A 114,586-nucleotide genomic window follows, 5' to 3' on the forward strand; every position below is an offset into this window, starting at 1 on the left:
CGATGAAACTGTCCGAGCTGTTCCCAAGCTGAGACGACGCTCGCGTTTCTTCCCAGGCCTTTGCGCTGCAAACGAATCCCGCCCCCATGGCGGGATTCGTGTTTTTACCCTCCGCCGATTTCCCGCAGCACGCACAACCTTGACCCTGGTCAGTTGCCACTCGCCCGCCAACCAGTAATTTAGCGCCTCCATCAAAGCCAGGGACGGCTCATCGGGAGCCTGCGCCTGCTCATCTCAAGGAAGAGACTTTCATGCCCGCACTGAAGATCATTCTGCTATCGACCGCGTTCAATGGCCTGACCCAACGCGCCTGGCTGGCGCTGCGCGAAGCCGGCTACCGGCCCAGCGTGGTGCTGTTCACCGATCCCGCCTCGGTCTGTCGGCAAATCGAAGAAAGTGGCGCCGACCTGGTGATCTGCCCGTTTCTCAAGGACCGCGTACCCGGGCAGTTGTGGCGCAATCACCGGCGTCCAGTGGTGATCATTCACCCGGGCATCGTCGGCGACCGCGGCGCCAGCGCCCTGGACTGGGCCATCACCCGGCAACCCGAGCGCTGGGGCGTGACGGCGTTGCAGGCGGTGGAAGAAATGGACGCCGGTCCGATCTGGGCCACGTGTGAATTCAACCTGCCCGAAGGCCTGCGCAAATCCGAGTTGTATAACGGCCCGGTCAGCGATGCGGCCATCCGTTGCATTCGCGAAGTCGTGGAAAAATTCGTCAACGGTTTCACCCCGGTGCCGCTGGACTACAACCGTCATGACGTGGTCGGACGCCTGCAACCGAACATGACCCAGGACGATCGCACCTTCAGCTGGCATGACAGCACCCGCTTCATCAAGCGCTGCATCGACGCCGCCGACGGTCAGCCCGGTGTGCTCGCGAGCCTGGCGGGCAGCCAGTTCTACCTGTACGACGCCCATGCGGACGTTCGTCATGGCCTGCCCGGCGAACTGCTGGCCGTGCGCGACGACGCGGTGCTGGTGGCGACAGGCGACGCGAGCCTGTGGATCGGCGCCCTGCGCCATAAACCGCAACCTGGCGAACAGACATTCAAGCGCCCGGCGCGCCATGTGCTGTCGGAACGACTCAAAGGTGTCCCGGTGCTCGACAGTTCCCTGGCCCGGCAGCCATTCAGCGATGAAGCGTACCAGCCCATTCGCTACCGCGAATGCGGCCATGTGGGTGAACTGACGTTCGAGTTCTATAACGGCGCGATGAGCACCGGGCAATGCCAACGCCTGGTGGAAGCGCTGCGCTGGGCCAAGTCCCGGGACACCGAGGTGCTGTTGATCCGGGGCGGGCGCGGCAGCTTTTCCAACGGCGTGCACCTGAACGTGATCCAGGCCGCCGCCGAGCCCGGCCTGGAGGCCTGGGCCAACATCCAGGCCATCGATGACGTTTGCCTCGAATTGTTCAGTGCCCGGCAACTGGTCGTCAGCGGCCTGACGGGTAACGCCGGGGCTGGCGGCGTGATGTTGGCCTTGGCGGCCGATGTCGTCCTGGCGCGCAGCGACATTGTGCTCAACCCTCACTACGCAACCATGGGCCTGTACGGTTCCGAATACTGGACCTACAGCCTGCCCCGCGCAGTCGGGCCGGACATAGCCCGGCAACTCACCCAGGACTGCCTGCCCATCAGCGCGCTCCAGGCGTTGCGCTATGGCATGGTCCAAGAGATCGGGCCACGCTGCCCCGACGAGTTCAGCCTATGGCTGCTGCAACGGGCCAACAGTGCGCTGCTCGATCCAACCTATGAAGCCATTCGGGTGCGCAAGGCCGAACGGAGCCAGCCGGCGATCCAGGCGTGCCGCGACAGCGAACTCATGCAAATGCGCCGTGACATGGTGGACAATCGCCACGGCTTCGCCGAGAAGTGCCGGCATTTCGTGCTCAAGCATAAGGCCTGCCGCACACCAGAACGCCTGGTGGCGCCCTGGGCGCGGATGGCGCGGGCCCAAGCCCTCCAATGATTCCCGGTATCGGGGACGCGTGGCAGCTCTTACAATGCCCGCTTCCCCCGCATCGGCCTGAACATGGACATCGACCTCGCCCGTACCTTCCTGGAAATCGTCCGCCACGGCAGTCTCGCCGCGGCAGCCGATAAGCTGCACGTCACCCAGACAGCGATTACCGCTCGGGTACAGAAGCTCGAAAGCCAGCTCGGCTGTGCGTTGTTCGTGCGCAACCGGGCCGGCGCACGCCTGACCGCCGACGGTGAGGCCTTCGTGATCTATGCCAACCAACTGGTGCAAACCTGGGAAGCTGCCCGCCGGGACCTGCCGCTGCCCGAGGGCTATCGCAACGTCTTGCACCTCGGCGGCGAGGTCAGCCTGTGCAACCCCTTGATGCTCGCCTGGGCCGGCGAACTGCGCCAGAAGATCCCCGGCCATGCCCTGCGCATGGACATCCGCGACGGTGAAAAACTACTGCAGCAGCTGGAGTTGGGTCTGCTGGATGCGGCGGTGGTGTACCAGCCGGAATACTGGCCGCGCCTGCAAGTCGAGCAACTGCTGGAGGAAAAACTTATCCTGGTGCGCCTTGCCACGTGTCCCGAGCCCTACGTGTACATCGACTGGAGCGCCGACTTCCGCCGCCAACACGACACCGCGCTACCGGACAAGGCCAAGGCAGCAGTGACCTTCAACCTCGGCCCACTGGCCTTGCAGTACATTCTGGAAAACGGTGGCAGCGGCTACTTCCGCACCCGCGTTGTGCAGAGCTACCTGGACAGCGGCATTCTGAAACGGGTGCCCAAGGCGCCGGAATTCAACTACCCGACCTACCTGGTCTATTCCCGGGACCGGGATTCGGTGGCGCTGCAGCAGGCGTTCGAAGTGCTGCGCGAGATCGTCAAGACCGGTAGCGACTGGTCCCAGCGCTGGGACCCGCTGACCTGATGGATCTGTGGTGAGGGGATTTATCCCCTCACCGCTGCCCCTCACAAGTAGGCCAGCCTCACGGCTGCTTCAATTTATCTGCAATCTTATCTTTGAGCAGCAAGCGTTTCTTCTTGAGCGTCTCCAGGACTTCGTCGGACAGCGCCGCCGACGATGGCTTCTCGGCGTCGACCACCTCGGCATCAAGTTGGGAATATTTTTGAAGTAACGAGTCGAGCCTTGGATCCTCGCTGCGTTTTTGCTGGATGTGGTCTTTTGTGCAGTTCAGATCCTGGCACAAATCGTGGGACACCGGCATGGAACACCTCCTTCAGTGGGTCGGTGGAAGACGCCTTTACAGCGCTCGTCGATGATCAGGATGGCCTCGTCGACGGGGTTCTGTCGACCGCCAATCCGACCAGCGGTGACCGTTCGTCGTGACGCAACGCCTTCAAATCAAACCTTTGCCCAGGCGTCGCTCTCCATTGATCAGAGACGAAAAGAATCGCTCTTTCAACCTGTGTGGAGACTTACCTATGGACGGATTTACCCTGCGTCAACTCGGCCTGGCAGTTGCCCTCAGCACCAGCATGGGCATGGCTTGGGCCGCAACCTCCAATGACTTCGTCGACAATGCGGCGGCTGGTGGCATCGCGGAAATCGAAACCAGCAAACTGGCCTTGGAAAAAAGTGCTTCGGCGGACGTGAAGGCGTTTGCCAACAAGATGATCACCGACCATACCAAAGCCAATGAAGAACTACTCGCACTGGCAAAAAAACATGACATTGAAGTGCCAGACGAAACCACGTTGATGAAGAAGGCCAAGGCCAAGATTCTCGAAGTACGTGATGAATCCTTTGATGCGGCCTACGCCAACAACCAGGTGAAGGCCCACGAAGAAACCATCGCCCTGTTCAAGAAAGAGGCCGAGACGGTTACGGACGATAAAAAGGCAGGCAACACCGAACTGAAGGCGTTCGCCCAGAAAATGCTGCCGGATCTGCAGCATCACTTGGACGAAGCCAAGAAACTTCAGGCTGCTCATCCGAGCAAGTAACAGGTGAAGCACAAAAAAGCCCGACCATCGCGTCGGGCTTTTTATTCGCTAGCCACCGTCCGTATCAATATCCGCATCCGTGCTCTCATCGGACTTTGGCCGGTCCGGCTCAGGTTTGAAGCCCGGGCTGAAGGTATTGTCATTGTCCTGATGATGATTTTTCTGATCGACCTCGCTGTCGGCGCTTTGGGCCTGGTTTTCCCCAGCTGGGCTTACTGAAGGGGTGCCCGCCGGGGTAGGGGCAACTTGGGGATCGATGGCCGGGTCATTACGCGGGGACGGAGTTTGCGTCTGGCCTTGTTGCTGGGTGTGTGCAGGATCGTCGTTCATGGGCACCTCGTTCATGGCAGGGCCGGATGGATGACCGGTCATGCTTATTCGAAGGCGACGCAACAGCTTCGGTTCCATTTGTTTACGGGACCGCGATCAGCCGCCCAGCACAGCCCTCACCATCCGCGTCAGCGCGTCCGGACCATAGGGTTTACTCAGCAAATGGGTATCGGGGCTCAATTGATGATTCCGGGAGATGATGTCCCGGGTGTGGCCCGAGGTGAACAGCACCGGTACCGCTGGGTTCTGTACCTTGGCCCAGGCGGCCAGGTCGGAACTCTTGATCAGGCCGGGCATGACCACGTCAGTGAAGATCAAGTCCACCGAGGCGCCCTCAAGCAGCAGTTTCATGGCCTCATCGGCGTTCGCGGCCGTGAGGGTCCGATAACCGGAGTGCTCGAGCAATTCCACCGACGCACGGCGCACCTCTTCGTTGTCCTCCACCACCAGGATCGTTTCTTGCCCACCGGGCTGAAGCGGGTCGTTATGCGCCTCTTCCGCAGTTTCAGGCTGGAGGCTGCGGGGAAAATACATCTGCGCCCGCGTGCCCTCCCCCAGGCTGCTGGAAATCTCGATATGCCCGCCACTCTGCTTGACGAACCCGAACACCATGCTCAGGCCCAGCCCGGTGCCCTGGCCATCAGTCTTGGTGGTGAAAAACGGCTCGAACACTTGATTCAAGACATCGGGTGGCATGCCTGCGCCGCGATCGATCACCGACAAACGTACATAGTCACCCGCCAGGATGCCCTTGCCGACACAGGATGATTCATCAAGCACGATGTTCTCGCCGATCATGCTGATGGTGCCCTCGCCGCCCATGGCATCGCGAGCATTGATCGCCAAGTTCAACAGAGCGTTTTCCAGTTGATTGCGATCGACATGGATACACCAGGGCTCGCAAGGCAAGCTCACTTCAATCTGAATGGTTTCGCCCAGGGCCCGTTGCAGCAGTTCGCCCAGATCATCGAAGATCCGCCGTGGGTTGTAGACCGCCGGTGACAGTGGCTGGCGTCGGGCAAAAGCCAGCAGTTGCGACGACAACTTGGCGCCCCGTTCCACGGCTTCGAGTGAAGCACTGACTCGCCGTTGCACGTTGGCGTTGTCCGGTTCGTGGCGGGCCAGCAAGTGCAGGTTGCCGGCAATCACTTGCAGCAAGTTGTTGAAGTCATGGGCCACACCGCCGGTGAGGCCCCCAATGGCTTCGAGTTTCTGCGACTGGCGCAACTGCTCTTCCGCCGTCAATCGTGCATGCACCTCGTCGGCGACGCGCTGTTCCAGGTCGCGGGTGAATTTGAGCAGCGAGGCTTCGGCGGTCTTGCGTTCGTTGATATCAATCAGCACGCCCGGAAAACGCAGGGGCTTGCCCGTTGCATCGAACTCACATCGACCGCTGGCCAGCACCCACAGGTAATCACCGCCCAGGCGGCGCACCCGATATTCAGCGCTGTAAGGTGTGCCCGTGCGCAAGGTCAGTTGGACGCTTTGATCGACGTCGTCAAGGTCGTCCGGGTGGATGCGCTGGCGGGCAATCTCGACGGGCAGTGCGTCCAGTGGCGTGTCTGGCGGATAGTCGAAGGTACGGGCAAAACGCTCATCGCCGGACAGCGTGTCGGCCTGGACATCCCAGACGAACGACCCCAGCAAAGGCCCGGCCGAAAGGGCCAGCTGGATGCGTTCATTGACCGCACGGTAACTGCGTTCGGCTTCTTGCCGGGCGCGCTCGGTTAGCACATGTTCGGTGGTTTCCACCACGATCGCCAACACACCCGCCGGGGCTTGGTCATCACCGGGTACCGGGCTGTAGTAGAGGTCCATCCAGACATCTTCAGGTTTGCCATCGCGCAGCAATACCAGCTCTTTGCTGCGATAGGACAAGGTGCCACCGGCCAGGCAGACGTCCAGTACATGGCGATTGAATTCAGCGACTTCCGGCCAGCCCAACTCTACCGCGCACCCCAGCAGGTACGGATGGCGACCACCCGCAAACTCGGCATAGGCATCGTTGTAGATCATAAAGCCCTGGCAGCCCCACAACATGACCATCGGCAGGGGCGAAGCCAGCAGCATTTGGACAGCGTTGCGCAGGCTGGCGGACCAGTGCTCGATAGCGCCCAGTTCGGTCTGGCTCCAATCGAACGCCCGGATACGTCCGGCCATCTCACCGTCCCAACCGGAACATCCGTGATTGTGGGTTAAGAACTGCATGGGGTCGACTCTGAACCTGAAAGTGCTTGCAAGGAACAGGTATACCACGAGTCCCTTACGCTCAGAGCTTCGAGCGCTTCGTTGGCGTTTGGTTTCATGATGGTCGATCCAGGCACGATCCTGTGGCGAGGGAGCTTGCTCCCGCTCGGCGGCGCAGCCGTCGTAATCTTTTTTGGGGCTGCTTCGCAGCCCAGCGGGAGCAAGCTCCCTCGCCACAGGTCCGACATGTCCTTGGTCCAAACAAATTGGCAGCCGATTTCAGCGAAAATCGCGGCTATGCACCTGGATACCCGCCAGCAATTCGCTCAAATCACTCAAGCGCCCGGCGATCAGGTGGCGGACCTCGCCGACGCTTTCCCAACGCCCGTCGACCCTGAGTAATTGCGAACCCACCAGAACCTTGCGTTGGCGCTCGGCCAGGTCGCGCCAGACCACCACGTTGAGGTTGCCGAATTCATCTTCCAGGGTGACGAAGGTCACACCGCTGGCCGTGCCCGGGCGTTGGCGGCCGGTGACCAACCCGGCGACGCTGACGTTGCGACCATGTTCCACCGCCTGCAATTCCCGTGAGCTGCGGCAGCGTCGGGCGCGCAGTTCGGAGCGCAGCAGGGCCAGCGGATGGGGCCCCAGTGTCGTGCCAAGCATGGCGTAATCAGCAAACAGGTTTTCCCCCACCGTAGGTTTTGGCAAGGCCACAGGCACTTCCTCCTGGCTGGGCAAACCGGCGAACAAGCCCAGTTGTTTCTGCACCCCGGCCACTGCCCAGCGGGCACGGTGACGATCACCGGCCAAGCCCTGCAAGGCACCGGCATCAGCCAGTTGCGCCTGGGCCCGGGCATCGAGTTGCGCGCGCTCGCCCAGGTCGGCCACGTCACTGAAGGTCCGCTGCCGACGGGCCATTTCGATACGGCGGGCATCCTCTTCGCGAAAGCCTTTGACCATGCGCAAGCCCATGCGAAGCGCCGGTTGTCGGCCTTCAATGGGCTCGAGACTGCAATCCCAATCACTGGCGCGCACGTCCACCGCAAGGATCTGCAATTGATGTCGGCGGGCATCCTGGAGGATCTGGTCCGGGCTGTAGAAACCCATGGGCCAACTGTTGATCAGGGCACAGGCGAACGCTGCCGGTTCGTGGCATTTGAGCCAACTGCTGGCGTAGGTCAGCAAGGCAAAACTGGCGGCGTGGGATTCGGGAAAACCGTAGTTGCCGAAGCCTTTGATCTGTTCGAATATCTGCGCGGCAAATTCGGGGGTGTAGCCGTTTTTCTTCATCCCCGCTGCCAGGCGTTCCCGATGGGGTTCCAACCCTCCGTGACGTTTCCAGGCGGCCATGGAACGACGCAACTGGTCGGCTTCGCCGGGGGTGTAATCGGCCGCGACGATGGCGATCTGCATGACCTGCTCTTGAAACAAAGGAACGCCCAAGGTGCGTTTGAGCACTTTTTCCAACGCTTCAGAGGGGTAAGTCACCACCTCTTCCTTGTTTTTGCGCTTCAAATAGGGGTGCACCATCCCTCCCTGGATCGGTCCTGGCCGCACGATCGCTACTTCGATGACCAAGTCGTAGAAGGTCTCGGGTTTCAGTCGGGGCAACATCGCCATCTGCGCCCGTGACTCGATCTGGAACACACCGATGGTGTCGGCGCGAGTGATCATTTCATAGGTGGCCGGATCTTCCTTGGGCAACGACGCCAGGGTGTAGCGCGCGCCTCGATACTGCTCGATCAAATCGAAACAACGACGAATCGCACTGAGCATGCCCAGGGCCAGGATATCGACCTTTAACAGCCCGACCGCGTCCAGGTCATCCTTGTCCCACTGGATGATCGTGCGCTCAGCCATGGCGGCGTTTTCCACCGGTACCAGGGTGTCCAGGGGCTGTTCGGAAATCACGAAACCGCCTGGGTGCTGGGACAAATGCCGGGGGAAGCCGATCAGTTGTCGGGTCAGGCCCAGCACCCGTCGCAACACCGGGCTGTCCGGGTCGAAGCCACCTTCGCGCAAACGCTCCACTGGCGGTGCTTCATCGCTCCAGCGCCCACAGCAGTCGGCCAATGCATTGACCTGGTCCGGTGGCAGGCCCAGGGCCTTGGCGACGTCGCGCACCGCCCCGGCACCGTGGTAACTGCTGACCACCGCCGTCAACGCCGCGCGATGGCGGCCATAGCGCCGGAACACGTACTGCAGGACTTCCTCGCGCCGTTCGTGTTCGAAATCGACGTCGATGTCCGGCGGTTCGTTGCGCTCCCGGGACAGGAATCGTTCGAATAACATCTTGGTGCGACTGGGGTCGATTTCAGTGATGCCCAGGGCGTAGCACACCGCCGAGTTGGCTGCCGAACCGCGTCCCTGGCAGAGGATGTGCTGGCTGCGGGCAAAGCTGACAATGTCCTGTACGGTGAGGAAATAACTGTCGTAGCCCAATTCGGCGATCAGGGTCAGCTCCTTGTCGATCTGCACCCGGATCTCATCTTCCACGCCCTCTTTCCAGCGCTCGCGCATGCCCCGCTCGGTCAGTTCCCGCAACCAGGACGCCGGATCATGGCCCTCGGGCACCAGCTCACGCGGGTATTGATAACGCAGTTGGTCGAGGTCGAAGGTACAGCGCCGGGCAATGTTCAGCGTCTCGTCGAGCAAAGCACGGGGATAGAGATCCGCCAGGGCCTGGAAGCTGCGCAGATGGCGCTCGCCGTTAGGGTGCAGGCGCTGGCCAGCCTCGGCCACCGTGACGTGGTGGCGAATGGCGGTCATGGTGTCCTGCAAAGCGCGACGACCACGCACGTGCATGTGCACATCGCCACTGGCCACGGCCGGAAGGTTCAAACGCTCCGCCAACGCCAGCACATCCGCCAGCCGACGTCGGTCGTCCTGTCCGCAATGCAACTGGACCGTCAGCCATAGGCGCCCGGCAAACATCGACTGGAGCCAGCGGCCCTGTTCTTCGGGGGCTTTACCATCGGGCACCCACAGCACCAGCAATCCCGGCAGGGGCTCGTCGAAGTCCTCCCGCACGATGCGATAGCAGCCCTTCTCGCTGCGACGCCGGGCACGGGTGATCAGCCGGCACAAGGCTTGATAGCCTTCCAGGTTCTCCACCAGCAACACCAACTTTGGACCGTTCTCGACCTGGATTTCGCTGCCGACGATCAGTTGCAGGTCCAGCTCCTTGGCCGCCTGCCAGGCCCGGACAATCCCGGCCAGGGTGCATTCGTCGGTGATCGCCAGGGCCTGGTAGCCCTGCTCTTTAGCCCGTCGGCACAGCTCCAGGGCACTGGAAGCGCCACGTTGGAAGCTGAAGTTCGACAGGCAATGCAGCTCGGCATATTCGACGTTCATGCGAACCAACCTTGCAGCCACAACGGCCCGCCCTCGCCCACCGGTCGATAGGCCCAGCCTCGTTGTCCTGCGCGGGTTTCGATCAGGTAGTAATCCCGGCGTACGTCGGCGCCGTCCCACCAGCCGGATTCGATGCGCTCCGGGCCGATAAGGATTCGTGCCTGACTCTCCTGCAACGCTTGGGGTTCATCCAGCAGCCAGCCGGGACGCTGCACGCCATCGCGCACCGGACAGGCCTGGGGCCGCGGCTGGGGTGTCAGCTGCCAGGCGCATTCAGGCCGATGGTCGTCGCGAAACCCCAGGCCCTGCACTGCGTCATCCCCCAGCCGGGCCCGCAAGCGCTCGCGCAGTTGCTCCCAGGGCAAGGACTGTTGCGGACGATCATCGAACAGTTCCAGGCGCTGGGGCACGAAACTCGGCAGGTCTTCGGCACACAAGCGAAAACCACGCACCGGGGCCTCCACCTGTACTTGTTCCAAACGGCCACGGGCCAACTCGAAGAGCATCGAAGGATCCCGTTCGGCGCTGAGCAGACCGACCTTGATCAGCGTGTCGGGTAATCCGGCGTGTTCCAGGTGCAGGTCAAAACGCTGCACGCCGCTGTCACGACCGCAGAGGAAAGCCGACAGATCACCGGTCAGCCGGCGCAACGGAAACAGCAACGCCTGATGGGACTGCACGTCGTAGTTGAGTTCGATGCGCACATCGAAACGGTCCGGCGGCAAATAGAACGACAACGCCAGGGTGCGACTGCCCGTCAGTGCGTCGAGGTGCTTGAGCACCTGGGCTTCGAAGCGTCGTGCCAGAGTGTGCCGGGGCAAGGCCTGGACCTGGCTCAGGCGACGCAGGCCCATGCGCGACAATGCCGTGGCGACGTCGGGCTCCAGACCGATCCGGTCCACCGGCATTTGCCCCAGGCACGCCTGCAAGGTCTCGCTATCGGGCACCACCAGGGCGTCATAGGCATTGGCCAATACCCGTGCCGCCACCGGGTTCGGAGCGGCGACGATGCGATGACGAAAACCCAGTTCGGTCAGTTCGGCCCGCAACCGCGCCTCGAACACCGGCCAGGGCCCGAACAGGCCCAGGCTCGACTCGATCTCGAACAGCACCGTACGCGGGTAATGCACGCTGACCTGGGAACTGAAACGGTAGGCCCAGGCCGCCAGGAACTGTTGCCAGTGCTCAATCTGCGCGGCGTCGTATTCGGCGGTGGCAAAACCTTTGCTCAGGGCCTGGGCGGCGGTCATGGTCTGGCCGGGACGCAAGCCCAGGGCCCTTGCCTGCGCATTCACCGCTTGCAGCACCCGCCGCTGGGCCGGGCCGGTCAATAGCGCCAGGGGTTCGTCTGGATCGGGGCGCTGACGCAGCGCGGCGTCCAACGCCAATTGCGGGAAGAGAATACACACCCAGCGCATCGCAACCTCAATGCTCTGTCGGTGAGGTGAACGTGGTAAAGGCAATCGGCGCCGAACGGGCCAGCCCGCCCCGGCACTTGAGCACGCGCAATTGCCCAGGCCGGGCATCAATGGCGATGCGCAAGGCCGCTGGCGACGGGTTGATGGCTTCCTGGATCGAGCGCCAGGCGAACGCCAGAGTCTGGCCGGTTTCCGCCGCCACTTGCAGGCGACGCAGGGCCCGGTCGTCCGCCTGGCGAGGCCAGCACAGCACCGCGCCGCAACTGCCTGAACGCAGGCATTGTTCGGTGGCCCACAGGGCATCGCGTTCATCGGCCCGGATCACAGACAATTGGCGCAGGTCTACCCCGGCGTTCTGCCAAGCCTGGGGATAGGGCACGAACGGCGGCGCCACCAGCACAATCCGCTCCCCTGCCGCCGACAACCGCGCCAGGGTCGGCCACACCAGTTGCAACTCACCCACGCCCGGTGCGGCGATGAGCAACTCCGTCAGCGCCGCTTCCGGCCAACCCCCGCTGGGCAGCGCCGCGTCCAGTGCCGCATGGCCGGTGGGTTGCGGGCTGGCGGCCGGAGGCGCAGGCCGGCCCTTCCAGACCTGGCCGCCATTGAACAGCGTGTCCAGCGCAACGACAGCGCCCATCAGCCTTGCCTCAACAGGCCACAGAACACCCCTTCAATGGCCAGGTCCTGATCGGCTTCGACGATGATCGGCTGGTAGGCCGGGTTGCGCGGCAGCAGGCGCACCCGTTCGCCGATGCGCTCGAAGCGCTTGATGGTGACTTCACCGTCGAGCCGTGCCACGACAATCTGGCCGTTGGAGGCTTGGGGGGTGCGCTGCACGCCCACCAGGTCGCCGTCGAGAATACCGTCCCCGATCATCGAGTCGCCCTGGACCCGCAGCAGGTAATCCGGCGCCTTGGTGAACATCGCCGGATCCAGCATCAGACGGCTGTGGACCTCGGCATCAGCGCCAATCGGCAAGCCGGCCGCCACTCGCCCCAGCACCGGAACGTCCAGCAGCTCGGGGCGCGCTGGTTGGTTCAGCAAGCGGATACCCCGGGCCTGGTGCGGATTGACTTCGATAAAACCAGCTTCGGTCAGCGCCAGCACATGCTTGCGCGCCACGCTGCGGGAGGCGAAACCGAACGCCTCGCTGATTTCAGCGAGGCTGGGGGGCTGGCCCTGCTCGGCGATGCGTTCGCGGATGAAGGTCAGGATGGCGGTACGGCGGGGGGTGAGAGTCGTCATGGAGTACATTTGTACTCTTTCGGGTTTTTTCTGACAAGCGCCGCCAGTCAGTTCACAGGTTGACTGCACAAGTCCTTGTGGCGAGGGAGCTTGCTCCCGCTCGGCTGCGCAGCAGCCGTAAAAACCTACCTACTTGTTGAATGATTTGGGGCTGCTGCGCAGCCCAGCGGGAGCAAGCTCCCTCGCCACAGGTGTTAATCATGTCTCGGGATTGCGTGATCAGGGCAGTAACAACCCCTGCTCACGCTCGCACAACTGCACCACGTAATCCCACAGCACCCTCAACCGCACAGACTTGTGCAGCTCACGGCGGGTGCTGATCCAGTAGCTGCGGCGGATGGTTTCGTCTGGCAGCAGGGGTACCAGCATCGGGTCGCTGCTGGCCATGTAACAAGGCAACACGGCGATCCCCAGGCCCGAGCGCGCGGCCTGTTGCTGGGCGATGACGCTGGTGCTGTGGAACACCACCCGCGGGTTGCGGCAAAAACTGTTGAGGAACATCAGTTCCTGGCTGAACAGCAGGTCATCGACGTAACCGATCCAGGCGTGGCGCGCCAGGTCCTCGCGGCTGCGCAGCGCGGGCGAGCGATCCAGGTAGGCCTGGCTGGCGTACAGCGCCAGGCTGTAGTCGGTGAGCTTGCGGGTCACCAGCAGGTCCGCGGCCGGGCGTTCGAGGTGGATGCTGATTTCCGCTTCACGGTTGAGAATGCTGACAAACCGCGGCACCGCCACCAGCTCCACTTCCAACCCCGGATAACGCTGGAACAACCCGTCCATGCGACTGGCCAGGAACATGATGCCCAACCCTTCGGTCACCCCCAGGCGGATCTTGCCCAGGGGCGCGCTGGACTGGGTGATGTCCTCCTGGGCCAGCAGGGCCACGTTTTCCATGGCCTCGGCGTGCTTGAGCAACGCTTCGCCGGCCGGGGTAAGTTGGTAACCCTGGGCGTGCTGGACAAACAGCGCGGTACCCAGGCTCTTCTCGATGGCTTCGATGTGCCGGGCCACCGTGGCGTGAGTGGTGTTCAGGCACCGTGCGGCCGTCAGCAAGCGCCCGCTGCGCTGCAGTTCCAGAAAGTAGCGCAGGTCATTCCAGTCGAACATGGACCCTCCTTGAACAACGCCTGACGACACGGCTGTTTATAAACGCACAGTGGCTGCGCAAAAACTAACATTCTTTTGACGAAAACTAACAACTAGGATGGACCCCACAAGAACAAAAAATGAGGTCGCGAATGCAACCTGTCGTCGATGAATACGATTACGTGATCGTGGGCGCCGGCCCTGCCGGATGCCTGCTGGCCAACCGGCTCTCGGCCAACCCGCACCATCGGGTGCTGCTGCTCGAGGCCGGTGGGCGCGACAACTATCCGTGGATTCACATCCCGGTCGGCTACCTGTTCTGCATCGGCAACCCACGCACAGACTGGTGCTTCAAGACCGAAGCACAACCGGGCCTGCAAGGGCGGGCCCTGAGCTACCCACGCGGCAAGGTCCTGGGCGGTTGCTCCTCCATCAACGGCATGATCTACATGCGCGGCCAGGCTGCGGACTACGATGGCTGGGCTGCCGAGGGCAATCCCGGCTGGGCCTGGAAAGACGTGCTGCCGCTGTTCAGGCAGAGCGAAAACCACTTTGCCGGCGATTCCGAATTCCACGGTGCCGGCGGCGAATGGCGAGTCGAACGCCAACGCCTGTCATGGCCGATTCTCGATGCGTTTCGCACCGCCGCCGAACAGAGCGGCATTCCCAACGTCGATGACTTCAACGGCGGCGACAATGAAGGCTGCGGCTACTTCCAGGTCAACCAGAAGGCCGGGGTCCGCTGGAACGCGGCCAAGGCCTTTCTCAAACCGGTTCGCCAGCGCCCCAACCTCACGGTGTTGACCGACGTTGAAGTCGATCGCGTGTTGTTACGCGACGACCGGGCCTACGCCGTCAGCGCCCGTTGGCAAGGCAAAGGCATGACCTTCAAGGCTCGCAAGGAAATCGTCCTGTGCGCCGGGGCCGTGGGTTCGCCGGGGATCCTGCAACGTTCCGGGATCGGCCCGCGCAGCCCGCTGCAACGCCTGGGCATCGGCGTGACCCACGAACTGCCCGGTGTCGGCAGCAACTTGCAAGACCACCTGCAACTGCGGCTGATCTACCAGTTGGAAAACGCGCGCACCCTGAACCAGATCGCCGGCACGCTGTGGGGCAAGATGGGCATGGGCCTGCGCTACCTGTACGACCGCAGCGGCCCGCTGTCCATGGCCCCCAGCCAACTCGGCGCGTTCGCCCGCTCGGGACCGGAACAGACCTCGGCCAACCTCGAATACCACGTACAACCGTTGTCCCTGGAACGCTTCGGCGAACCGCTGCACAGCTTCCCGGCGTTCACCGCGTCGGTCTGCGACCTGCGCCCGCAAAGCCGTGGCCGGGTGGACATCCGCTCCGCCGATCCGCACGAAGCGCCGCTGATCCAGCCCAATTACCTGAGCCATCCCGAAGACCTGCGGGTCGCCGCCGACGCCATCCGCCTGACCCGCCGAATCGTCGCGGCCCCGGCGCTGCAGGCCTTCAAACCGGTGGAATACCTGCCGGGCCCCAGCCTGCAAACCGAAGAAGAACTGCACCAGGCCGCCGCCCGCATCGGTACGACGATTTTCCACCCGGTCGGCACCTGCCGCATGGGCCAGGACCGCGACGCCGTGGTGGATGCGCAACTGCGGGTCCACGGCATCAAGGGCCTGCGCATCGCCGACGCCTCGATCATGCCGCGCATCACCTCGGGCAACACGTGCTCGCCAACGTTGATGATTGCCGAGAAGGCGGCGCAGATGATGCTCAACCCCGCGACGAGGAACACCAGCATCGAACAAGCACCTGCTACGGTCTGAAGAACAACAGAGACACCTGTGGGAGCGAGCTTGCTCGCGATGACGGCGGCACATTCAACTTATATGTGACAGACAGGCCGCTATCGCGAGCAAGCTCGCTCCCACACGGGAAATGTGTAAGCAAAAGGAACGTGTCAAAGCAGGAGACGCCCACCCGGCGTCGACAGTGGAACAACAAAAACAATCACTGTGAGGGATACCGCAATGTCTGAACATGTTCAGCCCCTGGAAGCCACGCGCAGCGCCGGCACCAGCCAGGAAACCCAGAAAGTCATCTTCGCCTCGTCCCTGGGGACGGTGTTCGAGTGGTACGACTTTTTCCTCTATGGCGCCCTGGCGGCGGTGATCAGCAAGCAGTTCTTCGCCGGGGTCAACGACACCACGGCGTTCATCTTCGCGCTGATGGCGTTCGCTGCCGGTTTCATCGTGCGGCCGTTCGGTGCGCTGGTGTTCGGCCGGTTGGGGGACATGATCGGGCGCAAATACACATTCCTGGCAACCATCGTGCTGATGGGCCTGGCAACGTTCTGCGTCGGCCTGTTGCCCAACTACGCCAGCATCGGCATCGCCGCGCCGATCATCCTGGTGGTGCTGCGCATGCTCCAGGGCCTGGCCTTGGGTGGTGAGTACGGTGGCGCCGCCACCTACGTCGCCGAACACGCGCCGATGGGCAAGCGCGGCTTCCACACCAGTTGGATTCAGTCCACCGCCACGCTGGGGCTGTTGCTCTCGCTGCTGGTGGTGCTGGGCTGCCGCTACTTCACCGGCGATCAGTTCGAAGTCTGGGGCTGGCGCATTCCGTTCCTGCTGTCGATCCTGCTGCTGGGCATCTCCACCTGGATTCGCCTGAGCCTGCACGAGTCGCCGGCCTTCCTGAAAATGAAAGAAGAAGGCAAGTGCTGCAAGGCGCCGATCCGCGAATCCTTTGGCAAATGGGAAAACCTCAAAGTGGTGCTGATCGCCCTGTTCAGCATCAACGCCGGGCAAGCGGTGACCTTCTACGCCGCGCAGTTCTATGTGCTGTTTTTCCTCACCCAGTTCCTGAAGATGGACCCCGCCCTGGCCAACAGCCTGCTAATCGTCAGCGTGGTGATCGGCGCACCGTTCTTCATCTTTTTTGGCTGGCTGTCGGACAAGGTCGGGCGCAAACCCGTACTGATGATCGGCCTGCTGCTGGCGACGGCCCTGTATTTTCCAATCTTCAAGACCCTGGCCCACTACGCCAACCCGGCCATCGACCAGGCCAGCCGTCAGGCACCGATCACCGTGATCGCCGACCCGGCTACCTGCACCTTCCAGTTCGACCCGGTGGGCAAGGCGCGTTTCGACAGCCCTTGCGACAAGGTCAAGACTTTCCTGGTCAAGCAAGGCCTGCCCTACAGCAGCGTCGCAGCCCCGGCCGGGAGCACGGTGCAGGTCAGCGTCGGTGACGTGAAGCTCGAAGGCTATGACGAAGCCGCCCTGCGCGGCGCGGTGACCCTGGCGGGCTATCCGCAAAAGGCCGACGCCCAGCAGATCAACCGGCCGATGATCGTGGCCCTGATCGTGGCCCTGATCATCATCTCGGCGATGTGCTACGGACCGCTGGCGGCGTTGATGGTCGAGCTGTTCCCGACCCGGATCCGCTACACCTCCATGTCCCTGCCCTACCACATCGGCAACGGCTGGTTTGGCGGCTTCCTGCCCACCGTGTCGTTCGCCCTGGTGGTCTACACCGGAGATATCTTCTATGGGCTGTGGTACCCGGTGGTGATTACCGGGGTGAGCCTGGTGGTGGGCATGATCTGCCTGCGGGAAACCCGGAACGTGGACCTGGATAAGAACTGAGGACGATCCGTGGCGAGGGCGCTTGCACCTCGCCACGAACGGCGTGCCTCATGGGTCAAAAACGCGCCTTCATCGTCATCGTGAAGTTACGCGGCTCACCGTAATAGTTACCGAAGCCCTCGGTCCCGATGGTGGTGTAGTAGCGCTTGTCGAACAGGTTGTTGCCGTTGAGTGCCAACGACCAGGTGTCATCGATGCGATAGCCGATGCGACCGTTCCACACCGCATAGCCTGCCTGGGTGATCTTCTCGCCGGTCGCCGGCGACACCCGGAAATTGTCGCTTTGTGCATTGACGCCCGCGCCGACGCTGAACCGTTCAAAAGCCCCATCGAGGGCGTAATCGCCCCACAGCCGCAGCACATGGCGTGGTACATAGCTGTTGAAAGAGCCGCCGTTGAGGCTGGTGTCGATGTCATCGAGGGTCTTGGTCTGGGTGTAGGTGTAACCGGCAAGCAGTTGCAAGCGCTCGATGACTTCACCACTGATCTCGGCCTCGAAGCCCTGGGCACGCACCTTGCCGGCGTTCTCATAGCAGAAACCGTCCGAGGACGAACAGCTTGAGATGTAGTCGGTCTGGGCCTGGTCTTTCTGCAACGTGCGGAACAGGTTGAAGGCACTGTTCAGGCGTCCCTCGAACCATTCGCCCTTGATTCCCAGCTCATAGCTTTCACCCACCAGAGGCTTGAGTGCCGAACCGCTTTCGGAGCGGTAGTTGCCTTGGGGCGTGAAAATGTCCGAGTAACTGGCGTAGGCCGTCAGGTGTTCGTTGAGGTCCAGCAACACGGCGGCAAACGGGGTGACCTGGCCCGTCTCCGTGCTCTTGGCGTGTTCCGAGCCGCCGATGAGGAATACCGAGTCGGTCTTGGAGCTGTACCAGCTCACCCGGCTGCCCACCACGAACGTCAAGGGTTCCGCCAGCTTCAGGCGCAGGGTCGAATACATCCCTTGCTGCTCGGTAACGGTCTTGACCGGACCACCACGCGTCGAGTTTTCGATGAAGTAACTGTCGTCCGGTTCGGGGATATGGCGATCCGGATCGAATACGTTCTGCTTCTGGGGCAGCAATGCGACGGAGAAGAAGTCGTCTTTGTCCGAACGACTGGTGTTGAAGCCGACGATCAATTCGTGCTGCTGCCCAAAGGCATCGAATTTGCCGTCCAGGTAGGCATCGAGGCCGTAATCGACCTGGTCATAGTCATACATGCTGCCCAGCATGTTAGTGGTCGAGGAGCCCGGCGCCACCGAGCCCGATGCAAACGCGTATTTGATGTCTTGGGTATTTTTCGTATAGACACCGGCCACCTTCACGGCCCAGTCGTCATTGAGCTGGTGCTTGAGATCGCTGAACACCGTGGTCCGCTGGCTGCGCCAGGTATTCCACGACGGATCCAGGCAAGTGGAGCGGCTGAGTTTCAGATCGCTGCCATCCCTGTAGCGAGGCAGCCCGCCCCAGCAGGGACTTGCATCGACGTCTTCATAGGCAACGCCCAGACCGAGCGTCGTGTCGGGTGACAGATCGAAGTCCAGGGCGCCGTAATAGATCTGGTCCTTGCGCCGGGCATCATCGTAGAAATAATGCCGGCTCTGCTCGGCGATCACCGCCCTGCCCCGCACGGTGCCGGAATCATTCAACGGGCCGCCGGTATCGATCTGTCCACGGTAGTTGTCCCAGGTGCCGCCCGAGAGACTGAGTTCAGTCTGCGCCGTGGCCAGGCCGCGTTTGCGGACGAAATTGACGCCGCCGGAGGTGCCGCCCGAGCCCTTCATCATCCCGGCCGCACCGCGCAGGACTTCGACACGGTCGTAATACGCCATGTCACTGCTGAAACTGTCGGCCTGGACATAGCTGTTGCCCATGTCCAGCGGAACGCCGTCATATTGATACTGGCCGGACATCCGGAACCCGCGGGAATAGAAATATTTGCCGCCCATGGTCGAGTCGTAGACGGTGATTCCAGGCGTTTTTTCCATCACTTGATCGATGGTGTTCAGGTTCTGGTCATCGAGCATCTTGCGGGTGATCACCGTCACCGATTGCGGCGTTTCGCGCAGCGAGTGCTCGCCCTTGCCGATGGTGACCGCCCCAGTTGTGTAGGAGCCACTGTTTTCAGTGGTCGCGCCGAGCCTCTGCCCGTCGATGGTGGTGACCCCCAGTTCCATTGCCGAACCGTTGCCGGGCACAGGACGAAGTACGTACGTGCCGTTGGCCTGGAGGGCGGCTTGCAGGCCGCTGCCACCCAGAATGCGGGCAAACCCGTCACCCACGCCAAACGAACCTTTCAGGCCGGGCGATTGCAGGCCCTGGAGTTGCCGGGCATCGAACGAAATGGCGACACCGGCGGCGCTGGAGAAACGGGTCAGGACATCCACCAGGCTGCCGGCCCCGATATCGTAGGCCTGCGCCAAACGCTGCTGCGCCGAAGCCTCTGGAACCGGGCTGGCACTCACGGCCCCGGCGCTGCCCGTAGCGACTGCCAGCAAGCCGATTTTCACTGCAAACACCAGACGACCTGGCGCGCTCACCCAAGACATGCTTCCCCTCCCCAATACGGTCGATAAAAACTCACTGAGGAAGAGCCGAACGATGCGAATGAAAAGTGCAGGACAGTATTTTTTTATCGCGCCGCGGCATCAGTGACCGCGGTTGTCACTCGATACCTGGACCCAGAAACGGCTGTATCGGGTCACTCGCAACGAAAAGCCACTCTCCAGTGCCGCCAGGGCGAGGTCAGTGTCATCGACGGGAAACACGCCCGAAACCTTCAAGTCGCCAATGGCGGGATCACAACGCAGCACACCGTTGCGGTAACGCGAAAGCTCCTCCAGCAGCGCCGCCAGGGGACGGTCAATGGCAATGATGCTTCCCTTCTGCCAGGCACCCACCGACACATCGTTGCCGCGCAGCGTACCCAGTGACCGATCATTGAAGTCCAGGCGTTGGCCGGCTTCGACCCGCATCCTTGATCCAATAGCCGGCAGACTGACCTCGACCGCTTTCTCCAGCACCGCCACTTCACCGCCCCGCGCCTGACCACGGACGATAAAACGCGTCCCCAACGCGAGTACTTCGGCATGACCGGTGACCACCTTGTAAGGACGCTGCAAGGGATCAACCGCCGTCGTCACGAGAATCTCCCCCCTCAGCAGCTCCAGTCGCCGCTGGTTTGCATCGAAACGAACATTGACTGATGTGTCGGTGTTGAGCAGTAGCGTGCTGCCGTCCGCCAGTTGAAACTCACGGCGCTCGCCCACCCGGGTGCGGTAATCGCAAAACAGATCCTGAGTCGCCTGACTCCGCCAGCCCAACCACCCCAGGCCACTGGCGGACGTCAGCAGTATCACGCTGCGCAATACCTGGCGGCGGGATCGGTTGTGGGTATCACTCAAGGCCGGGGCCGCCAGGGCACCCGGGACACTCGCCATCTGTTCGGCCACCGCCGTCATTCTTTGCCAGGCCTGGCCATGCAACGGATCAGCGCTCAGCCAGGCATTCCACCCGGCCCGATCCGCGTCGGTCGTGATGCCGGAATGCAGCTTGGCGTACCACTGCGCGGCGGCACGGATGGCGTTCAACTCTTCGGGCGGCAGATTCATGACAGCTGCAATTGAATTTGCATCAGGCAGCAATGTTCCATGGCCTTGGCCATGTGGTTATTGACCGTGCGGACGCTGACGCCCAAGCGCTCGGCAATTTGCGGGTACGTCAGGCCATCGAACTGCGACAGGATGAACGCCTGCCTGACGCGCGGACCCAACCCCAGCAGCAAGCGGTCGATTTCCATCAAAGCCTGGAGCAGGATGGCTTGCTCTTCCAGCGATGGATGTTGCTCTTGCGGCATGGCGGCCAATGCTTCGAGATAGGACTGTTCCAGTGAGCGGCGGCGAAACAGATCGATCAACAGCCCTTTGGCGATCATCGACAGATACGGTCGCGGCTCACGAATATCCAGCGCGGAGCGAGCCTTGATGACTCGCACGAAGGTGTCCTGGGTGAGGTCCGCTGCATCGAAGGCATTGCCCAAGCGCTTGCGCAGCCAGCCCTGGAGCCAACTGTGATGATCGCTGTACAGAACGTCGACGGCACTGCGTAAGGACAGATCGTTGGCGGACATGGCAATGGAATAATTCGCGACTGATAATGACTCGCATTGTCGTGGGAGCCATCGCAGCTTGCAACCCAAACATGAGCACGACGGGCCGGCCGCAACCCGTCACTGTGGGATCAATCAGTGCACAGAGTGGTTTTTCACCGTGCTTTCCACCAGATCCAACATCTGCCCCAGCGCCCAAGGCTTGGCGATAAAAGACGCGTGGTGCTTGATCCCGGCGCTTTCCGGCGTTTCGAAGCCGGACATGATCAGCAGCGGTATCTGCGGCCAACGGTCCCCGGTGACATTGGCCAGGTCCGCACCATTCAGCATGCCGGGCATGGTGATGTCGGTGAGCAGCAGGTCCACATAATCAGCGCTCTCCTCAAGAAACGTAAGCGCCGCGTCGGCGCTTTCCCGAGGCTCCACGACAAACCCCTCCTCTTCCAGGATTTCGCAGAGGAACTCCAGGATCGTCGGATCATCTTCAACAACGAGAATCAAACGTGTCGTCGCCTGTCCGTTGCCCTTTGGCATCGAATTCATGTAAGTGACTCTCCCTGACCTCATAAACCTTCTGTGCGGTTTCAGCCGCCTTGAAGTTATGAGCGATACCCTTTCGAGAAATTCATTCTGCTTGCCAAGAGACCGCCGAACGTCGACTTAGACACTCCGTTGCAACGCAGCGCAACGCTTTTATCTGTATATCCATACAGATAAAACTTGCCCCGGCGCGCATCCATGACCATGCTACAGCCCCATGAAATCTGTTTAGGAATTGGGTGCCATGCAGCTGTACCTGTGTGAAAAGCCGTCCCAGGCCAAGGACATCGCAGCCGTGCTCGGCGCCACGCGCCGTGGCGACGGTTGCTGGCTGGGCGCGAACGTCACGGTCACCTGGTGCATCGGTCACCTGCTGGAAACCGCCCCGCCAGACGCCTACGACGCCCGCTACAAGCGCTGGGTGCTGGCTGACCTGCCTATCGTGCCGGCGCAATGGAAAATGACCGTCAAGCCGAAAACCGCTGGGCAATACAAGGCGGTCAAGCGCCTGCTGGGGGAAGCCAAGGAACTGGTGATTGCCACCGACGCCGACCGTGAGGGCGAAATGATCGCCCGGGAGCTGGTGGAACATTGCCGCTATCGCGGGCCCATCCAGCGGCTATGGCTATCGGCCCTGGACGAAGCGTCGATCCGCAAGGCCCTGGCCACCCTCAAGCCGGGCGCCGAAACCTTCAACCTGTACCATTCGGCCCTGGGCCGCTCCCGGGCCGACTGGCTGATCGGCATGAACATGAGTCGCCTGTTCACGCTGCTGGGGCGCCAGTCCGGCTACCAGGGCGTGCTGCCGGTGGGCCGCGTGCAAACACCGACGCTGCGGCTGGTGGTGGATCGCGACCGCAGCATCGCCAACTTCGTGCCGGTCGCCTATTGGGCCATCGACGTGCAGCTCAGCCACGAAGGCACGGCCTTTACCGCCCAGTGGCGCGCCGATCCGGATGCTTGCGACGATCAGGAGCGTTGCCTGAACCAGGCCCTGGCCCGCGATGCCGCCCAGGCCATGGGCAATGCCGCCACTGCCCGGGTGCTGAAAGTGCGTACCGAGCGCCTGCGCGAAGCGGCGCCGCTGCCGTTCGACCTGGGCACCCTTCAAGAAATCTGCTCGAAGAAGCTCGGCCTCGGCGCCCAGGAAACCCTGGACATTGCCCAGTCGCTCTACGAAACCTACAAACTCATCACCTATCCCCGCAGCGATTGCGGTTTCCTGCCCTTGAGCCAGCACAGCGAAGCACCGGCCATCCTGGCCGCCCTCGCCCAGGCCGATCCAAGCCTTGCGCCGCTGCGCGAACACCTGCAGCCGCAGCGTAAATCCCGAGCCTGGAACGACGCCAAGGTCAGTGCCCACCATGGCATCATCCCCACCGCCGCCGCGAAGAACCTCGACAAGCTCGCCAGCAAGCAGCGAGCCGTCTATACGCTGATTCGTGCGCGCTACCTGGCGCAGTTCCTGCCCAACCACGAGTACGACCGGACCCAGGCCGACTTCGACTGTGCCGGCCAGGCACTGCGTGCCGTGGGCAAGCAAATCGTCGAACCCGGCTGGAAACGCGCCCTGCCCGAAGCGCTGGCGCCAGCAAAGGGCCGTGAAGCACCGACGCCGCAAACCCTTCCGGCGCTGACCGAGGGTCGTGACTGCGCGGTGGACGAGGTGAAGCTCAAGGACCTGTGGACCCAACCGCCCAAGCCATTCACCGAAGGCGACCTGATCAAGGCCATGAAGAATGTCGCCAAACTGGTGGAGGACCCGCTGCTCAAGCAAAAGCTCAAGGACACCACCGGCATCGGCACCGAAGCGACCCGGGCCTCGATCATCCAAGGGCTGCTCGACCGCGGTTACCTGGTGAAAAACGGCAAGGCCCTCTCCGCCACCCCGGCGGCCTTCAGCCTGATCGACGCCGTGCCCCGCGCCATCGCCGACCCGGGCACCACCGCCATCTGGGAGCAAGCGCTGGACATGGTGCAAAGCGGTGAAATGAGCCTGGAAGAATTCGTGACCCGGCAAGCCGCGTGGATGAGCAAGCACATCGCCCGCTGCCAGGGCATGAGCCTGACCATCAACGGCCCGGCCAGCCCTGCCGGACGGGGCGCAACTCCGTGGAAGAACAAGCGCAAGCCAGCCAAGCGCAAGGCGGCCGGTGCACCGCGCAAGGCGAGCAAGGCCAAGGCGACCTGAGCCTAGTCAATCAGATGATGCCAAACACAGAACCTGTGGCGAGGGAGCTTGCTCCCGCTGGGGCGCGAAGCGGCCCTAAAACCTGGCGGCGCGGTGGGTCAGGGTCATCGAGGGATTTGACAGAGGGGCCGCTACGCAGCCCAGCGGGAGCAAGCTCCCTCGCCACAGGGCTCGGCTTAAGCCCAATTTTTCATACCCAAACCATTTTGTCCGACAATATGTAGTGATCAAAAATAATCACTACAAAACCGTTGACGCCTCCGATTTGCCCTTGCATGATGCAGACGTCTCCCCGATCGGGAGTACAGGCAACTGTTTGAGCAAGCTCGTCTGACCGCCGAGCTGTTTTTTGGATAAGGGACTGCCCACAAGGCAGATTGAAGGTGCTGACCTGACATGACCGTCCGGTAACAAGGACGAGAAACGTCGGCGAAGATCCTCATGACGCGCGTGGTCGACCCTCGAAAGTTGACAATGCCTGACGATTCTTCGCTGTTTCTCTTCGTTGTAGCGCATTTGCGTAGCAGCCCTTCGATAACACTACACAACCGATGCACGACCCCGTCGAAGTTCGACGGACGAACGCTGACGGCCTGATTTCGGTAGCAGGCAGGCACTTACCGAGAAGCGAAGTTTTTGCGAACCACCAGACAGATCAACCAAATGGTCAAGGGGCTTACACATGAATCTGAATAATCAACCATCTATTGATGAACTGGCTCGCATGTTCGCAGCGCACAAAGACACTCTCGACAACCATATCCTGTGGATCAGCAAGACTGGCCAGGTGCATATGGACTGCTTGTCTCCCTACACCCAGGAAGACGAGTTCGAAAAGAACACACAAGACCTGTGTGCCCGGCTGAAGATGTACCGTCGCGGCCAGGGCTACGTCGGCAAGAAGGCCGCCGCGGACAAGGACTTCATGGGACGCGTCCTGCAAACGCTGACCCAGGCTTGGGAGTCGATGCAGAACACCTCGCAAGTGCGGGTCATCGACCGCCTCTGCTGATTGCACTATAAAAAAGGGCCCGTTCCTCAATCAGGAACGGGCCCTTTTTCGTGGGGCCTAGTGTCCTGTTTCGCAAATACGTTCCTTTTTTGACGAGTGGCTGTTGTCGTCAGGCAAGGCGCCGCGACGAGTCATAGCCCGCTATGGCGAGGAGCGGCAACGCAGCATGACGACAACAGACGCCGTCAAAAAGGAACAGTATTTGTGATACAGGACACTAAAACACCGACCAGCCGATCCGCTGGCTGAGCAGCTCCAGCGCCGCCATGCCCGCCAGGGAGTTGCCGGCGACATTGAGCTCAGGCGACCAGACACACACCGTGAAGCGTCCCGGCACCACGGCGACGATCCCGCCGCCCACCCCGCTCTTGCCAGGCAGGCCCACGCGATAGGCGAAATTACCGGCTTCGTCATACAACCCGCTGGTGGCCATGATGGAATTGACCTGCTGGGTCTGCCGGGCGCTGAGGATCTGCTCACCACTGTGCTTGCAGAACCCGTCGTTGGCCAGGAAGCAGAACGCCCGGGCCAGGTCGATGCAGCTCATCCGCAGGGCGCAGTGGCTGAAATAACTGCGCAGCACCGCCTCCACGTCGTTATGGAAGTTGCCGAAGGACTGCATCAAGTAGGCCATCGCAGCGTTGCGGGCGCGATGCTGGTATTCCGACTCGGCGACCTTGCCGTCCACCATCACTTGCGGGTTGCCTGACAGGCGTCGCACGAAATCGCGCATCGACAACGCAGGGGCGGCGAAACGCGACTGGTTGATATCGCAAATCACCAAGGCGCCGGCGTTGATGAACGGGTTGCGTGGCCGACCGCGTTCGAATTCCAGCTGCACCAGGGAGTTGAAAGGCTGGCCGGACGGCTCATGGCCCAGCCGCTCCCAGATCGCTTCGCCGGAATGCCCGATGGCCTGCACCAGGCTGAACACCTTGGAAATACTCTGCACCGAAAACACCGTGTCGGCGTCGCCTGCGCAATACATCTCGCCGTCATTGCCATACACGGCAATGCCCAGCTGATTAGGCACCACGGTGCCCAGGGCCGGAATGTAATCGGCCACCTTGCCCTGACCGATCAGGGGGCGAACCGCATCGAGGATCTCGTTCAACAGTGCTTGCATATGCGCAGGGTCCAGTCATTCCCCGTTCGAGTGCGGGGATACAGACGCTAGACGCTGATGAGCGGCGTCAGAGCACACTGCCCCATCAAACAAGGTCCTGTGGCGAAATTGAGCAGTCTATAGTTGAGGGGATCAAACGGCAGGAGGGACACCATGCGTCAGATCATGCAGAAAGAACCCTGGTGGGCCTCGCCGCCCAGGCCCGGGCAGGATGAAAGTGAGCTGGAATGGGGCTGGCTGGTGATTTACAGCGAAGGTGAACCACGCTTCGAATTCGTAAAAGAGCGCCCCACGGACGAACAGATCCGCCATCGCAAGGGTTGCCGCGTCACCCTCGGGCCAGAATGACCCCGCCCCGTCACGGCTTGATATCCGGCAACACCAGCGCTCGATTGGCCAGATCCGCCTCCACCAGGTTGCCTTCTATTTCTTCGTCCAGGTAGTAAACCGGTGCCATCACCCCGCTGAGGGGATGCTTGAGCGACTTGAACCAGGCCTCGTCGAACGCAGCGCTCAGGCTTTTGCGGATCTGCGCTTCCATTTCCGGCCGTTCGCCCTCATGGATAATGGCGCGAATACCCGCCACGCCTACGGAAATCAACGCCCCCGCCGCCTTGCCGGCCACAGCTGCTGCCGCACCGGCTGCTCCTCGCGTGGCGAATTGCGCTTCGATCTTTTCACTGGTGCGTTGTGCCACCGTGGCGATCACCGCATCCGATGGCCCCGAACCGGTGGCGGCGGCCTTGTTGACGTGGTCGATCAACGCGGCGTAGGCCGGCAGTGTGTTCAGCGGTTCGGTATGGACCATCTCATACAACGAAGCGTTACGCGCGGCGGGTGGGCCCAGGCTGACAGCAGGAATCGCGTGCAGGCGGCGGTTCATCAGTTCGATGGGGATTTGCTGCCGCTGGCCGATCACCTGGACCTGCTGATTGAGCAAGCGCAGGTAGTAACTCGTCGCGTTGGCCCTGATCGCCTCGGGATCGATCTCCACCGACACCGGTTCCAGCACCTGCTCGCGATACTGTTCTTGCAGATAAACCGCCAAGCGCCTGGCCGAGGAATCCTCCTCGCCCTTGGCACTGGCGGAATACCAGCTGACCTTCATCGCCAGCCACTCCTGGGTCCAGTAGCTGCTGAACCAGGGAATGAACTCGGCCTCGGTACGGTCGTACACCAGCACCCGCCAATGTTCCATCGACCCGCGAGCGTAGAGTCCAGCCTGTTCGATGGCACTTTTCGACGCGGCGATGATTTGTCGGTCAACCTGCCGCCAGGTGTCCTGGGAAATCGCCACCGTGGCATCCTGTTGACCGCGCTGCGACGTAGCGCACCCCGCCAGAACGAGCAAAACGGCCAGCATCAACGAACGCAGCACGATTGCGCCACCCCGGATTCATGTCATCCACGGGGTTGAGTATAGGTGCCTAGGAACAGGGGTTCGGCTAAACACACAAAACCAATGTGGGAGCGAGCTTGCTCGCGAAAGCGGTGGGGCAGCAGCCTTGATATCGACCGATACGCCGCTATCGCGAGCAAGCTCGCTCCCACAAGAGGCCGAGTCGCTCAGATGCCTTCTGAACAATCAGGATTTATGCCGCCGCTCCAACCTGCGCACAGCCATCGACAGCGGATAACACATGGCGAAATACATGGCGCCTACCAACACATAGGTTTCCAACGGCATGAAATACACGGAGCTCAAATCCTGGGCCCGCAGCATCAGGTCCGGCGCGGCGATCAGCGAGGCCACCGAGGTATCCTTGAGCAGGGAAATCGCCACATTGCCGATGGGCGCCAGCACGATACGGATCGCCTGGGGCAGCACCACCCAACGCAACAGCTGGAGACGCGGCATGCCGATGGCTTTCGCCGCTTCGACCTGGCCCTTGGGCACGGCCTCCAGGCCCGAGCGATAGATCTCCGATAAGTACGCCGCCGCATTGAGCCCCAGTCCGATCATCGCAGCCTGGAACGAGCTGAACTGTACACCCACCGCCGTCAGGCTGAAGTACACGATAAACAGCTGCACCAGGGCCGGCGTGCCACGAAAAATCTCGATGTAAAACAACGCACACCGGCGTAACGCCGGCGAGCCGGACAAGCGCGCCAACGCCACCAGCAGCCCGACCGCCAAGCCAATCACCAGTGCGCCAAAAGCCAGTCGCAACGTGGCCCAGGCGGCTTGCAGCAGTTCGACGTGGGTCGCGTCCCACAACTCGCCATAACCCATGTCAGTGCTCCTTGATCACGGTGAGACGCCGCTCGGTGCGCGCCGCCCAATGGGCCAGCACCAGGCTCAACGCCAGATAAATAATGGCCAGCAGGAAATAAATCAGGTTGGTCTGGTAGGTCTCGCTCACCAGCATCTTGGCCTTGAACGTCAGCTCCGGCACGGCGGCAGCCGAGGCCAGCGACGTGTCCTTGAGCAAGCCGATGGCGAAATTCGCCATGCCAGGGATCGACACTTTGAAGGCCTGGGGCAAGACGATCATGCGCATCGCCAAGGCCCGGGTCATGCCAATGGAAAACGCCGCTTCGCTCTGCCCGCGATCAACGTTCAGGATGCTCGAGCGGAACACCTCCGACAGCATCGCCGCACCGTTGAGGCCGAAGCCGATGATTGCCGCGCCGATGGCCGGCAACGTGATACCAATATAGGTCAGGCCGAAATAAAGGATGAACAGTTGGGTCAGGATCGGGACGTTGCGAAACACCTCCAGATAGACACTGGCCACCAGTCGCAAAACCCGGTTACGCGACAGGCGCATCAACGCCAGACCAAACCCCAGCAACGCCGCCACGACGAAAGACGCCGCCGTCAGGCCCAGGGTGGTCAGTGCGCCAATGCCCAATACCTCAAGAAAATAGGGCAGCAGATCGAGGGACTTGGTCAGCTCGCTTGAATCGAACATCGATCAATGCTCCTGGACGGCGCTGATGAAGGCGCGCGTACGCTCCACCTGGCTTTCCCGGAAAATCTGCCGGGGCGGTCCCTGCTCGACGATGTTGCCGTCGGCCATGAAAATCACCTGGTCGGACACGCTTTCGGCAAAGCGCATCTCGTGGGTCACGATGATCATGGTCATGCCCTCCTCGGCCAGCTTGCGCATCACCGTCAACACTTCGCCCACCAGCTCCGGGTCGAGGGCCGAGGTGGCCTCGTCGAACAGCATCAGTTTGGGACGCATCGCCAGGGCGCGGGCGATGGCGATACGTTGTTGCTGGCCGCCGGACAGTTGATCCGGATAGGCATCGCGCTTGGCGAACATGCCCACCTTGTTCAACAGGCCTTCGGCCAGTTCCACCGCTTCGGGGCGGCTGCGCTGCTGCACCTTCAGCGGGCCGAGGATGATGTTGTCCAGCACGCTGAGGTGCGGGAACAGGTTGAAACGCTGGAACACCATGCCGATGTTGGCGCGCATCCGGGCCAGGTCCCTATCGCCCATGGGCACCGTGCGCTCGCCGACCTTGCGCTGGCCGATCAGCGCATTGTCGATGTAGATGCTGCCCCGGGTCGGCTCTTCCAGATAATTGATGCAGCGCAACAGGGTGGTCTTGCCCGAACCGCTGGGCCCGATCAGCGAGATTTTCTGACCCTGCTGCACTTGCAGGTCGATGCCTTTCAAGACGTCCAGGCGGCCGAAGGACTTGTGCAGCCCCTCGACCCGCACCAGTGGATGAGATTCAGCCATGAGCAATTTCCGCAAGTGGATGACACAAAACGTGAACGCAGCCGCGAGGACGTATCAAGCAAACGCCTGGCTGAAATCCCGGGGCGCATGCTTGAACGGGCCGATGAGGTTGCCCTGCTCATCCCGGTCCACGCCAATGCGCTGGTCCCTGGGCAGCGGCACCAGGTAGTCGGGGTTCTTGATCCCGTAGCGGGCCAGGATGGGGCCGATCTGCCCGGTGCTCCGTAACCAGCGTAGCCCTTGGTTCACCCCGTCGAACAAGTCCTGGTTCTGGGGATGAATGCCCCAGATCGCCTCGAACTTGGCGGTCAGGCTGGGGAATTTCTCGTCGTAGGCCATGGGCACTTGCTTGAGCTTGAGACTGGGGTCCTGGAGGATCATGTAGTCGATGGTGGGCGCGTCGAGCACAGCGAAATCGAGCCGCCCGGCCCGCACATCCCGCAGGCACGCATCGGTGTTGTCGTAGAGCTTGACCTCTTTTACACCTTCGATTTTTTTCATGTCGGGGATGGTGAAATAGCCGGTGTTGCTGCCCACGGTGCGCCCTTTCATGTCATTGACGCTGATGCTGCTCTGGAACGGCTCGCTGTCACGCATGATCACGTACGCTCCGGTGTAGAACACCGCGTCGGTGAGCAGCAAGATCTTGGAGCGCATTGGGTTCCAGGCGAAGTTGCCACCAAACCAATCGGCGCGCCCGGAACGCACGGCTTCGATCACCGCCGGAAAGCCCATGGTCAGAACATCGAGTTTGAGCTCAAGGCGGTCGGCGATGATCTTCAGCAACTCCAGATCAGTACCGACCGGAGCCCCGTCGCGCAGGGCACCCAGAGGCATGTCCCCCAGGCACGCGGCGGTCAGATAACCGGGGCGGATGGTCTTGATGGGTTGCCCGGCGGCGAAGGCGAATGGCATTAGCCCCAGGGCCGACCCGGCGACGGCCGCCAGAGAACCGTAGCCAGCGGCTTTGAGCACCGAACGGCGGGAAATGCCGAGGGTATCGAACTTGGAATCGGACATGGGTTTCACCTATGGGCAATTGAGGGTTTTGACCGGGACAAGCCATACAACCAAACAACAACCTTGCCGCCCGATCCCTAAGCAGCCACCAAGCCCCGTCCGGGGCTCGACTTCAATGAAGCCGGTGTGAGAATCGACCTTTCAATGACTTATCATGCTCGACTGCATGACAAGCATTACAATTCACACACTAATCACGCTATTTTGTCTTGTCAATGGGCTTTGTATCGGATAAAAAGCATGACAAGTCTGCTTTAAGGCGCACTAAGAAGCATGACAACCCAGGAACAAGGACTCATGAGTCAATTTGAGAAACTGCTGAAAGAACTGAAAAACCACGCCGGGCTGCACCGCGAGAAAGCCGAGACGCTGTACGCGCAATTGGCCGACGCGCTGACCCACGCGATCCTTCACGGCCAGCTCAAGCCGGGTGATCGCCTGCCGCCCCACCGCGAATTCGCCAGCGCCCTGGGGGTGAACATCACCACCGTGACCCGGGCCATGGCGGTGCTGCAGCAAAAGGGGCTGGTGGAAAGCCGGCCGGGCCGTGGTACGCAAGTGGCGCGAGGGCGTCATCCGGCGGCGCAGTTCCAGTCGGCCCCCAGCAATGACCCCGGCGTCGCCGACCTGAGCGTCAACCGCCCCGCCACGGACGGCTACAACCATGTGCTCGCACAGTTGCTGCCACGGCTCGCCGACGACCCACGCTTTGCCGACATGAAGGATTACCATCCCTGCGAAGGCCCCCTCTGGGCCCGCCAGGCCATTGCGCAATGGTTGCGACACACCGGCGTCGACGCCCAGGCCGATCACATCCTGATCGCCGAGGGTGCCCAACACGGCATCGCTCACACGTTGCGCAGCCTCACCAGCAGTGGCGACACCGTGCTGGCCGACAGCATCACGTACCAGGGCATCAACGGGTTGTGCCGCACCCTTGGCCTGAACCTGCTGGGCGTTGATGCCGACGAACGCGGCATGTGCCCCGAGGCCTTGCGCCAGGCCTGTGTCGAGCATCAACCGCGGTTGCTGTTCCTGGTGCCGTCAATCCACAACCCCACCGCCATCACCCTCGACGCCGAACGCCGCGAGGCCTTGGCGGCCGTCATTCGCCAGACCGATGTGCTGGTCATCGAGGATGACGTCTACCGACCGCTGCTGGAGCAATCACCGCCACCCTTCGCCGCGCTGCTGCCGGAGCAGACGATTTATATCAGCGCCCTGTCCAAATGCATCGCCCCCGGCTTGCGCATGGGCTTCGTCATGGCTCCGCCCGCGTTGCTGCAAGGCATCGCGGCGATGCAACGCATCGACTGCTGGAGCAACTCACCGCTGACCGCGCTGATCGCCACGCGGCTGATCGAGGAAGGCCTGGCCGAGGGATTGGTGTCGGAACAGCGTGAAGAACTGCGGATCCGCCAGGCACTGCTGGCCACGCACCTGCAAGGGCTGGCGTTTCAGCACAGCGCCACCGGCACCCACGCCTGGCTGCTGCTGCCCGAGCCCTGGAACAGTTCGCGCTTCGCCCGCCTCTGCCAGGAACAAGGCGTGGTGCTGCTACCCGGCGGCGCATTCACCCTCAGCCCGGAACTGTCACCGCAAGCGGTGCGCATCAATATCTCGGCTGCGCTGTCCCGGGAACAACTGGTCAAGGCCCTGACCGTGATCAGCCAATTGGCCCGCCAGGGTCACCTTCACATGCACAACCGGATCTGAGCCCGATGACACAGCCCGTTCATTGCGAAATCGCGGTTATCGGCGCCGGTGTGGTCGGCGTGGCGACGGCGCGTTGGTTGCGACGCCAGGGCTATCAGGTCTTGGTGCTCGAACGCGACGGCATTGCCGCCGGCGCCTCGTATGGCAATGCCGGGACGCTGGCGCCCTACGGGGTCATGCCAATCGCCCAGCCTTCATTGCTACGAGCCATTCCATCGCTGCTGTTCTCGGCCGACTCCCCTTTCGTGATCAACTGGGCCCGACTGCCAAGACTGATGCCCTGGCTGCTGCGCTTTCTCAATGAATGCCGGGCGTCGCGCTGTGCCGCCAACACCCAGGCGCTGGCGACGATCCTGCAGCGCACCTACAGCGGGTATGAGCCATTACTGGCAGAGACGCCCCTGGCCAACCAGCGCTTGCAGCACAACGGCTGCCTGTATGCCTATGGCACCCCGCAAGGGTTCACCGCAGCGCAAGCCGCCATCGAACTGCGGCGCTCGCTGGGAATTGCCCAACAGGTCTTGAGCAGCGCTGAAGTCGAACAACTCGAACCGGCACTGGCGGGCCGTTCAGTGGCAGGGCTTCTGTTTCCCGAGTCCTCCCATATGGACGATCCGAAGCTGTTTATCGAAACCCTGGCCGCGCCGCTGGTGGCCGAAGGCGCGCTGCGCAAGGCGACGGTCACCGCGATAAAACGCGCCGCCAACGGGCTTCATTTACACTGCGCCGAGGGCCAGCATTACCTGGCCGACCGGGTGGTGCTGTGTGGCGGGGCGTGGTCCGGCGTGCTGGCGGCGCAGATGGGCGATCACATTCCGCTGGACACCGAGCGGGGTTATCACATTGAGTTCGACCTACGGGATACCCTCCTCAACCGGCCTTGCTGCCCGGTGGAAAGCGCGTTCTACATGACCCCCATGGCCGGACGCCTGCGGGTTGCGGGCACGGTGGAACTGGGTTCGATCCACGACCCGGCCAACCCCCGGCGCTTCGATTACCTGGAACAACATGTGCGCCGCGTACTCGGCCTGAAAGACCCGGTTGCCCGTCGCTGGCTGGGGTTTCGGCCGTCGCTGCCCGACTCACTGCCGGTGATCGGCCCCTCACCGAACGAGCCACGCCTGATCTACGCCTTTGGTCATCAACACCTGGGACTGACCCTCGCCGGAGCGACCGGGCAACTGGTCGCCGAGTGCCTCGCAGGCACCGCGCCGCAATGGCTTGAGCGGTTTTCCGTGCAGCGCTTCTAGAACGCTTTGTGGCGAGGGGACGGTATCGAAACGGTCGAGCGGCGTTCAACCGAGCGCCGTGTCGAGAAACATCATCACCGCAAACCCCATCATCAAACCCAGCGTCGCTGGCGTTTCATGGCCGTTGCGGTGGGTCTCGGGAATCACTTCGTGGGACACCACGAAGATCATCGCCCCCGCCGCCAACCCGAGGCTGATGGGGTACGCGAGGGCGACACCCGACGACATGCCCAGGCCAATCACCGATCCCAGCGGTTCCATCAGCCCGGAGCCCACCGCAATCAACGCCGCGCGCAGGGTGCTGATGCCCGTCACCCGCAGTGCCATGGCAATGGCCAGGCCTTCGGGAATGTCCTGGATGGCGATGGCGGTGGTCAGGGGCAGGCCGACCTTGAAATCGCCGTCGGCAAAACTGACGCCGATGGCCATGCCTTCCGGCAGGTTGTGCAAGGTGATGGCGAGCACGAACAGCCAGACACGGTTAATGCGCTCGACCTCGGGACCGCGCCGCCCACTCAACTCGTGTTCGTGGGGTACGAAACGGTCGAGGCCAATCATCAGGGCGACACCCAAGCCCAGGCCAACCACGACGACAAACGCAGCCAGCAACTGATTGCCACAAATCACCTGTGCGGCTTCGATGCCCGGCAGGATCAGTGAGAAAGAGCTGGCGGCGAGCATCATGCCGGCGGCGAAACCCAGCATGATGTCCTGGGTGCGTGACGAGATGTCCCGCAGCACCACTGCCATCAATGCGCCCAAGGCCGTAGCGGCGAAGCCGGACGTGCCGCCCAGGACCGCGTAACCCAGATTGTTCCGATCGGCACCGACCAAGGCGTTGTAGCCGCTGTAGAGTAACAACGCGGTTATCACCGCCAGCCCCAGCCAGAAACTCACTCCTAGCAGCAGGTTGTTTTGCACAGGCCCCAGCCAGGTACGCCAAGGCGATCGCATCCGAGAAGTGGGCTGGTCCATCGACTGTCCTTAATGCTCTGCAGGCATGGCTAGTCTGATCGTTGCATGGCGGGAACGATCAGACGGAAAGTTCAGGCGAGGGAGTTACCCCCCTCGCCGTTGTTTACAGTTTGTCACTTTGCATCCCCGAACCCAAATCGGCACCCGTGGTGGGGTTGCTCTCCGGGTTGGACATCGTCCGTGCCTTCATGTCCATCAGCAGCGCTTCGTCTTTTTCACTCAGCTGGACGCTGGCCAGGCCATCGCCGCCATCCACCGCCGGTGCTGGATTTTCGACGAACTCCCAATCGTCGCCCTGATTCCATGGGCCGCGCACGGTAGGTTCGCCCTGGGACATATTGAAGTACACGTTAGTGAACTCCGGCATGCCCGGTAATTTGCCTTGGGGGAAATTGGGCTGGATCGAATGCAGGGCTTTTTCGAACGACAGTTGGTGGGCGATTTCACGGGTCATCAAAAAGCCCAGCGCCTCTTTGACACCGGGATCATCTGTGACATTCATCAAACGCTCGTAAACGATTTTCGCCCGCGCCTCGGCCGCGATATTGGAGCGCATGTCCGCTGTCGGCTCGCCGATGGTATCTACGTAGGCGGCGGTCCAGGGCACACCGGCGGAGTTGGTCAATGGCGAGCCGGCGCCATACAGGAGGCTGGTGATGTGGGAATCATTGCCGGCACCGTTGATGTCCCGGTACAACTGGCCCTCCTTCTCCACGCCCTCGGCCATCTTGCCCTTTGCGCCCTTGTTCAACATCACAATGATCGAACCGATGACTTCCAGATGGCTGAGTTCCTCGGTGGCGATGTCCATCAGCAGATCCTTGCGGCCCGGATCGTCCTCGGACAAGGCCTGGGTGAAGTAGCGCGAGGCCGCCGCCAACTCACCCTGGGCCCCACCGAATTGTTCGAGTAACAGGTTGGCCAGTCCTGGATTGGGTTCCGCAACGCGGACGGTGTATTGCAGCCTCTTGTTATGTAGGAACATGATTAAACCCCTCGCTCAAGGCACACGGGATGAGAGCACTGCCGATAACAGGCTCATAAGGACAAGAAGAAGTTAAAGGAACGTTATTTATCTATTTACCCAACAAGCGGGACGAACGGCAATTGACTTAACTTTCACCGATTATCTCGCCACATATAACAGGACAAATTTCTATACGCTGGCCCGGCACAATTGGTTATATAAACCGTAGGGGCCCCATGCCATGGGCACAGGGCCTGCCGGGTCATCGGGCATTACGAGTCACGACCGCCACCACGGCTGTTTTCTCCGCCCTTCTTACCGGCCTCGGACGCCTTTTCCCGGTCGTTGGCAACGTTGCCACCCGACGCTTGGCCCCCTTTGCGGCCCGCTTGCGAAGCGCGCTCAGGATCGTTGGCAAAATTACCACCCGACGCTTGCCCGCCTTTGCGGCCGGCTTCTGCAGCACGTCCAGGGTCCTTGGCAAAATTGCCGCCCGATGCCTGACCACCCTTGCGCCCTGCTTCGGAGGCGCGCTCGGGGTTATTGGCAAAGTTGCCGCCGGACGCTTGCCCGCCTTTTTTCCCGGCTTCCGATGCCTTGTCACGATCGTTAGCGAAATTGCCAGGATTGTTATTTCCTGTGTTAGCCATTTCATTCACCTCGTTAGTTAAAATTGAAACGAGCCTCACTGGCTCGTCTTATTGGGAAAACCTTCTGAGGATAAGGTTTGAAACAAAGTCCATGAGCGGCGACGAACGGTCCAACCTTATGGGTTCGCTCATGGAGCCCTAACAAATAAGCGCCACTTAATAAATTATTTTAAATAATTCAAAGCAGATGTATTGCAAAACAGTGCGTGTCTTTCCACGCTGTCCGCCAAAGGTCGGGCGGCGCCAGCACCCCATTGCACCGGTCTCGTCACCCTGGCCTCGCGCCGTTCCAGGAAGCCAAAACTCGCGGGCTGCCGGTGTTTTCCTGCACCACCGCACTGACCGGCTAGCGGCGTCCGGATGCCCTGTAGCCGACACCCGGATGAGAGCTCGATCAAGGTGAAATCGGATCACTGGCCGGAAACGTTTCCTCCAGCGCGTCGTCCAGCTGCTTACTGGTGGCCTCTCGCTCGCCCACCTTGCCACTGCCTTCGCAATGGCAGTCTGGCGCCGGACACGGCTCACCATTGGGATGTTGTTCGGCGCAAGCTTGGCTGCAATAAGCCTCGCCGTCGTGATTGAAAACCCGTTGCGGATCTACCTCGCACTGACAATCGGGGCAACCGCACTTTAATTCGCTCATGCTCTTTCTCCCGAGATAAGGGTCGAAGGCGCCGTCAGGAAGACCCGACCATCAGTTGGACCTCGAGATTCGCCGCCGCAACGCCGTGGTTGGCCACATAGACGTCGGCGCTCCAGCCTTTGGTCAGGTTGCGATACGACTGGGCGCCCAAGGCCGTACCACTGTCCCATGCCAAGATGTCGCCAATATCGATGTCATTGGCCGAACTCAACTCGAGCACGGTATGGCCGTCCACTTGCGCCACGTACACACCCACCATTGCGCTCTGTCGATTGATGGCCCGTACTTCACCGGTGGTCTTGTTCATAGGTCTCCTCTTCTCGGCAACCGAAGTCCCGCACATAAAGGTGGATATCACGGCGCCGGGGAAAGTTTGAAAAGACCACAGGCCAGGGCGACGAAAGGCGCTGCAATGGTTTCCCGGCCCGATTGGAGTGCTAACCTCAACGGCTCCAGGCCAACGGAGACACCCAATGCCCGACGACCTTCACCTCGAACCGCTCGATCAGTTGCTGGAGCACATGGCTGGGCGCCGTTTCCTGGTGCTCACCGGCGCCGGCATCAGCACGCCCTCGGGCATCCCCGACTACCGCGACCGCGATGGGGTGCGACGGGGTCGACAGCCGATGATGTACCAGGAATTCCTCGCCCAGGCCGAGGCCCGCCGACGCTATTGGGCGCGGGCGATGTTGGGGTGGCCACGGGTGAGGCAGGCCCGGCCGAACGCAGCTCACGAGGCCTTGGCCAAGTTGCAGGCACAACACCGCATCACGGGGTTGATCACCCAGAATGTCGACACGCTGCATGATCAGGCCGGCAGCCGGGACGTCATCGAACTCCACGGCAGCCTGCACCGCGTGCTGTGCCTGGATTGCGACCAGCGCAGCGAACGGCAGCAGATCCAGTTGTTGATGGAAGCGCAAAATCCTTACCTGGCCGGTGTCGACGCCGCGCAGGCGCCCGATGGCGACACCCTGCTGGACCCGGCGTTCGAGGCGCGCTTCCAAGTGCCCCGTTGCCCCCATTGCGATGGCGAGCGCTTGAAGCCCGACGTGGTGTTCTTTGGCGAAAACGTCGCCCCCGCCACCGCGACCCGCGCCACTGAAGCCGTTCAGGAAGCAGATGGCCTGCTGGTAGTGGGCTCGTCGCTGATGGCTTATTCGGCGTTTCGCCTGTGCCGGGCCATCAAGGACCAGGGCAAGCCGCTGCTGGCGATCAACCGAGGCAAGACCCGGGCCGATGAGCTGCTGGACCTCAAGCTTGAAGAGCCGTGTGAGCAATTACTGCCATTGCTGACACAACACCCGTTTTAGCAATACCCGGCCCCCTTGTGGGAGCGGGCTTGCTCGCGAAGGCGATGGAACATTCGATACCGCTGTCGCCTGACTCACCGCTTTCGCGAGCAAGCCCGCTCCCACAGTGGCCGGGGTCAACCTGCGGCCAACTGCACAGCCAACTCCTGATCCCTGAGCGTATCGAACAACGCCTGCGCCGCCGCCGACAGTTCATGCCCCGGTTTGGTCAGCACGCCGATGGCCCGTTCGATCACCGGATCGCTCAATGGAATGCACCGAGCCCCCAGCTCATGCATTTGCCCGACACACAGCGCCGGCACCGCGCTCACGCCCAGCCCACTGGCGACCATCCGTCCGACCGTCGCCAACTGATGGCTCTCGAACTCCACGGGCAATCTCATGCCCCGGGCCTGCAAATGTTCTTCCAGCATCACCCGAACGGTGGACGGGCGTTGTAGGGTAATGAACGGCTGCTCCAGCAAGGTTTGCCACTTGATTTCGCTGAGTTGGGCCAACGGTGAATCCAGCGGCACCACCGCGACGAAACGATCCAGGTACAGCGGGCTGAAAGCCAGGGACGAACTCTGCATCGGCTCGAACGCCACGCCCAGCTCGACATGCCGATCACGCACCATCTCCAGCACCTGCTCATTGATCACATCGTTGACCGTGACGTTGACATTCGGAAAGCGGGCGCGGAAGGTCTTGAGGATCGGTGGCAGCAGGTTGCCAGCGAACGAAGGCATCGCCGCCAACGTCACGCGACCGCGCTGCAAGGTGAAGCGTTGGCGCATTTCATCCTCGGCGTTGTCCCAGTCGGCAACCAGCCGTCGGGCCAATGGCAGCAACGATTCACCTTCAGGCGTCAGCGCCACGTTGCGGGTATTGCGACTGAACAGGCGTCCGCCCAGGCCTTCTTCCAGGGCCTTGATCGTCAAGCTCAGGGCCGACTGGGACAGATGCAGACGTTCGCACGCCACGGCGAAGCTCAGGCTCTGGGCCACGGCGAGGAAGGCGCGGATTTGCTTGAGGGTCATGGTGGCTATGCTCCCAGCGGCAAGTGGTTAGCTTCAAGCTGCAAGCAGATGCCAGCAATTATTGAATTTTATCAATCAATCAAACCTAAAAATCAACTTAACAAATATATAACTTGGCGCAACACTGCATTTCATTGCGACCCCATCAAGAATAAAAGAGGTGTCTATGGCAGGTTTCGACAAACGCGTGAGTTCTTACGAAGAAGCGCTGGAAGGCTTGAAGGACGGCATGACCGTGATCGCCGGCGGCTTCGGCCTCTGTGGTATCCCGGAAAACCTGATCGCCGAGATCAAGCGCAAGGGCATCCGTGACCTCACCGTGGTGTCCAATAACTGCGGCGTCGACGGCTTCGGCCTTGGTGTGCTGCTGGAAGACCGGCAGATCCGCAAGGTGGTCGCTTCCTATGTCGGCGAAAACGCCCTCTTCGAGAAGCAACTGCTGAGCGGCGAAATCGAAGTCGTGCTTACCCCCCAAGGCACCCTCGCCGAAAAAATGCGCGCCGGTGGCGCCGGCATCCCAGCGTTCTTCACCGCTACAGGCGTCGGCACGCCGGTGGCCGAAGGCAAGGAAGTGCGTGAATTCCATGGCCGCCAGTACCTGATGGAAGAATCCATCACCGGCGACTTCGCCATCGTCAAAGGCTGGAAAGCCGACCATTTCGGCAACGTGATCTATCGCCACACCGCCCAGAACTTCAATCCACTGGCCGCCACGGCGGGCAAGATCACCGTGGTGGAAGTCGAAGAAATCGTCGAACCCGGCGAGCTGGACCCGACGCAGATCCACACCCCTGGCATCTATGTCGACCGGGTCATTTGCGGCACGTTCGAAAAACGCATCGAACAGCGCACCGTGCGCAAGTGATCCCCCGCCCCCAGCCAAAGAAGGAATAACAACATGGCACTTTCCCGCGAACAAATGGCTCAACGCGTCGCCCGCGAAATGCAGGACGGCTACTACGTGAACCTGGGCATCGGCATTCCCACCCTGGTCGCCAACTACATTCCCGAAGGCATGGAAGTCATGCTGCAATCGGAAAACGGCCTGCTCGGCATGGGCGCATTCCCCACCGAAGCCGAGGTCGACGCCGACATGATCAACGCCGGCAAGCAGACCGTCACCGCGCGCATCGGCGCCTCGATCTTCTCCTCGGCCGAATCGTTTGCCATGATCCGCGGCGGCCACATCGACCTGACCGTACTCGGCGCGTTCGAAGTGGACGTCGAAGGTAACATTGCCTCGTGGATGATCCCTGGCAAGTTGGTCAAGGGCATGGGCGGTGCGATGGACCTGGTGGCCGGCGCCGAGAACATCATCGTCACCATGACCCACGCGTCCAAGGACGGCGAGTCGAAACTGCTGCCGCGTTGCAGCCTGCCGCTGACCGGCGCCGGCTGCATCAAGCGGGTGTTGACCGACCTGGCCTACCTGGAAATCCAGGACGGCGCCTTCATCCTGAAAGAACGTGCCCCGGGCGTCAGCGTCGAGGAAATCGTCGCCAAGACCGCCGGCAAGTTGATCGTGCCGGAACACGTGCCTGAAATGCAGTTCGCTGCCCAGTGAGGAGAGATTCGATGCAAGAAGTCGTGATTGTCGCCGCCACCCGTACCGCCATTGGCAGCTTCCAGGGTTCGCTGGCCTCCATTCCCGCACCGGAACTCGGTGCAGCGGTGATTCGGCGCCTGCTGGAGCAAACCGGTCTGTCCGGTGACCAGGTCGATGAAGTGATCCTCGGCCAGGTGCTGACCGCAGGTTCTGGGCAAAACCCGGCTCGCCAGGCATCGATCCTCGCCGGCCTGCCGCATGCGGTGCCGGCGCTGACCCTGAACAAGGTCTGCGGTTCGGGACTCAAGGCGTTGCATCTGGGTGCCCAGGCGATCCGCTGTGGCGATGCCGAGGTGATCATTGCCGGCGGCATGGAAAACATGAGCCTGGCCCCCTACGTCCTGCCGGCCGCCCGCACCGGCCTGCGCATGGGCCACGCGAAGATGATCGACAGCATGATCACCGACGGCTTATGGGATGCCTTCAACGACTACCACATGGGCATCACCGCCGAGAATCTGGTGGACAAGTACGGCATCAGCCGTGAAGAACAGGACGCGTTTTCCGCCGCGTCCCAGCAGAAAGCCGTCGCTGCCATCGAGGGCGGTCGGTTTGCCGATGAGATCACACCCATCCTGATCCCCCAGCGCAAAGGCGATCCCGTGGCCTTCGCCACCGACGAGCAACCACGCGCCGGCACCACCGCCGAATCCCTGGGCAAGCTCAAGCCGGCCTTCAAGAAGGACGGTAGCGTCACCGCAGGCAATGCTTCGTCGCTCAATGACGGTGCGGCGGCGGTCGTGCTGATGAGCGCCGAAAAAGCCAAGGCCCTGGGCCTGCCGGTGCTGGCAAAAATCAGCGCCTACGCCAACGCCGGCGTTGACCCGGCGATCATGGGCATCGGCCCGGTCTCGGCCACCCGTCGCTGCCTGGACAAGGCCGGCTGGTCGCTGGAGCAACTGGACCTGATCGAAGCCAACGAAGCCTTCGCCGCCCAGTCGCTGGCTGTGGCCCGGGAACTGAAATGGGACATGGACAAGGTCAACGTCAACGGCGGCGCCATCGCCCTGGGTCACCCCATCGGTGCGTCGGGCTGCCGTGTGCTGGTGTCGCTGCTGCATGAAATGATCAAGCGCGACGCCAAGAAAGGCCTCGCGACCCTGTGCATCGGCGGCGGCCAGGGCGTGGCCTTGGCGCTGGAACGCGCGTAACCGGCAAAGCGTTCAACGGTGGTTGTGCGGACCCACGAACATCCGCGCAGCCATCGGCAACACCACCGGCGCAACTTCGGTTGCGCCGGTTTTTTTTGCCTGTTGGTTTTGAGCAAGACTGGCTGGCCTCATCGCGAGCAAGCTCGCTCCCACAATGGCGTTTCGGCGTGCACGAATCTGCCAATCGACACCGATCCCATGTGGCGAGGGAGCTTGCTCCCGCTGGGGCGCGAAGCGGCCCTGAAACCTGACGACCCGGTATCCCAGGCAAAGGGTCTGCTGCGCAGCCCAGCGGGAGCAAGCTCCCTCGCCACAAGGGATCGAGCTGGGCACGCATTCGAAGTTCACCGCGACCTCCTGTGGGAGCGAGCTTGCTCGCGATGGCGGTGGTCAGGCGACAGTGGCTGTCAGGCCCCCGCCCCAAACCGGTCGCGGCTGTTGGTCAGGTGCAGCCACATGGCGGCGCGGGCGGCGTCGGGGTCTTGGCGCTTGATGGCATTGAAGATCGCCTCGTGCTCGAGATTGGCGAGCTGAGCCAGCTTCCCGAGGTCAGCCTGGCCGCGCTCGGCCACATTGACACGGGTCCTGGGGATCATCGCACTGCCCAGGTGCTGCATGATTTCGACAAAGCAGGTGTTGTCCGTGGCCTCGGCGATGAGCAGATGGAAACGCCGGTCGGCTTCGACGCAACTGTCGTTGTTGCTGAACAACCGCTGATAGTCATCCAGCGCCTGGCGCATCTGCTGCAACTGCTGCTCGCTACGACGCTGGGCGGCCAGAGCGGCCGCCTGGGTTTCCAGGCCCAGGCGCAGCTCCAGGATGCCCCGCACACCAGCGGCGGTGTCGACATTGAGGCGCAACCCTGGCTCGCCGGTCTGCTCCAGCACAAAGGTGCCGATGCCGTGGCGGGTTTCCACCAGCCCCGAGGCTTGCAACTTGGAAATCGCCTCGCGCACCACCGTACGGCTGACACCATGCTCCCGCACGATGGCCCCTTCGGATGGCAACTTCTCTCCCGGCTTCAATTGCCCCAGCAAGATGCTCTGGCTCAGCTTCGCCACCAGGTCATGGGCCAAGTTGTGGGTACGCTTGCGCAGGGGGACTTCGGAGTCTTGCATCGCCAGGGTTCCTCGAAAACAGGCTAAGCGATCCTACCATCAGTGGGCCTGAGAATGATCATCGTCGAACAACCAACTTGTATGACAACACTCAAGATAGACCGCTTATCAGCGTAATTGACGCCGCGTAGGCATTACGCCGCACAGCCTCGCCCTGCCATAAAACCCAGATAAACTCCTGAAACACCCAGCAAATACGGTATAAAAAATCCGACCACCGTATCCAATCGTCATCAAAAACCCCTTGTCATCGAAAAAATTCAAGTTGTATGATGTCTATCAACATCGGCACCTGCACGATGCCCCGCATAAAAATAACGAGTGGGAGAAAAACCAGTGAACACATCCAGCCTCAAGGCGAATGCCGGCGCGGATCCGGTGCTGCTGTCGGCCATTTCCAAGGTCAAGCGCCACATCCTGCCGCTGTTCGTCATCATGTTTATCGTCAACTACATCGACCGCGTGAACATCGGCTTCGTTCGTGCCCACATGGAGCACGACCTCGGTATCGGTGCCGCCGCCTATGGCTTCGGTGCCGGCCTGTTCTTCATCGGTTATGCGCTGTTCGAAGTCCCGTCCAATATCCTGCTGCAAAGAATCGGCGCCCGTATCTGGCTGACTCGCATCATGCTCACCTGGGGCCTGGTGGCGGCGGCCATGGCCTTCATCCAGAACGAAACCCACTTCTACATCCTGCGCTTCCTGCTGGGCGTGGCCGAGGCCGGCTTCTTCCCTGGGGTGATCTATTACTTCACCCGCTGGTTACCGGGGGTTGAACGCGGCAAAGCCATCGCCATCTTCCTCAGTGGCTCGGCCATCGCATCGCTGATCTCCGGCCCGCTGTCGGGGTTGCTCCTGCAAATCAACGGCCTGGGCATGCACGGCTGGCAGTGGATGTACTTCATCGAAGGGATGTTTTCCGTCTGCCTGTGCGTCTTCGTCTGGTTCTGGCTGGACTCCAAGCCCCACGACGCCAAATGGCTGAGCCGTGAGGAACAGGACGCGCTGGTGAAGACCATCGACGATGAGCAACGGGCCCGGGAAGCCGCCACACCGGTCAAACTGTCCATCGGCCAGTTGCTCAAGGATCGCCAGATCATCCTGTTCTGCCTGATTTACTTCTTCATCCAGCTGACGATTTATGCCGCCACCTTCTGGCTACCGAGCATCATCAAGAAGATGGGCGACCTCAGCGACATCCAGGTCGGGCTGTTCAACTCAATCCCTTGGTTGTTGTCGATTGTCGGCATGTACGCCTTTGCCTCGCTGTCGGCTAAGTGGAAGTTCCAGCAGGCCTGGGTGGCCACGGCCTTGTTGATCGCCGCAGCGGGCATGTTCATGTCCACCACCGGCGGGCCGATCTTCGCCTTCGTCGCCATCTGCTTTGCGGCCCTGGGCTTCAAATCCGCGTCGTCGCTGTTCTGGCCAATCCCCCAGGCCTACCTGGACGCCCGGATTGCCGCCGGGGTAATTGCGCTGATCAACTCCGTAGGCAACCTTGGCGGCTTCGTCGCCCCGACCACCTTCGGCCTGCTGGAAGAGCACACCGGCTCCATCCAGGGCGGCCTCTACGGCCTGGCGGCCACCTCGATCATCGCCGCGATCATCGTGTTCGCCGCACGGAATACGCCTAAACCCAAGACTGCAACGACGCCGGCCACCCCCACCGCCAGCCACGTCTGATCACTCGATTGTCCAAGGATAAGTGCACATGACTACCCCAGAAGCCAGCAAAGCCCCGATCATCACCAGCATGCAGATCGTGCCCGTGGCCGGTCATGACGGCATGCTGCTGAACCTCAGTGGCGCCCATGGCCCGTTCTTCACCCGCAACATCGTCATTCTCAAGGACAATGCCGGCCACACCGGCGTGGGCGAAGTGCCGGGTGGCGAACGCATTCGCCAGACCCTCGAAGATGCCCGCTCGCTGGTGGTTGGCAGCCCCATCGGCACGTACCAGAAGATTCTCAATACCGTGCGCCACGCGTTCGCCGACCGCGATGCCGGCGGTCGCGGCCTGCAGACCTTCGACCTGCGCATCACCATCCACGCGGTGACCGGCCTGGAAGCGGCGTTGTTGGACCTGCTTGGCCAACACCTGGACGTACCGGTCGCGGCCCTGCTCGGCGAAGGCCAGCAGCGCGATGAAGTGAAGATGCTTGGCTATCTGTTCTATGTCGGCGATCGCCAACAGACCGACCTGCCCTACCGCAGCGAGCCGGACGCTGACAACGACTGGTTCCGCGTACGCCACGAAAAAGCCCTCGACGCCGACGCCGTGGTGCGCCTGGCCGAAGCGGCCCATTCGCGCTATGGCTTCCAGGACTTCAAGCTCAAGGGCGGCGTGCTCCAGGGCGATGCAGAGATCGAAGCGGTCACCGCATTGGCCGAGCGCTTTCCCCAGGCCCGCATCACCCTGGACCCAAACGGTGCCTGGTCATTGAAGGAGGCCATTCGTCTGTGCCGCGACCAGCACAAGGTGCTGGCCTATGCCGAAGACCCTTGCGGCGCCGAGAACGGCTATTCCGGTCGTGAGGTCATGGCCGAATTTCGTCGCGCCACGGGCCTCAAGACCGCCACCAACATGATCGCCACCGACTGGCGCGAAATGGGCCATGCCATCACCTTGCAGTCAGTGGACATTCCCCTGGCCGACCCACATTTCTGGACCATGCAGGGTTCGGTGCGGGTGGCGCAGATGTGCAACGAATGGGGGCTGACCTGGGGTTCGCACTCCAACAACCACTTCGATATTTCCCTGGCGATGTTCACCCACGTGGCCGCTGCGGCACCGGGCGACATCACGGCTATCGACACTCATTGGATCTGGCAGGATGGCCAGCGGCTGACCAAGGCACCCTTGCAGATCCAGGGCGGCTGCGTGCAGGTACCGAAAAAACCGGGCTTGGGGATTGAGCTGGACACGGATCAGTTGGCCAAGGCCCATGAGTTGTACAAAGGCATGGGCTTGGGCGCACGGGACGATGCAGTGGCGATGCAGTTCCTGATTCCGGGGTGGACGTTCAACAACAAGCAGCCGTGTCTGGTTCGTTAAAGCGACCGACATCCCTTGTGGGAGCGAGCTTGCTCGCGATAGCGGTGGATCAGTCCCATTGATGTTGACTGACACTCCGATATCGCGAGCAAGCTCGCTCCCACATTTGGAACTGTGGTGACCTTGATTTTATGATCACCACAAATACCTGTGGCGAGGGAGCTTGCTCCCGCTGGGCTGCGCAGCAGCCCCTTCGGGCGGTCGCTGCGCAGCCGAGCGGGAGCAAGCTCCCTCGCCACAGTCATCATTCGCCTTCAGGCTTCTGTAAAACCTAGCCCTCCGGCCGCAGAATCAACACCGCCAACGGCGGCAGGTTGAGTTCCAGCGACAGGTTCTGCCCATGGCTGGGCACCTCTTCGGTGGAGGCACCGCCGCCGTTGCCGTAGTTGGAACCGGCATAAGTATCGGCATCGCTATTGAGCAATTCCACCCAGCGCCCGGCGAATGGCACACCGACCCGATAGGCCTCGCGCGGCACCGGTGTGAAGTTAGCGACCACCAATACCGGCCGGCCCTCTTTGCTCCAACGCAGCCAGGCGTAGACGCTGTTGACCGCATCATCGCCAATCAGCCACTGAAAGCCCTGGGGCGCATCATCCTGATCATGCAGCGCCGGTTCTTCACGATAGAGCCGGTTCAGGTCGGTCACCAGTTGCTGCACACCCCGGTGCTCAGGGTATTGCAGCAGGTACCAGTCCAGTTGCTGATCGTGGTTCCACTCCCGCCATTGGCCGAACTCGCAGCCCATGAACAACAGCTTTTTGCCCGGATGCCCCCACATGAAGCTGAGGTAGGCCCGCAGATTGGCGAACTTCTGCCAGCGATCACCGGGCATCTTGTCGATCAGCGAGCGTTTGCCATGGACCACTTCGTCGTGGGAAATCGGCAGGACGAATCGCTCGGACCAGGCGTACATCAAGCCAAAACTCAGCTCGTTGTGGTGGTGAGCGCGGTATACCGGATCCTGCTGGATGTAGTGCAGCGAATCATGCATCCAGCCCATGTTCCATTTATAGGCGAAGCCCAGACCACCCTGCTGCGTGCTCTGGCTGACGCCCGGCCAGGCCGTGGACTCTTCGGCAATGACCAGCGCACCAGGGGTTTCCAGGGCCACCACGTCATTGAGATGCCGCAGGAAATCGATGGCTTCCAGGTTCTCGCGTCCGCCATGGCGGTTGGGCACCCACTCGCCGGCCTTGCGTGAATAGTCGCGGTACAACATCGAGGCCACGGCATCGACCCGCAGGCCGTCGATGTGGAAATGCTTCAACCAGTGCAAGGCCGAAGCCAGCATGAAGCCATGCACCTCGGTACGACCCAGGTTGTAGATCAGCGTGTCCCAATCCTGGTGGAACCCTTCCAGCGGATTGCCGTATTCATACAGCGCGGTGCCGTCGAACTGGGCCAGGCCGTGGGCGTCGGTGGGAAAATGCGCCGGCACCCAATCGAGGATCACCCCGATGTTGGCCTGGTGGCAGGCGTTAATGAACGCGGCAAAATCATCCGGCGAACCGAAACGCGCCGTCGGGGCGAACTGCGACAGCGGTTGATAGCCCCAGGAGCCACCGAACGGGTGCTCCATGATCGGCATCAGCTCGATGTGAGTGAAGCCCAGGTCCCTGACGTAGGGAATCAACCGCTCGGCCATTTCATGCCAGTTGTATTGCCGGGCCACCTCCCCCGCCTCGTCGATTTCGCACTGCCAGGAACCGGCGTGCAATTCGTAGATCGACAGCGGCGCGCCCGGCAGCTGCCGCTCGCGACGGTGTTGCATCCACTCGTCGTCCTGCCACTCGATCTTCAAGGGTGAGGCGACTTTCGATGCCGTGTCAGGCGGCATTTGGGTGGCCAACGCCACGGGGTCTGCCTTGAGCGGCAGGATGCCGTGGGCCCCGAGGATTTCATATTTGTAGCCTTCGCCCGCACCGAGCCGCGGGACAAACAGCTCCCACACGCCGGACGGATAACGGATGCGCATCGGATGCCGACGCCCGTCCCAGGCATTGAAGTCCCCGACCACCGAGACGCGTCGTGCGTTCGGCGCCCACACGGCGAAGCGTACGCCGTCGATGCCATCGACGGTGGTCAACTGCGCACCGAGGCAGGAGCTGAGGTCGCGGTGATTACCCTCGCCAAACAGGTAAAGGTCCATTTCTCCCAGTAACGGCCCGAAGCTGTAGGGATCCTCCGCCACCTGTTCACCGCCAGCCCAACGGGTGCGCAGCAGGTACGCCTGGGCCCGGTCGAAATGGCCGACGAACAAACCCGGGGTTTCGGTGAGCTGCAGCTCGCCTAACTCTTCGCCGCCGTCGCGGGCGAGCACCTGCACGCTCAGCGCACCGGGCAGGTACGCCCGGATGAATTGCCCGCCCGCACCATCGCCGTGGGGGCCAAGGATGGAAAACGGGTCGTGATGTTCGGCACGCACCAGCGCGTCGATGTCATGGGGGGCAGGCAGTAACGACTCTTTGGCCTGCCCCTGTGGTTCTTTGTTCGAGACACTCATGTTTTTCTCCACTAAATCGGTCCGGCTAAGTCGGAAAAGGGTTCAAGCCCACTCAATAACCCGTACAGACCGTGCAATGGCACGGGCAGCCAGGCGGGGCGATTCTCGGCTTCATAGGCCACTTCATAGGCCGCCTTCTCCAGGCCGAACAACGCCAGCGCGGCGTCTTCGCCTTCAGCATCCTTCCATTCATGAGCAAGACTAGCTGCCGCCAGTCGATATGCCTGAACAAATGCTTCGCGGGCCTCTTCCAAATAACGATCAGCCACCCGTTGCCGGGCCGCATCGGCATCGGCCGTGCTGTCGACGGTGTTCAAATGGATTGCCATGGCGGCCGCGTAATCGAAGGAACGCAACACGCCACTGACGTCCTTGTACGGGCTGTGCTTGCCCCGACGCTCATGCAGCGGCCGTGCCGGCTCGCCTTCGAAGTCGATCAGGTAGGCGTCGCCCTTGATCACCAGCACCTGCCCTAAATGCAGATCGCCGTGGACGCGGATGCGCAAGCCGCCGACGGCTTTGCCGGCCAGCGCCTGGATATGGGCCAGGATGGTTTTCTTGTGCTCCAGCAAGCGTGCAACCATGGCCTGGTCCGAAGGGTTCAGTTGGCCCTGGTTCTGCTTGAGCAGACGCAAGGCATTTTCCACCTGCGCCGCCACATCCTTGCCGATGGCCTGGGCTTCCTTGGCGTTGGTGGCCTGGGGCGCGAAGGCCGGGTCGTCGGTGGGCTGGGCCAGCACTTGGTGCATTTCCCCCAGGCGCTGGCCGAGCATGCCGGCGAAATCCTTCAGTTCGCCCAAGGCGTTGTAATGCTGTTCCTGCTCGGACACGGCATCGGCCAATTCATCACGCAGCGCGCGTTCGAGGTTGTTCTGGGTCCATTCCCATGCATCACCCTGGTTGCTCAAGTAACCTTGGGCAATCATCAGCAACGCATCCTCGCCCTGGGCGTCACGGCGGACCACCGAACCCAGCAGCGGCGAGATATTGCTGAAACCTGCGGCGGTCAGGTAGGCGCTCATTTCCAGTTCCGGATGCACGCCCGAGGCGACTTTGCGGATCAGCTTGAGCACCAAAGCGCCACCCACCACCACTGAACTGTTGGATTGCTCGGCGGACAGATAACGCACTTCCGGCTCGGCTCCCAGGTTCAACGCGGTCAGGCCTTCGGTGGGTTCGAAACGCAACTCACCCTCGGTGCATGGCAGCACCGTGCCGGCCTGGATGCCTTGGAGCACGGCCCGGATGAAGCTTTCCAGGCTGAACGCGTCGGTGATCAAACCGACCTGGCGCACCCGACGTACGCGTGACAGCGCCAATTGCTGTGGCAACGCCGCGCCCACCTGGTCTTCGGCCAGCAGGCCGAATGGCAATTGATAGCGCAATGTCTGGCCAGCGCTGGTGACGTCGATTTCGCTGAGCAACACGGGATGCTGCGGGTCTCCGAAGCGCACGCCGTAGACAATGTTGACCTTCTCGATGGCGCTGTCCTTGCCGGCGAACCAACGACGGTTCTGCAACCAGCTCGGTAGAATGGTCTGCTCCAGCGTGGTGCGCGATGGCGCTTCGAGCAATTCTTCCAGGCGCTTTTTCAGCACCAGGGTGGTGAAGTCCGGCAGGCTCTGGGCCGGTTCCACGTGCCAGCTCGGCATTTGGTTCTCCGTCGCCAGGGCGAACCAATAGAAGCCATAGGGCGGCAAGGTCAGCAGGAAATTCAACTGGCCGATGGGCGGGAAGGCATTACCGCCCAGCATTTCCACCGGGACCATGCCCGCGTAGGTCGACAGGTCCAGCTCGGCCGCCTGGGCGCTGCGGGATACGTTGGCCACGCAGAGGATGATTTCGTGCTTGCCTTCCGGACTGGTGTACTCCCGGGTATAGGCCAGGATCCGACGGTTGCTCGGGGACAGCATTTTCAGCGTGCCCCGGCCGAAGGCCTGGGACTGTTTGCGCACCGCCAGCATCCGCCGAGTCCAGTTGAGCAGCGAATGCGGGTCGCCGGCCTGGGTCTCGACGTTGACCGACTGGTAGCCGTATTGCGGGTCCATGATCGGCGGCAGCACCAGGCTGGCCGGATCGGCCCGCGAGAAGCCGCCGTTGCGGTCAATGGACCACTGCATTGGGGTGCGCACGCCATCCCGGTCGCCCAGGTAGATGTTGTCGCCCATGCCGATTTCATCGCCGTAGTACAACGTCGGTGTGCCGGGCATGGATAGCAGCAGGCTGTTGAGCAACTCAATGCGGCGACGATCGCGCTCCATCAGCGGCGCCAGGCGTCGGCGAATCCCCAGGTTGATCCGCGCCCGACGATCGGCCGCGTAGTAATTCCACAGGTAGTCGCGTTCCTTGTCGGTGACCATCTCCAAGGTCAACTCATCGTGGTTGCGCAGGAAGATCGCCCACTGGCAGTTGGCCGGGATCTCTGGGGTCTGACGCAGGATATCGGTGATGGGAAAACGGTCTTCCTGGGCCAGCGCCATGTACATGCGCGGCATCAGTGGGAAGTGGAACGCCATGTGGCATTCATCACCATTCAGGCCCTGGGCATCGACATCGCCGAAGTACAGCTGGGTGTCTTCCGGCCACTGGTTGGCTTCGGCCAGCAACATGCGGTCGGGGTAGTTGGCGTCGATCTCGGCACGGATCTGCTTGAGGACGTCGTGAGTCTCAGGCAGGTTTTCGTTGTTGGTGCCGTCGCGCTCGATCAGGTACGGGATGGCGTCCAGGCGCAGGCCATCGATGCCCATGTCCAGCCAGTAGCGCATCACCGACAGCACAGCCTTGATGACCTGTGGATTATCGAAATTGAGGTCGGGCTGATGGGAATAGAAACGGTGCCAGAAATACTGGCCGGCCACCGGGTCCCAGGTCCAGTTGGATTTTTCGGTATCGAGGAAAATGATCCGCGTGCCATCGTACTTGTGGTCATCGTCGGACCACACGTAGAAATCCCGCGCCGCCGAACCCAGCTTGGCCTTGCGCGCCCGCTGGAACCAAGGATGCTGGTCCGAGGTGTGATTGATGACCAGCTCGGTGATGACCCGCAGATTGCGCTTGTGAGCTTCGGCAATGAAGCGCCGTGCATCGGCCATTGTCCCGTAGTCGGGGCTCACACCACGGTATTCGGCAATGTCGTAGCCATCATCGCGCCGCGGCGAGGGATAGAACGGCAGCAGCCAGATGGTGTTGACGCCGAGATCGGCAATGTAGTCGAGCTTCTCGATCAGGCCGGGAAAGTCACCGATCCCGTCGTTGTTGGAGTCGAAATAGGATTTAACGTGAACCTGATAAATCACCGCGTCCTTGTACCAGAGCGGGTCTTTGATGAAGGTGGCAGACCGGGGTTTCTTCGCCATTTGCAACTCCTGATGAATTCTATAAAGCCGCTGGAACAGGCTAGTGAGGTCTTATGCGGCAAGTGTTGCGGGAGCTGTTGTGGCGAGGGAGCTTGCTCCCGCTGGGTCGCGCAGCGGCCCCAAAAAAGCGATGAGTGCTGCGCACTCAAGCGGGAGCAAGCTCCCTCGCCACAACAGCGCTCTATCAGCCTCGCACCTGTCTTAAGCCACGCTGATCCGCCAAATCCCAAACGGCTGGTAAGCCGGGTCAATGCGCATGAACTGATACTTGCCATACCAGGTCCAGCGGTGGCCGCTCATCAAATCCTCGCCCTGGGTCTGTGCATCGTCCGGCAGGCCCATCTCCCACAGCGGTAACTCGAAATTGGCTTCCTGTGGGGTGTGCGGGTCAAGGCTCACCGCCACCAGGATGAAATTGCTGCCGTCGGGCGTGCGCTTGCCGAAGTACAGAATGTTGTCGTTCCAGGCGTTGTAGACCTTCAGGCCCAAATGCGTATGCAACGCCGGGTTCTGTCGGCGGATGCGATTGAGCTGGGCGATCTCGGCAATGATGTTGCCCGGCGCGGTGAAGTCGCGAGGGCGGATCTCGTATTTCTCCGAGTCGAGGTACTCCTCCTTGCCCGGCACCGGCGCCGACTCGCAAAGCTCGAAGCCCGAGTACATGCCCCACAGGCCCGAGCCCATGGTCGCCAGCGCCGCCCGGATCAGAAAGCCCGCACGTCCCGACTCATGGAGAAAGGCCGGGTTGATGTCCGGCGTGTTGACGAAAAAATTCGGCCGGTAGCATTCGCGCCAGGGCGATTCGTTCAGCTCGGTGAAATAGGTCGCCAGTTCGGCCTTGGTGTTGCGCCAGGTGAAGTAGGTATAGCTCTGGGAATAACCGACCTTGCCCAGGCGCGCCATCATCGCCGGGGTGGTGAAGGCTTCGGCCAGGAACATCACCTCAGGGTGTTGGGCCCGCACGTCAGCGATCAGCCACTGCCAGAACGGCAAGGGCTTGGTGTGGGGGTTGTCGACGCGGAAGATCTTCACGCCTTCGTTGACCCAGCCCACCACGATGTCCCGCAGCTCCAGCCACAGGCTGGGAATCGCATCCGCCGCGTAGAAGTCGACGTTGACGATGTCCTGGTATTTCTTCGGTGGGTTCTCCGCGTATTTGATCGTGCCGTCCGGCCGCCAGCTGAACCAGCCCGGGTGTTGCTTGAGCCACGGATGGTCCTGGGAACACTGGATGGCGAAGTCGAGGGCGATCTCCAGGCCATGCTCGGCCGCTGCCGCCACCAGCCGCCGGAAGTCTTCACGGGAACCCAGTTGCGGGTGAATCGCCTCGTGCCCGCCTTCCTCACTGCCGATGGCATAAGGGCTGCCCGGGTCGTCGGGGCCAGCCGTGAGGGAATTGTTCGGGCCTTTGCGAAAACTGCGACCAATGGGGTGGATCGGCGGGAAGTACAGCACATCGAAGCCCATGTCCTGGATCATTTCCAAGCGCGAATGCACGTCGTTGAAAGTGCCGTGGCGAGCGGGATCATCAGTGATCGAGCGCGGGAACAATTCGTACCAGCTGGCGAACTCGGCCAACTCACGTTCCACATCCAACGGGAATTCAGGGCTGATGCTCAAGTAAGGGCGATGATCGGCCAGGGACATGAGGTTGGCACTGCGCGGCGCCAGGAACAGCGCCACCTGCTCGGCCGGCAACAGACCCGAGAGTTCATGGTGCAAGGCCGTGAGCTGCTCCCTCAGTTCACCTTCACTGCGCTCGGCAGCCATTTGTACCTGGTTGCGGCCTTCCTGCAGCTCCAGGCTGATGGGAACCCCGGCGCCGAACTTTTTCCCCAACTCGTAGCAGAAACTGGCGAACTGATCGATCCAGGCCTCGATGCAGAACACATAACGGCCCTGTTTCGGCGCGTTGAACCGACCTTGCCAGCCGTTGTTGCCCAGTTCGGTCATGACCTCGCTGTTCCACACCTCGTCATCCAAGGCGTGCCAACGGATTCGCACAGCCAGCTTGTCATGGCCATCGGCGAACACTTTGCTGGTCACCGTCACGTCCTGCCCCGCCACCGCCTTGGCGGCGAACTGTCCACCGTCGATCACCGGCAGGGTGTCTTCAATCGCGATTCGCGGCAACAACAAGGCCTGGGACAACGGCAAGTGCGGGTTATAGGCCAAGTCAGTCGAGTGTTCAGCAGTCATCGAGCATCGCTCCTTTTACGCCCCATGGACGCGCTTGTGGCGGTAAAGGCCCAACGGGTCCCTGAAAAAACTCACTTAAACTCCGAACCGAATCAGCGCTTAAAAGTTCAGAGGGATTTGCCCGGATGTATCCCGGGGGATCAAACCCGGTACGGGGTGGTCAACAACAATAAGCACGACTCAAGCCATGTGTGTCACGGAGACCCGTCCCGATGAATATTCCCATCCCAGCCGAAACACCCGATCCCAACATCGACGATCCCACCTTACCGCCGCCCGGCCCCGACCCGGAACCGATTCCCGAGAAAGACCCGCCGCTCGACCCTCAGCCGCCGTTGGGCGATCCGCCGAACGAGAAGCCTCCAGAGCGGGTTTGATCAACAGCCTAGTGGATAACAAAAAAACTGTGGGAGCGGGCTTGCCCGCGAAGGCGTAGTGTCAGCCAAGGTTTCCGTCGACTGACACACCGCTTTCGCGAGCAAGCCCGCTCCCACATCGAATGGAGTGTTCTGGCTGAAGATCGCGGTCACGGCTTGTCCTCCTTCTCCAACGCCCGGACAATCACCGGCATCACACTGAAGATCACCAACGCCAAAATCGTACTAAGCACCGCCGTCGCCTCCCGCCCCAACCCGGCGGCGACGCCTATAGCGGCAGTCATCCACAGGCCGGCCGCGGTCGTCAGGCCTTTTACGTGGCTTTCGTCGCCGTCGTTGTTTTTCAAGATGGTACCCGCGCCGAGAAAACCAATGCCCGCGACAACCCCCTGGATGACCCGGCTCATGGCGTCGGCCTGGGAACCGGACATCTGCGGCACCAGCACGAACAACGCAGCCCCCAGGGCCACCAGCATGTGGGTGCGCACGCCGGCCGCCTTGCCCTTGTGCTCCCGCTCGAAACCGAGAATGCCGCCCAGCACCGCGGCCATCAGCAGGCGCACCGTGACCCGCGTCATCTGCTGGGCATCGGTGATGTCAGCGAATTCCGCTTGCAGGGTCACCCAGACTTCATGCCACCAGGCATCCATGAATCGCTCCTTTTTCCAATCGATAAACGATGGACCGCAAGCGAAGCCAGAGGTGCACCCGACCGCTGATCAGCCACGACGAACCCTGGCTTTGGGGCGACGCCTAACGTTCAGGACATTCAGAAGGAAGCGCAACCATGACTGTAAGTATCGATGAAGACAAAACTTGTCATTTCGACACCCTCAACGGCACGGAACAGCGCCCTGCCAGCGAGCTGACCGTTATCACCGACTCGGAAAAAGCCATGTCAGCCGTGGAGCTCAATGGTGGGCGGGTCTACATCACCGAGGCTGAAGCCGATGCGCTGACAGTGGCCGGGGCAGCGGATGGGCGCAAGCACGTCAAGGCTACCGATGGTGATTCGGTGATCTGAAGGCCTGCGCAGGAAGATTTTGTGGCGAGGGAGCTTGCTCCCTCGCCACAAAGAGATGTTCACCAATCCCAGGCATGCATCAAAGTGTCGCAGGCGCGGCGCTTAACACCATCTGATCCGGTTTTTATCGATTTACCTGAGTCTGTTATGCAAACAGTTCGATGGTCATAGTGCGTCGGCCAGATAGAGGCTGATGAGCGACCGACCATGAGCGATAGAATCCCCGTCCAGTTGATACAGACCTTCGAACCCGCGCCGTCGAAAATCAAGGCCAGGACCACCGATAACCTGATCCACACCCGCAGCTTCACCGGCATGTTCCGCAACTTGCGCATCAGCGGTGCGGGGGTTCTGTTCCTGCTGTTCTTCGGCACGGTGTGGTTGGACTGGGGCGGCCGCCAGGCGGTGCTCTGGGATCTTTCCGAAAGCAAATTCCACATCTTTGGCGCGACCTTCTGGCCCCAGGATTTCATCTTGCTCTCGGCGCTGTTGATCATCGCCGCCTTCGGTCTGTTTGCGATCACCGTGTTCGCCGGCCGTGTGTGGTGCGGCTACACCTGCCCACAGAGCTCCTGGACCTGGATTTTCATGTGGTGCGAGAAAATCACCGAAGGTGAACGCAACCAGCGGATCAAGTTGCAAGCAGCGCCGTGGGGCTTGAACAAACTGCTGCGCCGCTCGGCCAAGCACACGCTGTGGCTGGCCATCAGCCTGCTCACCGGCCTGACCTTCGTCGGTTACTTCACGCCTATCCGCCCCCTGGCCGAAGAGTTGCTGACCCTGCAAATGGCCGGCGTCAGTCTGTTCTGGGTGCTGTTTTTCACCGCCGCCACCTACCTCAACGCTGGCTGGTTGCGTGAAGCGGTGTGCATGCACATGTGCCCCTACGCAAGGTTCCAGAGCGTGATGTTCGACAAGGACACGCTGACCATTTCCTACGACGCAGCCCGTGGCGAAATCCGTGGCCCGCGCAAACGCGAAGTGAACCCCGCCAATGTCGGCCTCGGCGATTGCATCGACTGTCAGATGTGCGTGCAAGTCTGCCCCACCGGCATCGACATTCGCGACGGCCTGCAAATGGAATGCATCGGCTGCGCAGCGTGCATCGATGCCTGCGACTCGATCATGGACAAAATGGGCTATGCCCGCGGGCTGATCAAATACACCTCCGAGCATCAACTGCAAGGCGGCAAGACTCACCTGCTGCGGCCCCGACTGATCGGCTATACCGCCGTGCTGCTGGTGATGATCGGCGCACTGGCCATCGCGCTGGCAGAGCGGCCCATGGTGTCCCTGGACGTCAGCAAGGACCGCGGCCTGTTCCGCGAAAACAGCGCAGGTCAGATCGAGAACATCTACAGCCTGAAAATCATCAACAAGACCCAGCAACGCCAGGACTATCAGTTGTCCCTGGTGGACGGTGACGGTTTCGTCCTGCAAGGCAAGACACAACTGAGCCTGGCACCGGGGGAAATCGTCGATGTGCCGGTGTCGGTGGCGATGCTCAGCGAACGGCCCCGCAGTGGCTCCCAGGAAATGACCTTCAAGGTGACCGACAGCGATGAGCCCGGCATCTACAGCCTGGGCAAGAGCCGTTTTGTCGCACCGATGAATCGGTGAAGCTTTAAGATGCCGGGCGCCGAGTGCATCTCACGCGGCTCCCGCCGAACCGTTCAAGACTGGGCCCGCCATGAAACGCTACGAGAAATTCGCCGACGACATCGCTGAACTGATCCGCTCCGGCATGCTGGGGCCGGGCCAACGCGTGCCGTCGGTGCGTTATGCCAGCCAGACCTACGGCGTCAGCCCGTCCACTGTGTTCCAGGCGTATTACCTGCTGGAGCGACGCGGACTGATCCGCGCCCGGCCGCGTTCGGGCTACTTCGTCAACACCCATGCGCCGAGCCCGTTCTCCGAGCCGGTGATCAGCAACCAGGTGCACGAATCCACCGAAGTCGACGTCAGCGAACTGGTGTTCTCAGTGTTGGACTCGATCAAGGACCCGACCACCGTACCGTTCGGGTCGGCGTTCCCCAGCCCGATGCTGTTTCCGCTGCAACGGTTGTCCCGCTCGCTGTCCAGCGCCACCCGGGATATGGATCCGCGGGTGGTGGTCACGGACATGTCGCCCGGCAATCCGCAACTGCGCCGGCAAATCGCCCTGCGCTACATGGTCGGCGGGCTGATGCTGCCCATGGAAGAACTGCTGGTCACCAACGGCGCCCTGGAAGCCTTGAACCTGTGCCTGCAGGCCGTAACCGAACCCGGCGACCTGGTGGCAATTGAGGCGCCGGCGTTCTACGCCAGCCTGCAAGTGTTGGAACGGCTCAAGCTCAAGGCCGTGGAAATTCCCGTGCACCCGCGCGACGGCATCGACCTGGACGTGTTGGCGCAGACGCTGGAGCGTCATCCGGTCAAGGCCTGCTGGTGCATGACCAGTTTCCAGAACCCCATGGGCGCGACGATGCCCGAGGAAAGGAAACAAGCGCTGGTGGAACTGCTGCGCCGCCATCAGGTGCCGCTGATAGAGGACGACGTGTATGCCGAACTCTATTACGGTCAACAGGCCCCCAAGCCGGCCAAGGCGTTCGACACCGAAGGACTGGTGATGCATTGCGGCTCGTTCGCCAAGAGCCTGGCGCCGGGCTATCGCATCGGTTGGGTCGCGGCCGGCCGTTACGCGCAGAAGATCGAACGGCTCAAACTCATGACGTCGCTGTGCGCCTCGATGCCGGCCCAGGCCGCCATCGCCGACTACCTGCAACACGGCGGCTACGACCGTCACCTGCGCAAACTGCGTTATGCCCTGGAAGAACAGCAAAGCGCCATGCTCGCCGCCATCGCTCGCTACTTTCCGGCCCAGACCCGCGTCAGCCAGCCGACGGGAGGGTACTTCCTGTGGTTGGAACTGCCGGAGCAGATGGATTCGTTGAAACTGTTCCAGATGGCCCTGGCCCAAGGCATCAGCATCGCTCCGGGACCGATCTTTTCACCGACCCGGCGGTTCCGGAACTGCATCCGCCTGAACTACGGCAGCCCGTGGACCGAAGCGTCGGAGAAGGCAATGGAGACGTTGGGGCGGATCATTCGCTCGTTTATAAGCAGGCAAGACAACTGAGAACGACCTGTCAGACCTGACAGTAGCACGCTCGTCAGAAACGACTTAGCGTAGAAATCGCTAACCAAATGAGGGTCACGAGTTAGCGAAAACTACCTGAGGAGAACATCGTGAACTATTTTCAAGATTTCGAGAACGGCCTGGACGGCTGGGGATTTACCCAAAGTGATGGCAAAATAGTACAGGAAAAGGGGGGCAACCATTACATTACAGGCGATGAGTATGTGACTGATTACAGCGTGGCCAAGATCTTCAAGCTGCCATTCGCGGAAGATCTTCCAGTGACGGTAAAGTTCAAGATCAAGGTCCCATTGGGCGTAGACCTGACAGACTTGGTTTGCATACTCAATGAAAATGACTACAAGCCACTGAGCCCACCCGACGGCGATGACCAATGGCATTCTTACGAGGTTGCATTTCCTCCTCCACCTCAAACGTCCCAATTTCCTAAAGTTCGTATATCCGCAATCGAACAGGGGGAAAACCCTCCACACGGCTTAGGGTTCGATGACATTGAAATCATCCAGTGATAATCGATGTTATCGGGATATATTATCCAGCCGTTCCAATGGAAGACTAGAGGATGCGGATCTCATCGCGAGCAAGCTCGCTCCCACAGGAGACCGTATTCAAATGTGGGAGCGAGCTTGCTCGCGATGGGGCCAGACTAGACAACCCAAGGCTCAGCGCCCACCCCCCAGATCCACAAACGTCCCGGTCGCATACGAAGCCTTGTCCGACAGCAACCAGATAATCGCTTCCGCCACTTCATCCGGGCGACCGCCCCGGGCCATGGGAATTGCCGATTCCAACTTGCTGACCCGGTCCGGGTCGCCACTGAGGGCGTGGAAATCGGTGTAGATATAACCCGGGCGAACCGCATTGACGCGAATGCCCTCGCCGGCCACTTCCTTGGACAGGCCGATGGTGAAGGTGTCCAATGCGCCCTTCGAAGCGGCGTAGTCGACGTATTCGTTCGGTGAGCCCAGGCGGGCCGCCACCGAGGAGACATTCACGATACTCCCGCCCTGCCCACCATGCCGGGGGGACATGCGCAGCACCGCGTGCTTGGCGCAGAGAATCGGCCCCAGCACATTGGTCTTCAAGATCTTGAGGATGCGGAATTCGGACATTTCATCGAGCCGGGATTTGTGGGCCACCGTGCCGGCGTTGTTCACCAGGGCGGTGACACGGCCCAGTTCGGCGTCCACCCGGTCGAACAGACTGATCACTTCGTCTTCGATGCTGACGTCGGCCCGCACGGCGATCGCCTGCGCACCCTTGGCCCGGACTTGTTCGAGCACATCCTGCGCGGCGCTTTCATCGGACTGGTAATTGATGCAGATCCGATAACCCAGCTCGGCAGCCAACAGTGCCGTGGCCGCCCCGATTCCGCGGCCGCCACCGGTGATGACGATGACTTTATCCACGCTTGCTTCTCCCGTTCCACGGATGACGTGCGCCCCAAGAATAGCGTTCACGTCACGCTTTGCACAAACCGCTGCGCTTACCGGGCCAGGGCCCGCAAATCCAGGCGCCCGTCCAGCAGCGGCGGACACCAGTAGTAACCGCCGGTGATCGGCCGGCTCATGCGATACAGTCCGTCGGTGATGCCGTCCTCCAAGCCACTCATGCGACGCAGTTGCGCCTCGAAGGCATCGAGGGAAAAACCAAACGCCAGGAACATCAGGCCCGCGCGATCACCCTCGATCCAGGGCATGGAGCGGCGCACGACGAAGGCTTCCGGTGCGAAGCTTTCCTGGGCGGTGCGTTTGACGTGAGCCGATTCCGGCGCATCGTCGATTTCCTCGTTGTCACTCAGGCGTCGACCCATGATGTTGTCGCGCTCATGGGGCTGCATCGCCGCAAAACCGTCCAGATCGTGTTGCCACTGCTGGATCGCTGCAAAACTGCCACCACGCACCCCGTCAACGCCTTGGGCCAGGGCGGCGGCAATGGCGGCTTCATCGTGAGGATTTTCGGTGCCGTCTTCATAACCCGTGAGGTCATGGCCGGTCATGTGGCGGAAGGTTTCGTTCATCTGCACCAGGCGCAACGCCGGGGCCAACGCCGCCTCGATGGCGCGGCTGCGGTGCATGAGCTCGCCCCGGTCTTCGCCGTGCAACCAGCACCACAACGCGTGCTGGGTCGAGGGATTGTCCACGCCGACGCCGGCCAGCGCAGGAAACGCCCGCAGGCCTTCGACCTGGGCGCCGAGCGCCTGGACCAGCGACTCACCAAAGCCGATCACGGCCCGGCCATCGAGCTGCAGCAGGAGTTTGTCTATCGCAGCCGGCAGCGCCTCGACCGATTCCAGGGCAAAAAACAAATGGCGGGCCTGAGGCGGAACAGGGGTGGCGAGAATGCCGGGCTGGTAGTAACTCATGTGGGCTCCTTTAGAAAGAGCGCAAGTTTACCCGGCAGCCGCAGGTTTGTGTGATTTGCCATGCGCGGCCGAAACCTGAACGGCCAGAGATTTTTCGTAGGAACGCTCCGGCGACCTGGTCGGACAACTCGGAACCTGGCGTGGACCGGGTGACGTCCGATTGCCGAACAACCGAAAACCTCCTAGATTGGCCTCCCCCTCAGGTGAACTCAGGCACGCAAAGCTGCTGGATGCAGCCGGCTTGACCATCGCAATCCAAGGAGACGGTCCGACATGCACATTGCCAAATCGCTACTCGCAGGTACTTTTTTGCTGGCCTGCGGGACAACTCCCGGCTTTGCCCAGGAGCGCATTGAAGAGACGGTCAATGCAACCATCGGGCCCCTGATGAAGCAACAAGGCGTGGCGGGCATGGCCGTGGCGATTACCCACAACGGCCAACGCCATTTCTTCAATTATGGCGTGGCGTCCAAGGACACGAAAAAACCAGTCACCGACCAAACCCTCTTCGAGATCGGCTCGGTCAGCAAGACCTTCACCGCGACCCTGGGCGCCTATGCCGAGGCCCAGGGCAAACTGTCCCTGTCGGACCCGGCCAGTCGCTTCGCCCCCGAGCTGCGTGGCAGCGCCTTCGACGGCATCAGCCTGCTCAACCTCGCCACCTACACCCCCGGTGGCCTGCCGTTGCAGTTTCCCGACGAGGCGGACCATCCGGACCGGATGTTCGATTACTACAAGACCTGGAAGCCGCTCTACCCGACCGGTACCCAACGGGTCTATTCAAATCCGAGCATCGGCCTGTTCGGCTTTCTGGCGGCCCGCAGCCTGGGACAGCCATTTGATGAGGTGATGGAGCACACCCTGATGCCAGGGTTGGGCCTCAAGCACAGTTATGTGCGGGTGCCGCAGGATCAGCTGGGTCGATATGCCCAAGGCTATGCAAAGGACGGCAAGCCCGTCAGGGTCGGGCCTGGTGCGCTGGATTCCGAGGCTTACGGGGTGAAAACCAGTTCATCGGACCTGATTCGCTTCATCGAGGCCAACTTGCAGCCGGAAAAACTCGACGCCGATCTGCGCAAAGCCATCGCCACCACCCACACGGGGTTCTATTCGGTTGGCGGGATGACCCAAGGGTTGGGCTGGGAGTTCTACCCTTACCCTATCAGCCTGGATGAGTTGCTGGCCGGCAATGCACCGCAGATGGCCATGACGCCAAACAAGGTAGAACCGCTCGATCCGCCCCGCCCCGCACCGGACGATGCCTGGATCAACAAGACCGGCTCGACCAACGGGTTTGGCGCCTACGCGGCTTTCGTGCCCGGAAAAAACATGGGCATCGTGTTGCTGGCGAACAAGAATTATCCGATTGAGGAGCGGGTGAAGGCGGCGCACCGGATCCTGACGGCGCTGCAAGCGCAGTAGAAGGTTGAGCAAGTCACTGTGGCGAGGGAGCTTGCTCCCGCTGGGCTGCGAAGCAGCCCTATGCTTTTTCGATGGTTCGTCGACTGATGGGCTGGGGGGCCGCTTCGCGACCCAGCGGGAGCAAGCTCCCTCGCCACGGGGCTATCAATCGTCCAACGGCTTCGCCGCAGCCGGCGGCTTGCCCGCCTTGCCAGGCTTGGCGCCCTTCGCATCCTTGGCCGGCGCAGGTTCCGGCGCGGGAGGTGGGGGCGGAGGCGCCGCTTCTTTTTCTGCCGCAGGTAGCTTATCGACGGTGTCGAAGATGTCTTTCAGCTCGATCGCCCCGGAATGCTCAAGCTTCTTTTCCCCGTCCTTGCCCACCAGGATGATCTTGGTCTGGGCACCGGCTCCCAACTTGAGTGAACGGATCAACGCCATGGTGCTTTGCGGGTCCAGGTCTTTACCGTCGCGCTGCCCGATGGTGTTGAGGATGGTATAGAGCACCATATTGCGCTCGGAAAAACCCTGCTTGCCGGCGGGTTCCTCCAAGGCTTTTTTCAGGCTGACCCACGCAGGGTCGACAGTGCTGGGGGCGATGACGATCAGGGGGCGGGCCTTGCCCGTCTCCGCCAACAAAGGTGAATCGCCATCGGCGGCGAACAGGGGACCGGCGACAGCCAGCAAGGTAGCGAAGGTCAATGACCGAATGAGCATGCGCCTCTCCTTTTGATATTTACGCTGTACTGATTGCGCATGGCGGCGATTGTTCCGCGAGTCGATCAATACTACGCCTACCTGCCTTGAAGCTTAGGCCAGAGGGTTCATTGCGCAACCGTGGGGAGAGTTTGGCGCGAGAGTTGGAACGGGGACCACTGTGGGAGCGAGCTTGCTCGCGATAGCGATCTACCCGCCGACTTCGATGTTGACTGTCATGCCGCTATCGCGAGCAAGCTCGCTCCCACAAGGGATCTCGTTGCCCATGCTAGAACGCCAACTTGAACCCGATCATCGCCAGCATCACCGCCAGGCACGGGCGCAGCAGTTCGTCGGAGATGCGCCCTGACAGATGGCTGCCCAGGTAGATCCCCGGCAACGAACCGATCAGCAGGAACCCCAGGATGTGCCAGTCCATGTTGCCCATGCTCGCGTGGCCCAGGCCAGCGACCAGGGTCAGCGGCACGGCGTGGGCGATTTCGGTGCCCACCAGGCGCTTGGTGACCAGGAAGGGATAGAGGATGAACAACGCAACGGTGCCCAGGGCCCCGGCGCCGATGGAGGTCAACGCGACCATGGTGCCCAGCACAAGGCCGGTGATGACCGTGAGCACATTGAGGCGCGTGCCAGTGGGGTTGTAGTGTCCGCCGGCACGGTCATGGGCGAATTGCAGCAGGCGTTTCTTGAACAGGATTGCCAGGGCGGTGGCGAACAGCACAAAACCCAGGGCTTGCTTGATCACCGCGTTCATGGCGTCGGGCGAGCTGTGCAGGCTGCTGAGAAACCACAGCGTCAATCCGACCGCCGGCACGCTGCCCAAGGTCAGCCAGCCGGTAATGGCCCAGTCAATGTTGCGGTTCCTGGCATGCACCAGGACACCACCCGATTTGGTAATGGCCGCGTACAGCAAGTCCGTACCCACCGCAGTGGCAGGGTTGATACCGAACCACAACAGAATGGGGGTCATCAGCGAACCACCGCCCACGCCGGTCATCCCGACGATGAAACCGACCACCAAGCCTGCTACGACTAAACCGACATTACCGAAATCCATTAAACCCGTCTCAGCGCTACCGCGTGAAAAATCTGGCCGCGAGCATAGCGATTTTTCTTATAACTCCCTATATCGATGTGATCTATCTTTATTCCTTTTCAGTCGTACCTCACTGGACCGGCAGGAAGTTAAGGAACAGCAGGCTCTGGGCGTAGTTCAGCCCGATCCGCCGGTAGCGCTCGTCCAACATCTGGGTCAGCAGATCCAGTCGCGCGACGATCTTCCCGAACTCCACGGCGAAACTCAGGTTGCTGCCCTCCTCCGAGATCTCGTTGGAAAACAGCAGCAGCTTACCGTCCTTGTTCTGGCGCTGGCTCAGCAGCCATGTGGCTTTTTCGATGTTGCGTGCGGCGTTGCTGACAAAGCGCGGGTCGATGGCGTCGGTCATGTAGAACTCGAGGCGATTGCCATGGGCCGTGACCAACATGCTGCCGATGGCATAGATGAACGCACCGACCCGATCACCGAGGAACTCCGGACTCATGGCATAGCTCAGGGCCGCCAGGTCCTTCTTGCCGCCCAATGTTGGCAAGGGCTGCTGCTGTTCAATGGCCAGGCGCACCTGTTTTTCGGCGGCGCGAGCGTCGAGAAAGCCGGACTTGCGCAATTCCTCAGGGTTGCGCAGGTACAGCTTGCTCATCAACAGGTAAAGACTTTGCAGGTTGTCGCGCATCGCCAACGTGGCCATGCGGTCGACGCTGGTCTGCAGGAACTCCTGGGGCCTGGCGTTGCTGAACTGAGTGACCATGTCCTGCCCCTGTTGATGGCTGCAGCCGCCGCTGAGCAGCAACAACACACCGACCAACAACACTGAACAGCGACGTCGCAACCTCATCACAGAATAAAAAGCACCGGCCATCGAGTCTCGGTCTGGATAGGGGAAGCGATGGGGGTCGCCGCTTCCAGGCCATGGATAGAGCGGTAAAAACCGCAAAAGTGCAGTGCCCGACAAAAATCCTCACGCTTGGGCTACGCTTCTCACATCCAATTAGTCTTACTTTTTAATTGATTAATCTCTATTTATGGCTATAAATCCCTTCTTGCTACTCAAATAGAAAGACTACTAAACAGAAAAGCCTTCAAAGCTGTCCGACCAGTAACGACTCGACCCGCGTTCAAAACAACAACAAAACAACAGGAAGGAAGGTCATACCATGCTTGAATCCAGACATCTGCTCACGGCCCTCGGAGTGTCTCTGATGATCGCCACCTCGGCTTCCCAGGCTGCCGGCCTGACCAATGAACGCGGTGCGTTCGGCAAGACCGATGACGGTACCCCGGTGGAAAAATTCGTGCTGCGCAACAGCCACGGCATGGAGGCCACCGTCATCACTTACGGCGGCATCCTTCAGTCGTTGAGCGTGCCGGACAAAAACGGCAAGGCCGCCGACATCGTGCTCGGTTTTGACGACGTGCAGGGTTACCAGAAGAACGGCAGCGTGTATTTCGGCGCAACCATCGGCCGCTTCGGCAATCGCCTGGCCGACGGGGCGTTCGAGCTGGACGGCAAGCGCTACCAGGTCCCGCAGAACGACCATGGCAACTCCCTGCATGGCGGGCCACAAGGGTTCGACAAACGTGTATGGAAGGCCCAACCCCATGATGGCAAGGACTCGGTGGGCGTCACCCTGACCTACGTGTCGCCCGATGGAGAGATGGGCTTTCCCGGTACGCTGAAGACCGACGTCACCTACAGCCTCAACGAACAGAACGAGTTGCGCATCGACTACAAGGCCAGCACCGACAAACCCACGGTGCTGAACCTGACCAACCACAGCTATTTCAACCTGGCTGGGGCGGGTAACGGCGACATACTCGAGCAGCTCGCGACCCTGCACGCAGCCCACTACACGCCGGTCACCGGCAAACTCATTCCCACCGGCGAACTGGCCCCCGTGGCCGGCACACCGATGGATTTCACCCAACCCACCGCCATCGGCACCCATATCAAGGCTGATCACCCACAACTCAAGTTCGCCGAACCGAAACAGGGCGGCTTCGATTTCAACTGGGCGCTGGACGCCAAGGGCGATGTGAAAAAACTGGCCGCCGAGGTGTATGACACAGAGTCCGGACGACGCCTGCAGCTCTACACCACCGAACCTGGCGTGCAGTTCTACACCAGCAACTTCCTCGACGGCACGGTCAAGGGTAAACAAGGCAAGGTCTATCCGCATTGGGGCGCATTCACCCTGGAAACCCAGCACTACCCCGACTCGCCCAACCAGCCGAACTTCCCTTCGACACGGCTTGATCCAGGCCAGGCCTACACCCAGACCATGGTGTTGAAGTTCTCCGCAAAATAACGTTCCCACCGGCTGATCATCCCCACGCCCCACGTGGGGATGATCATTTGTGAACACCTGGTCTATCCTGCTGCCACAGCACTATCGGTCTGAAAAACAGGAGGTTGGCATGAAGACTCTGGAATTGGCCGGCGTGTCCGTACCGGTGATCGGCCAAGGCACTTGGCACATGGGTGAGGAACCGTCCCATCACAAGAAGGAAGTCGCGGCCCTGCGGTTGGGCATCGAGCTGGGCATGACCCTGATCGACACGGCGGAGATGTACGCCGAAGGCGGTGCCGAGACCGTCGTTGGCGAAGCGATCACCGGTCTGCGCGAGCAGGTTTTCCTGGTGAGCAAGGTCTATCCCCACAACGCCAGCCGCAAAGGCATTCCCCTGGCTTGCGAACGCAGTTTGCGGCGGCTCGACACCGATTACATCGACCTATATCTGCTGCATTGGCGCGGACAGTACCCGCTGGAGGAAACCGTCGAAGCCTTCGAACGGTTGCGCGAAGAAGGCAAGATCGGTCGTTGGGGCGTGTCGAACTTCGATGTCGCCGACCTTGAAGAACTGGCCTCGCCGGCCTGCGCCACCAACCAGGTGCTGTACAACTTGCAAGAACGTGGTATCGAATTCGACCTGCTGCCCTGGTGTCAGGAACAGCGTATGCCGGTCATGGCTTACTGCCCGGTCGGCCAGGGTGGGCATCTGCTCAAGGACCATACCTTGGGGCAGATCGCCGAACGCCATGGCGCGACACCGGCGCAGATCGCACTGGCCTGGCTGTTGCGCCAGGACAATGTCATTGCCATTCCCAAGGCCGTACAGCCTGAGCACGTACGTCTGAATGCCGAGGCAGCAAACCTGAAGCTTGAACCGCAGGATTTGGCGGCCCTTGACCTGATGTTTCCCCAGCCTCAGGGCAAGCAGCGGTTGGCGATGGTCTGACGCCTAAATACGGACCATCGGGAACACACTGATTTGTGGCGAGGGGATTTATCCCCGCTCGAGTGCGCAGCACTCGCAACTTTATCGGTACCGCGAAATCTCAGGGGCCGCTGCGCGCCCCAACGGGGATAAATCCCCTCGCCACAGATCCACCATGTCCCCGGTCCAAAGAGTTCTGCAGGAATACACGGAAATCTCAGAACAACCCCATCTGCCCCCCCACCAACGTCGAAAAATCATCGTCCACAAACGGCAGGATCGCATCCGCCACCGGTTGCAGCTGTTTGCTCACGTAGTGGTCGTAATCAATCGGCGCGCTACGGATTTCCAGGGGCTCGGGGCCGGCGACGGTGATGACGTAGCTGATCCAGCCGCCATTCTGATACTGCCGCGGCCGGCCCTGGCGCTGGTTGAATTCGTCGGCCAGCCGCGCGGCCCGGACGTGGGGCGGTACGTTGCGCTCGTAGTCCTCCAGGGGCCGGCGCAAGCGCTTGCGGTAGACCAGTCGATCATCGAACGCGCCGGCCAGGGTCTGCTGCACATAATCGCGCACATAATCCTGGTACGGCTGGCGATGGAAGATTCGCCCGTATAGCTCTTGCTGGAACTGCCGGGCCAACGGCGACCAGTCGGTGCGCACGGTCTCCAGGCCCTTGTAGACGATTTCATCGCGGCCATCGGCGCGGGTCACCAGCCCGGCATAACGTTTCTTGCTGCCTTCCTCGGCGCCCCGAATGGTCGGCATCAAAAAGCGCTTGAAATGGGTTTCGAACTGCAACTCCAGCGCACTCTCCAGCCCGAACTCGTCACGCACCTGTTCGCGCCACCATTGATTGACGTGGGCCACCAGCTCCTGGCCGATCCTGGCCGCCTCTTCCTGGCCGTGGGCACGGCGCAGCCAGACGAACGTGGAGTCGGTATCACCGTAGATCACCACATGTCCCTGGGCTTCGATCAACTGCCGGGTGTGCTGCATGATCTGGTGGCCGCGCAAGGTGATGGACGACGCCAGCCGTGGATCGAAGAAGCGACAGCCACTGGAACCGAGCACACCATAAAAGGCATTCATGATGATTTTCAACGCCTGGGACAGCGGCGCGTTGTGTTCGCGCTTGGCGGTTTCCCGGCCTTCGGCGACCCGCGCGACGATGGCCGGCAGGCAATGCCGGGTACGGGAGAAACGTGCGCCGCGAAAGCCGGGTACCGATTCGCCGTCGTCCGGGTGACGCAGCCCCTCGATCAGGCCCACGGGGTCGATGAGGAAGGTGCGGATGATCGACGGATACAGGCTCTTGTAATCCAGCACCAGCACCGACTCGTAGAGCCCCGGCTGGGAATCCATGACAAATCCACCCGGGCTCGCCTCGGGCGGGCGCTGGCCAAGATTCGGCGCCACGAAACCCTGGCGGTGCATCAGCGGCATGTACAAGTGGGTGAACGCCGCCACCGATCCACCGCTGCGGTCCGCCGGCAGGCCGGTGACGCTGGCCCGCTCCAAGAGGAACTTGAGCAGCTCGGTCTTGGCGAAGATCCGCGTCACCAGCTCACAGTCCTTGAGGTTGTAGCGGGCCAGGGCCGGTTTGTCCTCGGCGAACATGCGGTTGATCTCATCCATGCGCTGGTACGGGTTGTCGATGGACTTACCCTCCCCCAGCAGCGTCTGGGCGACGTTCTCCAGGCTGAATGACGGGAAACTCCAGGTCGCCGAACGCAGGGACTCGATGCCGTCGATGATCAACCGCCCGGCTGCCGAGGCGAAAAAGTGATTGTTGCGCGCGCCATGCTCGCGCCATTGCATTTCTTCCCCGCCACGCCCCAAGCGCAACGGCACGGCCAGGCGTCGAGCGTGTTCATGCAGCACCCGCAGATCGAACTGCACCAGGTTCCAGCCGATGATCCCGTCGGGGTCAAAGCGGGCAAACCAGTCATTGAGCTTTTTCAACAGCACGGTGCGCGATTCGCAGTATTCCAGTTGGAAATCCACGCCGGTGTCGTCGCCATTGGGCGGGCCGAGCATGTAGACCTGGCGCTCGCCGCAGCCTTCCAGGGCAATGGAATACAAATCGCCCTGGGCGGTGGTTTCGATGTCCAGGGACACCAGGCGCAACGGTGGGCGGTACTCGGGCGCCGGTTTCATCTGGGCGTCGCGCAGCAGGCCGTCAGCAGTGGCTGTGCCGCCAAACCAGACGGGGGCGGTGATGAAGCGCTCCATCAGGTAGCGTTCCGGCGGCCGGATGTCAGCCTCGAACACCTCCACACCGGCACGGCGCAAGGTGGTGTCCAGGCGCATCAGTTGGGCGTGCTGCTGGCAATACAGCCCCAGCACCGGGCGATGCTCGAAATCCAGCAGGTCAAGGGGACGCAACTCAACGTCCTTCTCCCCTTGCAACAGCGCTTCGACCTGACCGCGCTGGACCTGCGGCACAAACGCCACCGACGGCTGCACCGGCAGGCGCACGCGCCGCGGGCCGGCGTCGGTCGCCAGCCAGAATTCGACTTCGGTGCCGGCCGGGGTGTCGCGCCAATGCCGGGTCAGGACGAAGCCCTGCTGTAAATCCACCGATGTAACCTCGAATTGTGCGTGAGCCCGGATTCTACCTGTGGTGAGGGGACTTCACCTGCTCAACTGACAGGCTCTTGCTGACAAGCTCTTGTGGCGAGGGAGCTTGCTCCCGCTGGGGTGCGCAGCAGCCCCAAAACCATCCATCTCGGTATATCGGGCGAATGCCAACAACCGGGGGCTGCTGCGCAGCCCAGCGGGAGCAAGCTCCCTCGCCACAGACAGCGCATGGCTTCATATCGGGGTGAATTGAGCTGTAATGACGCTTTTGGACGACTGGCCGCCGCTTTACCGCTTGCTCTGCGCCGCTGGGTCTACGATTCTTTAATCACCCGCAAAACAACACCTGAGGCTCCCCATGAAAACCGTCGCGCAGTTGCTCCGGCTAAAAGATGAGAAAAACCAGCAAGTGCACACCATCTCACCGGACGACATGGTATTGCAGGCCTTGATGCGCATGGCCGAGAAAAACGTCGGCGCCTTGCTGGTGGTGAAAAACGATGAAGTGCTGGGGATCATCAGTGAGCGCGACTACGCGCGCAAAATGGTCTTGCACGGCCGCTCGTCGGTGGGCACGAAAGTGAGTGACATCATGGTATCCCCCGTGATCACGATAGACCCGCACCAGAATGTCGAAACCTGCCTGAGCATCATGACCGAGAAGCACTTGCGGCATTTGCCGGTAGTAGAGGACGGCAAGCTCGTCGGCCTGTTGTCCATCGGCGACCTGGTCAAGGAAGCCATTGCCGAACAGGCGGACCTGATCCGACAACTGGAGCAATACATTCGCGGCGAATGATCCGTTCGGGCGGGTTGCTCATTCTCAACGCACTTCTATATTGAAGGGGTCGTTCCTGCCCGAGCGCCCCGATGGCCGATACCGACCGACTGATCATTTGTGAACATTGCGATGCGGTGTACGAGCCGGTGGTGCTCGTCCCGCATCAGAAAGCCTCGTGCGTGCGATGCCACGCAGTGATCCAGCGTTACGACGGCCTGAGCATCGAGCAGCGCCTGGCCTTGAGCGTGACGGCCGCGATGCTGTGGGCATTTGCCAACGTCTATCCGGTGATGAGCATCCGACTCCAGGGCCTGAGCAACAGCGCCACGCTATGGGATTCCATCGTGGCGCTGAGCCACGGGTCGATTACCTTCATCGCCCTGGTGGCCGCGGTGGCGATCATCGTCGCGCCGGCCTTGCAACTGGCGCTGCTGATCTGGGTGCTGGCCTATGCCTACGCCAACCAGCGGGCGCCAGGGTTCAACCTGTGCATGCGCAGCCTGGAAACCTTGCGGCCGTGGAGCATGCTGGAGGTATGCCTGCTGGGCGCGCTGGTGGCGGTGATCAAGCTCGCCGGGCTGCTGGACGTGCTGCCGGGCATCGGGCTGTTCGCCCTCGCAGCCCTGAGCCTGTTGATGATCCGCATTGCCGGGCGCGATGTCCGCGACCTGTGGGAGCGCCTGTGAACAGCACGCCCCTGGACACCCCGCCCCAGGCCAGCGACCTGAACCTGTGCCTGTGCCACAGCTGCGGCCTGGCCTGCGACATGACCGACGAGCCCAAGACTTGCCCGCGCTGCGACGCCGCCCTGCATCGACGCAAAACCGACTCCGTCACCCGCACCTGGGCCTATATGCTGGCGGCGCTGGTGTTTTATATTCCGGCCAACCTGCTGCCGGTCATGAACACCAAGATGCTTGGCGAAGGCGCCGACAGCACCATCATCAGCGGCGTCATCGAGTTCTGGCAAGGCGGTGCCTGGGACATCGCCCTGATCATCTTCATCGCCAGCATCGCCGTACCAGGCATCAAGTTCGTGGTGCTGACCCTGTTGCTGGTCACCGTGCAACGACGCAGCACCTGGGCCCAGGTCCAGCGGGCCAAGCTGTATCGGCTGGTGGAAGTCATCGGCTACTGGTCGATGCTCGACGTGCTGGTGGTGGCCCTGGTGGCGGCGCTGGTGAAGTTCCAGGCACTGAGCGATATCGAACCGCGGCCAGGCATCCTGTTCTTCGGCCTCGTGGTGCTGTTCACCATGCTCTCGGCCATGAGTTTCGACCCCCGGTTGATCTGGGACACCCAACCCTGCGAGGAAATCCTGGATGAAGTCGCAAGCCACTGACGGGCGCCAACCCGCACCGGGTCGCGCCAATGTCACCACGCGCCGCTGGACGGTGTCGCTGGTGTGGATCGTGCCGATCATCGCGGTCCTGGTGGGGCTGTCCCTGGTGGTCCACAACTGGCTGCAGGAAGGCCCGACCATCACCATCACCTTCAAGACCGGCCAGGGCCTGACCGCCAACAAGACCCAGGTGAAATATCGCAACGTGGTCATCGGCCAGGTCACCGACGTGCAACTGAGCGACGACCAGAAAAACGTTACCGCCACGGTCAAGCTGGCCAAGACGGCCGACACCTTCACCCACGAAGACTCGGTGTTCTGGGTGGTACGGCCGCGCATCGGGGCCGGCGGTATCTCGGGGATCGACACCTTGCTGTCGGGCGATTTCATTGGGGCCGACGCCGGCCAGTCGAAAGTGCGCGCCAAGTCCTTCACGGGCTTGGAGAACCCGCCACCCATCACTTACGGCGAACCGGGCAAGCGCTTCACCCTGCATTCCCAGGACCTCGGCTCGCTGGACATCGGCTCGCCGGTGTACCTGCGCAAGATCCCGGTGGGCCAAGTGGTGTCCTATGCGCTGGACGCCGATGGCAAAGGCGTCAACATCGACGTGTTCATCAACGCCCCCAACGATGTCTACGTCACCGAAAACACCCGGTTCTGGAACGTCAGTGGCGTGGACGTGAACGTCGGTGCCAACGGTTTCGCGGTCAAGACCGAATCACTCTCGGCACTGCTACTGGGAGGCATCGCGTTCCGGGCGCCGGAATACAGCCCCAACGACACCCCCGCCAGCGAAGACAAGACGTACGAGCTGTTTGCCGACCAGCAAAGCGCCCTCGCCCCACCCAATGGCAAGGCGCAGTACCTGGCCTTGCGTTTCGATCAGGCACTGCGCGGGTTGCGAGTCGATGCGCCAGTCGAGTTCCTGGGCGTCGAAATCGGCAAAGTCGTCGCCATCAATCTGGACTTCGACGAGAAGCAGCGCAGCTTTCCGGTCAACGTCGGTGTGGTGATCTACCCTCAGCGCCTGGGCAAGGCCCATGAGAAACTGCTCAAGGCGCTCAATCACAACCCCGACGACGAATCCGCCGGGGCCCGCCTGATCGGCAGTTTCGTCGATCGAGGCCTGCGTGCCCAGGCGCGCAGCGGCAACCTGCTCACCGGGCAGTTGTACATTTCGCTGGATTTCTACCCCAAGGCGGAAAAAGTCGCCTTCGACCCTGCCGCTCGACCTGTCCGTATTCCTACCATTCCCGGCAGCCTCCAGCAATTGCAGGAACAACTGCAGGCGATGGTCGAGCGGATCAATAAACTGCCGTTGGAAAGCGTGGCCAGCAACCTGAACGGCAACCTGGTGGAGCTGCGCAAAGGCCTGGCCCAATTCAACAGCAAGACCCTGCCAAGTGTGCAAAACACCCTGCAAGATGTGAGCAAGACCCTGCAATCGGCCAACTCGACCCTGGCCGAAGATTCGCCGCAACGCGAACAACTGACCCAGACCCTGGACGACCTGGGGCGCATGTCGCGCTCGCTGCGCGAGCTGTCCGACTACTTGAGCCGCCACCCCGAATCGCTGCTTCGCGGCCGTCCCAAGGACGCACCGGCGCAGAACCTCACATTCCCGGTGAAAGAATGATCACAGGAGCACGCCTTATGCCGCGGATGCTGAAATGCTCACTGACTGCCTTGGCATTGCTGCTCGGCGCCTGCCGCAGCGATCCCATCCACTATCACACCCTGAGCCCGGCCCAACCGGTCGATCAGGCGGGCGCCAGCGTGGACATCCAGGTCGAGCAAGTCAGTGTTCCACCTCAAGTGGATCGCACCCAGATGGTCATTCGCCAAGGCAACAGCGGTCTGGCGATCCTGGAAACCGAATGGTGGGGCGCCAGCCTGGCGGATGAGCTGCACAGCAGCCTGGACGAACAACTGAACAACCCCGGCGCACCCAAACTGTTGCTGCGAGTGGATGTACAGCGCTTCGACTCGATCCCTGGCCGTTATGCCCGCATGGACGCGCAATGGCGCCTGCGCAACTTCGGCAACGAGGCCCGTCCCCTCACCTGCCGCAGCAGCCTGCAAACGCCGGCGGGAGGCAGCATCGACGACCTGGTGACGGCACATCAGAACAATGTCCGGCAATTTGTCGGCCTCGTCGAGCAGGCGGCGTCACGCAAGGCGTGCCCATGACTCATTCCGGCCAATGCTGTGACAGGATCGGCGCAACGCGCGGATGGCGGTCGATGCGCTCCAGCAGCCCATGAAACTCCGGACGGGCGCTTGACATGGCTTCGCGGGTTCCTTGCCACTGGGTGATCACAGCGGCCAGGATGTCCAGCGCTCCCGGTTCGTCGCCATTGAGAAACGGCCGGGCTGGGAATTGGTCGGCAAACAGCGCCCAGTTGCGATACAGCCGTTGCTGGGTGCCGGAGACCAATCGCTGCCGAGTCGCTTCGTCCGCATCCTCCAGCCAGCGTTCCGGAAAATCGATAATGCCGATGGGCGTATAGCAATGGGCAACGATATAGACCAGGCCCCGTATGACTTGCGCGCGATGCCCAGGGTCTTCAGGCAGCAACTTTGCCTGGGGAAAGGACAACCCGAGGTGAATCAGAATGGCTGCGGCTTCAGTCAGCACCGAGCCGTCCGGCAGTTGCAGGGTCGGGACCAACTTCTGCGGGTTCAGCGCCTCCAGTTCCTTCGCCGCCGCGCTGTCCTCGGTCGAATAGGCATCGATCCGGCGGTACGCCACGCCACAGAGATCCAGGGCAATCTCCACCGCCGAAGAACCAGACTGCCTGTGGCCGAATAACTGATACATGAGCTTGTCTCCTGCTGGATATCCTGGCGGTAGAGCTCACAAACCCGTCGGTGTTCCACTGGCCGGACGATACGCCATCCAGATCTCACACCAACCGAAGGTCAGTGGACGAGCTATCACTGCCATCGATGTTCACCATCATGTCAATGAAGTTCTCTTGATGATTGCCCGGCGCAACAATGGCCCCACACCAACCCACTGCATCCCCGGAGCACATCATCATGAAACGCCAAATCATCCTCAGCTTCGCTTTTTCTGTACTGGCAGCCAACGTATTCGCCGCCTCCTCCCAACCGGTCGTTGCCGAGGGTGGCTCTGATCGCCTGATTGAAAACCGCGTTGCCGAAGGCGGTGCTGAGCGTCTGCTGGAACGTCGCGTTGCTGAAGGTGGCTCTGATCGACTGATCGAAAACCGCGTCGCTGAAGGCGGTGCTGAACGTCTGCTGGATCGTCGCGTTGCTGAAGGTGGCTCTGATCGACTGATTGAAAACCGCGTTGCCGAAGGCGGTGCTGATCGTCTGCTGGAACGTCGCGTTGCTGAAGGTGGCTCTGATCGCCTGATCGAAAACCGCGTCGCTGAAGGCGGTGCTGAACGTCTGCTGGATCGTCGCGTTGCTGAGGGCGGCTCGGATCGCCTGATCGAAAACCGCGCATGAGTTGCTTGACCGCAACAAATGGTCGGCAATACACCCTGTGGCGAGGGAGCTTGCTCCCGCTCGGCTGCGAAGCAGTCGTAAACCGGCGGGTGCGGTGTGTCTGATGCTCCGCATTTGGCAGGTTTTGGGGCCGCTTCGCAGCCCAGCGGGAGCAAGCTCCCTCGCCACGGGTTTGTCGATTGCCTTAAGTGAACAGCATTAGGCCTCTTCCGCCGGGCTTTTTCATGCCCCAACGTCTGGCTAACGCCCCGACGCCTTCGCCATGCACCGCTGATAACGCTCATCCACCCGCTTGGCAAACCACGCTGTGGTCAGCTTGCGCGTGATTTTCGGACTCTTGAGCACGATCCCCGGCAATACGGCCCGCGGCAACCGCTTGCCCTCAGCCTGTTCAGCCAATTCGAACACGCGCTTGTAGAGCTTGCTGTCTTCAAACGCCAGGCTATCGCCCTGCTCCAATTGATTGCGAATGGTCGGGTTGCGCATCCCCAATGATTTACCCAGCGTGCGCACCGCCAATTCGGTACTGCCCGGCATGATGGAGTCATGCACAATCAAATCGCCATCGAGCGCCAGGGAAATGCCCGAAGCCCGACTCACCGCATGCTGGAAAGCCGCGTTGCGACTGGCGTACCACCCGGCATTGAAATCGGCGAAACGATACAACGGCTCGGTGTAGCTCACCGGATAGCCCAGCAAATGCGCGATACCGAAATACATTCCGCCACGACGGCTGAACACCTCACGGCGAATCGAGCCGTCCACCGCGTAGGGATAACCCCGGGCATTGGCTTGGGCAAAGGCGATACTGACCTGCATCGGCCCACCCGTGTGCACCGGGTTGAAACCGCCGAACAGCGTCTTGCCCAGCGGCACCATGTCGATGAAATCATCGAAAATCTCACTCAGTTCCTTCTCGCTACGCGCCCCGTTGAGCCGATCGCTGTAGCTCTTGCCATTGGGCGAGCGCACCTGCAACGCGCCGCTGACCAATAGCTCCGGAATGTGCACCTTCGCCGCACGGCGGTTGATTTCCTGACGAGCAATCTTACCCAGCCCCGGCACCGCCGGATCGGCCTGGAACGTCGACTCCTGTTCGGTCACCGCCAGGACAGCGCAGATATTCTGCGTCGTGGGGGAGATCTGCTGAGCCGCGAAAGCCACGTAGATGTCCGTCGCCCAGCCTTCGCGATCCGTAGTCTTGGCCGGCAACAACCGCACGATCTGCGCCTTGACCTCGGCAGGTTGGCGTTCAGGCTCCTGGGCCTGGCGGCTGCCGCAACCGGCCAGGGCTAGCAACGCGGCCAGGCTGATCATCAATCGATTGAGTTGCATGGTGCTCCATCAGGTTGGTTATTCCGGAGCAACCATACGATCAAAAGCGGGCACGGGCTATGTTCCGTCGCGCAGAGCAACAAAATGATGCAGGAAGCCCCCCCTGTGGGAGCGAGCTTGCTCGCGATGGCGTCGGCACATTCGGCATCGGCGCAAGCTGACCCACCGCTATCGCGAGCAAGCTCGCTCCCACAGGGGATTGGGGGGATATGGAACTTGCGTCAGATTGCGGTCCCTGACGCTGGATCAGATCCCACTCAACGCCAAATCCATCGCAAAGTAAGTAAAGATCAGGTCCGCACCCGCCCGTTTGATCGCGCCAAGGCTTTCGCGCACCACGCGGGCTTCGTCGATGGCGCCAGCCTGGGCGGCGAATTTGATCATCGCGTATTCGCCGCTGACCTGATAGGCCGACAGCGGCAGGTTCGAGGCCTGGCGAATGTCGCGGATGATGTCGAGGTAGGCACCGGCCGGCTTGACCATCAGCGCATCGGCGCCTTCCTGCTCATCGAGCAAGGATTCGCGCAACGCTTCGCGACGATTCATCGGGTTCATCTGATAGCTCTTGCGGTCGCCTTTCAAGGCGCTGCCGCCCGCCTCGCGAAACGGACCATAAAGCGCCGAGGCGAATTTGGTGGAATAGGCCATGATTGCCGTCTGGCTGAAGCCCGCTTCATCCAGCGCCCTGCGAATGGCCTGGACCTGTCCGTCCATGGCCGCGGACGGCGCGATCACATCGGCACCGGCACGGGCCGCCGCCACGGCCTGCTTGCCCAGGTTGAGCAAGGTCCGGTCGTTGTCTACTTCATGCCCGTGGAGTACGCCGCAATGACCATGATCGGTGTACTCACAGAAGCAAGTGTCGGACATCACAATCATTTCCGGCACCGCGTCCTTGCAGATTCCGGCCATGCGCGACACCAGCCCGCGCTCGTTCCAAGTGTCGCTACCGTCGCTGTCCAGGTGATGAGACACACCAAAGGTCATGACTGACTTGATGCCGGCACGGGCATAGCGCTCGATCTCGCTGGCCAGTTTCGCTTCAGGGATGCGCACCACGCCCGGCATGCTCTTGATCGGCACGAAATCATCGATCTCTTCTTCGACGAAAATCGGCAACACCAGGTCGTTCAAGGTGAACTCGGTTTCCTGGAACAGGCTGCGCAGGCTCGCATTGCGACGTAGACGGCGTGGACGCGCTTCGGGGAACTGGCTGGACATGGGACTCCTGGGGTAAATGGGTACTCGATCACAGGGGCAAAGCTTATGCCCTGGTCGGCCAGGGCACAAACGCCGGCTGGCAAACAGAGTGTTACCAGCCTGGCAATAATCGCCTCACAAGGTCAGCGAGCCATTGATGCAAGTCACCACTGCGCCGCCAATCCAGACGTCATCCCCCAACTGCTCGACATGAATGCGCCCGGCCCGGCCCATCGTCAGTCCCTGGCTGACCACATAGGACGCAGGGGCCAGCCCCTTGCCCAGCATCCACTGGGCAAGCCCGGCGTTCAGGCTGCCGGTGGCTGGATCCTCCGGCATGCCGTCACCGGCAATGAAACCGCGCACTTCAAATTGCGCCTCATCGCCGTCCACCGCCGGATCCCAAGGGGCGATGACGCCCACGGCCAGATCCAGCAATTGATGATAATCGGGCTTGAGCGTCAACACCTGCTGGCGATCCTTGAGCATCACGGCCAGCCAACCGGCGCCGTTATCAACCCATTGCGCCTCGACAATCGCCTCGGCCGCCAGCCCGAGCCCCTGGCACACCCGCTCCAACAGGTCGGTTTCCAGCGGACCGGACTTGAGCAAGGGTGGCGCCAGGAACGCCAATCCATAATCGCTACGGCGGATCCTGACCAGGCCGACGCCACATTCCTGCACGATCTCCCGCCCTTTCGGCACGCCTCCGGCTTCGAGCCAGGCGTGACAACTGCCCAGAGTCGGATGACCGGCAAACGGCAACTCGGTCGACGTGGTGAAAATTCGCACCCGGTAATCGGCCTCCGGATGCCGTGGCTCCAGCAGGAACGTGGTTTCGCTGAGGTTGGTCCAGTTGGCAAACGCGACCATGCGCTCATCACTGATCTCATCCGCGCCGAGCACCACCGCCAGTGGATTGCCCTTGAGCGGCACGGCGCTGAACACATCCAGTTGCTTGAATTCGAATCGGCTGGCCATCGGGTCATTCATTCCGGGATCTTCAGCCCACGCGCCACGGCCGGTCGCGCCAGGAAACGCTCCAACACCCGTGTCACATTGGGAAAGTTCTGGATACCCACCAAATCACCGGCCTCATAAAAACCGATCAAGTTACGCACCCAGGGAAACGTGGCGATATCGGCGATGGTGTAGCGCTCGCCCATGATCCAGTCCCGTCCTTCGAGACGACCGTCGAGCACCTTGAGCAGGCGTTTGCTTTCCTCGACATAACGATCGCGAGGCCGCTTGTCCTCGTAGTCCTTGCCGGCGAACTTGTTGAAGAATCCCAGTTGCCCGAACATCGGCCCGATACCGCCCATCTGAAACATCAGCCACTGAATCGTCTCATAGCGCGCCGCCGACTCCTGGGCCAACAACTGGCCACTTTTGTCCGCCAGATAAATCAGGATCGCCCCCGACTCGAACAACGCCAACGGCTTATCCCCTGGCCCATGAGGGTCGAGAATCGCCGGGATCTTGTTATTGGGGTTCAGGGAAAGGAACTCGGGGGACAACTGGTCGTTGCTGCCAAAGTCCACTTTGTGGGGTTCATAGGGCAGGCCAATCTCCTCCAGCATGATCGAGACTTTCACGCCGTTGGGCGTTGGCAGGGAATAGAGCTGGAGCCACTCCGGGTATTGGGCGGGCCATTTTTGGGTGATGGGGAATGAGGTTAGATCGGGCATGAGGGGCAAGCTCGAGTATGAAAGGAAAGGCCTGAGAATAATCCAAGATGCGCAGGACAGCATCAGAAGACACGTCACGGGAATCACACTGACCTTTCTTAATTCCGCAACATCCTGTCGCTAACATTCGAACTGCCTCCAAGGAAGAGGCCTTACAGTGCCGCGGATCAGCCGAGATCGAACCAAAGGGCTTCAAGGGACTCTGAGCAGTGCCCCCGAAGAATCGAAGCGGCATCACGACAGGGAAAACACCCGAGGCCAGGCGCCTCGCGGTGCCAAGGTTTGTCAGCCTGACTCAAGAGTGCTGAAGAATATTTATTCGATGATGAACCCACTGAATTTCGCCAGACGCTTCAAACACCGTTCGTGGCTGGTGCTACCAACGCTGCTTGTGGTCTGTGGCCTGGTGCTGTCGCTGGAATCCAGCGTCAGCCGCGCCCAGCCAGCCGACGGTGTGCAGACCCTGGTGTTCCTGCGGCATGCCGAGAAACCCGATGGCGGGCTGGGCCAGCTCAATTGCCAGGGCCTCAACCGCGCCATCGACCTGGCCACCCTGCTGCCGGAAAAATTCGGCAAGGCCGACTACGTGTTCGCGGCCAACCCTACCCGCAACGTCGAAGAGGGTGAGCTGGACAATTCCTACAGTTATATTCGCCCGCTGATGACCATCAGCCCCAGCGCCATCAAGCTTGGCCTGCCGGTGAATATCAATTATTCGGCCAACGACACCAGCGACCTGGCTGACGAATTGCTCCACGACAAGTACCACAACGCCACCGTCTACACCGCCTGGTCCCACGGCTATTTGCCAGAGCTGATCAACAAGGTCGCCGAGGAGGCGGTGGGCGAGGAACAGACCATTACCGATGACTGGGCATCCAGCGACTTCGATTCGCTGTTCGTGCTGACCCTGACCTGGCATAACGGCAAGGCCAGCCTCAGCAGCCGGAGCTACAAGCAAGGCTTGGACAACGGCAAGGAAGCCTGTCCGACATAACCATTGAGTACTTCTTCCTTTGTGGGAGCGAGCTTGCTCGCGATAGCAGTGCGTCAGTCAACATAAGCGTTGGCTGATCCGACGCTATCGCGAGCAAGCCCGCTCCCACATTATTTTGTTCCGCATTACCCGCGCCGCAGCGCTCGCTCGCGCAGGTACTCCAACACCGCCGCCTGCTCTCCAGAGAACTCGATCCGCAAGCCCTTCTTTTCCCGCTGGAACACATACATCGGGTCGTAATACTCGCGCAGCAAACCTTCGATCCAGCCGCGATGCAAGTCGACGGCGCCGCTATTGGCCTGCTCGGCCAGGGCGGCCTCCATGATCTCCATCAAACGCCGGTGACGGTCGCCGCCCAGGCGCTTGTGAATGTTGTTCAGGCTCGCCAGCAATCGCTCGGAAAACAGCGAGAAGCCTTCGTCGCCATGTACGGCAATGAATTCGGCGCACAGGTTAATGACGTAATCACGCAGGATTCGTTCGACCCGCCGCTCCAGGCTGTCTTCAAGCCAGACCATCGGAACCTGCTGCATGCGCTGGAACAAGGGCAGCGGCAAGGCGCAGCTGCCGACCATGCGGCTTTCATCTTCCAGCACGAACTGTTCGATACCGGCGGCGCGCTTTTTCAGCACGTCCACCGCCAGACGGTTCTCGAAATCGATGTTGGAAGGTTGCCCGGTGGCGCGCTTGCCAAAGCTCGAGCCGCGATGATTGGCATAGCCCTCCAGGTCCAGGCTATTGCCCAACTGGGTCAGCACTTCAGTCTTGCCGGTGCCGGTCATGCCGCCCAACAGCACCAGGTCGCATTCGGTGACCGCCTGCTCGACGGTGCCAAGCAGGAAGGTGCGCATGGCCTTGTAGCCGCCACCGACCCTGGGGTATTCAATCCCCGCTTCGTCCTTGAGCCACTGCTGGACGATCTGCGAACGCAAGCCACCGCGAAAGCAATACAACACACCATCAGGATGGCTTTGGGCGAACTCGGCCCAGGCCTGGATGCGTTGCGCCTTGATCTCACCGGACACCAACTGATGGCCCAGGACAATGGCGGCCTGCTGCCCCTGCTGTTTGTAGCAGGTACCGACGCGTTCCCGTTCGAGGTCGGTCATCAACGGCAAATTGATCACGCCGGGGAATGCGCCCTTGAGAAATTCGACCGGCGCACGAGTGTCCATCATCGGCCGGTCGTTGAGGAAGATATCGCGGTAATCGGTGATGTCCTGGGTCATCAAGACACCTCGACCGCGTAGGTCTGTCGCTCAACCAACTCGCCAATCGGCTCCAGTGCCAGGCCGAGTTCAACGGCAACCCGCAGAAACTCGCCTTCGCCCTCGGGGGTGACGGCGATCAACAGGCCGCCGCTGGTCTGCGGGTCGCACAGCACGCGTTTGTGCAGCTCCTGGACGCGACCGAGCTTGCTGGCGTAGCTGTCGTAGTTGCGCAACGTACCGCCCGGTACACAGCCCAGGTCGAGGTAGTACTCGACACCCGGCAGGCGCGGCACCGCGTCGTAGCGAATCCGCGCCGTCACTTGGCTGCCATCGGCCATTTCCACCAAGTGCCCGAGCAGGCCGAAACCGGTGACGTCGGTCATCGCGGTCACACCGTCGAGTTTGCCGAAGCGGCTGCCGGGTTTGTTGAGGGTGCACATCCAGTCGCGAGCCAGGCCAACGTCGGCGGCGCGCAACTTGCCTTTCTTTTCCGCGGTGGTGAGGATGCCGATGCCCAGGGGTTTGGTCAGGTACAAGCGGCAACCGGCGGTGGCGGTGTCGTTGCGTTTCATGTGGCGCTTTTGCACCAGGCCCGTGACCGCCAGGCCGAAAATCGGCTCAGGTGCGTCAATCGAATGCCCACCGGCCAGGGGAATGCCCGCCTCGTCACACACCGAACGACCGCCGCGAATCACTTCCCGTGCGATTTCCGGGGCCAGCACGTTGACGGGCCAGCCGAGAATCGCAATGGCCATCAGCGGGTCACCGCCCATGGCGTAGATGTCGCTGATGGCATTGGTGGCGGCGATGCGGCCGAAGTCGAACGGATCGTCGACAATCGGCATGAAAAAGTCGGTGGTCGAGACCACCCCGCGCTCCTCGTCGATGGCGTACACCGCGGCATCGTCCCGGGAGGCATTGCCGACCCACAGCTTGGGGTCAAGGTTCTGCGCACCGCTGCCGGCCAGGATCACTTCCAGCACTTGTGGCGAAATCTTGCAGCCGCAACCAGCGCCGTGGCTGTACTGGGTCAGGCGAATCGGCTCGCTCATGGGCATACCTCTCGTAAGTCAAGGTGGCTGATTCTACAGCAACAGCGGTGGCTCAGCGCTGCATCGCGATGGGTGCCCAGATATGCCTTGTCATACTTGGTACCGGTTCGAGCGTCGAGCGGCCCTTCGGTGCACACGGACTGACCAAAAAGACAGGAAAAACCCCATAAAGCCCAGTTTTTCAAGGCCATGACCAAATCTGGTATGGGATGTGCAAACGTTTGCGCAAGTTGTCGGCCTCAACGCATCGATGGCTTTTTCAACCTTCATGGAACGCGGGCTTCGGCTCGCACGGACAAGGACTTTCCAATGCTCTTCCCTTCCCGATGTGGCGCCGTGCCCGGCGTATTCGCAGCTGCCTTGCTACTGAGTGCCGTTACCGGATTACTCAGCTCCCCGACTCAAGCCCAAACGAGCGAGGCGTCCGCCCAAGGCGAAGCCCTCAGCCCCGAAGCCGCCCCCGCGAAAAAAGGTGCCTACCTGTCGGACTGGTACAACCAGGACCTGACACTCATCGGCAGCAAAGACATCAGTTTTGGTCCGCAGCCGGTCGACGATGTCTATCTGGAATACGAATACTTCGGACGCAAAGGGCCTTTCGAACTGTATGGCTATGTCGATATCCCGAAGATTTTCAACATTGGCAACAGCCACGACAAAGGTGCCTGGGACCATGGTTCGCCGGTGTTCATGGAGCATGAGCCGCGTATTTCCATCGACTATCTCAGCGGCCGCAGCCTGGCCATCGGGCCATTCAAGGAATGGTATGTCGCGTTCGACTGGATCTACGATCACGGCAGCAACAGCGCCAACCGCGCCAACACCTTGTACAGCGGCCTGGGCACTGACATCGACACCCATTCGCGGGTCAACCTGTCGGCCAATTTCTATGGGCGCTATCAATGGGAAAACTACGGCGCCAGCAATGAATATTCCTGGGACGGCTACCGCGCGCAGCTCAAATACATCGTGCCGATCAGCCAGTTCAGCAACGGTGCTTCGCTGACGTACATTGGCTTCACCAATTTCGATTTCGGGTCCGACCTGCACAAGGACAACCCGGCCCGTACCGCCAATGCCACGGTCGCGACCAACGTGTTGCTCTATTCCTTCACGCACCTGCGCTTCACATTGGTGGGCCGCTACTTTCACAACGGCGGCAACTGGCAGGACGGCAGCGAGCTCAATTTTGGCGACGGCGACTTTCGCGCCCGCTCCGATGGCTGGGGATACTACGCCGGCGTCGGCTACCAGTTCTGACCTGTCGAAACACCACTTCGAATCCATGGAGGTAACGCACACATGAACAAACGCCTGCTTGCTTCAATCGGCCTGGCCGGTACGGCCCTCTTCTGCTCAGCTGCCGGGGCCGCACCGCCGTATCAGCCCAAGGTCATGCTGATCACGATGTTCGCCCCCGAGGCGCAGAATTGGATCGAACGCCTGGCGCTCAAGGATGAAATCCGCGTGCCAGGACTGTCCGCCCAGTACCCGGCCATCCACTGCAACGCCCAGCAGGTCTGTCTGCTGATCACCGGCATGGGCCAGACCAACGCGGCGGCCTCGACATTGGCCCTGGCGTTCTCGCCGACCCTCGACCTGCGCAAAAGCTATTTCCTGGTGGCCGGGATCGCCGGCATCAACCCGCACCACGGCACCCTCGGCACAGCCGCCTGGGCCCATTACCTGGTGGAGTTCGGCACGCAATGGGAGCTGGACTCACGAGACGCGCCCAAGAACTGGCCCACCGGCTACCTGGGCATCAATACCAAGGGCCGAACGAAAAGCCGCCGCTGGACTACAAGACCGAAGTCTTCGAACTCAACCCGGCCCTGCAGGCCAAGGCGTTCGCCCTCAGCCAGAACGTGGCCCTGGCCGAAAGCAAGGAATCGGCGACCTGGCGCCTGAAATACCCCTACGCACCGGCCAACCAGCCACCGGTGGTGACCCGCTGCGACACCGTGGCGGGCAACACCTGGTTTTCCGGTACGCGCCTGAGCGAACGCGCCGAAGTCTGGACGCGCCTGCTCACGGACAACAAGGGCGTCTATTGCACAACCCAACAGGAAGACAACTCCACCTACGAAGCCTTGCTACGGGCCAGTCGCGAAGGCCGGGTGGACATCAACCGGCTGGCGGTTTTGCGGGCCGGGTCCGACTTCGACCGTCCCGAACCCGGCGGCAGCGAAGTGGACAACCTGCTCAAGTACGCCGACCAAGGCGCGTTCGTCCCTGCGTTGGAAAACCTATTCCGCACCGGCAACCCACTGGTGCAGGACATCGTGAAGAACTGGTCGGTCTGGGAAAACGGGGTGCCAGGCCTCTGATCTTTCTGGGCCTGGATTCTTTGTGGCGAGGGGATTTATCCCCGCTGGGTCGCGAAGCGGCACCAAGTCTGGCCCGCCGGATAACCGGGGTTCAGGACCGCTTCGCGCTCCAACGGGGATAAATCCCCTCGCCACAGGGAACCGTTGAGCGACGGAGGTTGGGCTGTTCTCAACGGCTCAGCCAATGGAATTTTCCCTCCCGGGCAGGATCATTTGAACATCAACCGCGCGTACCCAGGAGACCGCCGATGCCTCTCGCCCGATCCGCCGCCGACAGCACTCACCTTGACTACGGTCTCGACACCCTGTTTGGTCGCGAGACCAAAAGTATCGATTGCCAATACGACGTCCAGCGCCTCGACGAGGACAAGCCGGTGTGGTTCGCGCTGCACGTTCAACCGCCGATGCCGGACGACTTGGACAAGGCCGAGATCGTGGTGTTCAGCGCCGAGGGCCGGCGCCTGAGCGGCATCGTCCGCAGCACTGAACGCCTGGCCGATGGCAGCCTGCAACTGAACGTGGAACCCGACTGAGCCTGGCAGGCCATGGCGCTGAATACTGCCTGTGGCTCAGTCGAACTTGACCAGGTTCAGCACCGGCAGCGGGCCGCCCGGGAACTGGGTCAAGTGTGCGCCGACACTCAGGGGGCCCAGGTCCACGCTGAAAAAACCCAAGCGCTCGATCAACTGCGCGACGTCACCCCGTGCCTGCGCATCGTCACCGGTCAGGAACAACACCCGCTTGCCGCCTTCGGACGTCGGGTCTGCCTCCAGCAGGCGCGCCAGCAGATGATTGAAGGCCTTGACCACCCGTGCGCCCGGCACCCACTCGCTGAACACCTCGGTCGAGGCCCGGCCCTGGAGGTCCACGGCCTTGAACCCCGGCACTTCGATTGCGTTATTGGCGTCGATCACGATTCGCCCGGCAAAATCCGGCAGACCACCCAGCGCCTGGGGCAACTTCGACCAGTTGACCGCCACCAGCACCATCGGCTGGGCGGCCGCCTCCTCCACGGTTCCGGCCCGTACGCTTGGACCGAGGTCAGCCACAAGCTCGGCCAGGCTTTGCGGGCCACGGCTGTTGGCAATGACGACATTGATGTTCTGGCGGGCCAGGGCGCGGGCGAAAGCACTGCCGATGGCGCCGGCGCCAATGATGCCGATGGTGTCGATGCTGCTCATGTTGTGTGTCCTCAAGGTTGGATAAGCCTGGCGGTGATGTCCGCCGTTGAGGTGCATGGTGCCCTTGTCATTACCTTCTGATTAGCCGGTAATATGGCGAATCATTTTCAAGCATTACTATCAGGTCCACCCCATGGAAAGCCTCGCCAATCTCGAATGCTTTGTTCGCAGCGCCGAAACCGGCAGTTTTTCGGCGGCCGCGCGGTCGCTTGCGCTGACGCCGGCCGCCGTGAGCCGCAACGTGGCGATGCTGGAGCGGAATCTGGGAGTGCGGTTGTTCCAACGCTCGACCCGCAAGCTGTCCCTGACCGAAACGGGAGAGCATTTTCTCGCCAGCATCGGCGGCAACCTCAACGCCCTGCAGGCGGCCATCGGTGCGGTGACCACGGAGCGCGGCGAACCGGCCGGGGTGCTGCGCGTCAGCTTGTCCCCGAGCTTCGGTATCGGCCAGGTACTGCCGTTGATGCCGCAGTGGCTGGCCCGCTACCCGCTGATCCGTCCGGACTGGCATTTCGAAAACCGCCCGGTCGACCTGATCGCCGAAGGTTTCGACGCGGCCATCGGAGGCGGCTTCGCACTGACGCCCGGGGTGGTATCGCGCACCTTGGCGCCCGCGCACCTGATTGCCGTCGCCAGCCCAGCCTACTTGGCCGAACGCGCCCTGCCCCGGCAACCCGAGGACCTGGCCAGTCTGGATAACATCGTGCTGCGGGCCAGCCGCACCGGCCGGGTACGCCAGACTGTGCTGCGCAACGCCGCCGGGCGTGAATGCGCCGTGCAACTGAACGAGTCCATGATCTTCAATGACCCCGTTGCCATGCGTGAGGCCGCCTTGCTCGGCCTGGGCGTGGCCCTGCTGGTGGTGCCCGACGCCGTGCCCTGGCTGGAGCGTGGCGAATTGGTGCGGCTGTTACCGGATTGGTATGTGGACCTTGGCGTGATTTCTCTCTACTACCCCAGCCGCACGCTGATGCCGGCCAAGACTCGCGCCTTTATCGATTTCATCACCGAGTATTTCGAGCGCAAGGCGTTGGCCCGGCGCTTCAGTGCCGGACCGGTTTGAGCGGTCGGATGATGGTGCCGATCAAGCGTTCCTCCGTACCCCCGGCACCGCAATGGCCGGCCCATCCGCCACGGGCGCTGGAGTCAGGCACGGCGCCCATGGGATGATCGGCCTCCAAACGCGATCACCGTGGAGAGTTTCAATGTCATTGCTGAGTAAACACGCCGCCGCCCTGTTGCTGACGGCCATCGCCAGCCTGGCCGCGGTATCCGCCCAGGCGGCCCAGCCCAAAACCGCCGGTGATGCGCCGGCGCAGAAGGTTTCGATGCTGGGCGGCAAGTTCCTCTTCACCTTGCCCAAGGGGTTCATCGCCACACCATTGCCCGCCGGTGATGCCGCCCAGGGTACCGCTGGCGCGACAGGAACGATGTACAGCAATGCCACCAGCCGGACCGTGGTGATCGCCGCAGAGAACACCATCATCAACGGCGCGAAGGTGAAAGATGATGATGGTGCGTTCCTCGACGCCACCATGGGCGACTTCGCTGCCCAGCGAACCACAGCGCTGCCGGACGCCAAGATCCTGAGCGCAAAAGGCCTGACCCAGAAAGGCACCGGCCTGGGCCTGCGTCAGCTCGACACCAGCGCCACCCAGGGCGGCGGACCGACCCTCGACACCACGTTGCTGGCTGCCTCCGGCACACGCATGGCGGTGGTTCAGGTCATCTCCCGGGCCAGCGACAAGGCTGGTCATGAGGCGTTGGTGAAACAGATCGCCAGCGGTCAATAAGCGCCCCAGAACATGTGGGAGCCGAGCTTGCTCGCGATGGCGTCGGCACACCCAACTTTGATGCAAGCTGACCCACCGCTATCGCGAGCAAGCTCGCTCCCACAGGGATTTACAGTGATCAGGGGTTGAGCCGCTCCAACCAGGCCCGCAGGTCTTGCACTTCCAGGGCGCTGATACTGTGACCCACGCCCGGGTAGGCATGGAATTCGGGTTCCAGGGCCAGGGTCTTGAGGAAGGTGTTGGCCTCGGTACCGTCGTGATAAGGGATGATCGGGTCTGCCGTGCCGTGGCCGATGAACACGGCCAGTGTCCGTCGCGATTCGTCGGGGGTCAGTTCGGCCCGCAGCACCGGCAGGACCTTTCCGCCCATCGCGGCAATCCCGCCGACCGCTTCGGGGTGTCGCAGCGCCACCTCATAGCTCATCATGGCGCCCTGGCTGAAGCCCACCAGATAGACATTGCTCGCGTCGGTCGGGTACTTGGCCCGGGCCTTCTCGATGAACGCCAACAGCATCTGGCCGCTGGCCTTCAGGTCCGACGTGTCGCCGTCATAGGCACCCTCACCCTTCTTGGCGAACCACTGGTAATGATCCGGCTCCATGGTTTTAGGGGCCCGCACCGAGAGGTAATTGTAGTCTTTGGGCAGTTCGTCCCTGAGCTCGAACAGGTCCTGTTCGTTGCTGCCGGAGCCATGCAGAAAGATCACCAGCGGTCGGTTCCTGGCCTGTTCATCGACGTGGGCGAGGTAGTTGAGCGGCAAGTCCGTGTGCAGCGAGGGCTGAGCCTGCAACCCGGACGAAACCAGCAACAGGAACAGGGCGAGCGCTTTAAACATTGATCTTCCTCCATCGTTCGATAGCTGCACGGTAAACACCGTGCGGTGAGGTAGACAGCACTTATCAGTCGTTGATCAATTTCCCCACGCGAATAGGCTCACGCCCGGCGACTTTCGCCTGCCAGATCCCCGGCTGGGTGTAGCGCCCGCGGTCCAGGGCGAATAGCACACCGCTGGTACCCGCCCGCACGGTGGTGACCCGGTCGCTCAGCGGATCGACCACTTCAAACAACGGATCGCCCTGCTCCACCCACTCCCCGGCTTCACGCAGGAAACTCACGACGCCATGGTGCGGCGCGAACAGGTATTGCGTGCCTTCGAACGGAAAGCCTTCACAGCATTCGCTGGGCGCGGACGGCCAGTCCCCGGCGATAAGGCCCTGCTCGGCCAGAAACCCGAGGATGGCTTCGCAATTGGCCCGGGCCTGCTCCACCCGGGTGTCGCCCATGCTCCCCAGTTCCAGCGTTGTCGCCAGGTTGGCCGGCGGAATCGCCGCTTCGGGAAAGGCCTTGGCCAAGCGCAACCAGGGCGAGGAGCAGGATTCATCGAACGAACTGCCGCCGGAATCTTCACACAACAACGCCACCCCGGCGTTCAACCGCGCGGCCAGGGAACGCCACTGCGGCCAGTGCTGTGGCAACGCGTACAAATGGATCGCTGCCTCGAAATCGCAATGTAGATCCAGGGTGATATCGGCGTCGCAAGCATGGCGCAGCAACAGCCGATGCAGCGCCTCGAGTTGTGAAGGCGGCGCTGGCAGATCATCGAGAACCTGGGCCATGGTCTGGCGGATCAACGTGATATTGGCGGCTGGGTCGTCACCCAGGCGATCACCGATGCGTTGCGCCACCGGGGCGCTGAGTTCGACAAAGGCGCGGTTGAAATTCTTGCCACTGCCCAACTCGAAACGCCCCATGTGAGCGCTTTGCAGATGCTGATCCAGACCGATGGGATTGGCCACCGGCACCAGTTCGATCACCCCCTTGAGCAGGCCCTGGGCCTCAAGATCGTTGAGCCGCTGCTTCAGCTCCCAGGCGGTGCGCATGCCCGGCAATTCATCGGCGTGCAGACTGGCCTGGATGTAGGCCTTGCGCGGGCCATGGCCGTAGCGAAACACGCTGAGCCGGCGCTCTGTGCCCAGGTGACTCCATGGCAGGGTATGGTCGATGCGTTGCATGGGGAACTCCGGATGGCGATATCTCGATAGGCGCAGGGTAAAACAATCGCCCATGAAAAAGGTGGCCGACCGGGTCAACGGCGGGCCACCTTGGACTCAGCGATTAATGCCCGTAGACGTCAAACGCGAAGTATTTGTCCTGGACCTTCTTGTAGGTGCCGTTGGCGCGGATTTCAGTGATGGCGGCGTTGAATTTCTCGGCCAGGGCGTTATCACCCTTGCGCACCGCAATGCCGGCGCCACCGCCGAAATACTTCGCGTCTTCATAAGTCGGGCCGACGAACGCGAAACCCTTGCCGGCGTCGGTTTTCAGGAAGCCGTCGTCGAGGTTGACCGAGTCGGCCAGCATGGCGTCGAGGCGCCCGGCGACCATGTCCAGGTTGGCTTCCTGCTGGGAGCCGTAGCGCACCAGGTTGATACCTGCTGGCACCAGTACCTCGGTGGCGAAACGGTCATGGGTACTGGCGCGCAGCACACCGACTTTCTTGCCCTTGAGTTCGGTGAGCGGGTCCTTGACGGCGGAGCCTTCCTTCATCACGAAACGCGCCGGGGTGTGGTAGTACTTGATGGTGAAGTCGACGTTTTTCTTACGGTCGTCGGTGATGGTCATGGACGAGAGGATCGCGTCGATTTTCTTCACTTTCAGCGCAGGGATCAGGCCGTCGAATTCTTGCTCGACCCAGGTGCACTTGACCTTCATCTGCTCACAGAGCGCGTCACCGATATCCACATCGAAACCGGTCAGCTTGCCGTCGGCGGTTTTCATCGAGAAGGGTGGGTACCCGGCTTCGATCCCGAGGCGGATCGGCTTGGCCTCTTCGGCCACGGCCGACAGGGACAACACGGACAGTGCCAGGGCACCGAACATTGCTAGCTTCTTCATTTTTGCTCCTGAGTGCGCAGGGTTTTTATTGGCAATTATTGGCAGATTCGTAGGCAGCGTTCGGTCAGCGAGGAACCGAAGTGGGCGGGAGTCTAGAGGGGTGCTCAGGAGGGGAATTGTGTTGAGGCGACAAATAGTTACGAAAACGGCTTGATTTGTGTGTATATCCGTTGCTGCGGTAACGGCTTCTTAGGGTTCCGCTCTTACAGCGGGTCACTTTCGAAAATCCGGAAGCCGGCCCAGGCGAAAGTAACCAAAGCGCTTTTGCCCCACCACTCGGTGCCTCGCCTAGGCTCGGCATGCCCGAACGCAGGCATTGCTCCGTGGGCCGCCGAGATCAACGTCCGGCGCGAGGCGGCCTGATAGCCGACCTGTCTCTTTTGTCGTACTCCGATCCAACTGTGGGAGCGAGCTTGCTCGCGAAAGCGGTGGGTCAGCTTGCATGGATATTGGCTGTGCTGACGTCTTCGCGGGCAAGCCCGCTCCCACATTGGTTTTGAGGTGTTCATGGAAATTGCAACGGCTCCAAATCCTCTGTGGGAGCGAGCTTGCTCGCGAAAGCGGAGGGCCAGTTTGCGGTGATGTTGGCTGTGCCTACGTCATCGCGAGCAAGCTCGCTCCCACAAGTTTTTGACGCTCCGCGTTCCGTTTCTGAAATCAATTGCTCCCCCCTGGCCTTCTGAAAATCTCGTAGGAATTCACTCATCGTGGCGAGGGAGCTTGCTCCCGCTGGGCTGCGAAGCAGCCCCCTCTTTTCGTCAGACCAACCCCATGCCCCAGGGTTTACGGCGGCTGCGCCACCGAGCGGGAGCAAGCTCCCTCGCCACGGGGTTTGCGGGCGTCCTACAGGTCGGTTGTTGCCTCAAAAATCCCCTTCTATAGTTGGGCTCACCTGCTGGCGTTAGTCAGCAGGAGGGTTTCGCAGCCCTGGTGAGTTAGAATCACAACCGTCAAAAATCGGCATAGGCATTCGCGCCTACGTTCGGCTTTTCATGGCGGCTGTGTGTGGGAGATCTTCGGGTCGGGGGTGTCAGAAATTTTGTGTTCGGGCATAACATGAGTAAGAGGTGCATGTATGCCAACCAAGAAGAAACCCGCGTTGCGAGAGCTGCCGAAAATCCCGAAAGAGCTGCTTGAGCAATTTACCGATGGACCGATGACCGCTGAAGCCATTGAGGATGCCTCTGCGGCGTTCAAGAAGGCTTTGATCGAGCGAGCCTTGAGTGCTGAGCTTGGCCACCACCTGGGCTATCCGCCGGGCGCGCAGCGCCCAGAGGATGAAACCAACCAGCGCAATGGCAAAAGCGGCAAGACGGTTCTAACCGGTGATGGTCCGCTCCGACTGGATATTCCTCGCGACCGGGACGGCAGTTTTTCTCCCATCCTGATCCCCAAACACGAGCGGCGTTACACTGGGTTCGACGACAAGATCATCGCCATGTATGCCCGCGGAATGACTGTTAGAGAGATCCGTGCGTTTCTTTCCGAGCAGTACGGTACGGACGTTTCTCCCGACTTCATTAGCTCTGTAACCGACGAAGTCATGGCAGAGATCGGTGCCTGGCAACAGCGGCCTTTGGAGCCGATGTATCCGGTTATTTTCTTCGATGCTCTGCGGGTCAAAATCCGCGAAGAGGGGCTGGTTCGCAACAAGGCAATCTACCTGGCCTTGGGTGTTTTGCCTGACGGAACACGCGATATTCTCGGCATTTGGATCGAAACGACCGAGGGCGCCAAATTCTGGATGAAGGTGTTCAACGACCTCAAGACACGCGGCGTCGAAGACGTGTTGATTGCTGTGACCGATGGCCTTAAAGGCATGCCGGAAGCTCTCAGCGCTGTATTTCCGGACACGACACTGCAAACATGCATTGTTCATCTGATCCGCAACAGTCTTGATTACGCGGCTTGGGATAAGCGCCGCGAACTGGCCAAGGCGCTCAAACCGATCTATCAGGCAGTCACCGCCGAAGCGGCCGAGCAAGCGCTGGATGCGTTTGAAAGCGGGCCATGGGGCAAGCAGTATCCGACGGTAGTGGCTGCTTGGCGCCGCGCTTGGGATCGTGTGATTCCTTTTTTCGTTTTCCCGCCGGCGATCCGAAAAGTGATCTACACGACCAACGCCATTGAGAGCATCAACGCTCAACTGCGCAAGATCATCAAGACCCGAGGCCACTTCCCGACCGACGATGCGGCGACCAAGCTGATCTGGCTTGGGCTGCGCAATATCACAGCAAACTGGGGTTCAGCGGCCCATGACTGGAAAAGTGCGATGAATCAATTCGCGATTCTGTACGGAGATCGATTTATCAGACCGACCTGGTAAAAGCATGGCCTGCCTAACGGCAGGCCGTTACCGGCCCGCACACAAAATATCTGACAGTCCCTTCGGGTCTGCCGAGTCCTAACTCCTCGGTCTGCGAACCCGCACATGGCTGCCACCCAATTGTTTCGCAGCAAAACGGTGGCAAATTCTCTCTTGAGTTAGGGATTTACTACGACTACCGAACAATCGTCCCACCGCTTCGCCCCGCTTACACCAATTGCCAACACCCACCCCGTCCTGTTCATCGATAAAACGGCCCCGTTGCCCGAGCTCCACGCCTGCGCCAGCGAACGCCTGCACGCCACCCTCGACTACCTGACGCTCATGGCCTGCACGACCCTGCGCGATTCAGCCGAGACCGACCTCAACACCATCACCAACATCGCTCGGATCATGGTCCAGGATGTGGCGGATGTTTTTGGGGTAATTGAGCAGCGCGGGCTCGAAGGGCAATAAAGCTTCCCTGTGGGAGCGGGCTTGCTCGCGAAGAGGCCAGCACATTCAACATCTTCATCGACGGTGACATCGCCTTCGCGAGCAAGCCCGCTCCCACAGTTGGGCCGGAGTACGACAAAAGAGACAGGTCGGCTATAAGGCCGCCTCGCGGCGGACGTTGATCTCGGCGCCCCATTAACCACGCTGGCCGAACGCAGGCATTGTGGAGTGGGCATCCCGGCATGGATGCCGGGATAGCTGCGCTGGGCCATGGATGGCCCTTCGCAGCGGGCCCACGGAGCAATGCCGGAGTGAGGGCACACCGAGCCTAGGCGAGGTGCCGAGTGGTGGGGCAAAGCGCTTTTGGTTACTTTTGGCTGGTCCGGCTCCCGGCTCTTCCAAAAGTGACCCGCCGTCAGGGCGGAACCCTAAGCAGCCGTTACCGCAGCAACGGATATACACACGAACCATAAAACCAAGTCAGCAGTCACAACGGATAGCCTGATCCGCCACCCGCTCCACCAAACCGTTCAGGCGAAAGCCCTCATCAAGCCAACCCATGACCCCGCCAATCATCTCCTTCACCGGATACCCCAAGGTCGCCAGACGCACCGCCGCCTTGTTCGCCCCATTGCAATGCGGACCAGCGCAATACACCACGAACAAGGTGGTCTTGGGATAGGCCGCCAGTGCCTCGGCGGTGAGCGTGCGGGTGGGCAGGTTGATCGCCCCAGGCACGTGCCCGCGTTCATAAGCCAGGGGCCCACGCACATCCACCAGCACAAAATCGACATCGCCGGCCTGCTGGCTGGCGTGAACGTCGGAACAATCGGTTTCAAACGTCAGGCGACTGCTGAAATGCTGCAGGGCGATCTCGGACGGGGCGGCAGGCACTTCACGAACCAGGCTGGTCATCGGCGGGTACTCCAGGGGGATGAGGGCGTAAGAAGACTTTATCCGTCTGAGGCTTAAGGCTACAGTGGCGTACAAGACACTCTGTGGGAACTTTCCGCCAAATGCAGCCTAACCCCGGTCTGGTCGCGATCCTCGCCTACGACGGCTTGTGCACGTTTGAATTCGGCGTTGCCGTCGAGATCTTCGGCTTGGAGCGACCCGAATTCACTTTTCCCTGGTACCAGCACCGGATCGTCGCGGTCGATGACGGCCCGATGCGCGCCATGGGCGGTTTCCAGGTATTGGCCGATGGCGGCATGGAACTGCTGGAAACGGCGCGAACCATTGTCATACCTGGTTGGCGCAGCCGCAGCGAACCACCGTCCGAAGCCTTGCTCGATGCACTGCGAAGGGCCCACGCCCGCGGCGCGCGCCTGCTCTCGATCTGCTCCGGGGCCTTCGTACTGGCCGCCGCCGGGCTGCTCGATGGGCTGGGCGCCACCACCCACTGGCGCTACACCGACGAACTGGCTGAGAGCTTTCCCGCCGTGCGGGTGGACCCGGATGTGCTGTACGTGGATTCAGGACAGGTCATCACCTCGGCGGGCAGCGCCGCTGGCATCGATGCCTGCCTGCATCTGGTGGCGCGGGACTTCGGGGTACAGGTCGCCAACACCGTGGCGCGCCGGCTGGTGATGTCACCGCAACGCACGGGCGGGCAGGTGCAGTTCATTCCATCACCGGTCAGCCGCACGCCACGCAGCGACCTGTCGAGCGTCATGCAATGGGCCCGCGAACGCCTGCATCAACCCCTCGGCGTGCGCGAACTGGCCAGCCAGGCGGCCATGAGCGAACGGACCTTCTTGCGCCACTTCACCCAAGCCTGCGGCGTGTCACCCAAGGCCTGGCTGCAACATGAACGCCTGGCCCGGGCCCGCGAATTACTGGAAAGCACCACGGACAACACTGACAACATCGCGCAGTTGTGCGGCTACCGCTCGGTGGAAAGCTTTCGCGTGGCATTTCGCAGCGTGGTCGGGTTGGCCCCGTCGGTGTATCGGGAGCGGTTTGGGCGGGGGTAGCTTGGGTTCGAGCCGCGAGTTGGCCTGCCCCCCTTTCTGTTTGGGGGAGCGGCAGATTGTGCTGCACCACGCCATCAACAAAAATTTTTCAACGATTCAGCGAGGTGAAAACAAGACAGCCTTATAGGCGATGCATGGCGTAATGAGCGTTAACAGCCTGTTGAACAACGCCCTACGCCGCCTTACCGATGATTCAACAGCCTGCTAACCCAAATAATCAGTGAGATTCCTAGCATGGCGCCCTCGATAAAACGCATCCACAGCGATGAAAAGTTTCCCTCCCAGGCTGATGTAGTGATCATCGGCGGCGGGATCGTCGGCGCAACCACCGCCTATTTTTTGGCAAAACGGGGACTCTCGGTCGCTCTGATCGAGAAGGGCTATGTTGGCTGCGAACAGTCGAGCCGCAACTGGGGCTGGTGCCGCCAGCAGAACCGCGATGCGCGCGAGTTGCCACTCTCCGGTGTAGCCATGCGGCTATGGGGCGAACTCACGGCGCAGATTGGCACTGATCTGGGGTTTCGCCGCTGTGGCCTCAAGTACGCGACCGACGATGCCAAGCAGCTCGGCGACTGGGAAGCGTGGCTGGATACGGCGCGCCAGTTCGACATCAATACGCGGATACTGAGCCCCGCCGAGGCCTCCTCCGCAATCCCATCCGTGGGGCGGCAATGGCTCGGCGGCGTCCACTCCGTCGAAGACGGCAAGGCGGAGCCCTCTATCGCGGCGCCGGGGATTGCCGAGGGCGCACGCGCGCTGGGCGCCAGCATCCACCAGAACTGCGCCGCCTACGGTCTCGATATCACCAATGGCGCGGTGACAGGCGTGATCACCGAAAAAGGGCTTATCCGCACAAATGCGGTCCTGTGCGCCGCCGGCGCCTGGGCCTCGGCGTTCTGCCGGCGTCATGGGTTGCGCTTTCCCCAGGCAAGCGTACGCCAGACCGCGATGCGTACACGCCCGGCACCGAACATTGGCGAGGTGATCTACACGCCGGATTGCGCGCTGACCCGCCGCCTCGATGGCAGTTATACGATGGCCATCAGTGGCAAGGCACGGCTTGAAATCACCCCGCAGGGCCTGCGCTACGGCAAGGAATTCCTGCCCATGTTCATCAAGCGCCTGGGCGCCATGGATTTTGGCGTCGGCAAGTCTTTCATCCACGGTCCGGAAGGGTTGGCCGGCTGGGGCTCGGATAAACCCTCCGCGTTCGAGCACATTCGTGTACTCGATCCCGAGGCCAGGCCCGAGGCCATTGCCGAGATCCTGAAGCGAGTCAGAAAGCGCTTCCCGGCCCTGGCGAACATCGAAGTGGCCGAGACCTGGGGGGGCTACGTGGATTGCACGCCCGATGCAGTGCCGGTGATCTCCGCCGTGGATGGGGTGTCAGGCTTCTTCCTTGCGGCGGGCTGTTCCGGGCATGGGTTCGGCCTGGGGCCGGGGATTGGTCATTTGGCGGCAGATCTGGTCGCCAACGATACGCCCTGTGTAGACCCCAAGCACTACCGCCTTTCGCGCTTGAACGATGGCTCGAAGGTGGAGGTAGGCGCTATCTGAACGGGCGCGCAGGGCGTGAAAAACAGCCCTTTTCAGCGAGCAAGGCTGATTCGGCCGGGTTTGCGGGAGCCGCTTCGCGGCCAACGGGGATAAATCCCCCTCGCCACAGGGTGGGGCGCGCCCTATGAATGAGGGTCTGGCTTCAAGGTTTACGCAGCAAGTACGTATCCATGATCCACCCATTCGCCTGCCGCGCAGCCTTGCGGGTGCGTTCAATGTCGTCGGCCACATCCCCCAGTCGGCCGGCGATGAGGATCTCATCCGGTGTTCCCACATAGGCGCCCCAGTAAACGTGCGTATCAGGATCGCTCACCTGGCGATACGCATCTTCGGCATCGAGCATCACCACCACGTTCGCCGCGTCGCCCACCTGCCCCGCCGCCAACCGGCGTCCGGTGGTAATTTCCAGAGAACCGCCAATGCCGTTCAACGGCACTTTGTGGCGGGCCGCAAGGGCCTGGACGCTGGTGATGCCGGGGATCACCTCGAATTCAAAGGCGCAGCGTCCGGCGTCGAGAATCGTCTGCAGGATGCGCAGGGTGCTGTCGTACAACGCCGGATCGCCCCAAACCAGAAAACCACCGCACTCCCCGTCGGACAGTTCTTCATCGATCAGCCGCTCGAAGGTGGCCTGCTTCGCACGGTTCAGCGCTTCGACACTGGCGGTGTAGCCCAAGTCGCCGCGTTCACGCTCAGGGCTGTAGGCTTCGACGAAACGGTACGTACGATCGACGATGTAGCGCTGGCAGATTTCCCGCCGCAGATCCAGCAGCTTGTGCTTGGCGGGCCCTTTGTCCATGAGGAAAAACACGTCCACCCGATTCAAGGCTTTCACCGCCTGCATCGTCAGGTAATCCGGATCGCCGGCGCCGATGCCGATGACTGATAACTTTTTCATTCCTCTGACTCCTGGCCAGGCCCCTGGGCACGCAATCGCCACACGCCGTTGAAACGCAACTCGATGGCGGACAGCGGTTCGATGTCAATTCGGTTGAACGTGGCTGCCGGGCAGTGCAACACATTCACCAAAGCCGCGCGGATCACGAACGGATGGGTGACGGCCAGCCAATGTCCCGGTTGTTCTTCCAGGCTTGCCAGCCAGTCCCCGACACGGCGACACAACCGGGCGACGGATTCGCCACCATGGGGAACGGCCTCGGGGTCGTCCAGCCAGGTTTGCAGTTGTTGCGGCTCGGTCTTGAGCAAGTCGTCGATGGACAAACCGCGCCAGCGCCCCAAATCACAATCGGCCAAGGCGTCGACCACTTGGGGCTCATCGCCGAACAACGCAGCGGTCTGGCGAGTACGCAGCTCTGGCCCACAGAGCACCTGCCGGACATTTCGATAGCCCTGGCCAGCCTTCGGGCGCTGTACCAACCAGTCGGCCTCCAGCGGCTCTTCCAGGGCAAAGCGCGCCCGTTTCTGGGCGACGGTGCGGGCGTGGCAGATCAGGGTCAGGCGGGTGGCTTGCACGCGGGGTACTCACGCAATCAGTGGACGGATACTCGGGCTTTTTCTTGTACAGCACCTTATATGAAATCAAATAACTTAGACAAAAAGGCGTTATATCTGACACAAACTGAAGCACCGACTGACATATCCCCTCCAGACAACCAAGCCCAAGTCCTACAGGGGTTTCGCACCATCTTCGAGCATTTTAAACGGAACGAAAAAACCACTGGACATGTAGTACCAGCTACATAAATACTATTTTCAGGAGTAATGAAAGAAATCCAACACCCATCCCAGCAAGGAGCACGGATGCCGCCCCTCAGAGACCTGATCACTGATCCCGGCCTCGTTTTGACGCCGTCGGAACGTAAGGTCGTACGCGCCCTGCTCGATCACTATCCACGCAACGGCCTGGGCCCGATGTCGCGCCTGTCGGACCATGCCGGCGTCAGCGACCCGACCATCGTGCGGCTGGTGAAAAAACTCGGTTTTGGCGGTTATGGCGAATTCCAGGATGCGCTGCTCAGTGACATGGACCATCGCCTGCGCTCCCCTCGCACGCTGTTGCAACCACGGGCCAAATTGCCGCAAGGCGATACCTGGAGCCAGTACCTGGCGGCCAGCCAACGCGCCCTCATCAATACCCAGGCCCTGACCCAGCCCGAAGACGTGCGTATTCTCGTCCAGTGGCTGCTTGACAGCCGGCACCAGGTGCATTGCTTCGGTGGACGCTTCAGCAGCTTTCTTGCCCACTATCTGCTCAACCACTTGCGCCTGCTGCGCGCGGGCTGTTTTGCCCTGGAAGATAACGCCCAACTGCCTGACCGGCTGTTCGACGTGCAGCGCCAGGACGTGGTGGTGATCTTCGATTATCGTCGCTACCAGGCCCAGGCCCTGCGTGTAGCCAGCGCAGCCAAGGAGCGCCACGCCCGGGTCGTCCTGTTCAGCGACATCTACGCTTCGCCATTGCGCGAGCTGGCCGACCTGATCATCAGTGCTCCGGTGGAGTCGGTCTCGGCCTTCGACAGCCTGGTACCGGCGCTGGCCCAGGTCGAGGCGCTGATCGCCTGTATGACCCCGCAATGCCCTGACCTGGCCGAACGCCTGGAAGGCATCGATGCCTTGCGCACGGAATTCAACACGCACCTGTTGGAGGAAAAATAAGGATGTTCTCGCTCCCCCATCGCTCGCCACGGGATTTACCCTTCGTTCACGACCACACGGCATTGCTGTTGGTGGACATGCAACGGGCCTGGCTGGAACCGCAATTCGATGCTCACCTGGATGCGCCCGAGGCCGAGTATTTCATTCGTCGTGCCCGCCAACAGGTGATTCCCAACCAACAGCGTTTGCTCAACGCGATGCGCGCGGCGCGGCACAACGTGTTGCACACCCACATCGAAAGCCTCACCGCCGATGGCCGTGATCGCTCCCTGGATCACAAGCTGTCGGACATGCACCTGCCCAAGGGCAGCCCCGAGGCGCAGATCATTGCCGAGCTGACGCCGCTGGAAAATGAAATCGTGCTGCCCAAGACGTCCTCGGGGGTTTTCAACTCCACCAATATCGACTACGTGCTGCGCAACCTGCAGACCCGCCACTTGATCGTCGCCGGCATCGTCACCGACCAATGCGTCGACATGGCCGTGCGCGACGCCGCCGACCGCGGCTACCTGGTCACGCTGGTGGAAGATGCCTGCGCCACTTACACCGAACAACGGCATCTGGCGTGCCTGAACGCGATCAAGGGCTATTGCTGGATCACCGATACCGACACCGTCCTCGGGCGCTTGCAGGAGATGCAGCCGTGAGCCGCCCCGAGGCCGCAACGCCCCTGGCACCGTTGCCCGTCACGACGCTGGTGAGCACCGACTTGATCGGCGTGACCCGCGGGCGCTCGTTCCCCAGCGATGAACTGCCCCACTACGTCACCGCAGGTTGCGGCTGGGTGCCGGCCAACAGCGCGCTGACGCCCCAAGACATCATCGCCTCGACCAACCCCTGGGGCGCTTATGGCGATCTGCGGCTGATCCCGGACCTGTCCAGCCGCGTCACCGTCAACAACGGCCCCGACGCCCAGGCCCCGGCCCTGGATTTCATCCATTGCGATGTGCGCGAGACCGACGGCCGGCCCTGGAGCACCTGCCCGCGCACGCTGCTGCACGATGAAGTGGAGCGTTATCGGACCGAGCTGGGCCTGCAGGTGTTCGCCGCGTTCGAGCATGAATTCAACCTCAGAGACACGCCTTCCCAACCCGATCGCCTGGCCTTCAGCCTCCAGGCCCAGCGCCAGCAGGCCGTATTCGCCGGATGGCTGCTCAGCGCATTGCGCGCCGGTGGCGTCGAACCGGAAATGTTCCTGCCCGAATACGGCAAGCAGCAGTACGAGATCACCTGTCGCCCCACCCTGGGCGTGGCCGCCGCCGACCGTGCCGTGAACGTGCGGGAGATCACCCGCGAGATCGCCCGGCAAATGGGCCTGGCGCTCAGCTTCGCTCCCAAGACCTCGGAAAATGCCGTGTGCAACGGTGTGCATCTGCACCTGAGCCTGCAAGACCTGAGCGGTGATCCCGTGCTCCATGACGCCGCCAGCGGCAACGGCTTGTCCAGCCTCGGCCAGCACTGGGCCGCCGGTGTGCTGCATTATCTGCCAGCGCTGTGTGCGCTGACCGCTCCAACACCGGTGTCCTACGAGCGCCTGCAACCCCATCACTGGAGCGCGTCCTATGCTTGCCTGGGACAGCGCAACCGCGAAGCGGCGCTGCGCATCTGCCCGACCGTGAGCCTGGGAGGCAAACCGCTGGCGAACCAGTACAACCTGGAATTCCGCGCCATGGACGCCACCGCTTCGCCGCACCTGGCGATGGCCGCGCTGCTAATCGCCGGGCGCCTGGGCATCGAACAGCGGCTGGTGCTGAATGCCGTGACCGATGAAATACCCGATGAATTGAATGAAGAACAACGTCGCGCCCGTGGCATCATCGCCCTGCCGACGACCCTGACCCAGGCACTGGATTGCCTGCGCCACAGCGGGGCGCTGCTCGAGGCCCTGCCCGGCCCTCTGGTCGAAACCTACTTCGCCTTGAAGGCCCAGGAGCTGGCCTTGACCCAGGCGCTGTCACCTGCCGAGCGTTGTGAGCACTATGCACGAATCTATTGAATGTGCTGAGTCGGGCCTCTACACCGGGCCGGCCTACCGACTGGTCCGGGAAGACGCCGAGCACCCGTTGGTGCTGGTGTGCGAGCACGCCAGCCGCTTCATTCCCGCTGCGCTGAACGATCTGGGCCTGGACGAAACCGCCGCTCAGGAACACATCGCCTGGGACATCGGTGCCCTGGCGCTGGCCGAACGTCTGTCCGAAACCCTCGGCGCGACCTTACTGACGGCCAATTATTCACGGCTGTTGATCGACCTCAACCGTCCGCTGCACGTACCGGACAGCATTCCGCCCCAGAGCGAGATCTACCAGGTCCCGGGCAACCAGTCCCTGGACGAGGCCACGCGCGAATATCGCCGCCAGTGCCTGTTCCATCCCTTTCATGATCGTTTGCGGGCGTTGATCGACCAGCGCCTGGCCGCCAACCGGCCAGTGCGAGTGGTGGGCATCCACAGTTTCACCCCGGTGTTCTATGGCCAACCACGCGCGCTGGAAGCCGGCGTGCTGTTCGGCGAAGCCAAGGAGTATGCCCAGCGTATCGTCGAGGGGCTGAGCCGGCATTCGCTGCGCGCGGCAGGCAACCAGCCCTACAAGATCAACCCCTTGACCGACATGACTGTCCCGGTGCACGGCGACGCCCGCGGCCTGGATTCGGTGTTGATCGAAGTGCGCAACGATCTGCTGCGCAGCCCCGAGTCGGTACGGACCTGGAGCGCTTACCTGGCCCCATTGTTGTAGGAAAGCAGTGGCGAGGTTTGAGCGGCAAGCGACAAGCAAGAGCACACCCACACACAGCTGAGAAGGAGAACGGCTTATGAGTATCGAGGCATTTGGCTACAAACAGGAATTGAAACGCAGCCTGTCGCTGACAGACCTGGTGGTGTACGGGATGATTTTCATGATCCCCATCGCACCGTTTGGCGTGTACGGCTACGTAAATGCCGAAGCACCGGGGATGGTGCCACTGGCGTATATCATCGGCATGGTGGCAATGCTGTTTACCGCGTTGAGCTACGGCAGCATGGCCCGGGCCTTTCCAGTGGCCGGTTCCGTCTATTCCTACGCACAACGGGGACTTAACCCACACGTCGGCTTCATCGCCGGTTGGCTGATGTTGCTGGACTACCTGCTGATCCCGCCACTGCTGTATGTCTACGCTGCCATGGCGTTGAATCATTTGTACCCGGACATTCCCAAGGTCGGCTTCATCCTGGCCTTCCTGGTCAGCGCGACTTTCGTCAACCTGCGGGGCATCACCTTCACCGCGCGGATGAACATCATTTTTCTGCTGGCGCAGCTGGTGGTGCTGGGGATCTTCCTGTTCTACGCCTGGAATGCCCTGCACGGTGGCGCCGGTAACGGCCAGCTGACCCTGGCGCCGCTGTACAGTCCGGAACACTTCAATTTCGCGCTGCTGATGCAAGCCGTGTCGATCGCGGTATTGTCGTTTCTGGGGTTCGATGCCATCTCCACCCTGGCCGAAGAGATCAAGAGCGACCCGGGCCGCAGCATCGGCAAGGCCGCCCTGGTGACCTTGCTGGTGATGGGGGCGATTTTCGTGGTGCAGACCTGGATCGCCACCGACCTGGCGGCCGGCATGGGCTTCAAGTCCGCCGACACCGCGTTTTATGAGATCGCCGAACTGGCGGCCGGCAGCTGGCTGGCAACCTTGACCGCGGTCGCCACGGCGCTGGCCTGGGGCGTCGCTGTGGCGATCACCTCGCAAGCAGCGGTGTCGCGCCTGCTGTTCGGCATGGCCCGGGACGGCAAGTTGCCCAAGGTACTGGCCAAGGTCCATCCGAAACACAACACCCCGTACGTGAGCATTTACCTGGTCGCGGTGCTGTCGTTGCTGATCTGCTACCTGTTCATCAACGCCGTGGACACCCTGACCTCCCTGGTCAACTTCGGCGCCCTGAGCGGCTTCATGCTGCTGCACATCACCGTGATCAACCATTACTGGCGCCGCCAGCGGTCCGGCCAGGTGATTCGCCATCTGCTCTGCCCGCTGGTCGGCTTCGTGATCGTCGCGGCCATCATGTACAACATGGGCGTGGATGCGCAGAAACTCGGCCTGATCTGGATTGCCGCGGGCGTGATCTATCTGTGTGTGCTGAATAAATTCGGCAGCCCTACGGCGCTACCGGATCCGGCCGCTCCTTGAGGCCCGGCGGTCGAAAGGTTCGACCCGTCGTGGTTGTTACGCGTGGACATCGACAGTGATCGTCAAGCCCGGTGCCTGTCACCGGGTCCTCTGGAACAGGAGTGCAATCCATGCTGGCTTTACGTCCAGTGCAATTAACCGATCTGCCACAACTGCAGCAACTGGCCAGTGACAGCCTGGTGGGCGTCACCTCGCTTCCAGACGATACCGAGCGTCTGCGGGAGAAAATCCTCGACTCGTGCGACTCGTTCGAGGCCGATGTACGAAGCCCTGGCGGGGAGAACTATTTTTTCGTCTTGCAGGACCTGATATCCGGGCGCCTGACAGGCTGCTCGGAGATTCTCGCCAGCACCGGTTGCAACGAACCGTTCTACAGTTTGCGCAACCGACCGTTCTCCAGCGAGTCCCGGGAATTGAACATCCACCATGGCGTGCCGGCGCTGTCGTTGTGTCAGGACCTCAACGGCCAGACGTTGCTGCGCGGTTTTCACATCGACGCCGAGCGGGTGCGCACGCCAGAGTCGGAGTTGCTGTCCCGGGCCCGGTTGATGTTTATCGCCGCTCACCCCCATCGCTTTGCCGAATCGGTGATCACTGAAATCGTCGGCTTCAGCAGCGAGGATGGCCAGTCGCCCTTCTGGGACGCCATCGGCCAGCATTTCTTCGACCTGCCCTACGTCGAAGCCGAGCGGTTGTGTGGCCTGCAAAGCCGTACCTTCCTCGCCGAGCTGATGCCGCAATACCCGATCTATGTGCCCATGCTGCCCCCGGCGGCCCAAGCCTGCATTGGCCGGGTGCATCCCGACGGCCAGGAAGCCTTCGACATCCTCGAGCGCGAGGGTTTTGAAACCAACAGCTACGTGGACATCTTCGACGGCGGGCCGACGCTGCACGCCCGTGTCGCGAACATCCGCTCCATCACCCAAAGCCGTGTCGCCATGGCCCGGCAAAGCGCGCAGATCGACGCCCGTGGGCGTTATCTGGTGAGCAACGACAGCCTCGGGAGCTACCGGGCCATCGTGGCCGAACTGGATCTCGACGCCGAGGGCGCCGTGGCGCTGTCACCTGACATGCTGGCAGCCCTGGGCATCACGGATGGCGAGCGGGTCCGGGTGGTTGCCTTATGAATATCATTCGATCCCGTGCCGTGCATCGACGCTTCGACCGACACGATGAAGGAGCTGCATCATGATTGTCCGCCCGGTCGCCATCACCGACCTGCCCGCATTACTGGACCTCGCCCGCTGCGCGGGCCCCGGGTTCACCAGTCTGCCGGCCAACGAAGAGCGCCTGGCCCATCGCGTACGCTGGGCCCAGCGCACCTTTGCCGGACAAGTCGAACGTGCCGATGCCGATTACCTGTTCGTGCTCGAGGACGATGACAGGCAAGTGGTGGGCATCAGCGCCCTGACCGGCGCGGTCGGGCTGCGCGAGCCCTGGTACAACTACCGGGTCGGAGTCACCGTCAGCTCGGCGCCTGAGCTGGGTATCCAACGGCAGATCCCGACGCTGTTTCTCAACAATGAGATGACCGGGCAATCGGAAGTCTGCTCGTTGTTCCTGCATCCCGAGCAGCGTCGCGGCCACAATGGGCGGCTGTTGTCCCTGGCGCGCCTGCTGTTTGTCGCTGAGTTTTCCCAGTTGTTTGGTGAAAAGCTGATTGCCGAATTGCGCGGCCATGCCGATGAACAAGGCTGTTCGCCGTTTTGGGACAGCCTGGGACGGCACTTTTTCAAGAAGGATTTCAGCTACGCCGATCAGTTGTCCGGCATGGGCAACAAATCGTTCATTGCCGAGTTGATGCCGCGCCAGCCGCTGTACACCTGCCTGCTCACAGAACAGGCCCAGGCAGTGATCGGCAAGGCTCACCCGAACACCGAGCCGGCCATGAAGATTCTCGGCGCCGAGGGCTTTGCTCATAGGGGCTATATCGACATTTTCGACGCCGGTCCGGTGATCGAGGCGCCGGTTTCGAAGATCCGCACCGTGCGCGACAGCCAGCCGTTGACCCTGGCCATCGGCACGCCGGACGAACAGGCACCGGTCTGGTTGATCCATAATCGCCGCCTGGAGAACTGCCGCGTGACCAGCGCCCAGGCACGCCTGCACGGTCACAGCCTGCTCGTCGACCGGCTCACCGCCAAACGCCTGCAAGTACAACCGGGCGACACGGTGCGCGCCGTGGCGTTGCTCAAGCAAGGGCAGCAGGCGGTGGCCGCATAAGCCTCGCTTGTTGCTGCACCCAAGTCCCACGGGATCGACTTCGGCCAGTCTGTCCCTGTAAATTCGTCATCATCTTCGGCCGTCCCACGTGATAGCTTTCCATCCTTCGGCGTTGACACTTTTGCTCAAGCCTTTCCATTCCATTGGTGGAACTCATATGTCCAGGCTTTCTCATCAAGATTTGCGTCGTAACTTTCGTCAACTGCTGGCTTCCAAGACCTGCTATCACACCGCGTCGGTGTTTGACCCAATGTCGGCGCGCATCGCTGCCGACCTGGGTTTTGAAGTAGGGATCCTCGGTGGCTCGGTCGCGTCGTTACAAGTATTGGGCGCCCCGGACTTTGCCCTCATCACCCTCAGCGAATTCGCCGAACAGGCCACCCGCATCGGCCGCGTGGCCCAACTGCCGGTGATTGCCGACGCCGACCACGGCTATGGCAACGCCCTGAACGTGATGCGCACCATCATCGAGCTGGAACGCGCCGGCGTGGCTGCGCTGACCATCGAGGACACCTTATTGCCGGCCCAGTTTGGCCGCAAATCCACCGACCTGATTGGCGTAGCCGAAGGCGTCGGCAAGATTCGCGCGGCGCTGGAGGCGCGCGTCGATCCGGAAATGGCGATCATTGCCCGGACCAACGCCGGGATTTTGCCGGTCCAGGAAATCATCAGCCGCACCCAACAATATGAGCGGGCTGGTGCGGACGGGATTTGCATGGTGGGTGTGCAGGACTTCGAGCACCTGGAAAAAATCAGCGAAAACCTGACGCTGCCGTTGATGCTCGTCACCTATGGCAACCCAAAGTTGCGCGACGACAAACGCCTGGCCGAGCTGGGCGTGCGGATCACCATCGACGGCCACGGCGCCTATTTCGCCGCGATCAAGGCCACCTACGACAGCCTGCGGGAACAGCGGCAGATCTTTACCCAGGCTTCGGACCTCAGCGCCACCGAACTGACCCACACCTACACCCAGCCCGAGGACTACATCCGCTGGGCCGAGGAGTACATGAGCGTCAAGGAGTAAGAAGGCTCACTGTCCTGGAGGCCGCCATCGCGAGCAAGCCCGCTCCCACAGTGGATTTGCAGTGCGACATAGATCTCGGGCACACCCCCCGTTCCCTGTGGGAGTGAGCTTGCTCGCGATAGCGGTAGACCGGCCAATATCAATGGCGACTGATCCGACGCCATCGCGAGCAAGCCCGCTCCCACAGGAGGATCGTGGTGAACACCAATCCTGGATTCACCCAACACACCCTGCTCGCGATGGCGTTGCCAAGGTAAAACTGGCCTTCAGCGCCCGCTACGCAGCATTTCCTTGGGCACATACTTGCCAATCTCGAACTTGCCGATGGCAGCGCGGTGCACTTCGTCCGGGCCGTCCGCCAGGCGCAGGGTGCGTTGCATGGCGTACATGTAGGCCAACGGGAAATCGTTGGAAACCCCGGCCCCGCCGTGGATCTGGATCGCCCGGTCGATGACCTTCAGGGCCACGTTCGGCGCGACGACCTTGATCTGGGCGATTTCGCTCTTGGCCACTTTATTGCCGACGGTGTCCATCATGTACGCCGCCTTCAACGTCAGCAGGCGGGCCATGTCGATTTCCATCCGCGAGTCGGCAATCTTGTCGACGTTACCGCCCAGGCGTGCCAGTGGCTGGCCGAACGCGGTGCGGCTGATGGCACGCTTGCACATCAATTCCAGTGCGCGCTCGGCCATGCCGATGGAGCGCATGCAGTGGTGGATCCGGCCTGGACCGAGGCGGCCTTGGGCAATTTCAAAGCCGCGCCCCTCACCCAGCAGAACGTTTTCGTACGGTACCCGCACGTTATCGAACAGCACTTCGGCATGGCCATGGGGCGCATCGTCGTAGCCGAACACCGGCAGCGGCCGGACGATTTTTACCCCGGGCGTGTCCACCGGTACCAGGATCATCGAATGCTGGGCATGGCGCGGCGCATCGGGGTTGCTCAGGCCCATGAAGATCAGGATCTTGCAGCGCGGGTCGCAGGCCCCTGAGGTCCACCACTTCTTGCCGTTGATCACCCACTGGTCACCGTCACGCTCGGCACGGGCGGCCATGTTGGTGGCGTCCGAAGAGGCGACGTCCGGCTCGGTCATGGCGAAGGCCGAGCGGATCTCGCCGCGCAGCAGCGGCTCGAGCCAGCGTTGCTTTTGCTCTTCATTGGCGTAGCGCACCAGCACTTCCATGTTGCCGGTGTCCGGCGCCGAGCAGTTGAAGGGTTCCGGCCCCAGCAGCGAACGGCCCATGATCTCTGCCAGCGGCGCGTATTCCAGGTTGGTCAGGCCGGCACCCAGCTCGGACTCAGGCAGAAACAGATTCCACAGGCCCTCGGCTTTGGCCTTGGCCTTGAGCTCTTCCATGATGGCTGTGGGCTGCCAACGATCGCCTTCGGCCACTTGCCGCTCGAACACCGCTTCGGCCGGGTAGACGTAGGCATCCATGAACGCCGTGACGCGTTCACGCAGTTCCTGAACCTTGGGGGAATAGGCAAAATCCATGAGCAGCACCTTCTTGGCAGAGGTTGTTTTAGGTCATGAAATCGATGCTAGTTCAGCTACGAAAATTTACCTAACCTATTCTCGGCGTGTATTAACATTCATCACCGATATATGTTTCACTGATTCGCATCGCCATCCGGCACCTCACAACACGTCCAAGAATAAGAGTGCAGCGCCATGAATCTGAGCAAGGTCGATCTCAACCTTTTCATTGTCTTCGATGCGATCTACACCGAAGCCAACCTGACCCGCGCCGGGCAGATCGTCGGCATCACGCAGCCGGCCGTGTCCAATGCCCTGGCCCGCCTGCGAGAGACGTTCAACGACCCGCTGTTCGTGCGCACCGCCCAGGGGATGGTACCCACACCCATGGCCCAGAACATCATCGGCCCGGTGCGCAACGCCCTGTCGCTGCTGCGGGTGTCGGTGCAAGAAAGCCGGATCTTCAACCCGCTGCAGGCGGTCAAGACCTACCGCATCAGCATGACCGACCTCACCGAAGGCGTGATTCTGCCGCTGTTGTTTCAACGCCTGCGCCGCCTGGCGCCGACCGTGGCCATCGAGAGCTTCCTGTCCAAACGCCGCGAAACCACCAAGGAACTGGCCGCCGGCCGCCTCGACTTTGCCGTGGACGCGCCGCTCAACACCGATCCGCAGGTGCGTCACGTCAAGCTGATGGAAGACCGTTACGTGTGCGCCATGCGCAAGGGCCACCCGCTGGCGGGCAAGGAAAAGATCAGCCTCGACGATTATCTGGCCCAGACCCACGTGCATATTTCCAGCCGTCGCAACGGGCTGGGTTATGTCGACCTGGCCTTGGGCAAGATGGGCATCCAACGCAAGATCGCCCTGCGTTCCCAACATTACCTGATGGCCTCCCAAGTGCTGCAGCAGACCGACATGGTCATGACCGTCCCCGAACGCTTTGCACGTCGCCACGATTTGCATGCCTTCCTGCTACCGGTCAACGATGTGCCGCCGGTTGAAACCCACTTGTATTGGCACGAAAGCACCGACCAGGACCCGGCCAACCGCTGGATGCGCGAGCAGATGATCGAGTTGTGCCAGCAGGTGACGGCTCATGAGAAGAAGCTGGATAAGGTTTAAAAGATCGAAACTGTGGGAGCGAGCTTGCTCGCGATAGCGGTAGACCGGCCAATCAATGGCGACTGATCCGACGCCATCGCGAGCAAGCTCGCTCCCACAGGTTCATGCCTGTCATGCAGTGCCGGCCCCCATGCTTGACGCGAACGTCAACCTGCCATTAGCTTAGCGCCAGCCCCTTTCGTTTCGAGCGCTTCCATGAGCAGCCAGACCTACAGCATCTCCGACCTCGCCCGCGAACTGGACATCACCACCCGGGCCATCCGTTTCTATGAAGAGCAAGGCCTCTTGAGCCCTGAACGACGGGGCCAGGAACGTATCTACTCGCCCCGAGACAAGGTCAGCCTGAAGCTGATCCTGCGGGGCAAGCGCATTGGTTTTTCCCTGGCCGAATGCCGCGAACTGATCGAACTCTACGACCCCACCAGCGGCAATCAGAAACAGCTGCACAGCATGTTGGCGAAAATCGCCGAGCGTCGGGAACAACTCGAACAGCAATTGCTGGACATCGAACAGATGAAACTGGAACTCGACACCGCCGAAGAACGCTGCATCCAGGCGCTGGAGCAGACGATCGAGGGGCAGGAAGCCATTCAGTAACACTTTCCCTGTGGGAGCGAGCTTGCTCGCGATGGCGGCACATTCAACATCAGTGCAAGCTGATCCACCGCTATCGCGAGCAAGCTCGCTCCCACAATGGGTTCATCATTGCGCTCGACATATTGGCAACTCACTACAGGTCAATCCCCATGTCCCTACCCTCCTTTGTACGCCTGATCGAAGTCGGCCCCCGCGACGGGCTGCAGAATGAAGCTCAACCCATCAGCGTCGCCGACAAGGTGCGCCTGGTGGACGCTTTGAGTGCCGCCGGCCTGGGCTACATCGAGGTCGGCAGTTTTGTCTCGCCCAAGTGGGTGCCGCAGATGGCTGGATCCGCCGAAGTGTTCGCGCAGATCCAGCGAAAGCCCGGCGTTACCTACGGTGCCCTGGCCCCGAACCTGCGTGGTTTTGAAGACGCGTTGGCGGCCGGCGTGAAAGAAGTCGCGGTGTTTGCCGCCGCGTCCGAAGCCTTCTCCCAGCGCAACATCAACTGCTCCATCAAGGAAAGCCTGGAGCGCTTCGCACCGATCATGGACGCCGCGAAACAGCACGATGTCAGCGTGCGCGGTTACGTGTCCTGCGTGCTGGGCTGCCCGTACGAAGGCGCGGTCAAGCCCGAGCAGGTCGCCTGGGTCGCGCGGGAGCTGTATGCGATGGGCTGTTACGAAGTGTCCCTGGGCGACACCATCGGCACAGGCACCGCCGGCGCTACGCGCAAGATGTTCGACGTGGTTTCGGCTGAGGTGCCTCGCGACAAGCTCGCCGGACACTTCCACGACACCTACGGCCAGGCCATGGCCAACGTCTACGCCAGCCTGCTGGAAGGCATCGCCGTGTTCGACAGTTCCATCGCCGGCCTTGGCGGCTGCCCCTATGCCAAGGGCGCCAGCGGTAACGTTGCCACCGAAGATGTGCTGTACCTGCTCGATGGCTTGGGCATTGAAACCGGCGTCGACCTGGACGCATTGATCGCCGCGGGGCGGCAGATCTGTGACGTGCTCGGTCGCCCGACCGGTTCGCGGGTCGCCAAGGCACGCGCCGCACAGTGAGGTGTTACCGCGCACCTTTGTAACGGCGGCGAAACGAGTAACACGGAAACAATTTGTCAGGTTTGCTCCGTCAGATTTTTCAGCAAAAAAAGATAATTCATTGATTTATATAGATTTTTAAAAGTTGGCACGCCACCTGCTATATCTCTGACATAACAAGAATAAAAAAATGCAGCAAACCCAATAAAAACAAGACGAAACGACTCTGACATAACAAAAACAACACGGCAGAGACGCAGCTAACAGATTTTTTTGGAGAGGATGTGCTTTTCAGGGTGCTTTCAGAAGCAACCCGCAACCGGGCAGAGAACAATAAAACTACCTTCAGGTAGCTCCCGAATCGGTTGGATCGCTAGGCGAAAAAGCAGATCAGCGCTCAAAAAAATACGTTTGCTCTTGATCCCGGATGGGGATCGCCAAAAACAGCGGTAAGGGTCACGGCTACCAAAAACAACAACAGGCCGCCCCTCAATAATAAAAAAAGAGCACGCGACGACAAAATTAAAGGGGAGCTTCGGCTCCCCTTTGTGCTTTCCGGATTTCACATTTCCCCCTGTGGGAGCGAGCTTGCTCGCGATGACGGCGACACAGCCAACCTATCTGTCAACTATCCCGCCGCCATCGCGAGCAAGCTCGCTCCCACCGTATTGTGGCTAGCTTTGCTTATCGCCCAGTTCTTCAACGCTGATTTCGCGCATGCGAAATTTCTGGATCTTGCCGGTCACGGTCATTGGGAATTCTTCGACGAATTTGAAATGACGCGGCGTTTTGAAGTGGGCGATGCGCGCCTTGCACCAGTCCTGTAGCTCCTGCGCCGTGGCGCTGTGGCCGGGATGGAATTTGATCCAGGCGACGATTTCCTCGCCGTAGCGCGAGCATGGGATGCCGATCACCTGCACATCCGCCACCGCCGGGTGGGTGAAGAAGAACTCTTCCAGCTCACGGGGGTAAACATTCTCACCGCCGCGGATGATCATGTCCTTGTTGCGTCCAACAATGCAGACATAACCCTGCTCGTCCATCGTCGCCAGGTCACCGGTGTGCATCCAGCGCTCCAGGTCGATGGCATCGGCGGTACCCTTGGGGTTGTTCCAATAACCGAGCATCACGCTGTAGCCACGGGTACACAACTCGCCGATGGTGCCCCGGGGGACGACCTCCCCGGCTTCGTTGATAATCTTGCTTTCCAATTGCGGCTGGGTGCGACCGACGGTGGTCACGCGCAATTCCAACTCATCTGAAGGACCGGTCTGCAATGACACCGGACTGGTTTCCGTCATGCCATAGGCTATTTGCACTTCAGCCATGTGCATCTCGTTGATGACCCGTCGCATCACTTCGATCGGACACGTCGCCCCAGCCATGATCCCGGTGCGCAGGCTGGACAAGTCGAATTCGCCTCGCTGCGGCTGATCCAGCAGGGCGATGAACATGGTGGGCACGCCGTACAGCGCAGTGGCTTTCTCTTCGGCCACGGTGCGCAGGGTCAGCAACGGATCGAAGGCATCGTTGGGATAGATCATGGTGCTGCCGTGAGTCATGCAGCCCAGGTTGCCCATGACCATGCCGAAACAATGGTAGAGCGGCACCGGGATCACCAGACGGTCGGCGGCGCTCAGGCCCAGGCTTTCGCCGACCATGTAACCGTTGTTGAGGATGTTGCGGTGGCTAAGGGTCGCGCCTTTGGGAAAGCCGGTGGTACCGGAGGTGTACTGGATATTGACCGGTTGATCGAAATGCAGGCTGGCCTGGTGCTCAGCCAATTGCCCAGACGTCACCGCTGCGCCAAGGGCTGTCAGTTGCGACCAGGGCAGGAAGCCTGACGGCGGCTGGGGATCGAGACTGATCACACCGCGCAGGTCCGGCAGGCGCTCGCTGTGCAGGTGGCCGATCGATTGCTCCGCCAGCTCTGGCGCCAGCCCCTGCAACATGGCGTGGTAATCCGACGTCTTGAACGCCCCGGCGCACACGAGCCACTGGCATCCGGATTGTTGGAGTACGTACTCCAGCTCGGAGGCGCGATAGGCCGGGTTGATGTTGACGAGAATGACACCGATCTTCGCACTGGCGAATTGGGTGATGCACCACTGGGCGCAATTGGGCGCCCACACGCCGAGGCGGTCGCCGGTTTTCAAACCTAACGCCAATAAGGCTCGGGCGTGCAGGTCGACGGCTTCAGCCAGTTGTTGCCAGGTGTAGCGCAGCGCTTGATGGCGAACCACCAATGCCTCGCCCTCCGGGTAGCGGGCCACCGTCTGGTCGAAAGCCTGGCCGATGGTCTGGGCCAGCAAGGCCTTGGCCTGGGAGCCACGGGTGTAGCTGAGCTGCGAATGCGAACCGAGTTGATCCATGACGCCCCCTCTTGTCTTTATTAGTGGGTATATCGGTGAACCTCATGCACAAAGCGCCCTTACTCTCGCCCAAGTTGACGTTAACGTAAAGGACGATTGACAGTCATTCATCACAGGCTTACGTTAACGTAAAGG

At 61.4% G+C, this 114,586-nt stretch carries 101 protein-coding genes and 3 pseudogenes (1 of these 104 only partly in view); 52 read left to right on the top strand and 52 right to left on the bottom strand.

The window, feature by feature from the left end:
* The 3 genes from CD58_RS18910 to CD58_RS18920 form a co-directional block, all read left to right on the top strand.
* Positions 1 to 32: the final stretch of an SCP2 sterol-binding domain-containing protein gene (locus CD58_RS18910; protein WP_003182883.1), read on the top strand. The gene continues 283 nt to the left of window position 1, outside the view; only the last 32 of its 315 coding nucleotides appear in the window; its start codon lies off the left edge, out of view; the stop codon is at positions 30 to 32.
* A gap of 219 nt (positions 33 to 251) precedes the next feature.
* Positions 252 to 1,970, top strand: coding sequence for a hydrogenase maturation protein (locus CD58_RS18915; protein ID WP_025214558.1), 1,719 nt, complete (start codon positions 252 to 254; stop codon positions 1,968 to 1,970).
* A 63-nt stretch (positions 1,971 to 2,033) separates the two neighbouring features.
* A complete protein-coding gene (locus CD58_RS18920) occupies positions 2,034 to 2,897 on the top strand; it encodes a LysR family transcriptional regulator (protein ID WP_025214559.1) in 864 nt (287 codons plus the stop codon).
* A 58-nt stretch (positions 2,898 to 2,955) separates the two neighbouring features.
* Here the strand turns inward: CD58_RS18920 and CD58_RS18925 are convergent, their stop codons facing one another.
* Entirely contained in the window at positions 2,956 to 3,195 is a 240-nt protein-coding gene (locus CD58_RS18925) for a DUF465 domain-containing protein (RefSeq protein ID WP_025214560.1), read from the bottom strand.
* Between the two features lie 217 nt (positions 3,196 to 3,412).
* Here CD58_RS18925 and CD58_RS18930 point away from each other — a divergent pair, with 217 nt between their 5' ends.
* Positions 3,413 to 3,934 (top strand): DUF4142 domain-containing protein, encoded by a 522-nt coding sequence (locus CD58_RS18930; protein WP_025214561.1) that lies wholly within the window; start codon positions 3,413 to 3,415, stop codon positions 3,932 to 3,934.
* A 48-nt stretch (positions 3,935 to 3,982) separates the two neighbouring features.
* Here CD58_RS18930 and CD58_RS18935 read toward each other — a convergent pair whose 3' ends face one another.
* From CD58_RS18935 to CD58_RS18965, 7 genes are all read right to left on the bottom strand, one after another.
* Positions 3,983 to 4,264 (bottom strand): hypothetical protein, encoded by a 282-nt coding sequence (locus CD58_RS18935; RefSeq protein WP_025214562.1) that lies wholly within the window; start codon positions 4,262 to 4,264, stop codon positions 3,983 to 3,985.
* 96 nt (positions 4,265 to 4,360) lie between these two features.
* Complete coding sequence (locus CD58_RS18940; RefSeq protein ID WP_080712585.1) at positions 4,361 to 6,472, bottom strand: hybrid sensor histidine kinase/response regulator; 2,112 nt, start codon at positions 6,470 to 6,472, stop codon at positions 4,361 to 4,363.
* Between the two features lie 258 nt (positions 6,473 to 6,730).
* Positions 6,731 to 9,808: an error-prone DNA polymerase gene (locus CD58_RS18945; RefSeq protein ID WP_025214564.1), complete on the bottom strand. Its 3,078-nt coding sequence runs from the start codon at positions 9,806 to 9,808 to the stop codon at positions 6,731 to 6,733.
* Positions 9,805 to 11,226, bottom strand: a complete 1,422-nt coding sequence (locus tag CD58_RS18950) for a Y-family DNA polymerase (protein ID WP_025214565.1) — start codon at positions 11,224 to 11,226, stop codon at positions 9,805 to 9,807. The genes CD58_RS18945 and CD58_RS18950 overlap by 4 nt, the downstream gene beginning before the upstream one ends.
* Before the next feature lie 7 nt (positions 11,227 to 11,233).
* A complete protein-coding gene (gene imuA / locus CD58_RS18955) occupies positions 11,234 to 11,866 on the bottom strand; it encodes a translesion DNA synthesis-associated protein ImuA (protein WP_025214566.1) in 633 nt (210 codons plus the stop codon).
* A complete protein-coding gene (lexA, locus tag CD58_RS18960) occupies positions 11,866 to 12,483 on the bottom strand; it encodes a transcriptional repressor LexA (RefSeq protein ID WP_025214567.1) in 618 nt (205 codons plus the stop codon). Before lexA ends, imuA begins: the two co-directional genes overlap by 1 nt.
* Positions 12,484 to 12,693: 210 nt before the next feature.
* Positions 12,694 to 13,578: a LysR family transcriptional regulator gene (locus CD58_RS18965; RefSeq protein WP_025214568.1), complete on the bottom strand. Its 885-nt coding sequence runs from the start codon at positions 13,576 to 13,578 to the stop codon at positions 12,694 to 12,696.
* A gap of 131 nt (positions 13,579 to 13,709) precedes the next feature.
* Between CD58_RS18965 and CD58_RS18970 the strand changes: the two genes are divergently transcribed.
* Both CD58_RS18970 and CD58_RS18975 read left to right on the top strand, forming a co-directional pair.
* Entirely contained in the window at positions 13,710 to 15,353 is a 1,644-nt protein-coding gene (locus CD58_RS18970) for a GMC family oxidoreductase (RefSeq protein ID WP_025214569.1), read from the top strand.
* A 204-nt stretch (positions 15,354 to 15,557) separates the two neighbouring features.
* Positions 15,558 to 17,180 carry an MFS transporter gene (locus CD58_RS18975; protein WP_025214570.1) on the top strand — a complete coding sequence of 541 codons (1,623 nt, stop codon included), beginning with the start codon at positions 15,558 to 15,560 and terminating at the stop codon, positions 17,178 to 17,180.
* 55 nt (positions 17,181 to 17,235) lie between these two features.
* Here the strand turns inward: CD58_RS18975 and CD58_RS18980 are convergent, their stop codons facing one another.
* From CD58_RS18980 to CD58_RS18995, 4 genes are all read right to left on the bottom strand, one after another.
* Positions 17,236 to 19,713 carry a TonB-dependent siderophore receptor gene (locus CD58_RS18980; RefSeq protein ID WP_025214571.1) on the bottom strand — a complete coding sequence of 826 codons (2,478 nt, stop codon included), beginning with the start codon at positions 19,711 to 19,713 and terminating at the stop codon, positions 17,236 to 17,238.
* Positions 19,714 to 19,812: 99 nt separating this feature from the next.
* A complete protein-coding gene (locus CD58_RS18985; RefSeq protein WP_025214572.1) occupies positions 19,813 to 20,775 on the bottom strand; it encodes a FecR domain-containing protein in 963 nt (320 codons plus the stop codon).
* Positions 20,772 to 21,293 carry a sigma-70 family RNA polymerase sigma factor gene (locus CD58_RS18990; RefSeq protein WP_025214573.1) on the bottom strand — a complete coding sequence of 174 codons (522 nt, stop codon included), beginning with the start codon at positions 21,291 to 21,293 and terminating at the stop codon, positions 20,772 to 20,774. The genes CD58_RS18985 and CD58_RS18990 overlap by 4 nt, the downstream gene beginning before the upstream one ends.
* Before the next feature lie 114 nt (positions 21,294 to 21,407).
* Complete coding sequence (locus CD58_RS18995) at positions 21,408 to 21,815, bottom strand: response regulator (protein WP_025214574.1); 408 nt, start codon at positions 21,813 to 21,815, stop codon at positions 21,408 to 21,410.
* Between the two features lie 241 nt (positions 21,816 to 22,056).
* On the opposite strand from CD58_RS18995, the gene CD58_RS19000 reads away from it, so the two are divergent.
* Both CD58_RS19000 and CD58_RS19005 read left to right on the top strand, forming a co-directional pair.
* On the top strand, positions 22,057 to 24,003 hold the full coding sequence (locus CD58_RS19000) for a DNA topoisomerase III (protein WP_025214575.1): 1,947 nt from the start codon (positions 22,057 to 22,059) through the stop codon (positions 24,001 to 24,003).
* Positions 24,004 to 24,685: 682 nt separating this feature from the next.
* Positions 24,686 to 25,015 carry a hypothetical protein gene (locus CD58_RS19005; RefSeq protein ID WP_025214576.1) on the top strand — a complete coding sequence of 110 codons (330 nt, stop codon included), beginning with the start codon at positions 24,686 to 24,688 and terminating at the stop codon, positions 25,013 to 25,015.
* 217 nt (positions 25,016 to 25,232) lie between these two features.
* Here CD58_RS19005 and glsB read toward each other — a convergent pair whose 3' ends face one another.
* Positions 25,233 to 26,141: a glutaminase B gene (glsB, locus tag CD58_RS19010; RefSeq protein WP_025214577.1), complete on the bottom strand. Its 909-nt coding sequence runs from the start codon at positions 26,139 to 26,141 to the stop codon at positions 25,233 to 25,235.
* Between the two features lie 153 nt (positions 26,142 to 26,294).
* On the opposite strand from glsB, the gene CD58_RS19015 reads away from it, so the two are divergent.
* Positions 26,295 to 26,489 (top strand): hypothetical protein, encoded by a 195-nt coding sequence (locus CD58_RS19015; protein WP_025214578.1) that lies wholly within the window; start codon positions 26,295 to 26,297, stop codon positions 26,487 to 26,489.
* A 10-nt stretch (positions 26,490 to 26,499) separates the two neighbouring features.
* Here CD58_RS19015 and CD58_RS19020 read toward each other — a convergent pair whose 3' ends face one another.
* The 5 genes from CD58_RS19020 to CD58_RS19040 form a co-directional block, all read right to left on the bottom strand.
* Positions 26,500 to 27,519, bottom strand: coding sequence for a hypothetical protein (locus CD58_RS19020; protein ID WP_038436697.1), 1,020 nt, complete (start codon positions 27,517 to 27,519; stop codon positions 26,500 to 26,502).
* A gap of 207 nt (positions 27,520 to 27,726) precedes the next feature.
* Entirely contained in the window at positions 27,727 to 28,374 is a 648-nt protein-coding gene (locus CD58_RS19025; protein ID WP_025214580.1) for an amino acid ABC transporter permease, read from the bottom strand.
* A 1-nt stretch (position 28,375) separates the two neighbouring features.
* A complete protein-coding gene (locus CD58_RS19030; RefSeq protein WP_025214581.1) occupies positions 28,376 to 29,056 on the bottom strand; it encodes an amino acid ABC transporter permease in 681 nt (226 codons plus the stop codon).
* Between the two features lie 3 nt (positions 29,057 to 29,059).
* The gene (locus CD58_RS19035; protein WP_038436698.1) at positions 29,060 to 29,836 is read right to left on the bottom strand and encodes an amino acid ABC transporter ATP-binding protein; all 777 of its coding nucleotides are present in this window, start codon (positions 29,834 to 29,836) and stop codon (positions 29,060 to 29,062) included.
* Between the two features lie 54 nt (positions 29,837 to 29,890).
* A complete protein-coding gene (locus CD58_RS19040) occupies positions 29,891 to 30,856 on the bottom strand; it encodes a substrate-binding periplasmic protein (RefSeq protein WP_025214583.1) in 966 nt (321 codons plus the stop codon).
* Positions 30,857 to 31,153: 297 nt separating this feature from the next.
* On the opposite strand from CD58_RS19040, the gene CD58_RS19045 reads away from it, so the two are divergent.
* Positions 31,154 to 32,572: a PLP-dependent aminotransferase family protein gene (locus CD58_RS19045; RefSeq protein WP_025214584.1), complete on the top strand. Its 1,419-nt coding sequence runs from the start codon at positions 31,154 to 31,156 to the stop codon at positions 32,570 to 32,572.
* Between the two features lie 5 nt (positions 32,573 to 32,577).
* Positions 32,578 to 33,822, top strand: coding sequence for an NAD(P)/FAD-dependent oxidoreductase (locus tag CD58_RS19050; RefSeq protein WP_025214585.1), 1,245 nt, complete (start codon positions 32,578 to 32,580; stop codon positions 33,820 to 33,822).
* Between the two features lie 45 nt (positions 33,823 to 33,867).
* Here the strand turns inward: CD58_RS19050 and CD58_RS19055 are convergent, their stop codons facing one another.
* The 6 genes and pseudogenes from CD58_RS19055 to CD58_RS19075 all read right to left on the bottom strand — a co-directional run bounded on the left by CD58_RS19055 (position 33,868) and on the right by CD58_RS19075 (position 37,364).
* Positions 33,868 to 34,797 (bottom strand): ZIP family metal transporter, encoded by a 930-nt coding sequence (locus tag CD58_RS19055; RefSeq protein ID WP_025214586.1) that lies wholly within the window; start codon positions 34,795 to 34,797, stop codon positions 33,868 to 33,870.
* A gap of 103 nt (positions 34,798 to 34,900) precedes the next feature.
* A complete protein-coding gene (locus CD58_RS19060; protein WP_025214587.1) occupies positions 34,901 to 35,782 on the bottom strand; it encodes a manganese catalase family protein in 882 nt (293 codons plus the stop codon).
* Positions 35,783 to 36,036: 254 nt separating this feature from the next.
* A pseudogene (locus CD58_RS31510) lies at positions 36,037 to 36,249 on the bottom strand (general stress protein); the annotation flags it as partial.
* Positions 36,250 to 36,414, bottom strand: a pseudogene (locus tag CD58_RS31515) (general stress protein); the annotation flags it as partial.
* Positions 36,415 to 36,808: 394 nt separating this feature from the next.
* Positions 36,809 to 37,057, bottom strand: a complete 249-nt coding sequence (locus CD58_RS19070) for a metallothionein (RefSeq protein WP_025214589.1) — start codon at positions 37,055 to 37,057, stop codon at positions 36,809 to 36,811.
* 34 nt (positions 37,058 to 37,091) lie between these two features.
* Positions 37,092 to 37,364, bottom strand: coding sequence for a hypothetical protein (locus tag CD58_RS19075; protein WP_025214590.1), 273 nt, complete (start codon positions 37,362 to 37,364; stop codon positions 37,092 to 37,094).
* Between the two features lie 166 nt (positions 37,365 to 37,530).
* Between CD58_RS19075 and CD58_RS19080 the strand changes: the two genes are divergently transcribed.
* Positions 37,531 to 38,370 carry an NAD-dependent protein deacetylase gene (locus CD58_RS19080; protein WP_025214591.1) on the top strand — a complete coding sequence of 280 codons (840 nt, stop codon included), beginning with the start codon at positions 37,531 to 37,533 and terminating at the stop codon, positions 38,368 to 38,370.
* 116 nt (positions 38,371 to 38,486) lie between these two features.
* On the opposite strand, the gene CD58_RS19085 is transcribed toward CD58_RS19080, so the two are convergent.
* Positions 38,487 to 39,389, bottom strand: coding sequence for a LysR family transcriptional regulator (locus tag CD58_RS19085; protein ID WP_025214592.1), 903 nt, complete (start codon positions 39,387 to 39,389; stop codon positions 38,487 to 38,489).
* A gap of 166 nt (positions 39,390 to 39,555) precedes the next feature.
* Between CD58_RS19085 and CD58_RS19090 the strand changes: the two genes are divergently transcribed.
* Genes CD58_RS19090 through CD58_RS19100 form a run of 3 tightly spaced genes read left to right on the top strand, consistent with a single transcriptional unit; the run spans position 39,556 to position 42,146 of the window.
* The gene (locus tag CD58_RS19090) at positions 39,556 to 40,254 is read left to right on the top strand and encodes a CoA transferase subunit A (RefSeq protein ID WP_003200117.1); all 699 of its coding nucleotides are present in this window, start codon (positions 39,556 to 39,558) and stop codon (positions 40,252 to 40,254) included.
* A gap of 33 nt (positions 40,255 to 40,287) precedes the next feature.
* Positions 40,288 to 40,953 carry a CoA transferase subunit B gene (locus tag CD58_RS19095; protein WP_025214593.1) on the top strand — a complete coding sequence of 222 codons (666 nt, stop codon included), beginning with the start codon at positions 40,288 to 40,290 and terminating at the stop codon, positions 40,951 to 40,953.
* Positions 40,954 to 40,964: 11 nt separating this feature from the next.
* Complete coding sequence (locus CD58_RS19100; protein WP_025214594.1) at positions 40,965 to 42,146, top strand: acetyl-CoA C-acetyltransferase; 1,182 nt, start codon at positions 40,965 to 40,967, stop codon at positions 42,144 to 42,146.
* A 407-nt stretch (positions 42,147 to 42,553) separates the two neighbouring features.
* Here the strand turns inward: CD58_RS19100 and CD58_RS19110 are convergent, their stop codons facing one another.
* A complete protein-coding gene (locus CD58_RS19110) occupies positions 42,554 to 43,264 on the bottom strand; it encodes a FadR/GntR family transcriptional regulator (RefSeq protein WP_025214596.1) in 711 nt (236 codons plus the stop codon).
* Positions 43,265 to 43,600: 336 nt separating this feature from the next.
* Between CD58_RS19110 and CD58_RS19115 the strand changes: the two genes are divergently transcribed.
* Together CD58_RS19115 and gudD are read left to right on the top strand one after the other, a co-directional pair.
* On the top strand, positions 43,601 to 44,947 hold the full coding sequence (locus CD58_RS19115; RefSeq protein WP_025214597.1) for an MFS transporter: 1,347 nt from the start codon (positions 43,601 to 43,603) through the stop codon (positions 44,945 to 44,947).
* A 28-nt stretch (positions 44,948 to 44,975) separates the two neighbouring features.
* Positions 44,976 to 46,319 carry a glucarate dehydratase gene (gene gudD / locus CD58_RS19120; RefSeq protein ID WP_025214598.1) on the top strand — a complete coding sequence of 448 codons (1,344 nt, stop codon included), beginning with the start codon at positions 44,976 to 44,978 and terminating at the stop codon, positions 46,317 to 46,319.
* 271 nt (positions 46,320 to 46,590) lie between these two features.
* On the opposite strand, the gene glgB is transcribed toward gudD, so the two are convergent.
* The 3 genes from glgB to CD58_RS19135 form a co-directional block, all read right to left on the bottom strand.
* Positions 46,591 to 48,825 carry a 1,4-alpha-glucan branching protein GlgB gene (glgB, locus tag CD58_RS19125; RefSeq protein WP_025214599.1) on the bottom strand — a complete coding sequence of 745 codons (2,235 nt, stop codon included), beginning with the start codon at positions 48,823 to 48,825 and terminating at the stop codon, positions 46,591 to 46,593.
* Positions 48,826 to 48,836: 11 nt separating this feature from the next.
* On the bottom strand, positions 48,837 to 52,181 hold the full coding sequence (treS, locus tag CD58_RS19130; RefSeq protein WP_025214600.1) for a maltose alpha-D-glucosyltransferase: 3,345 nt from the start codon (positions 52,179 to 52,181) through the stop codon (positions 48,837 to 48,839).
* 201 nt (positions 52,182 to 52,382) lie between these two features.
* Positions 52,383 to 54,380, bottom strand: a complete 1,998-nt coding sequence (locus CD58_RS19135) for an alpha-1,4-glucan--maltose-1-phosphate maltosyltransferase (protein WP_025214601.1) — start codon at positions 54,378 to 54,380, stop codon at positions 52,383 to 52,385.
* A gap of 212 nt (positions 54,381 to 54,592) precedes the next feature.
* Between CD58_RS19135 and CD58_RS31270 the strand changes: the two genes are divergently transcribed.
* A complete protein-coding gene (locus CD58_RS31270; protein ID WP_200868890.1) occupies positions 54,593 to 54,757 on the top strand; it encodes a hypothetical protein in 165 nt (54 codons plus the stop codon).
* Between the two features lie 149 nt (positions 54,758 to 54,906).
* Here the strand turns inward: CD58_RS31270 and CD58_RS19140 are convergent, their stop codons facing one another.
* Positions 54,907 to 55,407 carry an MgtC/SapB family protein gene (locus CD58_RS19140; RefSeq protein ID WP_025214602.1) on the bottom strand — a complete coding sequence of 167 codons (501 nt, stop codon included), beginning with the start codon at positions 55,405 to 55,407 and terminating at the stop codon, positions 54,907 to 54,909.
* Between the two features lie 137 nt (positions 55,408 to 55,544).
* Between CD58_RS19140 and CD58_RS19145 the strand changes: the two genes are divergently transcribed.
* The 4 genes from CD58_RS19145 to CD58_RS30640 all read left to right on the top strand — a co-directional run bounded on the left by CD58_RS19145 (position 55,545) and on the right by CD58_RS30640 (position 59,429).
* Positions 55,545 to 55,781: a DUF3203 family protein gene (locus tag CD58_RS19145; protein WP_025214603.1), complete on the top strand. Its 237-nt coding sequence runs from the start codon at positions 55,545 to 55,547 to the stop codon at positions 55,779 to 55,781.
* 207 nt (positions 55,782 to 55,988) lie between these two features.
* Positions 55,989 to 57,401 (top strand): cytochrome c oxidase accessory protein CcoG, encoded by a 1,413-nt coding sequence (gene ccoG, locus CD58_RS19150; protein WP_025214604.1) that lies wholly within the window; start codon positions 55,989 to 55,991, stop codon positions 57,399 to 57,401.
* 70 nt (positions 57,402 to 57,471) lie between these two features.
* Positions 57,472 to 58,899 (top strand): GntR family transcriptional regulator MpaR, encoded by a 1,428-nt coding sequence (gene mapR, locus CD58_RS19155; protein WP_025214605.1) that lies wholly within the window; start codon positions 57,472 to 57,474, stop codon positions 58,897 to 58,899.
* A gap of 110 nt (positions 58,900 to 59,009) precedes the next feature.
* Positions 59,010 to 59,429, top strand: a complete 420-nt coding sequence (locus CD58_RS30640; RefSeq protein ID WP_144238592.1) for a hypothetical protein — start codon at positions 59,010 to 59,012, stop codon at positions 59,427 to 59,429.
* 153 nt (positions 59,430 to 59,582) lie between these two features.
* Here the strand turns inward: CD58_RS30640 and CD58_RS19165 are convergent, their stop codons facing one another.
* Both CD58_RS19165 and CD58_RS19170 read right to left on the bottom strand, forming a co-directional pair.
* On the bottom strand, positions 59,583 to 60,329 hold the full coding sequence (locus CD58_RS19165) for an SDR family oxidoreductase (protein ID WP_025214607.1): 747 nt from the start codon (positions 60,327 to 60,329) through the stop codon (positions 59,583 to 59,585).
* A 77-nt stretch (positions 60,330 to 60,406) separates the two neighbouring features.
* Entirely contained in the window at positions 60,407 to 61,285 is an 879-nt protein-coding gene (locus CD58_RS19170; RefSeq protein WP_025214608.1) for a Dyp-type peroxidase, read from the bottom strand.
* 273 nt (positions 61,286 to 61,558) lie between these two features.
* Here CD58_RS19170 and ampC point away from each other — a divergent pair, with 273 nt between their 5' ends.
* Entirely contained in the window at positions 61,559 to 62,707 is a 1,149-nt protein-coding gene (gene ampC / locus CD58_RS19175; RefSeq protein WP_025214609.1) for a class C beta-lactamase, read from the top strand.
* Positions 62,708 to 62,851: 144 nt separating this feature from the next.
* Here the strand turns inward: ampC and CD58_RS19180 are convergent, their stop codons facing one another.
* The 3 genes from CD58_RS19180 to CD58_RS19190 form a co-directional block, all read right to left on the bottom strand.
* Positions 62,852 to 63,400, bottom strand: a complete 549-nt coding sequence (locus CD58_RS19180) for a DUF4174 domain-containing protein (RefSeq protein WP_025214610.1) — start codon at positions 63,398 to 63,400, stop codon at positions 62,852 to 62,854.
* A 268-nt stretch (positions 63,401 to 63,668) separates the two neighbouring features.
* On the bottom strand, positions 63,669 to 64,454 hold the full coding sequence (locus tag CD58_RS19185) for a sulfite exporter TauE/SafE family protein (protein ID WP_025214611.1): 786 nt from the start codon (positions 64,452 to 64,454) through the stop codon (positions 63,669 to 63,671).
* Between the two features lie 109 nt (positions 64,455 to 64,563).
* Positions 64,564 to 65,289: a hypothetical protein gene (locus CD58_RS19190; RefSeq protein WP_038436918.1), complete on the bottom strand. Its 726-nt coding sequence runs from the start codon at positions 65,287 to 65,289 to the stop codon at positions 64,564 to 64,566.
* 319 nt (positions 65,290 to 65,608) lie between these two features.
* Here CD58_RS19190 and CD58_RS19195 point away from each other — a divergent pair, with 319 nt between their 5' ends.
* Together CD58_RS19195 and CD58_RS19200 are read left to right on the top strand one after the other, a co-directional pair.
* Positions 65,609 to 66,760: an aldose epimerase family protein gene (locus tag CD58_RS19195; protein ID WP_025214613.1), complete on the top strand. Its 1,152-nt coding sequence runs from the start codon at positions 65,609 to 65,611 to the stop codon at positions 66,758 to 66,760.
* Between the two features lie 109 nt (positions 66,761 to 66,869).
* Positions 66,870 to 67,691 (top strand): aldo/keto reductase, encoded by an 822-nt coding sequence (locus CD58_RS19200; RefSeq protein WP_025214614.1) that lies wholly within the window; start codon positions 66,870 to 66,872, stop codon positions 67,689 to 67,691.
* 196 nt (positions 67,692 to 67,887) lie between these two features.
* On the opposite strand, the gene CD58_RS19205 is transcribed toward CD58_RS19200, so the two are convergent.
* Complete coding sequence (locus CD58_RS19205; protein ID WP_025214615.1) at positions 67,888 to 70,251, bottom strand: DNA polymerase II; 2,364 nt, start codon at positions 70,249 to 70,251, stop codon at positions 67,888 to 67,890.
* A gap of 358 nt (positions 70,252 to 70,609) precedes the next feature.
* Here CD58_RS19205 and CD58_RS19210 point away from each other — a divergent pair, with 358 nt between their 5' ends.
* The 5 genes from CD58_RS19210 (at position 70,610) to CD58_RS19230 (ending at position 74,567) form a co-directional block, all read left to right on the top strand.
* The gene (locus CD58_RS19210) at positions 70,610 to 71,050 is read left to right on the top strand and encodes a CBS domain-containing protein (protein WP_025214616.1); all 441 of its coding nucleotides are present in this window, start codon (positions 70,610 to 70,612) and stop codon (positions 71,048 to 71,050) included.
* Positions 71,051 to 71,121: 71 nt separating this feature from the next.
* On the top strand, positions 71,122 to 71,718 hold the full coding sequence (locus CD58_RS19215; RefSeq protein WP_025214617.1) for a paraquat-inducible protein A: 597 nt from the start codon (positions 71,122 to 71,124) through the stop codon (positions 71,716 to 71,718).
* An 11-nt stretch (positions 71,719 to 71,729) separates the two neighbouring features.
* Positions 71,730 to 72,374, top strand: a complete 645-nt coding sequence (locus CD58_RS19220) for a paraquat-inducible protein A (protein WP_025214618.1) — start codon at positions 71,730 to 71,732, stop codon at positions 72,372 to 72,374.
* Entirely contained in the window at positions 72,355 to 74,013 is a 1,659-nt protein-coding gene (locus CD58_RS19225; RefSeq protein ID WP_025214619.1) for an intermembrane transport protein PqiB, read from the top strand. The genes CD58_RS19220 and CD58_RS19225 overlap by 20 nt, the downstream gene beginning before the upstream one ends.
* 17 nt (positions 74,014 to 74,030) lie before the next feature.
* Complete coding sequence (locus tag CD58_RS19230; RefSeq protein ID WP_025214620.1) at positions 74,031 to 74,567, top strand: PqiC family protein; 537 nt, start codon at positions 74,031 to 74,033, stop codon at positions 74,565 to 74,567.
* Position 74,568: 1 nt separating this feature from the next.
* On the opposite strand, the gene CD58_RS19235 is transcribed toward CD58_RS19230, so the two are convergent.
* The gene (locus CD58_RS19235) at positions 74,569 to 75,198 is read right to left on the bottom strand and encodes a glutathione S-transferase family protein (RefSeq protein WP_025214621.1); all 630 of its coding nucleotides are present in this window, start codon (positions 75,196 to 75,198) and stop codon (positions 74,569 to 74,571) included.
* Between the two features lie 221 nt (positions 75,199 to 75,419).
* On the opposite strand from CD58_RS19235, the gene CD58_RS19240 reads away from it, so the two are divergent.
* Entirely contained in the window at positions 75,420 to 75,854 is a 435-nt protein-coding gene (locus tag CD58_RS19240; protein WP_025214622.1) for a hypothetical protein, read from the top strand.
* Between the two features lie 240 nt (positions 75,855 to 76,094).
* Here the strand turns inward: CD58_RS19240 and CD58_RS19245 are convergent, their stop codons facing one another.
* The 4 genes from CD58_RS19245 to CD58_RS19260 form a co-directional block, all read right to left on the bottom strand.
* Positions 76,095 to 77,189 (bottom strand): DUF1615 domain-containing protein, encoded by a 1,095-nt coding sequence (locus tag CD58_RS19245; RefSeq protein ID WP_025214623.1) that lies wholly within the window; start codon positions 77,187 to 77,189, stop codon positions 76,095 to 76,097.
* 246 nt (positions 77,190 to 77,435) lie between these two features.
* Entirely contained in the window at positions 77,436 to 78,410 is a 975-nt protein-coding gene (gene hemB / locus CD58_RS19250; protein ID WP_025214624.1) for a porphobilinogen synthase, read from the bottom strand.
* Between the two features lie 114 nt (positions 78,411 to 78,524).
* Positions 78,525 to 79,370 (bottom strand): PhzF family phenazine biosynthesis protein, encoded by an 846-nt coding sequence (locus tag CD58_RS19255; protein ID WP_025214625.1) that lies wholly within the window; start codon positions 79,368 to 79,370, stop codon positions 78,525 to 78,527.
* 8 nt (positions 79,371 to 79,378) lie between these two features.
* Complete coding sequence (locus CD58_RS19260; protein ID WP_025214626.1) at positions 79,379 to 80,077, bottom strand: glutathione binding-like protein; 699 nt, start codon at positions 80,075 to 80,077, stop codon at positions 79,379 to 79,381.
* A gap of 322 nt (positions 80,078 to 80,399) precedes the next feature.
* On the opposite strand from CD58_RS19260, the gene CD58_RS19265 reads away from it, so the two are divergent.
* Positions 80,400 to 81,074, top strand: coding sequence for a hypothetical protein (locus CD58_RS19265; protein ID WP_025214627.1), 675 nt, complete (start codon positions 80,400 to 80,402; stop codon positions 81,072 to 81,074).
* Between the two features lie 125 nt (positions 81,075 to 81,199).
* Here the strand turns inward: CD58_RS19265 and mnmH are convergent, their stop codons facing one another.
* Together mnmH and selD are read right to left on the bottom strand one after the other, a co-directional pair.
* Positions 81,200 to 82,303 carry a tRNA 2-selenouridine(34) synthase MnmH gene (gene mnmH / locus CD58_RS19270; protein ID WP_025214628.1) on the bottom strand — a complete coding sequence of 368 codons (1,104 nt, stop codon included), beginning with the start codon at positions 82,301 to 82,303 and terminating at the stop codon, positions 81,200 to 81,202.
* Positions 82,303 to 83,337, bottom strand: a complete 1,035-nt coding sequence (selD, locus tag CD58_RS19275; protein ID WP_025214629.1) for a selenide, water dikinase SelD — start codon at positions 83,335 to 83,337, stop codon at positions 82,303 to 82,305. The genes mnmH and selD overlap by 1 nt, the downstream gene beginning before the upstream one ends.
* Positions 83,338 to 83,646: 309 nt before the next feature.
* Between selD and CD58_RS19280 the strand changes: the two genes are divergently transcribed.
* The 3 genes and pseudogenes from CD58_RS19280 to CD58_RS19290 all read left to right on the top strand — a co-directional run bounded on the left by CD58_RS19280 (position 83,647) and on the right by CD58_RS19290 (position 86,197).
* Entirely contained in the window at positions 83,647 to 84,597 is a 951-nt protein-coding gene (locus CD58_RS19280) for a nucleoside-specific channel-forming protein Tsx (RefSeq protein ID WP_025214630.1), read from the top strand.
* A gap of 42 nt (positions 84,598 to 84,639) precedes the next feature.
* Positions 84,640 to 85,664: pseudogene (locus tag CD58_RS19285) on the top strand (purine-nucleoside phosphorylase).
* Positions 85,665 to 85,912: 248 nt separating this feature from the next.
* Complete coding sequence (locus tag CD58_RS19290) at positions 85,913 to 86,197, top strand: hypothetical protein (protein WP_025214631.1); 285 nt, start codon at positions 85,913 to 85,915, stop codon at positions 86,195 to 86,197.
* Positions 86,198 to 86,233: 36 nt separating this feature from the next.
* On the opposite strand, the gene CD58_RS19295 is transcribed toward CD58_RS19290, so the two are convergent.
* On the bottom strand, positions 86,234 to 86,836 hold the full coding sequence (locus CD58_RS19295) for an NADPH-dependent F420 reductase (RefSeq protein ID WP_025214632.1): 603 nt from the start codon (positions 86,834 to 86,836) through the stop codon (positions 86,234 to 86,236).
* 142 nt (positions 86,837 to 86,978) lie between these two features.
* Here CD58_RS19295 and CD58_RS19300 point away from each other — a divergent pair, with 142 nt between their 5' ends.
* Positions 86,979 to 87,908 carry a LysR family transcriptional regulator gene (locus CD58_RS19300; RefSeq protein ID WP_025214633.1) on the top strand — a complete coding sequence of 310 codons (930 nt, stop codon included), beginning with the start codon at positions 86,979 to 86,981 and terminating at the stop codon, positions 87,906 to 87,908.
* A gap of 142 nt (positions 87,909 to 88,050) precedes the next feature.
* Positions 88,051 to 88,638 (top strand): hypothetical protein, encoded by a 588-nt coding sequence (locus tag CD58_RS19305; RefSeq protein ID WP_025214634.1) that lies wholly within the window; start codon positions 88,051 to 88,053, stop codon positions 88,636 to 88,638.
* A gap of 118 nt (positions 88,639 to 88,756) precedes the next feature.
* On the opposite strand, the gene CD58_RS19310 is transcribed toward CD58_RS19305, so the two are convergent.
* From CD58_RS19310 to CD58_RS19320, 3 genes are all read right to left on the bottom strand, one after another.
* Positions 88,757 to 89,473: an alpha/beta hydrolase gene (locus CD58_RS19310; RefSeq protein WP_025214635.1), complete on the bottom strand. Its 717-nt coding sequence runs from the start codon at positions 89,471 to 89,473 to the stop codon at positions 88,757 to 88,759.
* A gap of 64 nt (positions 89,474 to 89,537) precedes the next feature.
* Positions 89,538 to 90,650, bottom strand: a complete 1,113-nt coding sequence (locus tag CD58_RS19315; RefSeq protein WP_025214636.1) for a M14 family metallopeptidase — start codon at positions 90,648 to 90,650, stop codon at positions 89,538 to 89,540.
* Positions 90,651 to 90,753: 103 nt separating this feature from the next.
* On the bottom strand, positions 90,754 to 91,533 hold the full coding sequence (locus tag CD58_RS19320; RefSeq protein ID WP_025214637.1) for an ABC transporter substrate-binding protein: 780 nt from the start codon (positions 91,531 to 91,533) through the stop codon (positions 90,754 to 90,756).
* A gap of 1,075 nt (positions 91,534 to 92,608) precedes the next feature.
* Between CD58_RS19320 and CD58_RS19325 the strand changes: the two genes are divergently transcribed.
* Together CD58_RS19325 and CD58_RS19330 are read left to right on the top strand one after the other, a co-directional pair.
* Positions 92,609 to 93,859 (top strand): IS256 family transposase, encoded by a 1,251-nt coding sequence (locus CD58_RS19325; protein ID WP_025211138.1) that lies wholly within the window; start codon positions 92,609 to 92,611, stop codon positions 93,857 to 93,859.
* A gap of 216 nt (positions 93,860 to 94,075) precedes the next feature.
* Entirely contained in the window at positions 94,076 to 94,315 is a 240-nt protein-coding gene (locus CD58_RS19330) for a hypothetical protein (RefSeq protein WP_049866968.1), read from the top strand.
* Between the two features lie 459 nt (positions 94,316 to 94,774).
* Here the strand turns inward: CD58_RS19330 and CD58_RS19335 are convergent, their stop codons facing one another.
* Positions 94,775 to 95,209 carry a rhodanese-like domain-containing protein gene (locus CD58_RS19335; RefSeq protein WP_025214639.1) on the bottom strand — a complete coding sequence of 145 codons (435 nt, stop codon included), beginning with the start codon at positions 95,207 to 95,209 and terminating at the stop codon, positions 94,775 to 94,777.
* Positions 95,210 to 95,310: 101 nt separating this feature from the next.
* On the opposite strand from CD58_RS19335, the gene ftrA reads away from it, so the two are divergent.
* Positions 95,311 to 96,270, top strand: a complete 960-nt coding sequence (ftrA, locus tag CD58_RS19340; protein ID WP_025214640.1) for a transcriptional regulator FtrA — start codon at positions 95,311 to 95,313, stop codon at positions 96,268 to 96,270.
* 234 nt (positions 96,271 to 96,504) lie between these two features.
* Positions 96,505 to 97,827 carry an NAD(P)/FAD-dependent oxidoreductase gene (locus CD58_RS19345; protein ID WP_025214641.1) on the top strand — a complete coding sequence of 441 codons (1,323 nt, stop codon included), beginning with the start codon at positions 96,505 to 96,507 and terminating at the stop codon, positions 97,825 to 97,827.
* Positions 97,828 to 97,969: 142 nt separating this feature from the next.
* Here CD58_RS19345 and cobF read toward each other — a convergent pair whose 3' ends face one another.
* On the bottom strand, positions 97,970 to 98,725 hold the full coding sequence (gene cobF / locus CD58_RS19350) for a precorrin-6A synthase (deacetylating) (RefSeq protein ID WP_025214642.1): 756 nt from the start codon (positions 98,723 to 98,725) through the stop codon (positions 97,970 to 97,972).
* Positions 98,722 to 99,300 carry a histidine phosphatase family protein gene (locus tag CD58_RS19355; protein ID WP_025214643.1) on the bottom strand — a complete coding sequence of 193 codons (579 nt, stop codon included), beginning with the start codon at positions 99,298 to 99,300 and terminating at the stop codon, positions 98,722 to 98,724. The genes cobF and CD58_RS19355 overlap by 4 nt, the downstream gene beginning before the upstream one ends.
* Positions 99,301 to 99,588: 288 nt before the next feature.
* On the opposite strand from CD58_RS19355, the gene CD58_RS19360 reads away from it, so the two are divergent.
* The 8 genes from CD58_RS19360 (at position 99,589) to CD58_RS19395 (ending at position 107,851) form a co-directional block, all read left to right on the top strand.
* Complete coding sequence (locus CD58_RS19360; RefSeq protein ID WP_025214644.1) at positions 99,589 to 100,443, top strand: MurR/RpiR family transcriptional regulator; 855 nt, start codon at positions 99,589 to 99,591, stop codon at positions 100,441 to 100,443.
* 2 nt (positions 100,444 to 100,445) lie between these two features.
* Positions 100,446 to 101,090, top strand: a complete 645-nt coding sequence (locus CD58_RS19365; RefSeq protein WP_025214645.1) for an isochorismatase family cysteine hydrolase — start codon at positions 100,446 to 100,448, stop codon at positions 101,088 to 101,090.
* A complete protein-coding gene (locus tag CD58_RS19370) occupies positions 101,087 to 102,439 on the top strand; it encodes a glutamine synthetase family protein (RefSeq protein WP_025214646.1) in 1,353 nt (450 codons plus the stop codon). Before CD58_RS19365 ends, CD58_RS19370 begins: the two co-directional genes overlap by 4 nt.
* A complete protein-coding gene (locus CD58_RS19375) occupies positions 102,423 to 103,175 on the top strand; it encodes an N-formylglutamate amidohydrolase (RefSeq protein WP_025214647.1) in 753 nt (250 codons plus the stop codon). The genes CD58_RS19370 and CD58_RS19375 overlap by 17 nt, the downstream gene beginning before the upstream one ends.
* 76 nt (positions 103,176 to 103,251) lie before the next feature.
* Positions 103,252 to 104,601 carry an APC family permease gene (locus CD58_RS19380; RefSeq protein ID WP_025214648.1) on the top strand — a complete coding sequence of 450 codons (1,350 nt, stop codon included), beginning with the start codon at positions 103,252 to 103,254 and terminating at the stop codon, positions 104,599 to 104,601.
* A gap of 110 nt (positions 104,602 to 104,711) precedes the next feature.
* Positions 104,712 to 105,728, top strand: a complete 1,017-nt coding sequence (locus CD58_RS19385) for an arginine N-succinyltransferase (protein WP_025214649.1) — start codon at positions 104,712 to 104,714, stop codon at positions 105,726 to 105,728.
* Between the two features lie 61 nt (positions 105,729 to 105,789).
* A complete protein-coding gene (gene astA, locus CD58_RS19390) occupies positions 105,790 to 106,824 on the top strand; it encodes an arginine N-succinyltransferase (RefSeq protein WP_025214650.1) in 1,035 nt (344 codons plus the stop codon).
* 157 nt (positions 106,825 to 106,981) lie between these two features.
* Entirely contained in the window at positions 106,982 to 107,851 is an 870-nt protein-coding gene (locus CD58_RS19395; protein ID WP_025214651.1) for an isocitrate lyase/PEP mutase family protein, read from the top strand.
* A 266-nt stretch (positions 107,852 to 108,117) separates the two neighbouring features.
* On the opposite strand, the gene CD58_RS19400 is transcribed toward CD58_RS19395, so the two are convergent.
* Positions 108,118 to 109,347, bottom strand: a complete 1,230-nt coding sequence (locus CD58_RS19400) for an acyl-CoA dehydrogenase (protein ID WP_025214652.1) — start codon at positions 109,345 to 109,347, stop codon at positions 108,118 to 108,120.
* A gap of 177 nt (positions 109,348 to 109,524) precedes the next feature.
* On the opposite strand from CD58_RS19400, the gene CD58_RS19405 reads away from it, so the two are divergent.
* The 3 genes from CD58_RS19405 to CD58_RS19415 all read left to right on the top strand — a co-directional run bounded on the left by CD58_RS19405 (position 109,525) and on the right by CD58_RS19415 (position 112,100).
* The gene (locus CD58_RS19405; protein ID WP_003200002.1) at positions 109,525 to 110,454 is read left to right on the top strand and encodes a LysR family transcriptional regulator; all 930 of its coding nucleotides are present in this window, start codon (positions 109,525 to 109,527) and stop codon (positions 110,452 to 110,454) included.
* Positions 110,455 to 110,649: 195 nt separating this feature from the next.
* Positions 110,650 to 111,051 carry a MerR family transcriptional regulator gene (locus CD58_RS19410; RefSeq protein ID WP_025214653.1) on the top strand — a complete coding sequence of 134 codons (402 nt, stop codon included), beginning with the start codon at positions 110,650 to 110,652 and terminating at the stop codon, positions 111,049 to 111,051.
* Positions 111,052 to 111,200: 149 nt separating this feature from the next.
* The gene (locus CD58_RS19415; protein ID WP_025214654.1) at positions 111,201 to 112,100 is read left to right on the top strand and encodes a hydroxymethylglutaryl-CoA lyase; all 900 of its coding nucleotides are present in this window, start codon (positions 111,201 to 111,203) and stop codon (positions 112,098 to 112,100) included.
* Positions 112,101 to 112,753: 653 nt separating this feature from the next.
* Here CD58_RS19415 and CD58_RS19420 read toward each other — a convergent pair.
* On the bottom strand, positions 112,754 to 114,451 hold the full coding sequence (locus CD58_RS19420; protein WP_025214655.1) for an AMP-binding protein: 1,698 nt from the start codon (positions 114,449 to 114,451) through the stop codon (positions 112,754 to 112,756).
* Between the last annotated feature and the right edge of the window lie 135 nt (positions 114,452 to 114,586).

The organism is Pseudomonas brassicacearum (assembly GCF_000585995.1).
Classification (GTDB): Bacteria; Pseudomonadota; Gammaproteobacteria; order Pseudomonadales; family Pseudomonadaceae; genus Aquipseudomonas; species Aquipseudomonas brassicacearum_A.

Excerpts from the sequence above, each read along its gene's own strand:
- CD58_RS18915 (WP_025214558.1), top strand. The coding sequence starts at position 252 with ATGCCCGCACTGAAGATCATTCTGCTATCGACCGCGTTCAATGGCCTG.
- CD58_RS18920 (WP_025214559.1), top strand. The coding sequence starts at position 2,034 with ATGGACATCGACCTCGCCCGTACCTTCCTGGAAATCGTCCGCCACGGC.
- CD58_RS18925 (WP_025214560.1), bottom strand. The coding sequence starts at position 3,195 with ATGCCGGTGTCCCACGATTTGTGCCAGGATCTGAACTGCACAAAAGAC.
- CD58_RS18930 (WP_025214561.1), top strand. The coding sequence starts at position 3,413 with ATGGACGGATTTACCCTGCGTCAACTCGGCCTGGCAGTTGCCCTCAGC.
- CD58_RS18935 (WP_025214562.1), bottom strand. The coding sequence starts at position 4,264 with ATGAACGACGATCCTGCACACACCCAGCAACAAGGCCAGACGCAAACT.
- CD58_RS18940 (WP_080712585.1), bottom strand. The coding sequence starts at position 6,472 with ATGCAGTTCTTAACCCACAATCACGGATGTTCCGGTTGGGACGGTGAG.
- CD58_RS18945 (WP_025214564.1), bottom strand. The coding sequence starts at position 9,808 with ATGAACGTCGAATATGCCGAGCTGCATTGCCTGTCGAACTTCAGCTTC.
- CD58_RS18950 (WP_025214565.1), bottom strand. The coding sequence starts at position 11,226 with ATGCGCTGGGTGTGTATTCTCTTCCCGCAATTGGCGTTGGACGCCGCG.
- imuA (WP_025214566.1), bottom strand. The coding sequence starts at position 11,866 with ATGGGCGCTGTCGTTGCGCTGGACACGCTGTTCAATGGCGGCCAGGTC.
- lexA (WP_025214567.1), bottom strand. The coding sequence starts at position 12,483 with ATGTACTCCATGACGACTCTCACCCCCCGCCGTACCGCCATCCTGACC.
- CD58_RS18965 (WP_025214568.1), bottom strand. The coding sequence starts at position 13,578 with ATGTTCGACTGGAATGACCTGCGCTACTTTCTGGAACTGCAGCGCAGC.
- CD58_RS18970 (WP_025214569.1), top strand. The coding sequence starts at position 13,710 with ATGCAACCTGTCGTCGATGAATACGATTACGTGATCGTGGGCGCCGGC.
- CD58_RS18975 (WP_025214570.1), top strand. The coding sequence starts at position 15,558 with ATGTCTGAACATGTTCAGCCCCTGGAAGCCACGCGCAGCGCCGGCACC.
- CD58_RS18980 (WP_025214571.1), bottom strand. The coding sequence starts at position 19,713 with ATGTCTTGGGTGAGCGCGCCAGGTCGTCTGGTGTTTGCAGTGAAAATC.
- CD58_RS18985 (WP_025214572.1), bottom strand. The coding sequence starts at position 20,775 with ATGAATCTGCCGCCCGAAGAGTTGAACGCCATCCGTGCCGCCGCGCAG.
- CD58_RS18990 (WP_025214573.1), bottom strand. The coding sequence starts at position 21,293 with ATGTCCGCCAACGATCTGTCCTTACGCAGTGCCGTCGACGTTCTGTAC.
- CD58_RS18995 (WP_025214574.1), bottom strand. The coding sequence starts at position 21,815 with ATGAATTCGATGCCAAAGGGCAACGGACAGGCGACGACACGTTTGATT.
- CD58_RS19000 (WP_025214575.1), top strand. The coding sequence starts at position 22,057 with ATGCAGCTGTACCTGTGTGAAAAGCCGTCCCAGGCCAAGGACATCGCA.
- CD58_RS19005 (WP_025214576.1), top strand. The coding sequence starts at position 24,686 with ATGAATCTGAATAATCAACCATCTATTGATGAACTGGCTCGCATGTTC.
- glsB (WP_025214577.1), bottom strand. The coding sequence starts at position 26,141 with ATGCAAGCACTGTTGAACGAGATCCTCGATGCGGTTCGCCCCCTGATC.
- CD58_RS19015 (WP_025214578.1), top strand. The coding sequence starts at position 26,295 with ATGCGTCAGATCATGCAGAAAGAACCCTGGTGGGCCTCGCCGCCCAGG.
- CD58_RS19025 (WP_025214580.1), bottom strand. The coding sequence starts at position 28,374 with ATGGGTTATGGCGAGTTGTGGGACGCGACCCACGTCGAACTGCTGCAA.
- CD58_RS19030 (WP_025214581.1), bottom strand. The coding sequence starts at position 29,056 with ATGTTCGATTCAAGCGAGCTGACCAAGTCCCTCGATCTGCTGCCCTAT.
- CD58_RS19035 (WP_038436698.1), bottom strand. The coding sequence starts at position 29,836 with ATGGCTGAATCTCATCCACTGGTGCGGGTCGAGGGGCTGCACAAGTCC.
- CD58_RS19040 (WP_025214583.1), bottom strand. The coding sequence starts at position 30,856 with ATGTCCGATTCCAAGTTCGATACCCTCGGCATTTCCCGCCGTTCGGTG.
- CD58_RS19045 (WP_025214584.1), top strand. The coding sequence starts at position 31,154 with ATGAGTCAATTTGAGAAACTGCTGAAAGAACTGAAAAACCACGCCGGG.
- CD58_RS19050 (WP_025214585.1), top strand. The coding sequence starts at position 32,578 with ATGACACAGCCCGTTCATTGCGAAATCGCGGTTATCGGCGCCGGTGTG.
- CD58_RS19055 (WP_025214586.1), bottom strand. The coding sequence starts at position 34,797 with ATGGACCAGCCCACTTCTCGGATGCGATCGCCTTGGCGTACCTGGCTG.
- CD58_RS19060 (WP_025214587.1), bottom strand. The coding sequence starts at position 35,782 with ATGTTCCTACATAACAAGAGGCTGCAATACACCGTCCGCGTTGCGGAA.
- CD58_RS19070 (WP_025214589.1), bottom strand. The coding sequence starts at position 37,057 with ATGAGCGAATTAAAGTGCGGTTGCCCCGATTGTCAGTGCGAGGTAGAT.
- CD58_RS19075 (WP_025214590.1), bottom strand. The coding sequence starts at position 37,364 with ATGAACAAGACCACCGGTGAAGTACGGGCCATCAATCGACAGAGCGCA.
- CD58_RS19080 (WP_025214591.1), top strand. The coding sequence starts at position 37,531 with ATGCCCGACGACCTTCACCTCGAACCGCTCGATCAGTTGCTGGAGCAC.
- CD58_RS19085 (WP_025214592.1), bottom strand. The coding sequence starts at position 39,389 with ATGACCCTCAAGCAAATCCGCGCCTTCCTCGCCGTGGCCCAGAGCCTG.
- CD58_RS19090 (WP_003200117.1), top strand. The coding sequence starts at position 39,556 with ATGGCAGGTTTCGACAAACGCGTGAGTTCTTACGAAGAAGCGCTGGAA.
- CD58_RS19095 (WP_025214593.1), top strand. The coding sequence starts at position 40,288 with ATGGCACTTTCCCGCGAACAAATGGCTCAACGCGTCGCCCGCGAAATG.
- CD58_RS19100 (WP_025214594.1), top strand. The coding sequence starts at position 40,965 with ATGCAAGAAGTCGTGATTGTCGCCGCCACCCGTACCGCCATTGGCAGC.
- CD58_RS19110 (WP_025214596.1), bottom strand. The coding sequence starts at position 43,264 with ATGCAAGACTCCGAAGTCCCCCTGCGCAAGCGTACCCACAACTTGGCC.
- gudD (WP_025214598.1), top strand. The coding sequence starts at position 44,976 with ATGACTACCCCAGAAGCCAGCAAAGCCCCGATCATCACCAGCATGCAG.
- glgB (WP_025214599.1), bottom strand. The coding sequence starts at position 48,825 with ATGAGTGTCTCGAACAAAGAACCACAGGGGCAGGCCAAAGAGTCGTTA.
- treS (WP_025214600.1), bottom strand. The coding sequence starts at position 52,181 with ATGGCGAAGAAACCCCGGTCTGCCACCTTCATCAAAGACCCGCTCTGG.
- CD58_RS19135 (WP_025214601.1), bottom strand. The coding sequence starts at position 54,380 with ATGACTGCTGAACACTCGACTGACTTGGCCTATAACCCGCACTTGCCG.
- CD58_RS31270 (WP_200868890.1), top strand. The coding sequence starts at position 54,593 with ATGAATATTCCCATCCCAGCCGAAACACCCGATCCCAACATCGACGAT.
- CD58_RS19140 (WP_025214602.1), bottom strand. The coding sequence starts at position 55,407 with ATGGATGCCTGGTGGCATGAAGTCTGGGTGACCCTGCAAGCGGAATTC.
- CD58_RS19145 (WP_025214603.1), top strand. The coding sequence starts at position 55,545 with ATGACTGTAAGTATCGATGAAGACAAAACTTGTCATTTCGACACCCTC.
- ccoG (WP_025214604.1), top strand. The coding sequence starts at position 55,989 with ATGAGCGATAGAATCCCCGTCCAGTTGATACAGACCTTCGAACCCGCG.
- mapR (WP_025214605.1), top strand. The coding sequence starts at position 57,472 with ATGAAACGCTACGAGAAATTCGCCGACGACATCGCTGAACTGATCCGC.
- CD58_RS19170 (WP_025214608.1), bottom strand. The coding sequence starts at position 61,285 with ATGAGTTACTACCAGCCCGGCATTCTCGCCACCCCTGTTCCGCCTCAG.
- ampC (WP_025214609.1), top strand. The coding sequence starts at position 61,559 with ATGCACATTGCCAAATCGCTACTCGCAGGTACTTTTTTGCTGGCCTGC.
- CD58_RS19180 (WP_025214610.1), bottom strand. The coding sequence starts at position 63,400 with ATGCTCATTCGGTCATTGACCTTCGCTACCTTGCTGGCTGTCGCCGGT.
- CD58_RS19185 (WP_025214611.1), bottom strand. The coding sequence starts at position 64,454 with ATGGATTTCGGTAATGTCGGTTTAGTCGTAGCAGGCTTGGTGGTCGGT.
- CD58_RS19190 (WP_038436918.1), bottom strand. The coding sequence starts at position 65,289 with ATGAGGTTGCGACGTCGCTGTTCAGTGTTGTTGGTCGGTGTGTTGTTG.
- CD58_RS19195 (WP_025214613.1), top strand. The coding sequence starts at position 65,609 with ATGCTTGAATCCAGACATCTGCTCACGGCCCTCGGAGTGTCTCTGATG.
- CD58_RS19200 (WP_025214614.1), top strand. The coding sequence starts at position 66,870 with ATGAAGACTCTGGAATTGGCCGGCGTGTCCGTACCGGTGATCGGCCAA.
- CD58_RS19210 (WP_025214616.1), top strand. The coding sequence starts at position 70,610 with ATGAAAACCGTCGCGCAGTTGCTCCGGCTAAAAGATGAGAAAAACCAG.
- CD58_RS19215 (WP_025214617.1), top strand. The coding sequence starts at position 71,122 with ATGGCCGATACCGACCGACTGATCATTTGTGAACATTGCGATGCGGTG.
- CD58_RS19225 (WP_025214619.1), top strand. The coding sequence starts at position 72,355 with ATGAAGTCGCAAGCCACTGACGGGCGCCAACCCGCACCGGGTCGCGCC.
- CD58_RS19230 (WP_025214620.1), top strand. The coding sequence starts at position 74,031 with ATGCCGCGGATGCTGAAATGCTCACTGACTGCCTTGGCATTGCTGCTC.
- CD58_RS19235 (WP_025214621.1), bottom strand. The coding sequence starts at position 75,198 with ATGTATCAGTTATTCGGCCACAGGCAGTCTGGTTCTTCGGCGGTGGAG.
- CD58_RS19240 (WP_025214622.1), top strand. The coding sequence starts at position 75,420 with ATGAAACGCCAAATCATCCTCAGCTTCGCTTTTTCTGTACTGGCAGCC.
- CD58_RS19245 (WP_025214623.1), bottom strand. The coding sequence starts at position 77,189 with ATGCAACTCAATCGATTGATGATCAGCCTGGCCGCGTTGCTAGCCCTG.
- hemB (WP_025214624.1), bottom strand. The coding sequence starts at position 78,410 with ATGTCCAGCCAGTTCCCCGAAGCGCGTCCACGCCGTCTACGTCGCAAT.
- CD58_RS19255 (WP_025214625.1), bottom strand. The coding sequence starts at position 79,370 with ATGGCCAGCCGATTCGAATTCAAGCAACTGGATGTGTTCAGCGCCGTG.
- CD58_RS19260 (WP_025214626.1), bottom strand. The coding sequence starts at position 80,077 with ATGCCCGATCTAACCTCATTCCCCATCACCCAAAAATGGCCCGCCCAA.
- CD58_RS19265 (WP_025214627.1), top strand. The coding sequence starts at position 80,400 with ATGATGAACCCACTGAATTTCGCCAGACGCTTCAAACACCGTTCGTGG.
- mnmH (WP_025214628.1), bottom strand. The coding sequence starts at position 82,303 with ATGACCCAGGACATCACCGATTACCGCGATATCTTCCTCAACGACCGG.
- selD (WP_025214629.1), bottom strand. The coding sequence starts at position 83,337 with ATGAGCGAGCCGATTCGCCTGACCCAGTACAGCCACGGCGCTGGTTGC.
- CD58_RS19280 (WP_025214630.1), top strand. The coding sequence starts at position 83,647 with ATGCTCTTCCCTTCCCGATGTGGCGCCGTGCCCGGCGTATTCGCAGCT.
- CD58_RS19290 (WP_025214631.1), top strand. The coding sequence starts at position 85,913 with ATGCCTCTCGCCCGATCCGCCGCCGACAGCACTCACCTTGACTACGGT.
- CD58_RS19300 (WP_025214633.1), top strand. The coding sequence starts at position 86,979 with ATGGAAAGCCTCGCCAATCTCGAATGCTTTGTTCGCAGCGCCGAAACC.
- CD58_RS19305 (WP_025214634.1), top strand. The coding sequence starts at position 88,051 with ATGTCATTGCTGAGTAAACACGCCGCCGCCCTGTTGCTGACGGCCATC.
- CD58_RS19310 (WP_025214635.1), bottom strand. The coding sequence starts at position 89,473 with ATGTTTAAAGCGCTCGCCCTGTTCCTGTTGCTGGTTTCGTCCGGGTTG.
- CD58_RS19315 (WP_025214636.1), bottom strand. The coding sequence starts at position 90,650 with ATGCAACGCATCGACCATACCCTGCCATGGAGTCACCTGGGCACAGAG.
- CD58_RS19320 (WP_025214637.1), bottom strand. The coding sequence starts at position 91,533 with ATGAAGAAGCTAGCAATGTTCGGTGCCCTGGCACTGTCCGTGTTGTCC.
- CD58_RS19325 (WP_025211138.1), top strand. The coding sequence starts at position 92,609 with ATGCCAACCAAGAAGAAACCCGCGTTGCGAGAGCTGCCGAAAATCCCG.
- CD58_RS19335 (WP_025214639.1), bottom strand. The coding sequence starts at position 95,209 with ATGACCAGCCTGGTTCGTGAAGTGCCTGCCGCCCCGTCCGAGATCGCC.
- ftrA (WP_025214640.1), top strand. The coding sequence starts at position 95,311 with ATGCAGCCTAACCCCGGTCTGGTCGCGATCCTCGCCTACGACGGCTTG.
- CD58_RS19345 (WP_025214641.1), top strand. The coding sequence starts at position 96,505 with ATGGCGCCCTCGATAAAACGCATCCACAGCGATGAAAAGTTTCCCTCC.
- cobF (WP_025214642.1), bottom strand. The coding sequence starts at position 98,725 with ATGAAAAAGTTATCAGTCATCGGCATCGGCGCCGGCGATCCGGATTAC.
- CD58_RS19360 (WP_025214644.1), top strand. The coding sequence starts at position 99,589 with ATGCCGCCCCTCAGAGACCTGATCACTGATCCCGGCCTCGTTTTGACG.
- CD58_RS19365 (WP_025214645.1), top strand. The coding sequence starts at position 100,446 with ATGTTCTCGCTCCCCCATCGCTCGCCACGGGATTTACCCTTCGTTCAC.
- CD58_RS19375 (WP_025214647.1), top strand. The coding sequence starts at position 102,423 with ATGCACGAATCTATTGAATGTGCTGAGTCGGGCCTCTACACCGGGCCG.
- CD58_RS19380 (WP_025214648.1), top strand. The coding sequence starts at position 103,252 with ATGAGTATCGAGGCATTTGGCTACAAACAGGAATTGAAACGCAGCCTG.
- CD58_RS19385 (WP_025214649.1), top strand. The coding sequence starts at position 104,712 with ATGCTGGCTTTACGTCCAGTGCAATTAACCGATCTGCCACAACTGCAG.
- astA (WP_025214650.1), top strand. The coding sequence starts at position 105,790 with ATGATTGTCCGCCCGGTCGCCATCACCGACCTGCCCGCATTACTGGAC.
- CD58_RS19395 (WP_025214651.1), top strand. The coding sequence starts at position 106,982 with ATGTCCAGGCTTTCTCATCAAGATTTGCGTCGTAACTTTCGTCAACTG.
- CD58_RS19400 (WP_025214652.1), bottom strand. The coding sequence starts at position 109,347 with ATGGATTTTGCCTATTCCCCCAAGGTTCAGGAACTGCGTGAACGCGTC.
- CD58_RS19405 (WP_003200002.1), top strand. The coding sequence starts at position 109,525 with ATGAATCTGAGCAAGGTCGATCTCAACCTTTTCATTGTCTTCGATGCG.
- CD58_RS19410 (WP_025214653.1), top strand. The coding sequence starts at position 110,650 with ATGAGCAGCCAGACCTACAGCATCTCCGACCTCGCCCGCGAACTGGAC.
- CD58_RS19415 (WP_025214654.1), top strand. The coding sequence starts at position 111,201 with ATGTCCCTACCCTCCTTTGTACGCCTGATCGAAGTCGGCCCCCGCGAC.
- CD58_RS19420 (WP_025214655.1), bottom strand. The coding sequence starts at position 114,451 with ATGGATCAACTCGGTTCGCATTCGCAGCTCAGCTACACCCGTGGCTCC.